84 protein-coding genes, 2 tRNA genes and 1 pseudogene (2 of these 87 cut by a window edge) are annotated in these 115,343 nt (G+C 54.1%); 27 read left to right on the top strand and 60 right to left on the bottom strand.

What is annotated here, in order from left to right:
- On the bottom strand, positions 1 to 34 hold the beginning of the coding sequence (locus tag AWR27_RS17975) for a DinB family protein (RefSeq protein ID WP_077132472.1). 497 nt of this gene lie to the left of the window's left edge; only the first 34 of its 531 coding nucleotides appear in the window; its start codon is at positions 32 to 34; the stop codon falls past the left edge of the window.
- Between the two features lie 100 nt (positions 35 to 134).
- Here AWR27_RS17975 and AWR27_RS17980 point away from each other — a divergent pair, with 100 nt between their 5' ends.
- Together AWR27_RS17980 and AWR27_RS17985 are read left to right on the top strand one after the other, a co-directional pair.
- Positions 135 to 1,052, top strand: a complete 918-nt coding sequence (locus tag AWR27_RS17980; RefSeq protein WP_077132473.1) for a DnaJ C-terminal domain-containing protein — start codon at positions 135 to 137, stop codon at positions 1,050 to 1,052.
- 3 nt (positions 1,053 to 1,055) lie between these two features.
- Positions 1,056 to 1,349 (top strand): chaperone modulator CbpM, encoded by a 294-nt coding sequence (locus tag AWR27_RS17985; RefSeq protein ID WP_077132474.1) that lies wholly within the window; start codon positions 1,056 to 1,058, stop codon positions 1,347 to 1,349.
- Positions 1,350 to 1,369: 20 nt separating this feature from the next.
- Here the strand turns inward: AWR27_RS17985 and AWR27_RS17990 are convergent, their stop codons facing one another.
- Genes AWR27_RS17990 through AWR27_RS18000 form a run of 3 tightly spaced genes read right to left on the bottom strand, consistent with a single transcriptional unit; the run spans position 1,370 to position 4,151 of the window.
- Positions 1,370 to 1,786, bottom strand: a complete 417-nt coding sequence (locus AWR27_RS17990) for a putative toxin-antitoxin system toxin component, PIN family (RefSeq protein WP_083732901.1) — start codon at positions 1,784 to 1,786, stop codon at positions 1,370 to 1,372.
- Positions 1,786 to 2,004 (bottom strand): hypothetical protein, encoded by a 219-nt coding sequence (locus AWR27_RS17995; RefSeq protein WP_077132475.1) that lies wholly within the window; start codon positions 2,002 to 2,004, stop codon positions 1,786 to 1,788. Before AWR27_RS17995 ends, AWR27_RS17990 begins: the two co-directional genes overlap by 1 nt.
- A gap of 32 nt (positions 2,005 to 2,036) precedes the next feature.
- Entirely contained in the window at positions 2,037 to 4,151 is a 2,115-nt protein-coding gene (locus AWR27_RS18000) for an OPT family oligopeptide transporter (protein WP_077132476.1), read from the bottom strand.
- Between the two features lie 123 nt (positions 4,152 to 4,274).
- Between AWR27_RS18000 and AWR27_RS18005 the strand changes: the two genes are divergently transcribed.
- The 4 genes from AWR27_RS18005 to AWR27_RS18020 all read left to right on the top strand — a co-directional run bounded on the left by AWR27_RS18005 (position 4,275) and on the right by AWR27_RS18020 (position 6,566).
- A tRNA-Gly gene (locus AWR27_RS18005) sits at positions 4,275 to 4,347 on the top strand.
- A 256-nt stretch (positions 4,348 to 4,603) separates the two neighbouring features.
- On the top strand, positions 4,604 to 5,332 hold the full coding sequence (locus AWR27_RS18010; RefSeq protein ID WP_077132477.1) for a TIGR04255 family protein: 729 nt from the start codon (positions 4,604 to 4,606) through the stop codon (positions 5,330 to 5,332).
- A 1-nt stretch (position 5,333) separates the two neighbouring features.
- Positions 5,334 to 5,906: a hypothetical protein gene (locus AWR27_RS18015; RefSeq protein WP_077132478.1), complete on the top strand. Its 573-nt coding sequence runs from the start codon at positions 5,334 to 5,336 to the stop codon at positions 5,904 to 5,906.
- 39 nt (positions 5,907 to 5,945) lie between these two features.
- Positions 5,946 to 6,566: a hypothetical protein gene (locus tag AWR27_RS18020; protein ID WP_077132479.1), complete on the top strand. Its 621-nt coding sequence runs from the start codon at positions 5,946 to 5,948 to the stop codon at positions 6,564 to 6,566.
- A 348-nt stretch (positions 6,567 to 6,914) separates the two neighbouring features.
- Here the strand turns inward: AWR27_RS18020 and AWR27_RS18025 are convergent, their stop codons facing one another.
- The 3 genes from AWR27_RS18025 to AWR27_RS18035 are packed head-to-tail and all read right to left on the bottom strand — an operon-like array spanning position 6,915 to position 14,392.
- Positions 6,915 to 9,596 (bottom strand): bifunctional YncE family protein/alkaline phosphatase family protein, encoded by a 2,682-nt coding sequence (locus AWR27_RS18025; protein WP_077132480.1) that lies wholly within the window; start codon positions 9,594 to 9,596, stop codon positions 6,915 to 6,917.
- Positions 9,597 to 9,653: 57 nt separating this feature from the next.
- Positions 9,654 to 11,330: a RagB/SusD family nutrient uptake outer membrane protein gene (locus AWR27_RS18030; protein WP_077132481.1), complete on the bottom strand. Its 1,677-nt coding sequence runs from the start codon at positions 11,328 to 11,330 to the stop codon at positions 9,654 to 9,656.
- A gap of 2 nt (positions 11,331 to 11,332) precedes the next feature.
- Complete coding sequence (locus AWR27_RS18035) at positions 11,333 to 14,392, bottom strand: SusC/RagA family TonB-linked outer membrane protein (RefSeq protein ID WP_083732902.1); 3,060 nt, start codon at positions 14,390 to 14,392, stop codon at positions 11,333 to 11,335.
- A gap of 396 nt (positions 14,393 to 14,788) precedes the next feature.
- Here AWR27_RS18035 and AWR27_RS18040 point away from each other — a divergent pair, with 396 nt between their 5' ends.
- Complete coding sequence (locus tag AWR27_RS18040; protein WP_077132482.1) at positions 14,789 to 15,352, top strand: DUF308 domain-containing protein; 564 nt, start codon at positions 14,789 to 14,791, stop codon at positions 15,350 to 15,352.
- Between the two features lie 6 nt (positions 15,353 to 15,358).
- Here AWR27_RS18040 and AWR27_RS18045 read toward each other — a convergent pair whose 3' ends face one another.
- The 3 genes from AWR27_RS18045 to AWR27_RS18055 all read right to left on the bottom strand — a co-directional run bounded on the left by AWR27_RS18045 (position 15,359) and on the right by AWR27_RS18055 (position 18,817).
- A complete protein-coding gene (locus AWR27_RS18045; protein WP_077134064.1) occupies positions 15,359 to 16,813 on the bottom strand; it encodes a nicotinate-nucleotide adenylyltransferase in 1,455 nt (484 codons plus the stop codon).
- Positions 16,814 to 16,917: 104 nt separating this feature from the next.
- Complete coding sequence (locus tag AWR27_RS18050) at positions 16,918 to 18,393, bottom strand: S41 family peptidase (RefSeq protein ID WP_077132483.1); 1,476 nt, start codon at positions 18,391 to 18,393, stop codon at positions 16,918 to 16,920.
- 70 nt (positions 18,394 to 18,463) lie between these two features.
- Complete coding sequence (locus tag AWR27_RS18055) at positions 18,464 to 18,817, bottom strand: YraN family protein (RefSeq protein ID WP_077132484.1); 354 nt, start codon at positions 18,815 to 18,817, stop codon at positions 18,464 to 18,466.
- A gap of 82 nt (positions 18,818 to 18,899) precedes the next feature.
- On the opposite strand from AWR27_RS18055, the gene lipB reads away from it, so the two are divergent.
- The 3 genes from lipB (at position 18,900) to rnr (ending at position 22,564) form a co-directional block, all read left to right on the top strand.
- A complete protein-coding gene (gene lipB, locus AWR27_RS18060; RefSeq protein ID WP_077132485.1) occupies positions 18,900 to 19,643 on the top strand; it encodes a lipoyl(octanoyl) transferase LipB in 744 nt (247 codons plus the stop codon).
- Positions 19,640 to 20,044, top strand: a complete 405-nt coding sequence (locus tag AWR27_RS18065) for a hypothetical protein (protein ID WP_077132486.1) — start codon at positions 19,640 to 19,642, stop codon at positions 20,042 to 20,044. The genes lipB and AWR27_RS18065 overlap by 4 nt, the downstream gene beginning before the upstream one ends.
- 84 nt (positions 20,045 to 20,128) lie before the next feature.
- Positions 20,129 to 22,564: a ribonuclease R gene (gene rnr, locus AWR27_RS18070; RefSeq protein WP_077132487.1), complete on the top strand. Its 2,436-nt coding sequence runs from the start codon at positions 20,129 to 20,131 to the stop codon at positions 22,562 to 22,564.
- A 4-nt stretch (positions 22,565 to 22,568) separates the two neighbouring features.
- Here the strand turns inward: rnr and AWR27_RS18075 are convergent, their stop codons facing one another.
- Entirely contained in the window at positions 22,569 to 26,645 is a 4,077-nt protein-coding gene (locus tag AWR27_RS18075) for a hybrid sensor histidine kinase/response regulator transcription factor (protein ID WP_083732903.1), read from the bottom strand.
- A 245-nt stretch (positions 26,646 to 26,890) separates the two neighbouring features.
- Here AWR27_RS18075 and AWR27_RS18080 point away from each other — a divergent pair, with 245 nt between their 5' ends.
- A complete protein-coding gene (locus tag AWR27_RS18080; RefSeq protein WP_083732904.1) occupies positions 26,891 to 33,457 on the top strand; it encodes a cellulose binding domain-containing protein in 6,567 nt (2,188 codons plus the stop codon).
- Between the two features lie 174 nt (positions 33,458 to 33,631).
- Positions 33,632 to 33,703 (top strand) — tRNA-Arg (locus AWR27_RS18085).
- A gap of 74 nt (positions 33,704 to 33,777) precedes the next feature.
- Here the strand turns inward: AWR27_RS18085 and AWR27_RS18090 are convergent.
- On the bottom strand, positions 33,778 to 35,031 hold the full coding sequence (locus AWR27_RS18090) for an aminotransferase class V-fold PLP-dependent enzyme (protein ID WP_077132490.1): 1,254 nt from the start codon (positions 35,029 to 35,031) through the stop codon (positions 33,778 to 33,780).
- Between the two features lie 17 nt (positions 35,032 to 35,048).
- A complete protein-coding gene (locus AWR27_RS18095; RefSeq protein WP_077132491.1) occupies positions 35,049 to 35,375 on the bottom strand; it encodes a nucleotide pyrophosphohydrolase in 327 nt (108 codons plus the stop codon).
- 158 nt (positions 35,376 to 35,533) lie between these two features.
- Between AWR27_RS18095 and creD the strand changes: the two genes are divergently transcribed.
- Complete coding sequence (gene creD, locus AWR27_RS18100) at positions 35,534 to 36,901, top strand: cell envelope integrity protein CreD (RefSeq protein WP_077132492.1); 1,368 nt, start codon at positions 35,534 to 35,536, stop codon at positions 36,899 to 36,901.
- A gap of 91 nt (positions 36,902 to 36,992) precedes the next feature.
- Here creD and AWR27_RS18105 read toward each other — a convergent pair whose 3' ends face one another.
- Positions 36,993 to 38,231, bottom strand: a complete 1,239-nt coding sequence (locus AWR27_RS18105) for a M16 family metallopeptidase (RefSeq protein ID WP_077132493.1) — start codon at positions 38,229 to 38,231, stop codon at positions 36,993 to 36,995.
- A gap of 29 nt (positions 38,232 to 38,260) precedes the next feature.
- On the opposite strand from AWR27_RS18105, the gene AWR27_RS18110 reads away from it, so the two are divergent.
- Positions 38,261 to 39,346: a glycosyltransferase family 9 protein gene (locus tag AWR27_RS18110; protein WP_077132494.1), complete on the top strand. Its 1,086-nt coding sequence runs from the start codon at positions 38,261 to 38,263 to the stop codon at positions 39,344 to 39,346.
- On the opposite strand, the gene AWR27_RS18115 is transcribed toward AWR27_RS18110, so the two are convergent.
- Both AWR27_RS18115 and AWR27_RS18120 read right to left on the bottom strand, forming a co-directional pair.
- Complete coding sequence (locus AWR27_RS18115; RefSeq protein WP_077132495.1) at positions 39,341 to 40,678, bottom strand: peptidoglycan DD-metalloendopeptidase family protein; 1,338 nt, start codon at positions 40,676 to 40,678, stop codon at positions 39,341 to 39,343. The genes AWR27_RS18110 and AWR27_RS18115 overlap by 6 nt on opposite strands.
- A 15-nt stretch (positions 40,679 to 40,693) precedes the next feature.
- Entirely contained in the window at positions 40,694 to 41,320 is a 627-nt protein-coding gene (locus AWR27_RS18120) for a TMEM175 family protein (RefSeq protein WP_077132496.1), read from the bottom strand.
- A gap of 134 nt (positions 41,321 to 41,454) precedes the next feature.
- Between AWR27_RS18120 and AWR27_RS18125 the strand changes: the two genes are divergently transcribed.
- A complete protein-coding gene (locus tag AWR27_RS18125) occupies positions 41,455 to 41,997 on the top strand; it encodes a DUF2231 domain-containing protein (RefSeq protein WP_077134065.1) in 543 nt (180 codons plus the stop codon).
- Positions 41,998 to 41,999: 2 nt separating this feature from the next.
- Here the strand turns inward: AWR27_RS18125 and AWR27_RS18130 are convergent, their stop codons facing one another.
- From AWR27_RS18130 to AWR27_RS18140, 3 genes are all read right to left on the bottom strand, one after another.
- On the bottom strand, positions 42,000 to 43,454 hold the full coding sequence (locus AWR27_RS18130; protein ID WP_077132497.1) for an APC family permease: 1,455 nt from the start codon (positions 43,452 to 43,454) through the stop codon (positions 42,000 to 42,002).
- Between the two features lie 61 nt (positions 43,455 to 43,515).
- On the bottom strand, positions 43,516 to 44,373 hold the full coding sequence (locus AWR27_RS18135; RefSeq protein ID WP_077132498.1) for a hypothetical protein: 858 nt from the start codon (positions 44,371 to 44,373) through the stop codon (positions 43,516 to 43,518).
- A gap of 130 nt (positions 44,374 to 44,503) precedes the next feature.
- Entirely contained in the window at positions 44,504 to 46,876 is a 2,373-nt protein-coding gene (locus AWR27_RS18140; protein WP_077134066.1) for a glycoside hydrolase family 20 protein, read from the bottom strand.
- 194 nt (positions 46,877 to 47,070) lie between these two features.
- Between AWR27_RS18140 and AWR27_RS18145 the strand changes: the two genes are divergently transcribed.
- On the top strand, positions 47,071 to 50,721 hold the full coding sequence (locus AWR27_RS18145) for a DUF7507 domain-containing protein (protein ID WP_077132499.1): 3,651 nt from the start codon (positions 47,071 to 47,073) through the stop codon (positions 50,719 to 50,721).
- Between the two features lie 289 nt (positions 50,722 to 51,010).
- Positions 51,011 to 52,279: a lytic transglycosylase domain-containing protein gene (locus AWR27_RS18150; protein ID WP_077132500.1), complete on the top strand. Its 1,269-nt coding sequence runs from the start codon at positions 51,011 to 51,013 to the stop codon at positions 52,277 to 52,279.
- A 100-nt stretch (positions 52,280 to 52,379) separates the two neighbouring features.
- Here the strand turns inward: AWR27_RS18150 and AWR27_RS18155 are convergent, their stop codons facing one another.
- The 3 genes from AWR27_RS18155 to AWR27_RS18165 all read right to left on the bottom strand — a co-directional run bounded on the left by AWR27_RS18155 (position 52,380) and on the right by AWR27_RS18165 (position 54,534).
- The gene (locus tag AWR27_RS18155) at positions 52,380 to 53,315 is read right to left on the bottom strand and encodes a homoserine kinase (RefSeq protein ID WP_077132501.1); all 936 of its coding nucleotides are present in this window, start codon (positions 53,313 to 53,315) and stop codon (positions 52,380 to 52,382) included.
- A gap of 136 nt (positions 53,316 to 53,451) precedes the next feature.
- Positions 53,452 to 53,931: a hypothetical protein gene (locus tag AWR27_RS18160; RefSeq protein ID WP_077132502.1), complete on the bottom strand. Its 480-nt coding sequence runs from the start codon at positions 53,929 to 53,931 to the stop codon at positions 53,452 to 53,454.
- A 36-nt stretch (positions 53,932 to 53,967) separates the two neighbouring features.
- Positions 53,968 to 54,534: a hypothetical protein gene (locus AWR27_RS18165; RefSeq protein ID WP_077132503.1), complete on the bottom strand. Its 567-nt coding sequence runs from the start codon at positions 54,532 to 54,534 to the stop codon at positions 53,968 to 53,970.
- Positions 54,535 to 54,714: 180 nt separating this feature from the next.
- Here AWR27_RS18165 and AWR27_RS18170 point away from each other — a divergent pair, with 180 nt between their 5' ends.
- From AWR27_RS18170 to AWR27_RS18180, 3 genes are all read left to right on the top strand, one after another.
- The gene (locus tag AWR27_RS18170) at positions 54,715 to 54,909 is read left to right on the top strand and encodes a hypothetical protein (RefSeq protein ID WP_077132504.1); all 195 of its coding nucleotides are present in this window, start codon (positions 54,715 to 54,717) and stop codon (positions 54,907 to 54,909) included.
- An 87-nt stretch (positions 54,910 to 54,996) separates the two neighbouring features.
- Positions 54,997 to 55,836 carry an MBL fold metallo-hydrolase gene (locus AWR27_RS18175; RefSeq protein ID WP_077132505.1) on the top strand — a complete coding sequence of 280 codons (840 nt, stop codon included), beginning with the start codon at positions 54,997 to 54,999 and terminating at the stop codon, positions 55,834 to 55,836.
- A gap of 7 nt (positions 55,837 to 55,843) precedes the next feature.
- Positions 55,844 to 57,046 carry an FG-GAP repeat domain-containing protein gene (locus AWR27_RS18180; protein WP_077132506.1) on the top strand — a complete coding sequence of 401 codons (1,203 nt, stop codon included), beginning with the start codon at positions 55,844 to 55,846 and terminating at the stop codon, positions 57,044 to 57,046.
- Between the two features lie 11 nt (positions 57,047 to 57,057).
- Here AWR27_RS18180 and AWR27_RS18185 read toward each other — a convergent pair whose 3' ends face one another.
- The 6 genes from AWR27_RS18185 to AWR27_RS18210 all read right to left on the bottom strand — a co-directional run bounded on the left by AWR27_RS18185 (position 57,058) and on the right by AWR27_RS18210 (position 59,804).
- Positions 57,058 to 57,408 carry a hypothetical protein gene (locus AWR27_RS18185; protein WP_077132507.1) on the bottom strand — a complete coding sequence of 117 codons (351 nt, stop codon included), beginning with the start codon at positions 57,406 to 57,408 and terminating at the stop codon, positions 57,058 to 57,060.
- A 30-nt stretch (positions 57,409 to 57,438) separates the two neighbouring features.
- Positions 57,439 to 57,783 (bottom strand): hypothetical protein, encoded by a 345-nt coding sequence (locus AWR27_RS18190; protein WP_232325867.1) that lies wholly within the window; start codon positions 57,781 to 57,783, stop codon positions 57,439 to 57,441.
- Positions 57,784 to 57,802: 19 nt separating this feature from the next.
- Positions 57,803 to 58,141, bottom strand: coding sequence for a hypothetical protein (locus AWR27_RS18195; protein ID WP_077132508.1), 339 nt, complete (start codon positions 58,139 to 58,141; stop codon positions 57,803 to 57,805).
- Between the two features lie 209 nt (positions 58,142 to 58,350).
- Positions 58,351 to 58,713 (bottom strand): hypothetical protein, encoded by a 363-nt coding sequence (locus AWR27_RS18200; protein ID WP_077132509.1) that lies wholly within the window; start codon positions 58,711 to 58,713, stop codon positions 58,351 to 58,353.
- A gap of 63 nt (positions 58,714 to 58,776) precedes the next feature.
- Complete coding sequence (locus AWR27_RS18205; RefSeq protein ID WP_077132510.1) at positions 58,777 to 59,442, bottom strand: hypothetical protein; 666 nt, start codon at positions 59,440 to 59,442, stop codon at positions 58,777 to 58,779.
- On the bottom strand, positions 59,439 to 59,804 hold the full coding sequence (locus AWR27_RS18210; RefSeq protein WP_077132511.1) for a hypothetical protein: 366 nt from the start codon (positions 59,802 to 59,804) through the stop codon (positions 59,439 to 59,441). The genes AWR27_RS18205 and AWR27_RS18210 overlap by 4 nt, the downstream gene beginning before the upstream one ends.
- A 107-nt stretch (positions 59,805 to 59,911) precedes the next feature.
- Between AWR27_RS18210 and arfB the strand changes: the two genes are divergently transcribed.
- Positions 59,912 to 60,313 carry an alternative ribosome rescue aminoacyl-tRNA hydrolase ArfB gene (gene arfB / locus AWR27_RS18215; RefSeq protein WP_077132512.1) on the top strand — a complete coding sequence of 134 codons (402 nt, stop codon included), beginning with the start codon at positions 59,912 to 59,914 and terminating at the stop codon, positions 60,311 to 60,313.
- Positions 60,314 to 60,415: 102 nt separating this feature from the next.
- Here arfB and AWR27_RS18220 read toward each other — a convergent pair whose 3' ends face one another.
- The 11 genes and pseudogenes from AWR27_RS18220 to AWR27_RS25835 form a co-directional block, all read right to left on the bottom strand.
- Positions 60,416 to 61,126, bottom strand: coding sequence for a 3-keto-disaccharide hydrolase (locus AWR27_RS18220; RefSeq protein ID WP_077132513.1), 711 nt, complete (start codon positions 61,124 to 61,126; stop codon positions 60,416 to 60,418).
- A 133-nt stretch (positions 61,127 to 61,259) separates the two neighbouring features.
- Positions 61,260 to 62,261 carry a hypothetical protein gene (locus tag AWR27_RS18225; protein WP_077132514.1) on the bottom strand — a complete coding sequence of 334 codons (1,002 nt, stop codon included), beginning with the start codon at positions 62,259 to 62,261 and terminating at the stop codon, positions 61,260 to 61,262.
- A gap of 112 nt (positions 62,262 to 62,373) precedes the next feature.
- Complete coding sequence (locus tag AWR27_RS18230) at positions 62,374 to 65,469, bottom strand: FAD-binding and (Fe-S)-binding domain-containing protein (RefSeq protein WP_077132515.1); 3,096 nt, start codon at positions 65,467 to 65,469, stop codon at positions 62,374 to 62,376.
- A gap of 155 nt (positions 65,470 to 65,624) precedes the next feature.
- Positions 65,625 to 66,695 carry a DUF4097 family beta strand repeat-containing protein gene (locus AWR27_RS18235; RefSeq protein WP_077132516.1) on the bottom strand — a complete coding sequence of 357 codons (1,071 nt, stop codon included), beginning with the start codon at positions 66,693 to 66,695 and terminating at the stop codon, positions 65,625 to 65,627.
- 64 nt (positions 66,696 to 66,759) lie between these two features.
- Positions 66,760 to 67,653, bottom strand: a complete 894-nt coding sequence (locus AWR27_RS18240) for a winged helix-turn-helix domain-containing protein (RefSeq protein WP_077132517.1) — start codon at positions 67,651 to 67,653, stop codon at positions 66,760 to 66,762.
- 27 nt (positions 67,654 to 67,680) lie between these two features.
- Positions 67,681 to 68,112: a hypothetical protein gene (locus AWR27_RS18245; RefSeq protein ID WP_157579261.1), complete on the bottom strand. Its 432-nt coding sequence runs from the start codon at positions 68,110 to 68,112 to the stop codon at positions 67,681 to 67,683.
- 13 nt (positions 68,113 to 68,125) lie between these two features.
- On the bottom strand, positions 68,126 to 68,533 hold the full coding sequence (locus tag AWR27_RS18250; protein WP_077132519.1) for a hypothetical protein: 408 nt from the start codon (positions 68,531 to 68,533) through the stop codon (positions 68,126 to 68,128).
- A 137-nt stretch (positions 68,534 to 68,670) separates the two neighbouring features.
- Entirely contained in the window at positions 68,671 to 71,343 is a 2,673-nt protein-coding gene (locus AWR27_RS18255; RefSeq protein ID WP_198045027.1) for an ABC transporter permease, read from the bottom strand.
- Complete coding sequence (locus tag AWR27_RS18260) at positions 71,340 to 71,678, bottom strand: PadR family transcriptional regulator (RefSeq protein WP_077132520.1); 339 nt, start codon at positions 71,676 to 71,678, stop codon at positions 71,340 to 71,342. The genes AWR27_RS18255 and AWR27_RS18260 overlap by 4 nt, the downstream gene beginning before the upstream one ends.
- Before the next feature lie 162 nt (positions 71,679 to 71,840).
- Complete coding sequence (locus AWR27_RS25560) at positions 71,841 to 72,023, bottom strand: hypothetical protein (protein ID WP_198045158.1); 183 nt, start codon at positions 72,021 to 72,023, stop codon at positions 71,841 to 71,843.
- A pseudogene (locus AWR27_RS25835) lies at positions 71,962 to 72,438 on the bottom strand (formylglycine-generating enzyme family protein). Before AWR27_RS25835 ends, AWR27_RS25560 begins: the two are co-directional and overlap by 62 nt.
- Positions 72,439 to 72,624: 186 nt before the next feature.
- Here AWR27_RS25835 and AWR27_RS18275 point away from each other — a divergent pair.
- The gene (locus tag AWR27_RS18275; protein WP_077132523.1) at positions 72,625 to 73,818 is read left to right on the top strand and encodes an RNA-guided endonuclease InsQ/TnpB family protein; all 1,194 of its coding nucleotides are present in this window, start codon (positions 72,625 to 72,627) and stop codon (positions 73,816 to 73,818) included.
- Between the two features lie 111 nt (positions 73,819 to 73,929).
- Positions 73,930 to 75,198: a hypothetical protein gene (locus AWR27_RS18280; RefSeq protein WP_157579262.1), complete on the top strand. Its 1,269-nt coding sequence runs from the start codon at positions 73,930 to 73,932 to the stop codon at positions 75,196 to 75,198.
- Positions 75,199 to 75,219: 21 nt separating this feature from the next.
- Here the strand turns inward: AWR27_RS18280 and AWR27_RS18285 are convergent, their stop codons facing one another.
- The 9 genes from AWR27_RS18285 to AWR27_RS18325 form a co-directional block, all read right to left on the bottom strand.
- A complete protein-coding gene (locus AWR27_RS18285; protein WP_077132524.1) occupies positions 75,220 to 75,591 on the bottom strand; it encodes a bleomycin resistance protein in 372 nt (123 codons plus the stop codon).
- A gap of 166 nt (positions 75,592 to 75,757) precedes the next feature.
- Positions 75,758 to 76,477: a hypothetical protein gene (locus tag AWR27_RS18290; protein WP_077132525.1), complete on the bottom strand. Its 720-nt coding sequence runs from the start codon at positions 76,475 to 76,477 to the stop codon at positions 75,758 to 75,760.
- A gap of 466 nt (positions 76,478 to 76,943) precedes the next feature.
- Entirely contained in the window at positions 76,944 to 79,364 is a 2,421-nt protein-coding gene (locus tag AWR27_RS18300) for an ABC transporter permease (RefSeq protein WP_077132527.1), read from the bottom strand.
- A gap of 70 nt (positions 79,365 to 79,434) precedes the next feature.
- Positions 79,435 to 81,870: an ABC transporter permease gene (locus tag AWR27_RS18305; RefSeq protein ID WP_077132528.1), complete on the bottom strand. Its 2,436-nt coding sequence runs from the start codon at positions 81,868 to 81,870 to the stop codon at positions 79,435 to 79,437.
- A gap of 41 nt (positions 81,871 to 81,911) precedes the next feature.
- Positions 81,912 to 82,457 carry a hypothetical protein gene (locus tag AWR27_RS18310; protein WP_077132529.1) on the bottom strand — a complete coding sequence of 182 codons (546 nt, stop codon included), beginning with the start codon at positions 82,455 to 82,457 and terminating at the stop codon, positions 81,912 to 81,914.
- A 71-nt stretch (positions 82,458 to 82,528) separates the two neighbouring features.
- Positions 82,529 to 84,901: an ABC transporter permease gene (locus AWR27_RS18315; RefSeq protein ID WP_077132530.1), complete on the bottom strand. Its 2,373-nt coding sequence runs from the start codon at positions 84,899 to 84,901 to the stop codon at positions 82,529 to 82,531.
- Between the two features lie 12 nt (positions 84,902 to 84,913).
- Positions 84,914 to 87,298, bottom strand: coding sequence for an ABC transporter permease (locus AWR27_RS18320; RefSeq protein ID WP_077132531.1), 2,385 nt, complete (start codon positions 87,296 to 87,298; stop codon positions 84,914 to 84,916).
- A gap of 266 nt (positions 87,299 to 87,564) precedes the next feature.
- Complete coding sequence (locus tag AWR27_RS25375) at positions 87,565 to 87,729, bottom strand: SnoaL-like domain-containing protein (RefSeq protein WP_157579263.1); 165 nt, start codon at positions 87,727 to 87,729, stop codon at positions 87,565 to 87,567.
- Between the two features lie 68 nt (positions 87,730 to 87,797).
- Positions 87,798 to 90,269, bottom strand: coding sequence for an ABC transporter permease (locus AWR27_RS18325; protein WP_077132532.1), 2,472 nt, complete (start codon positions 90,267 to 90,269; stop codon positions 87,798 to 87,800).
- Between the two features lie 23 nt (positions 90,270 to 90,292).
- Between AWR27_RS18325 and AWR27_RS18330 the strand changes: the two genes are divergently transcribed.
- On the top strand, positions 90,293 to 90,805 hold the full coding sequence (locus tag AWR27_RS18330; protein WP_232325868.1) for a Uma2 family endonuclease: 513 nt from the start codon (positions 90,293 to 90,295) through the stop codon (positions 90,803 to 90,805).
- Between the two features lies 1 nt (position 90,806).
- Here the strand turns inward: AWR27_RS18330 and AWR27_RS18335 are convergent, their stop codons facing one another.
- From AWR27_RS18335 to AWR27_RS18355, 5 genes are all read right to left on the bottom strand, one after another.
- Positions 90,807 to 93,245, bottom strand: coding sequence for an ABC transporter permease (locus AWR27_RS18335; protein ID WP_077132533.1), 2,439 nt, complete (start codon positions 93,243 to 93,245; stop codon positions 90,807 to 90,809).
- 79 nt (positions 93,246 to 93,324) lie between these two features.
- On the bottom strand, positions 93,325 to 95,754 hold the full coding sequence (locus tag AWR27_RS18340) for an ABC transporter permease (protein ID WP_077132534.1): 2,430 nt from the start codon (positions 95,752 to 95,754) through the stop codon (positions 93,325 to 93,327).
- A gap of 34 nt (positions 95,755 to 95,788) precedes the next feature.
- Positions 95,789 to 98,236, bottom strand: a complete 2,448-nt coding sequence (locus AWR27_RS18345) for an ABC transporter permease (protein WP_077132535.1) — start codon at positions 98,234 to 98,236, stop codon at positions 95,789 to 95,791.
- A 12-nt stretch (positions 98,237 to 98,248) separates the two neighbouring features.
- Positions 98,249 to 100,678, bottom strand: a complete 2,430-nt coding sequence (locus tag AWR27_RS18350) for an ABC transporter permease (protein WP_077132536.1) — start codon at positions 100,676 to 100,678, stop codon at positions 98,249 to 98,251.
- A 44-nt stretch (positions 100,679 to 100,722) separates the two neighbouring features.
- Positions 100,723 to 103,158, bottom strand: a complete 2,436-nt coding sequence (locus tag AWR27_RS18355; RefSeq protein ID WP_077132537.1) for an ABC transporter permease — start codon at positions 103,156 to 103,158, stop codon at positions 100,723 to 100,725.
- A gap of 39 nt (positions 103,159 to 103,197) precedes the next feature.
- Between AWR27_RS18355 and AWR27_RS18360 the strand changes: the two genes are divergently transcribed.
- Positions 103,198 to 103,641: a PDDEXK family nuclease gene (locus AWR27_RS18360; protein WP_077132538.1), complete on the top strand. Its 444-nt coding sequence runs from the start codon at positions 103,198 to 103,200 to the stop codon at positions 103,639 to 103,641.
- Between the two features lie 138 nt (positions 103,642 to 103,779).
- Here the strand turns inward: AWR27_RS18360 and AWR27_RS18365 are convergent, their stop codons facing one another.
- The 5 genes from AWR27_RS18365 to AWR27_RS18385 all read right to left on the bottom strand — a co-directional run bounded on the left by AWR27_RS18365 (position 103,780) and on the right by AWR27_RS18385 (position 111,109).
- A complete protein-coding gene (locus tag AWR27_RS18365; RefSeq protein ID WP_077132539.1) occupies positions 103,780 to 104,457 on the bottom strand; it encodes an ABC transporter ATP-binding protein in 678 nt (225 codons plus the stop codon).
- Positions 104,458 to 104,567: 110 nt separating this feature from the next.
- Complete coding sequence (locus AWR27_RS18370; protein ID WP_077132540.1) at positions 104,568 to 105,815, bottom strand: efflux RND transporter periplasmic adaptor subunit; 1,248 nt, start codon at positions 105,813 to 105,815, stop codon at positions 104,568 to 104,570.
- A gap of 227 nt (positions 105,816 to 106,042) precedes the next feature.
- Entirely contained in the window at positions 106,043 to 106,912 is an 870-nt protein-coding gene (locus AWR27_RS18375; protein WP_157579264.1) for a hydroxypyruvate isomerase family protein, read from the bottom strand.
- 97 nt (positions 106,913 to 107,009) lie between these two features.
- Complete coding sequence (locus AWR27_RS18380; protein WP_077132541.1) at positions 107,010 to 107,900, bottom strand: RpnC/YadD family protein; 891 nt, start codon at positions 107,898 to 107,900, stop codon at positions 107,010 to 107,012.
- 59 nt (positions 107,901 to 107,959) lie between these two features.
- On the bottom strand, positions 107,960 to 111,109 hold the full coding sequence (locus AWR27_RS18385) for a PVC-type heme-binding CxxCH protein (protein ID WP_077132542.1): 3,150 nt from the start codon (positions 111,107 to 111,109) through the stop codon (positions 107,960 to 107,962).
- Between the two features lie 60 nt (positions 111,110 to 111,169).
- Between AWR27_RS18385 and AWR27_RS18390 the strand changes: the two genes are divergently transcribed.
- Positions 111,170 to 112,888 carry a DUF5060 domain-containing protein gene (locus AWR27_RS18390; RefSeq protein WP_077132543.1) on the top strand — a complete coding sequence of 573 codons (1,719 nt, stop codon included), beginning with the start codon at positions 111,170 to 111,172 and terminating at the stop codon, positions 112,886 to 112,888.
- A gap of 158 nt (positions 112,889 to 113,046) precedes the next feature.
- On the opposite strand, the gene AWR27_RS18395 is transcribed toward AWR27_RS18390, so the two are convergent.
- Positions 113,047 to 114,153, bottom strand: coding sequence for a DUF5074 domain-containing protein (locus AWR27_RS18395; RefSeq protein ID WP_077132544.1), 1,107 nt, complete (start codon positions 114,151 to 114,153; stop codon positions 113,047 to 113,049).
- A 323-nt stretch (positions 114,154 to 114,476) separates the two neighbouring features.
- Between AWR27_RS18395 and AWR27_RS25380 the strand changes: the two genes are divergently transcribed.
- A complete protein-coding gene (locus tag AWR27_RS25380; protein ID WP_157579265.1) occupies positions 114,477 to 114,620 on the top strand; it encodes a hypothetical protein in 144 nt (47 codons plus the stop codon).
- A gap of 84 nt (positions 114,621 to 114,704) precedes the next feature.
- Here AWR27_RS25380 and AWR27_RS18400 read toward each other — a convergent pair whose 3' ends face one another.
- On the bottom strand, positions 114,705 to 115,343 hold the 3' end of the coding sequence (locus AWR27_RS18400; RefSeq protein ID WP_232325869.1) for a TonB-dependent receptor plug domain-containing protein. The gene runs 1,305 nt beyond the window's last position; 639 of the gene's 1,944 nt are visible here — the last part of the coding sequence; its start codon lies beyond the right edge, outside the window; its stop codon occupies positions 114,705 to 114,707.

The following is a 115,343-nucleotide window of genomic DNA, read 5'->3' on the forward strand; positions in this document are numbered from 1 at the left end:
CGATGAGCAGCAGGGGTTGCAGGAAACGGTTCATGAAAGTAGAGGTTTGGGAGAATTGGTTCGGAAAATAGTTTGTTCAACCAAGAATCTGTTCAGAACGTTATAAGCACAGCTTTAATAAGTTCCTACCCATCATGGACTTCATCGATTATTACAGCGTGCTGGGCGTATCGAAAGATGCGTCGGACGAAGACATCAGGAAGGCGTATCGAAAGCTGGCTCGTAAGCACCACCCCGACCTGAACCCCAATGATGCCGAAGCCAACAAGCGGTTTCAGCAACTCAACGAAGCCAACGAAGTGTTGATCGACCCCGACAAGCGTAAGAAATATGATCAGTACGGCAAAGACTGGCAACACGCCGAGCAGTTCGAGCAATTTCGGCGACAACAGCAGCACAACCGCACGCAGGCACAGAGCAGCGCGGATGAGTATGACTTTTCGGACGGGTTTGGCGGAGCCGATTTCTCCGACTTTCTGTCGTCGCTGTTTGGGCAGGAGGGCCGCCCCGGAGGGAGTGGCTTCGGTGGTCGGCAGGCTACGTTCCGGGGTAGCGACTACCAGGCCGAACTGCACCTGAGCCTGCGCGATGCCTACGCCACGCATCAGCACACGCTGACCGTTGATGGTAAAAACATCCGCATCACGGTTCCGGCGGGCATCGAAAACGGCCAGAAAATCAAGTTGGCAGGCTATGGCGCACCCGGCGTTAACGGCGGACCCAACGGCGACCTCTACATCACGTTCGTCATTGCTGATGACCCGCGCTACAAACGGCAGGGCAACGACCTCTACGTAACCGAAGACATCAACCTGTACACAGCAGTGCTGGGGGGCGAGAAAATCATTGACACGCTGAACGGACGAGTAAAAGTTACCGTAATGCCCGGAGCGCAGAACGGCGCGAAAGTACGACTGAAGGGCAAGGGCTTTCCAGTATATAAGCAGGACGGCGCGTTCGGCGACCTCTACGTACAGTGGAACGTGGCACTGCCCACAAACCTGACCGACGAGCAGAAACGACTCTTTCAGCAACTCCGCCAACTTAGCTAAGCCATGCAACCCAATCAACTCATTTCTATTCAGGAATTTTGTCAGTACAACCGCGTTGACGTGGGCTTCATCGACCACTTGACGCAACAGGGTTTAATTGAAACCACCACCGTTGGGCAGGTGCTGTACGTGCAGGTGGAGCACCTGCCGCGCTTAGAAAAGTTTGTGCGGCTCCATGTAGACCTGTCTATTCACCCCGACGACCTCGACATTGTCAGTAACCTGCTGGAGCAGGTAGAAAGCCTGCAACAGGAGTTGACACGGGTGCGAAACCGGCTGGCGTTTTACGAATCGTAGGGTACTTAAGTTCCTACGCATTAGTTGATTTCATCGAGGATATTGAGAAATTCTTGTAAGGTGACAACTCTCAGCAACAGGTTTCCATCAGTTTTCAGTACGTCAAAATGATGATCGTTGGTAACTAAGTAATTGGCGTTTGATGCAATAGCTACATCTACAAACTTATCATCGTCATGATCACGTTCAATAAGTTGCCACTTATAATATGCTTCCTGAAATAGTGTGTTAGGAGCAAGCGTAAGGATGGTTAATATTAAATTAGCCGTTGCTGGAGAATACTTCTGAGCGAGTTTTTCTTCGTACTCCGTTATAATCTCGTTACTGACGACCCACTCAATTTGTTCGGCTTCAAAAGCAAGGTAAAGTGCATAACCAGAACTGTTGGGCGGGATCGAGGCCAGCAAGCAATTAGTGTCAACCACAACTCGGATCATTATGAAGGGCTGTTGAGCATTTCGTCAAAGTCAGCCTGCGTGTAGCCTTTTTCCTTTATGGTACGTTCCACTTCTTGTTTCAGCATAGCCGAATAGTGACGAACCAACACCCGACGTAACTCCAACGTCTGCGCTTCGGTTAGCCCTCGATCAAACAGGCGAATCAGACTAATTTGCATTGGATTAAGCCTATCAAGCGAAATACGGGTGCTTTCCATACAGATAATTTTTAGAGAGAACAAAATACGCATTAACTCCGTTTCATCGCCACACGCCCCAGCAGCATCGCCAGGCCAGCGAACGCCAGCGCACCGAGCAACATATACCCGCCTTCGCCCAGTACACCCGCCAGTGCCGGTTCGAGCGTCAGACTCGCCAGCGCGTTGTATACGTTGTCATTGACCGAGAGCAGAGCCACGGCCACGCCCGCCAGCGCACCACCGGCCACCAGGCCCGTCGCGAAGAGATTGCCTTTACCCAAGTCAGCGTCTTCTTCTTCGGTGCCGGTACGTTTGGCGTTCCATTCGACAATACGCTTCACGAATCCACCCGCGAAAATCGGCAACGTCGTGGACAGCGGCAGGTACAGCCCAACAGCAAACGCCAGTGCGCTCACGCCCACCAACTCGAACACGAACGCAATGAACGCGCCAACAAGCACAAACTGCCAGTCGAGGTTGAACGACAGTAGCCCTTTGATGAGCGTTGCCATGAGCGTACCCTGCGGTGCCGGAAATTTGTCGGAGCCAATGGCATGCGTAATGCCCTGCGCCACTAAATCGGGCGTGGGCGTGTCGAGAATTTTGACCGTAGCACCCACTACGAGCGACGACACGATAACGCCGATGAATAACGCCATCTGCTGGTAGCGGGGCGTAGCACCCACTAAATAACCCGTTTTGAGGTCCTGCGACGTGGCTCCGGCGTTGGCAGCCGCTACACAAATCATGCTGCCCACCACCAGCACAGCGGGTTCAAACGCCTTGCCCGTCAGGCCAAACGCGATGAATACCAGCGACGTGCCCATGATGGTAGCAATCGTCATGCCCGACACCGGCGACGAACTCGACCCAATTAACCCCACAATCCGGCTGGCAACCGTTACGAAAAAGAAACCGAACACCACCACCAGCACCGCAATGAGCAGTTTGGTCAAGAGCGAATCGCCCGGCACCTGCGGCAGCAGTACCATCAACGCCACCAGAACCAGACTGCCGATAATTACTACACGTACAGAGAGGTCCTGCTCGGTGCGCGGAGACCCCACCCCCGTCCCCTCCCCGTTAGGGAGGGGTGAAGCGTATGAAGCTTCGCGTTCCTCACCCCTCCCTAACGGGGAGGGGACGGGGGTGGGGTTAAACGTTTGCCGAAACGACGACACGATGGTTGGAATGGTTTTCAGTAGTGTCATGAACCCACCCGCCGTTACGGCCCCGGCCCCAATCTGTCGGATGTAGGCTCGGTACACGGCTGCGGCTGTGTCGGCGAAGGTGTGCGTCTGCGGATTCCAGCCGCCCGGCCCGCCCGCCGTTTGCAGGTTGGCTAAGTAGCCGAGTTTTTGCAGTTGTAGCGCAATGGTATCGCCCGGCACCACCGACGCCAGCAGCGGAATCAACCCCAGCCACGCCAGAATCCCCCCGCCGACCAGCACCGCCGAAATCTTAAATCCAATGATGTAGCCCACGCCCAGGTACTCCGGCGTAATCTCGCCCGATACCTGCGCCGACGGAAAGTAGCGATTTGTTTGTTTGGTGGCCCAGACCGGTACTTCGGCAATCAGGTGCAGCACCTTTTGCAGGAACGCGTACAACAAAGCCACACCCAACCCCTGATAAGCCGTTTTGGCGAAGTCGCCCCCGCGTTCGCCCGCAATCAGCACCGACGCGCAGGCCGTTCCTTCGGGATAGGGCAACGTACCGTGTTCCTGCACAATCAGCGACCGGCGCAGCGGCACCATCATGAGCGTGCCGAGCAGCCCGCCCAGAATCGCCAGCGTCAGAATGGTCCAGTAGTTGAAAAAGTCGGCCCCACCCGACTCCTCGGACGGGCCGTTGGTCAGGAATAGAAACCCCGGCATCGTAAATACCACGCCCGACGCGATGCTTTCACCCGCCGAACCCGTAGTTTGGATGATGTTGTTCTCCAGAATCGTAGTATTCAGAAACCGCCGACCGAGCGAAATAGCCAGCACCGCAATCGGGATCGACGCCGACACCGACAGCCCGGCTTTCAGCGACAGATAGACCGTAGCGGCTCCGAACAGGACGCCAAACACCGCGCCCGTGATGATGGCTTTCAGCGTAAACTCAGCCGGCGATTCGGAAGCCGGGACGAACGGTTTGTGGGTAGGTAAGGGTTGGTTCATGCGGGGAAAGGGGTTTTGGCGGTATCAGTGGGTTAAGCTACGCATTACAAACCAGATCACGCCATTTTTTTACCGCTTGACATTCTGCCTGAAAGATTCCAACTTTGTCTGACCAAATTAAAAGCGGAAGTAGCTCAGTTGGTAGAGCGGCAGCTTCCCAAGCTGCAGGTCGCGAGTTCGAGACTCGTCTTCCGCTCAAAAATTAACCCCACGTAATTGGCCAGTTAACTCAATAAGTTGATTGGCTCTTTTTATTATTTTTATCTCTTGGTTTGCACTACGGTTTGCATTGGTAACTATATCTCTACTTTTCCACAAAGACTATAAGGTTTTAGGATTGTATTTTGCTACTATAAAATCATACAATTGTATGACCGTTTATCACAACTGTTATAAATGGCTTTATAATTGCTTTATTTTTGTGTCAAAACCTGACTGCTAATCCAGTTTCTATGAAATTACCCCGGAAAATTGACGACCGCCTTAAAGATGCCATTGTCAATATACAGTTCGTTCCGGGTGTTCCTGCCGAGACGGTTCTGGGTTATGCACATGCACACCTGAACACCTTGTTTGACACAGTAACAGCAGACCCTTTCCCGGCTTTTAGCCTTCAGGCAAACAGCTTAATGATTGACCAACGGTCCGTCTATTTCTTGTCAAAAGATCGAAAAGTCAGAATTGACATTAATGGCCAATCTATTACGTTTAATGTAAATCAAGGCTATCCTGGCTGGGCTGAATACCGTAATGTGATTGCCGATTGCCTGAATGCATTGGGAGCCGGAAACGTCATTAAGCAGTTCACCCGCTTAGGCATTCGGTACATTAGTCAGTTCGATGACGTTCAGATTGCCGATTCGATCAATATAGACCTTGCTATTAGATCGGTGCCAGCCGAACGACGTGGACAGATTCGGGTTGAATTTGTGCATCAGGGCTTTCAAGTGATTGTTACGCTGGTCGATAGGTATCCGACCGAAGTACGCTCACCACTGCCATCGGCACCCGGCTTTTTCTCGCTGGTTGATATTGATGTCATAAAGTTCTACGCAACGGAACGGCCTATTGACCAGCAGACGTTATTAACAGACATAGATACGGCTCACCACGAACAAAAGGTGCTGTTCTTTGAGTTGTTAAAAGACAGTTTTTTACAAACTCTTAACCCGCAATACTGATATGCCCGTTCCTATTCTTGATATGCCAGTGGGTGTGTCGTCGGCGTCAGTTTTTGCCCGGCGTCCCGAAGTCGTCATCAACACCCCATATACCAAAGCGAATGAGGATAGTCGCTATCGCTTTGTGGATGGTTTTTATGAGTCGGCTAACTCTACCTTTCGGTCGCCAATTATTCAGGTACACGAGAATGACATACTGCGACAGGCCCAACAAATTGTTGACCGCCTGAATGCGATCTTACCCAAATTTGCTGGTGTCCCACATGGCGTTATGCGCGAGGTATCGTGTCAGGTACTGTATATTTTATTGAGTCAGGGTTTTATCAAAACGACGTTTGAAAAAACGCCCGACGATAGCCTGTTGGTAACAGGCGAGTGGCAGGGTAAGACCGTTTTTGTGGACATCTTCTTCGATCAGGAAGAACCTGCTGGCTATGAGACTATTTTGAGTGTTTATGAAGGTAAAAAACCGCTGATGTCGGAAGCTGGTACGTTGGAAGACATCGTTGGAAAACTGCTTGGCTATGCGGTTAGCTTGCCAAGTCAATCGTTTGAGATTCATTACAGGGTGTAATGTTGCATTTTGGGGCAGGGAAAGATTAGGTGTTGAAGAATGTCGTATCCAGAACGCTTATTGCCACAACCCACATATAAACAGATTGACTTCGACTGGGTTAGCTCCCGGTCTTATTATCTGGTCCGGCATACTGATTCAACCGATATAACCACTGAAGAAGGGCGGCTCAAATCAGATTACGTAGTTTTACAAACCGACCACCTCCGCGACTACTCCACGAACCTACTGGGCGAGTTTGAACCCGATGACGTAGCCTGGAACTGGCTGAAAGGCACTACCTGTACGCAACTATGGTCGGGTAACTGCCCCGGACAAATGCCGACAGTCGGAACAGATGTAGAATGGGTTGCAGGGCGCGGGCGGTTTTATTTAGCCATTTATCAGCATCACACTTTTTCATTTCCGGCCAATGGTGGCACCGAACAGATTACATGCCGGGTGCTGCACACTCCTACAAATGGCAATTTCTGGCACTGCTCGCTACGGTGGTGGTGGAATAGTGAGGACGTGGCAACCTATGGCGACGACCGACAGGCCCAGAAACGTAGGCGGCAGATTCTATCTACCGCTAAAACCTTCATCACAATTAACGCCCTACTCACCGAGCCAACTTATCAGGCCGTACCCCCCGAAGCATATCAGCAAACGGTAATTTAATAGAGATGGTAATCCTAAACTTGTAATGATAGGTTGCAGTGAGTCACGACAAACCGGACTGAGTTGATATGCCGTTCGAGCTTTTTGGAAAACGACAAGCTTAAACGAACCAGGCGCGAAGCCCGTTGACCCACATAATACTCAATACTCCACAAATAAGTAAACCGGATATAAACAGTACCAGATGACGTTAGACTCAACGATCAGCGGGTACGGTTGTCATAGCCAATGGCAGTGGGAATGGAGGCAATGATGATTCCTAATTCTATACCTATTCCCTGCCGTTTCGGGCTTCTGTTATCTCCTCAGCTTCTTCACGAAGTTGCGCGTTGTACTGACTCCCCTCTGTCAACGACTTTCTTTACCACGCGGGTAGGGTGCATTGCCCCGCGCCCAAAACCACAAAATCCGGTTGTTCAGGGCATCTTCGCCCGTATCGATACCCTCTTCAGCTTCTTCGACCGATGCGCGGGCGTAGCGCAATGCCTTACCCCGTAATAGCGAAAGCGGTTTATTCATCTCATCGAGTGGAACCCGGTTTGGCATGGCCACATACGGCGTAGCATCGGGTTTGTCAACAAAACAGTCGAACATGGGCAGGGCTGTGGCATCGATGACGTTCATTGGCGGCAGACCCAGAATCTGCTCGATGGTACGCACCATCGACGTTTGGTTGTAATTGGTGCGAATCGTTTTTTTCAGCCGCGAGTAGGGGCTGATGACGAAGCCCGTAGTACGGTAGGCCGAGATATGGTCCCAACCCGCCTGTGAGTCGTCTTCGGTAATAAAAATAGCGGTACTGTCGGCAAAACGACTCCGCTGAATGGCCTCTACAATCCGCCCAACAGCCAGATCGTTGTCGGCCACCATAGCACGCGGAGTCGGGAATTTGGGACTCATGCCCGCCGTATGATCGTTGGGGAGCGACATGATGAGCAGATTCGGCCATTGGTCGCCGGGGCGGGCCGCCGTTTCGTTCAGTTCGCGGATAAAGGCGTCGGCCCGCATCTGATCGTTAATTACTTCGTCGTCGCAGCCGGGAAAATCCATCGCCAGAATCGGTTTTACGCGACCAATCGTTGTGGTATTGGTGTACGAGAAAGGTTGTCCCGTTTGCGGAGTGCCCGCTCCGGCGTACCGGCCCAGGCGCATTTGGTACAGTTTCTGCCAGTCGTATTGTTGTTTGTCGAATTGGCAGGTGCAGGCTTCGCCGTAAATGCGTACCGTTTTGCCGTGGTCGAGGGCATTGTTCCAGATGAGGCCGTTTTTGTTATACACCAGCGCGTCGTAGAGTACGTGCGGATACGACCGAAACCAGCCGCGAACGCTCTTCTCGGTGTAATCCGTCACCATAGCAGCATCGGCCCAGTGGTGGCCTTCTGCCGACGATTTGCCCGACGCATGGTAGTTATCGAGCAACAAAAACTCCCGCGCCAGCCGGTGCTGATTGGGCGTCACGCTGTCGCCAAAAACACACAGCGACGGCATACCGCGCCCTTCGGGCATGTCGCCCAGTACCTGATCGTAGGTGCGATTTTCTTTGATGATGTACACCACGTGTTTAAACACCGATGGCTCACCGATGCGCTCCGGTACGGGCCGGGGACGCACTCCCGGACGCGGCAGGCGTTGAGCCAGAGCCAGCCGAAACTGCAAACTCAGCTTACGAACCCGCTCGGTGTACGCAGCCAGTTCTGCCGCGTTTGGCACAGGAATAATTGATACCGACGCCAACTGCCGGTGTGCGTTGTATGCCGTTTCTGCTTTTTTAGACAGTCGGTCGCGTCGACCCAACTCGGCGGGCTGAAGCGACCGCGCGCCCGTTGCTTCAAGGTTTGTTACGTACAGTTCATTGCCCAGCCGAACTAATCCTCCCGGATACGCCTGCGTCGGAATGTAGCCCTGAACGACCGCAGAGGGCGTTTTCTGGCTCACGTCGACTACTGCCACAGCGTTATCCAATCCATTGGCGACATACAGCGTGGTGCCTGCCGAGTCGAGCGCGAGGGCATTGGGCGTGCTGCCAACGTAGTTGTTGCCGGTGCCGAATAATCCGACCGGAATCGAATCGGTGACTTGCCGGGCCTGTGCGTCGATGATTGAGACGTAGTCGCTGTTGCCGTTGGCTACGTAAAGCCGCTGCTCATCGGGGCTGACCAGAATAGCGTTTGGATGCAGACCGACCCGCAGTTCGGTGTCGACCCGACCGCTGTTGGCATCAATCACCGACACTGTACCCCGCGCAATGGCACCCGTGCGCGGGTCGGTGTAGGCTTGTCCCCACGGAACGCCCGCCGTTTCAACGGTGCCGGTTGAGTCGGGCGTTGGCACGGGCCCGGCCCAGTTAGTCACAAACGCCCGGTTGCCCGCGAGTGCGACCCCAAACGGAGCCACCCCGGTAGGTGCCGACCAGACGATGCTTCGGTCTGACAGGCGCACTTTGATGAGTTGATTGCTACCATTCAGCACCACATACAGAAAACACTCGTCGTTCTCCACGCGCACGGCCACGTCGTTGGGCAGCGACAGGGGGGCAGGGGCTGCGGGCGCAAAAGGCAGCAACGCTACCGAGCCAATCTTCCCGTTTGCCCAGGTAGCTATGACCACGCCCGATTTGCCGCGTTCCCGCTCCGACGCACCCCAGACGATGTACGTTTGGCCGCGAAAGATGAAGGCTTCGATGCCCGAAAAGGTACTCATCAGACCCTTTGTGGCGGCATTGTCGCTCAAACTCCAGCGATAAACAATCTGGCGCGTAGCCCGGTCGAGTACGGCAATTCCGTAGCGGTCTTCGATAACGAGTTGGGTATTTCCGGGCAGGGGAGCAATATCGAGCGCGTGATTCTCAAGTTTAGGGTCGCCGAAAAACAGGGGTGTTCCTGCCGCGTCGATGAGCCGGTTATAAGGCATCGCTGCGGGCAGCGTATCGGCCAGAGTACGCTGGTCCGACGGGTGCCGATACGCTTTTTTCTGCGCCAGAACAGGGGCAGCCACAAGCAGGCAGAAGTAGATAAGCAGGCGAGACGACATAGAGCAAATGAGTAGCGGAGACCGGGTTACCGATCTCCGCGTAGCAATATAGCAATTTTAATAGCCCGGATTTTGTACCAGATAGCCCGGCAGGTTGGAGGCTCCGTCGATGGCCGTTTGCGGAATCGGGAAAATCCGTTTCTGCGGGTTGGCATCCGTCTTTTCGGTCCACTTATCTTCGTATTTACCAAACCGGATCAGGTCGGTTCGGCGCACCATCTCCCAATACAGTTCAAAGCCCCGTTCGCGCAGCAGCAGGTCGAGGTTCATGCTGGTAAGGGCAGGCGGAGGTGTCGTAGCCGTGCGCGACGCCCGTACTGTGTTCACGTCGGCCAGCGCACCGGCGGCATCGTTGCTCTTGCGGAGTTTGGCTTCGGCCCGCATCAGGTACACGTCGGCCAGGCGCACAATCGAAATGTCGGCATCGCCGAGGTTCCGACCCGACACCGATTTTTTGCTGAACTCATATTTCAGCACCCGGTAGCCGGTATTGTAATCACTGCCTGCTACTGTAAAGTCGATTTTCCCCGTAAAATTTACCGGCAGCGTGGGCCGGTTGCGGTTCACGTTGAAGAGCCGCCCCACGCGGTAGTTGGCACCGCAGCGCACAAACGCGCCATTGACCCGAATCAGGCCATATTGCTGCCCGCGCAGAATACCCCGGTTCATGTTGAAGTCGGCGGCTGCCATACACGAATCAGCCGGAATAGTCATGTTTTGTTTGTAAAAGCGGGGGTCTGCCGAAGCCGGGTCGCGGGGGGCATAGGCCGTAGCCCAGGTCTGGTAGTAATCGGGGGTAATGGCAGGGCCGTCGGTGCCGTTTGCACCCGTAAACGCAGGCAGTGGATACTGATCGCCTGATAGCGAGAAGTAGGCCAGCCGGTTATGCCCGTTCAGTTCGGCGCGTTGGTCAACGGCAAAAATCAACTCTTTATTGGCGTTATTGTCTGAGTTGAAAATCGAGAAATAATCGCGGGAAAGCTGGTACTGGCCCGAATTGATGATTTTGTCGCAATACTCTACCACCTTGTCCATATCGTCGGGCCGGAACGTAAACGTCGTAGCGTAGCGGTCGCGGTATACGGCAGCGTTGAGGTGCAAACGGGCCAGCAGCCCCCAAACGGCTCCTTTGGTCAGCCGACCGGGGCCAACCGTGGTCAGCAACTCCGGTTCTACGGCCATCAACTCGCTTTTCACATAGTCCAGAGCCTGTTCGCCCCGCAAAATTGTTGACACCGCCTGCGGGTCGTCTTTCACGAACACCACACCAAACAGATCGAGCAGCAGCATGTTGTAGTATGCCCGCATCCCCCGCGCTTCGGCCAGGTATGTTTTCACGTTCTGGTCGTTGATGGTCGGCAGCGTGTTGATTGCCGTAATCGAGCGCGAAATACCCTGCGTCAGCAGCAGCCAGGTGTTGCGCAGGTTGGGGTCGGTGCTGGTGTGCGTATGCTGGTGCATTGCCACGTAAATGCCGTTGTCGCCCCAGTCGGTGCCGCCCCGGTAAGGCAGAATGGCCTCGTCGGTCGAGATTTCCTGAATGGCGAAGTAGGTCGTGTGCTGAAAGATGTCGGGCAGGCGGGCGTAAACAGGGGCGATGTTGCCATCGGCGGCCTGCTTATCGGTCAGGCCCGTAGCCGAGGCTTCGTCGAGCACGTTTTCTTCCAGATCAGTGCAGCTATTGAGTACAAGCAGGCTGCACAGGGCTATGGTTGAGATAAGTATTTTTTTCATGATCAGAATGTCAGATTAAGGCCAAAAACAAAGGTGCGGGCCTTTGGATAACTCAGATAATCAATACCATACGACGAAATTCCATTAACGGTCCGGTCGATGTTCACTTCGGGGTCGTAGCCGTCATACTTTGTAATTACGAACAGGTTTTGCCCCGTTGCCGACAGCCGGATGTTTTTCACCCACCGATTTACGCCCAGCCGCTGCGTATCGAAATTATACCCCAGCGTGAGGTTGTTGAGCCGGAAAAAAGCACCGTCTTTCAGGAACCGGGTCGATACGGGTGCTGCGTTATTTATCGACTCGTTGGCTTCGCCGATGGCTTCCGTTGTGCCATTCAGCCCTTTCACTAACCGGGCCTTGTAGAAGAACGCGTTGGCGGTGTTGTCATACAGTTTGTTGCCAGCCACCCCGTTGAAGTTGGCCGTCAGGTCGAACCCTTTGTAAGCAACACTGCCGTTGATGTTGAACTGGCGGGTGGGCAGTGCGCTACCGGCGGCAATCCGGTCTTTGTCGGTGCCACCAATGCCATCGCCATCTACATCGCGGTATTTGCTGACGCCTTTTTCATCGATACCAATGTATTCGCGCAGGAAAAACGTACCGATAGGCTGCCCGTTCACGTAGCCATTGACGGTGGCTGAGGTCAGGCCCGGCCCCGACGCCGACCCGGACGTGATAACGGTGTAGGGCGAATTGTTGACCACATTGTTGATAAACGTGATGTTGCCGCCCACGTCGAACCGAAGTCCGCGCTGGTTCACATACCGGTAATTCAGTTCCAGTTCAACGCCCTGGTTGGTGATGGTCATGTCGGGTACGTTGGTCCAGTAAGTGGCGGCAGGCTGAATAGGGTCTGACGGAATCACCTCCAGCAGAATCTTGCCCGACACCTTGCGGAAATAATCCAGCGTACCGGTCAGGGCACCGCCGAACAGGCCGAAGTCAAGACCAATATCGGTTTGGGTCGATACTTCCCACTGAATGTCGGGGTTAGCAAGCCGGGTGTAAGTGGTGCCAGCCGGGTAGTTGGCCGACCCATCGAGCGGGTAGCTCGTTGAGGCCGACACGTTGGACGTGAACAACGCCTGCGTAATCTTCGACGGAATCTCCTGGTTGCCCGTTTGCCCCCACCCGGCCCGCAGCTTCAGGTCGGAGAAAGGCCCGGCCTGCAGAAATGGCTCTTCCGATAGCCGCCAGCCCGCCGAGAACGACGGGAAGACACCGTACTTGTTGTTGGCCCCGAATTTACTCGACCCATCGGCCCGCACGGTTGCCGTAAGCAGGTAGCGATTTTTGTACTGGTAGTTGGCCCGGCCAAAGAAAGACTGCAACTCGTTTTCGGTGGCAAACCCGCCCGGTCGGTTATTCGCCAGCGTCAAATCCTGCCCCTGACCGGGGTTGTTGATTGGTTCGATGGGCGAAATCGGAAACCTATTGATACTCCAGTTGCGGCCCTGAATCACAAACTTCTGGTACGAATGCCCCACCAGCCCCGTCAGGCTATGATCGGCCCAGTTGCGTGTGTAGGTAAAGTAGTTCTCGATCAGTACGTTGCGGTTGTTGGCATAGATGCTTTCGAGACGACCGTCCTGCTGTGGTACGGCATTCGCCAGTGCTTGCAAATCGCGGGTCGAACTGGCATTATCGACCCCCAGATTCAACTTATAAACAAGGTCTTTGGTGATTTTAAACGAAGGCGACAAATTAGCTACTACCCGATTGATGGTGGTGAGGTCTTTGTTCAGGGCCAGCGTAATGAGCGGATTCGTAAATGCCTGATAGCGGGCGGGTGCGCCCGTGGCGTCGTAGGCCGGGTACGTAGGATTGGCCGAGATAGCCGCACCGACGATGCCTTCGATGGGAGGCCGTTCGTTGACGGTTTGCGACGCGGTCAGGTTTACATCCACCACTAAGCGGTCGTCCAGCAATTTCTGCGATGCGTTGAAGCGACCCGTATACCGGTTCAGTTTGCTGTTTTTCAGGATACCTTCCTGATTTTGTACGCCCACTGAGCCGTAGTACGTGAATCGGTCGGCACCTCCGCTAAACGACAGATTGTGGTCCTGCGTAATGGCCGTGCGGCTGATTTCGCGCTGCCAGTCGGTCGATGCTTTCTGATCGTCGAGTACACCACCCACGGCCACCACCTGCCGCCGATACGCATCCGCCGAAAAAATGGGCAACGGTCGCGCCATGTTCGACACGCCGAGGCTGGACGACAGCGTCAGGCTACCGGCTCCGGCTTTACCTTTTTTGGTTGTGATCAGGATAACGCCGTTGGCACCACGGGCACCATAAATGGCCGTAGCCGACGCATCTTTCAAGACATCGATGGCGTCGATATCCTGCGGGTTCAGGAAGTTGAGCGGGTTGGTAGCTCCGCCCGTGCTGGAATTGTCGAGCGGAATGCCATCCAGCACGAACAGTGGTGTGCTGCCCGTTCTGACGCCCCCCGGCCCCCGGATGGTGATACTCTGCCGCGCGCCAGGCTCGCCACTGACCGACGTAACGTTTACCCCGGCCACTTTACCCTGTAGGAGTTGCTCCGGCGAGTTGATGACACCCCGGTTAAAATCCGTGCTTTTCAGCGATGTCAACGCCCCCGTCGCATCTTTTTTGGTCGTGGTGCCGTAGCCGATGACTACCACCTGCGCCAGTTCCGACGCCGACGCCACAAGCGCAACGTTGATCGTGGTTCGATTACCAACCGGCACTTCCTGCGAAATGAAACCAATAAACCCAACCACCAGCACAGCCGACCCGTCGGGTACAACAAGCCGAAAGTCGCCATTGGCGTCGGTGGTGGTTCCCTTTTGTGTTCCTTTGAGAACCACTGTGCAGCCTGCGAGAGCCTCGTTGGTGGCAGCATCCGTAACGCGGCCACTCACGGTCAGGTCGGCAGTTGGCTGTTGAGGCCGGGGCAGTTTTGAGAGGTAGGCAGGAGCCGGATTACCCGCCCCAATAACCGGCAGGAGCGTTATGGCCGATAGCAACCCGACCAATACTCCTCGCTTCACCATCGGCAACAGTGAAGATGTAAACAGATAAAAACAAGTCATAGCGAAGCACGTTAGTTCGTTGCGCAAAGTTCCGGCTATGTCTCGTTGTCCTGACGCTGTTATGCGGATTTAAAGAAATGATAAAGGTTTGCGCCCAACCTTCTTCCAAATCGGCTACCGTTGTTCCTCCACTGTATGCCTATGTATCCTTTGATTGAACGATTACGGGGTTTTCTCCTGAAAAAAGAACAATGCGCCTTCCATAAAGCCTACACAGCCGTTACGTGTGTATTACGGAATGGCTTACGTTGAACGATAACCGATAACATACCGGCAAAAGGACAACCCACATCGGCGGGCGGCTCAGCCAGCCAGTATGAGGCTGTTGTCTGCTGACACCTGCAAACATTGAGTTTGAACCTGGCGTTTTATCGCCATAACTCAACAAACAACGTTATGGAACGTACAAAATCAACGCAACACGGGTGGTTGCTCTTAGCCCGTGGCATCTTTTACATACTGATTGGGGTATTGATGTTTGTTTTTGCCAGTACTTACTCGGCGCAGTCGGGACATATTATCGGCGCGTTGGCGCTCGCGGCTGGTATCTGTCAGCTTTTCTTCTCATTCACCAACCAGCGTACAGACAAAAACAGCATCTGGGGTATTTTACACGGCCTCACCGACGTAGGTTTCGGCATTGCCATCTACATATTCTCCGAAGGAACCATCAAAGGTTTTGTAGACGTGCTGGGCTTCTGGGCCATGATGTACGCTTTTTTACAGTCTGTGCAGGCCATGTACGCCTTTCTGGCCGCCCGTGGAGCGGGTGTGGTCAGCAGCACCAGCCTGGTTCATTTCGGCAATGTCCTGGCCGCCGGGGGCCTGACGTTCACCCTGTTACTGCGGCCCGCCGGTTTCAACGAGTCGATGGGCTTTATCGGTATTTTTCCGATTATTCTCGGTATTCTGATTGTTGTCATGGCCCGGCAAATGCGAGTGCAGGCAGTAGCGCAGTGATCTACGCTACTGCGCCATGCTGGCCCGAACCTGCTGGCCAATGGGCACGTATTCGACTTCGCAGGGGTAGCCAAACAGGCAATTGTCTTTGATACGCTGGGCCACCGGCTCCGGCACCAACTGCTCCCAGCCGTCTTCGCCGTTCTGAATCATTTCCAGTACGCGGTCGGTCGAGATATGCAGGTTGGCTTCGTTGTAGTCAGTAATATCCTCGATTTTGTCGTTGCGTACCAGATACTGGAACAGCGGTTCGAGCGTAGCCGGGAGTTGAAACTCGTTGCAGGTATAAATCGTGTTGTTCCTCAGCGTCGGGTACACAAACAGTTTCACCTTCCGGCTAAACAGCGTGGCGAACGACTCCAGAATGCCGCCTGGCAGAAACTCGTAGTGGCCTTCTTCAAAGATGTATTCAAGGTTCGGTATGCCCACAATCAGGCCAATTTTCAGCCGCGTCAGTTTAGCTAAATAGGCTACCAACTTGTAGTATTCCAGATAATTGGATATCATCACCGAGATGCCCATCGAGCACAAGATGTCGACCCGGTCCAGAAAATCTTTCTCGTCGATGCCCTGCTCGTTGGCTTTCAGATTATGCAGCGTTAGCTCGGCCATCGATACTAAGCGGCTGGTATCTACGTCACTTTCTTCTTTAAACTGCTTCAGGCCATTCTGAATCATGTCCATCTGCACGTTGGTGAGGGGCCGCAGCCGTCCGCGCATCACCAGAATGTTCTTTTTATACAGAGCCTCGGAGGGTTGCAGCACCTGCCCGTCAGACCCAAACAGGGCGCAGTCGGTGAAGCTGTTTTTCACTAAGTGCAGGCTCATCAGCCGATTATCGACGTCGGCAAAGTCGGGGCCGCTGAACCGAATCATGTCGATCTGAATACGCTCCGGCACAAGGTCGTCCATGAGCGACAAGACCAGCGTTTCGGGCGATTTGGCGTAGTAGTAACAGCCATAAATCAGGTTCACGCCAATAACGCCCAACGCCTGCTGCTGCAATACGTTTTCGTTATCGAGCATCCGAACGTGAATAATCACGTCGTTGTAGCCCGCCTGTGGGTTTAGCTGAAAGCGGCAGCCAATCCAGCCGTGAGCATCGTTGGTTTTTTGAAAGTTCAGGGCAGCTACCGTGTTGGCAAAGGCAAAAAACGTGGTATCGCGTCCGCGTTTTTCGGCCAATCGCTTCTCCAGCAGGCTATATTCTTTCGCCAGCATTTTTACCAATCGTGATTCTACCACATAGCGACCACTTTCTTCAACGCCATAAATCGAGTCGCTGAAGGTCATGTCGTAGGCCGACATCGTTTTGGCAATCGTACCCGACGAGCCGCCGGCTTTAAAAAACATGGCGGCTGTTTCCTGCCCCGCGCCAATCTCGGCAAACGAACCGTAGATTTTGCGGTCGAGGTTGATGCGTAGTGCTTTCTGCTTTGTACCTATATTTTTCTCGTACAACATGCTGGTGGTTTGCTGATAGAAACGTTACGGACACAAATATACAAAACCGCTGTCCGTCTGCACGGTCAGCCGGGGTTACGAATTTGTTGTTTCTGCCCCAATCAGGGCCATTCGATAAACATATTGCCGCCCCCGGTCTTCTGATCGAGCGACGAGCCGAGTTCGGGCAGTTGGTCGGCAACGGTTGGCGCGGCCCGCCGAACCATGCGGGTGCCGGTGATGCGAAAAACGGCTTCGCCCAGCAGTGGCTCGGTCAGGTCGCCAAACGCTTTCATGCCCACGCTGGGTTCGCGCACCTCAACCGATGGAACAAAACCGGCTCCGTAGTCCGATACGCCCTGCGCGTTGGCCGACCGGAACGTAATGGGCTGAATACCCCACTGAATGCGTTTTCGCCTGTCATCGATTGTAATCGATCCAACGTTTTTGCCGACCGTTGTGGTGCCGATGGTCCGCACGTCCATAAATGGGCGCAGACCGTTAATAACCAACTCACTGGCCGAAGCCGTGCGGCCCGATGTCAGGATAAACACCCGGCTCAGATTTGCGCCAATATTGTTGGGCATGGTCATGAATTTCTGTGTGCGCCAACCGGCACCGTTCCGCTGTCTGTCCAGTTCGGTAGTTACCAGGTTGTTCCATTGCTGCGTATAAAACACCTTCGACGCATCGACGTTTTTACCGATCAGACTGGCTAAGCGAGTTGACGAACTGACGTAGCCGCCCGGATTATAGCGCAAATCGAGTACCAGTTCGTTGACACCCTGTTGCTTAAATCGGGCAAAAATAGCGTTCAGCTTATTATCATATGTTTCGTCGGTCTGTGGCCCGTTGGGGTTATACAAACCGGGATTGAACTGCGTATAAACCACGTAACCAATTTTTCTGCCGCCGATGGTATAGACCGAATCGAGCAGTACGGGGTCTTGCTGCAACACCACCGCCGACACCTGCCGGACTTGTCCATTTTCTACGATGGCCCCGCTGCCAGTCACGTTCGCCAGCGCGAACGTAAACGCGTCGCCGGTCGAGAGCAGGTCGAGGTAGTTGGTGCCGGTGAGCAGTTGGCCGTTGACGCGGGTGATGATGTCGCCCCGCCGAAGGCCCGCCCGCAATGCCGGTGAGTTCAGATGTACGTACAACACCGATAGCATCACGTTCGACGTGCCGGGCCGGGCCAATACGCGGTATTCGATGCCGGTCGATTTGCTTTGCCCACCCAGCGACGCCCGCAGTTCATCGGCACTGGGCTGTATCCACGAAAATCGGTCACGGTCGGGGTTGGCCGTGTTGGCCCGGTCGAAGAGTAACGATGCGAAGAACTGAGCGGGCGCGAGATTGCGGTTTGGGCTGGCGGGTAGTTTGTCGTTCCATAGATACACCTGTTTCATATTGGCCAGAATCCAGTCGTTCACTTCTTGGTCAGTCACGGCTCCGGTGGTGGCCGTACTCGACAAAGGCGTTAGAACCGACGGGCTTACATCGTCCTGTTTTTTGCAGGAAGTCAGACAGAGCGAAGCCACGACCGTACTCAACAAAAGCGGTCGCCAGAGTGCAGAAGCGTTTATAAATGACATGCAACGAGTAAGATAAAGGCGATGCTGTATTAACGAAAATTACCTACAAACTGATTTGTTAATGTTTGCTTCAACAAAACGCATCCTCGATGTGCTTAATCCGGATTTCGTTATTGTTGATAATCACCGACACAATGTCGAACCGAACGTCGTGCTGCCAGTTGTGGGCGAAGATGTAATGTTCGGCTGTTCGCATGACTAATTTAGCTTTCGTGTAATTCACAAACTCTTCAGGATTGCCAAAGCTGACGTTGGTGCGGGTTTTGACTTCCACAAAAATCAGTAGCTTGGCCTTCTGGGCAATGATGTCGATTTCGGCATGTTGGTGGCGGTAGTTAGTTGTCAGAATCTGATAGCCATTCTCGCGCAGGTAACGGGCTGCTTCGGCTTCGCCCTGTTTACCGGTTTCGTTGTGCTGAGCCATAGTTGGAGGGGGTTACGGTGGCCGAACCGAACGAAAGCCGCTGGTTCGCTTGTTGTTTGGGTAGATTGATAGCCGTAAAAGAATGAATACGCTTACCAATAAGCAAGTAAAGTTTAGCGATTTAGGATTAATTGATTATAAAACCGCCTGGGACGAGCAGGAGCGGCTCTTTGCCAGCATCGTTGACCAGAAAATGCAGAGCCGCGCAGGCCCGGAGCCAACGCCAACATCCAACTACCTGCTTTTCTGCGAACATCCGCACGTCTACACACTCGGCACGAGCGGTCATGCCGAAAACCTGCTGGTCGATGAAACCCGGCTTGCGACCGAGTTTGGAGCGACATTCTTCAAAATCCGGCGCGGGGGCGACATTACCTATCACGGTCCCGGTCAGTTGGTGGGCTACCCAATTCTGGATTTAGACAATTTTTTTACGGACATTCACCGCTACATGCGGTTGTTGGAAGAAAGCATCATCCTGACGCTGGCCGATTACGGCCTTGTAGCGGGCCGCATCGACGGGTCGGGCCACGAAAGGCTGACGGGCGTTTGGTTAGGTAGCGACATACCGGGGGGCAGCGGCCCGGCCCGCAAAATCTGCGCAATGGGCGTAAAGGCAAGCCGCTGGGTAACGATGCACGGATTTGCGTTGAATGTGAATACAGATTTAGCGTATTTTAGCCATATTGTTCCCTGCGGCATCGTTGGCAAAGCCGTAACCTCGCTGGCGACCGAGTTGGGTCGGGCGGTGCCGCTGCCCGAAGTAGCCGCACACGTTCGGCGGCATATGGCAGCGTTATTTGACATGGACTTAATTGACGAATGAAAAAAGACATAAATTTCCTGCCCGTTGAGGGCGTACAGGTAGTGATCGCCCGCAAAGAGAACAACATAAGCGGATACGATTGGCAGGTTTTTCTGATTAACCAGAACGACGTACCCATTAAAACCGTGTTTGTGACCTCGAAAGGCTACGGTCTGAAAAACGACGAAGAGCAGAAAACCTCGACGTTGCGGCATTTTTTTGTAGAAGTGGCACCGGGCGCGCATGAGGTGGTTGAAACCATTCTGCCCGACGTCTTTCACCTCACTAATGAGTACTGGGTCAGCTATTTTATTGGCGACCAGATTTTTGATAAAAAATTCATATTCGTCCCCGACAGCATTGTAGAAGACAATCTGGTAACGGTGCCGCTACTGGGACTGGAAGGAATTCTGCACGATTAACGTACCTGCGGGTTTCAGCCCGCCAACTGGTGAAGTTAACTTACGTCGGTAATCAGGGGCTTCAGCCCGCAGGTACACATACACATGAGAAACGGAAAACCCAAAACGAATAAATACAGCCGACCGAGCACGTCTCGGTCGCGGGAGAAGGGTGTAGAGAAAGCGGGTCGGCCTGTTATACAGGCCGACCGCTTTTTAGACGAACTGAAAAATGACCTGATCGCCTTTTTCCAGATTAATGGTGACGATTCATTTACGCAGGAACAGGTACTCGATCATTTCGACGTGGCCGACCGACGCATGAAACTCATCCTGCACGGTCTGCTCGGCGAACTGCTCGAAGAAGGGTCGATTGTTCGGCAGGCCGATGGCACATACCGCGCCGATGCCAACGCTAACACCGTTGAAGGCGTGGTCGATCACGTTAATTCGCGCTTTGCGTTCGTGATTCCAACCACAGTCAATGGCGAACGCAGCGAACGCGACGACCATATCTGGGTATCGACCGACGACCTTAACGGGGCCGTCGATGGCGACCGGGTGCGCGTAATTCGCTTTACAGATTCGCGCAATAGAGGGAGACGCATCGAAGGCAAAGTCGAAAGCGTTATCGAGCGGGGGCGTACTGAACTGGTAGGCCGCATTGAGGTGTGGCCGGCTTACGGCTATGTAGTGGCCGACAGCAAGAAGATTTACGACGACATCTACATTCCGAAAGAAAAGCTCGGCGGTGCCAACGACGACGAGAAGGTTATTGTTCGCATCACGAAGTTTCCCGACGCGCTGAGCAGCAAACAACGCTTTGAGGGCGAAGTGATTACAGTGCTGGGAGTGGCCGGGCAGAACGACACCGAGATGCACGCCATTCTGGCCGAGTTTGGTTTGCCCATCAATTTCCCGGAAGACGTTGAGCAGGAAGCCGAAGCCATTCCGACGAAGATTCTGAAAAAAGACCTCGCCAAACGGCGCGACATGCGCGACGTAACAACGTTTACCATCGACCCGGTTGATGCCAAAGACTTTGACGACGCGCTCTCGGTGCAGGTGTTAGACAACGGCAACTACGAAATCGGTATTCACATTGCCGACGTAACGCACTACGTACTGCCCGGCTCCAGGCTCGAAGAGGAAGCCTATAAACGGGCTACGTCGGTTTATCTGGTAGATCGCGTGGTGCCGATGTTGCCCGAAAAACTCTCGAACGGCCTGTGTTCGCTGCGGCCCAACGAAGACAAACTGACTTTCTCGGCGGTGTTTGAGCTAACCCCCGACGCCCGCATCGTGAACGAATGGTTTGGGCGCACGGCCATTCACTCGAACCGGCGATTCAGCTACGAAGAAGCCCAGGAAATACTGAATACGAGCGCAGGCGATTATCTGGCCGAACTGCAACTACTCAACGAACTGGCTTATAAGCTACGCAACGAGCGATTCAAGCATGGTGCTATCAATTTTGAGACCACCGAAATTCGGTTTCGGCTCGATGAGAACGGCGTTCCGCTGGGCGTATATACCAAGTTGCGGCAGGATACCAACAAACTCATCGAAGAGTTTATGCTGCTGGCAAACAAGCGCGTGGCCGAGTTTGTGCATTCCCTCTCGAAACAGAATAAAGCAGGGGCGGAGAACACGATGGTGTACCGCGTTCACGAAGGCCCCGACGAAGAAAAGCTACGCCAATTCGCTGATTTTGCCGCCCGCCTGGGCTATAAGCTGAACGTTGACGAAGAAAAGTTATCGAGTTCGATGAACCGGTTTATGGCGAGTATCGAAGGGAAACCCGAAGCCGGTATGTTGTCGCAACTGGCCGTTCGAACCATGTCGAAAGCGCGGTATAGCACAGAAGACATCGGCCACTTTGGGCTGGCGTTTCGGCGGTATTCGCACTTTACCTCGCCCATCCGTCGCTACCCCGACATGATGGCCCACCGGCTGTTGCAGCACTACCTCGACAGAGGCAAACCCGCCGACCGCGAACCACTCGAAGATCAGTGCAAACACGCATCGGCCCGTGAGAAAATGGCGTCCGATGCCGAACGCGCAAGTATTAAATATAAACAGGTCGAATTCATGAGCCGGATGCCCGCCGACCAAACGTTCGCCGGGGTAATTTCGGGCGTGACGGAGTTCGGCATTTTCGTAGAAATTACCGAAAACAACTGCGAAGGTCTGGTGCGGATGCAGGACCTGAGCGACGATTTCTACGAGTTCGACAAGGACAATTACCGCATCATCGGCAGTCGGCACAAGAAAATGTACACCTTTGGCGACGCCGTAGAAGTACGCGTCAAAGAAACCAACCTCGCCCGCCGAAGCATGGATTTCATGCTCGTGAGCGACAAAGCCGGTCACGCAACCGATTCGGGCAACCGCCGGTCGGGTCGGCGCGATAGCGAACGGGGTTCGCGGGAGGGCGGGGCATCGTCGCGTTCGTCTTCTTCGGGTCGTTCGTCGGGTAAACGTAGCAGTGGCCCCGCGCCCAAGGGCGAAAATCGGCGGGGAGGCCGGGGCAGACGGTAATGCCCTACCCCACTGGCGCAGACGTAGCGGCAAACTGCTTTGGGCTTTGACCGAACTCTTTGGCGAAACAACGCGAGAAATATGCCGGGTCGCGAAAACCGACCCGGTAGGCTACCTCCGACACCGATACGTCTGCATCGCTTCGTAACCACTGTGCCGCCCGCTTCAACCGTACCGACCGGATGAATTCAACCCCTGACAGTCCCGTCAGGGTTTTGAGTTTTCGGTAAAGCAGCGTCTCGCTCAGGTTCAGGGCTTCCTCCAGATCATGTACGCTCAGGTCGGGGTCGTCAATGCGGGCTTCGATGAGCCGGAGTGCCTGCGTCAGAAACTGCTCGTCGGCAGACGTAGTGGTCAGTTCCGAGGGCTGCACCGTAACGACCCGCCCGAACCGCTCGCGCAGATGCTGCCGGGTGCGCAGCAGGTTCTGCACGCGGTTCAGCAGCATTTGTTCGTTGAACGGCTTCGCGAGGTAATCGTCGGCCCCGACAGACAACCCTTTCAATTGACTATCGGCGTTCTGCCGGGCCGTGAGCAGAATCACCGGAATATGGCTGGTGGCGGGGTGCTGCTTCAGTCGGCGGCACAGGTCGAGACCATTCAGCTTCGGCATCATCAGGTCCGAAATAATCAGGTCGGGGTGGCGGTCGAGCACCAGTTGCCAGCCATCTTCCCCGTTGGCCGCTTCCCACACGACGTACTGCTCCGCAAACACCGAGCGGATATACGCCCGCAGTTCGTCGTTGTCTTCTACCAGCAGCAAACTCCCCTGCGGCTGTCCGCCCGGTGCAGGCGTTGGCACGTTCGTTTGGCTAACGACCAGCATGTCAACAGGTAATCGTTCCAATGTCGGCCCGACTGCATTCTCTTCCAGCGTGGGGGGCGTGAGCGGCAACCGGACGGTGAAGCAACTACCCCGGCCCACCTCACTCGCTACGTCGATTTGTCCGCCCACGAGTTCGATCAGTTCACGGCAGAGTGCCAGGCCCACGCCCGTCCCAACGGTTTTCGATTGATTCCGCCCATCGATTTGGTAGAACCGCTGGAAGATGTGGCTAAGGTGCTCCGGCGCGATGCCCGTACCCGTATCGCGCACCGTCAGCACAGCTTGTTGGGGCGGGTGGGCGGTGTCGGCGGGGGTGAGCGTTACGTCTATTTCGCCCCCTTCGGGCGTGAACTTGAGCGCGTTTGAGAGCAGGTTCGACAATACGTTTTCGAGCAGATCGGGGTCGTACCAAACCGGTACGTTCGGGAAACTGGACTGGTACATGATTCGGTGCGTGACCGACAACGGCTGGAACGTAGCGACGATGCGTTCGACAAAGTCGGGCAATGTATTGCGGCTGAGTCGGGGACGCATTTGCCCGGCTTCGAGTTTCGAGAGGTCGAGCAACTGGTTGATGAGCCGAAGCAAGCGTTGCGCATTGCGATGGATGAGCCGGTGTTGCTGCTGAACCTGCTCGGTGGGCATACCCGTCTCTTTCGTTATCAGCCGTTCCAACGGACTGATGATGAGCGTAATGGCCGTGCGGAACTCGTGCGAGATATTCGTAAAGAAGTTGGTTTTTAATTCATCTAACTCCCGAATCTTCTGAGCCTCCAGCGTTTGCGCCCGTAGCTCGTAGCGGAAGCGTTCGCGCACCCGTACCCCGTGCCGAATTGCCCAGAGGGCCAGCAGTACCAGCAGCGCGTACCCCGCATAGGCCCAGCCCGTGCGATACCAGGGCGGCAATACCCGTATGGTCAGCGTCGTTTCGTCGGCCCCGAAGCCATTCACGGCTTTCACCCGAAACGTATAATCGCCGGGGTCGAGGTTGGTGTAGGTGGCCGAGCGTTGCGTACCTACGTAGTTCCAGTCGGGGTCGAGCGGGTCGAGTCGGTAAGCATACTGGGCTTTGGACGCGTTACGAAAATTGAGCACCAGAAAATCGAGCGTAAACACCGACTGACCGTGCCGTAGTGTGAGTTCTTTCGTTTGCGTGAGGGGTTGTTTGAGCGGGGAGTCGGCACTACCCACCGCCACCGGTCGGTTGAATAGCCTCAGGCCCGTTAACAGTACTGGGAGCCGGTTGCGCGTAACCGGTACGCTATCGGGGTGGAAATACGTCAGGCCCTCGGTACTCCCGAAAAAGAGGTGTCCGTCGGGGCTGCGGTAGCTGGCGTTGGTCATAAACTCCCGACCCGACAGCCCATCGCAGGTGCTATACGACGTAAAGATGTCGCGTTCGGGGTCGAAGCGCGACAGGCCGTCGTTGGTAGCAATCCAGAGCATGCCGCGCTTATCCTGAAGAATACTTTTGACGGTATTATTAGCCAAACCATTTTCGGTGGTGTAGGTCACAAACCGCCCTGTTCGCCGGTCGAAGCGGTTCAGCCCCCCACCGTTCGTACCGACCCAAAGCCGGTGTTGCGCATCCTCGAACAGGGCGTTGATGTGGTCCTGCGCCAGACTACCGGGCCGGTCGTCGCTGAGGTAATGCCGAATGCGCCGGGTGCGGAGGTTCAATGCCCATAGCCCATCGCTGTACGTACCGAGCCATAACGTGCCGTCGCTCGTTTGGCACATGGCCTTCGCCCCCATCGTTTTCAGATTAACCCCGTCGATAACGTCAGGCAGCGGATCACTACGCAGTGTAATGGGGTCGAAACGCAGTATCCCATCACTCCGGGTCGATACCCAGATACGGTTGCTATCTGCCGGGGCAAACGCCTGCGCGAAGTTGGTAGCCGATGTTATTGCTGCCGATGCGTTGCCCGGCTGCGAGACGAACCGGCGGGTTGGCGGATTCCAGACGGCGAAAGGCTGATTCCAGGTTCCTGCCAGCGGTCGGTCGGCGGGGAAATGGCTCAGCAGATAGACGTCACGGCCCGGAATGTGGGGAGGCACAACCCGCTCGAAGCGTTTCGCAGAAGGAGTCCAATAGGTTAGGCCCGCCGATGAGCCGAGCCAGACACCCCCGCTCCGATCGCCCCCAATGGCGGTCACTTTGCGTTCGGGCAGGCCATCTTTACGCGTTAATGTACGGAAGTGTTCAGCTTCGTGATACGCTACGTTCAGACCACCTTCCCACGTACCGACCCATACATTGCCGCTGCGGTCTGTCAGCAGACTTTTCACGGCATGGCTGCTCAATCCCTGCTCCTGATCGGGTTGGGCGGGCTGGTGAACGGCCCGGCTAAGGTCGCCTTGTGGCACACGTAGCAGCCCGTCGTCGGTACCAATCCAGAGCGTTTGCCGGGTGTCGCGGGCAAAAGACGTAATTGAGTTCAGTCCGCCACGCTTGCCAGGCTGGTAAAACACCTGTCGTGGCTGGCGTTCGCCCGGTTGGAGTTGGTACAGGCCCCTGGCTTCGGTGCCAATCCAGAGCGTTTGGTCGGGGGCTTCGTAAAACGCAACAATTCGGTTGCCGCTCGCCGGGCCGGGTAGCCGACCGTACTGCAATACCCGAAACGGGTCCTGCGCTACGTGGTAGAACGTACCACCCTGCGTACCGACCCAGCACGTGCTCTGCCGCCCTGCACCCAATGCCGTTACATTCGGCTCGGCCATAGGGCTTTCCGCGCCCGACAGCAGCTTAGCCCGAAGCGTATGTTTGTCGACAAAAAACAGACCCGCCCCCGGTGTTCCTACCCAAACGCCCTCCTGCTGCGCCAGCAATGCCGATACGCCCGTGATGGTGCGCCCACCTGCCCGCAACGGTACCCGAACGAAGTGTTCGGTTTGGCGGTCGAGGTAGCACACGCCCCCCGTGTACGTACCCACCCACAGGCGATCCTGCGCATCTTCGGCCAGCACCCACACGTCGCTGGCGGGCAGGCTGGTGCTGTCGCGCCGATGGTGTCGGTACGTAGTAAAACCGTAGCCATCGTAGCGGTTCAGTCCATCAGCCGTGCCCAGCCAAAGGAACCCCTGCCGATCCTGAATGATCTGCGTGATGGTGCTTTGCGATAAACCCTGGGCCGTTGTGAAGCGATGAAACGGCACCTGCCCCCGCCCTACCGTTGCCAATAGCCAGCTCACTATTGTCCACATTACGCGCTGTCGAGTGAAGCCGCACATAGCCATCAGGGTGCTGTTCATAGATCTGTAAAGAAATTAATGTAACTCACTCTGCTATATGTGAGCGATGATGCCCCGTTTTCAGTCAAAAAAATCCCGACAATATACTAATCGTATCCATTGCGAGTCAAGAATGCGATCATTCGCTCGAAAAATAACGCTTGCGGAATACGTCCAAGAAAATGCCGAAATCGTCTAACCGGCCCGCTATACGTTCATATACTTTTGGCCCGGCTGGGTTTGCCCCGCCCTAAACCCCTCCTCCTATGCACAAAAAACTACTCCCAACCTTATGTTGGCTTGTGGGCGCGTTACTAACTGCCGTCAGTGCGGTAACTGCCCAGCAGATTGTCGAGGTGCTGCCCCTCACCGACCGGATCGTCATGGTACACCTCGACGAAGGCTTTGTCAACAAACACACGCTCGGCCAGAAACGGGGCGATGAGTCGGTAGTGCGAACCGAGCTGAATGTCGGATTGGCCACCACGCTCACGACGTATCAGCTCAGCAGCACGAACGACCCGGCCTACGGTACGGCCAAAAGCCCCGTCGACCTGGGACGTAAGAGTAAGGGTACCGACTACGCTTTCCTGTGTCAGAACTGGGGACCGAACGGCTGCGTCAACACTGACGCCGACCATGCCAAAGAGCATTGGCTATATCTGTACCTGCCTACGCCCCTGCAACGCGGCAAAGCCTATACGCTCAACACCGGGGCCGTCGGCAGCAATGGTAGCACCTGGAACTTTACATACGATGAGAAAACCATCCGCTCGGAAGCCGTTCACATCAATCAGATGGGCTATAAACCCAACGCGGCTCTGAAGTACGGTTACGTCTATCACTGGCTCGGCAACAAAGGCGGGCTGGACCTGACCAACTACGCCGGTAAGGATTTCTGGGTGGTCAATACCGCGAACAATACCGTAGCATTTTCGGGCAAGCTGGTTTTTCGGAAGAGCAAAACGAATCCCGAAACCGGTCAGCCGACCGACTCGCCCAACGCCAACTTCAGCAGTGCCGACGTCTATGAGTGTAACTTCTCCGGCCTGACTACGCCCGGTACGTATCGGCTGGCGGTCGAAGGTGTTGGCGCGTCATTTGAGTTTGCGATTGGCAACGACGTCTATACCGAACCGTTTACGGCGGTGATGAACGGGCTGTTCAAGAACCGCAGCGGCATTGCCATCACGGCTGGCCCCATCAGCGACCACAACCGCCCGGCACCGCACAACCCTGGCGTTACGCCGGGCTTCAGCAACCGGCTGTTCTACAGCACGGCACGAGCCGCCGATTACGTGACTGATGGCGGCAGCAGTGCCGAGCGAGCTACGGCCAAAGCCGCGTTTGAAGCTGGTAAGAAAGGCAATATCAACACCTGGGGCTTCTACCAGGATGCGGGCGACTGGGACGGGTACTTCTCGCACTCACGCGTGCCCGCCGACCTGCTGTTTCTGTACGAAAGCTTCCCGACGAAGTTTACCGACAATAGCCTGAAATTAGCCGAAACCGGTAACGGTATACCCGATCTGCTCGATGAAGCCCGCTGGTTGCCGCGTTACTACAAACGTACCAAAGACGCCATCGTAGCCAACGGCTGGGGCGACGGGGGTGTGGGTGGCTCGCGTATTTTCGGTGATCTCTGGGGGGGCGACGAGCGGCCCGACGGTACAACCAAAGCCTCCTGGACCGATACCGACCGCGACTGGTACGTATCCGGGGCCGACGTCTGGACCACCTTCCGCTACGCTGGCTTAGCCGCACACATGGCCTACAACCTGAGCCTCGCTGGTGCTACCGATCCCGAAAACATCAACTGGCAGCAGGAAGCCATCGACGCCTACGCCTGGGCACTGAGCAAACAAACCCCCGCCGACGAAACACCCAAAGGCGATTACGTGCTGCGCTACGACCGGCTCTACGCAGCCGCCATGCTCTACAAACTAACCGGCACCGAAGCGTATCATACGCAGTTCAAAACCGATTTCAACGCGCTGGACCTGAACGGCATCGACCTACAGGACGACGGGCGACTGGGGCTATGGGCCTATGCTACGTTGCCTGCCAACCGCACTGCTGACGCTACGATTCTGGCCGCCATCCGGGCAAAGGCCGTCAGCACGGGCGATGAGATTCTGGTGAACTCGGCCAACAGGCGGGCGGCTCGCTGGGGCGGCAACTGGTTCTTTCCGATGCTGGTGGGGCAGGGCACGTCGCCCATGATTACACAGGGCATTATGGCGTATTGCGTATTGCGTGGCAACAACCCGGCCAAAGCCAGCGAGTACCTGCCCTACATTGCCACCACCGCCGACTATTTCTTAGGCAACAACCCGCTCAACCAGACGTGGGTAACGGGCATGGGCAAGCGCTACCCCCGCGAGTTGTTCCACATGGATGGCTGGTATAGTGGGGCCACCAACACTACCCGCAGCGGCATCGTACCCTACGGACAATGGCGCACCAGCAACCCCCGCCCGGCGCAAATTGGCTGGTGGGACATTCACTGGGCCGAAAAAACCATCACGCCCGCCAACCTCGACACCTGGCCCGGCCACGAACGCTGGTTCGATCAGCGACCCACGCCCCTCTCGTCGGAGTTCACCGTACACCAGACGCAGCGGTGGTCGATTATGGCGTTTGGTTTTCTGAATGCCGTGGAAGAGCCGCCGTTCACGGGCGTACCCGTAACGGGCGTAACGATAAACCCCACTAATCTTACCGTCGTGCTGGGTCGAACCAGTTCGGCAACGGCCACGGTACAGCCCGGCAATGCGACCAATCAGGGCGTTACGTGGAGCAGCAACAACACCGGCGTGGCAACAGTCGGCTCCGATGGCACCATCACGGGCGTGGCCGAGGGCAGCGCGGTAGTGACCGTAACGACCGCCGAGGGTAATTTCAGCCAGGCGGTGAACGTAACGGTAGTGCGCCGGGCCGTAACGGGCATTAGTGTATCGCCCACCTCACTCACCGTCCGGGTCGGACGCACGGGTAGCCTCTCGGCTACGGTACAGCCCACCGATGCCACCAACGCCAACATTACGTGGAGCAGCAGCAATACCAGCGTAGCAACTGTCGCTAACGGAGTTGTAACGGGCGTAACCGAGGGTACGGCCACGATCACCGTTACGACCGCCGACGGTAATTTCCAGCAGTCGGTGAACGTAACGGTATCTCCGCTGGTGGGCTTTACATGTTCCGGCAATCTCGCGGTCAACGGCGACGTAGAGGCACCGGACATCACGGCAGGGGCGTCTACGACCAACTCCGGCTTCCAGTCGTTCGGTAATGCTACGCTTGCCGACGATGCGGTATCGGGTGTGCAGGCCATCAAGCTCAGCAACTACATGCACCAGATTATCTTTAACCCGGCGATCAAAAAATATACGTTGCGGGTAAAGATCAAGCGGCAGGGCAACACCAACTACGCGGGTATGAAGCTGGCCTTCCAGAACAGCGCGAATCAGGAACTGCCGGGCGCAATCGAAACCAATATCACCAATACCGACTATCAGGAGATTGCGCTTGGCCCGCTGGATGCCCCGGCAGGTGCTGATAAGCTACTGATGCAATTCTTCGTAGGCGGGGGTTTCCTGCTCATCGACGACGTTTGCCTGACCGCACAGGACATTGCCGACACGCAGGCACCCAGCACACCAGCCAACCTGAGCGTGGTAAATGCCCTCAGCCAAAGCGTACAACTCGGCTGGACGGCCTCGACCGACAACGTAGCGGTGACGAAGTACGAAATCCACCAGAACGGCACCAAAGTGGGCGAAAGCACTACCAACGCCTTCTCGGTAACGGGCCTTACCGCCGGTACGTCGTACACGTTTACGGTGAAAGCGTTCGACGGGGCCGGGAACGTATCGAGCGAAAGTAACGCGGTTACGGCCACCACCCTACTCAGCGATCCGCGCTACGAACTACTGCCCACCGACGACAAAGACAACGACGGTAACGGCACCCGCGCTACGGTAAATCACAGTCAGTTTACGAACGCCTACTACAAGTTCAACCTTGCGGGCGTGTCGGGCACCCCTACCCGCGCCCTGCTGCGACTGAACAAAACCGACGGGCGGGCTATGCTGGCGTACCTCGGCGTCTTTGCCGATGATCAGGACGGTTGGACCGAGACCGGCAGCACCAATCCGCAAAATGCCACAACCATCAGCACGCGTTACCTGCCGTCGGGTACAGGGTCGGTTATCGAGTTCGACGTAACGAATTACGTATTGGCTGAGTTGGGCGCGGGACGTAACAAAATTGCGTCGTTTCAGGTCAACAACCACATCGGTAACTGGGTGAGTCTGGGTACGAAGGAAAACGCCGGGCCGAAGCCGCAACTAATCATCAGCACGGCGGCCTTTACCGACAGTCAGGCACCGACGGCCCCCACGGGCCTGACTGCGACCGAACAGGCGCAAACGGGCTTCAGGCTGTCGTGGGCCATCGCTACCGATAACGTGGGTGTCATAAGCTACGAGGTTTTCAACGGGGCGAACAAGATCGGAACCGTATCGGCGGAACTGCAAACGCTGCTCGTCAAGAATCTGACGTCCGGTACCGGCTATTCGTTTACGGTGCGCGCGGTCGATGGCGCGGGCAACGGTACGTCCAGCGCGGCCCTTGCAGTGACAACGGCGGCAGCGTCGGCCACGAGCATCGTGATGACCACCACCGACGACACCGGCACCCCCGACAACGCCATCGGAACGGCCCCCTACGCTACGTTGAGCCAGTGGAACAACTCGTTTGCCCGCTTCGACCTCGCCAACGTACAGGGCACTGTCTCGAACGCCAAACTGCGGCTGTTTGCGCCTAACGCCATCACAATGACGCTGAAAAACGCATCGACCAAAAGCTGGTCTGAGCGGAACCAGAGTTCGCTACCCTCGCCCACTGACCCGGTGCTGAAAACGGCTTCGTCGAGCACCAATAATACGTATGTCGAGTTCGACGTAACGGACCTGGTGCAGTCGGTACTAACGGGCGACAAATTGCTGTCGTGGGCCATCAACCACACGGCGGGCAACTGGCTCTCCTGGCGAACCAAAGAAGATGCCGTCAATATTCCGCAATTGGTACTGACGCTCGTTGGTGAAACCGCGCCTACAGTGGCTCCCACGTTTAGCGGACTGCCCGCATCTGGCACAGCTTGTACCGGAAGTAGCACTACGCTCACGGCGAGTTGCGCCAGCGGTGCTGTTACGTGGCAGGGAACACCCCAGGGCACCATCAGCGGGGCAGCCATCGTCTTGCCAACCGCAGCCGGAACGTATAACTACACAGCGGTTTGTGCGAATGCAGCCGGTTCGGGACCATCGGCTACTACCAGTTTGACGCTCAGTACGCCGGCAGCTCCCAACTGGGCCAACGCAGGCGGGCAGCAGTCGGCTACGGTGACGCAGAACGCCAGCAGCGTTACGTTCGTGGCAACCAACTGCACGGGCCAACTCAACTGGACAGGTCCCAACAGTACATCGGGCACGGGCAGCATCATCGTCTCTACGTCGCAGACTGGTACGTTCGTCTATGGCGGCACGTGTTCTATTGGCTCGTGTGTGAGTAGCCCGGCCAACGTGACGGTAACAGTAATGGCTCCTGCCCTGAAAGTACAATACGCCGACGGCGACAACGGGCAGTTGACCAATAACAACATCAAACCGTACTTACGCATCGTCAACGACGCTAATACGCCCGTTCCGCTCGGCGACCTAAAAATGCGCTACTGGTTTACGGCGGAAAACTTTGCCGACATCAACACCTGGATCGACCACGCACAACTGGGCAACAGCTACGTGCAGATGAAGTATTTCCGTACTGAACAGCCTCGCTCTGGTGCTGATGGCTATATCGAGTACAGTTTTGCACAACTGGCGGGCGACCTGTGGGCCAACGGCAGTACCGGCCCCATTCAGTCACGTTTTGCCAACAAAGACTGGGCCGAGCTCAGCGAGGCCGACGACTATTCGTACCGGGCGGGCAGCAATTACGCCAACCACGACCGTGTTACACTTTACCGCAAAGATGCGCAGGGCAACTGGCAACTAATCTGGGGCACCGAACCAGCGGTAGTGCCCGCAGTGCAGGGTGTACGGGTGCTTACGTCGAGTCAAAGCAGCGGTGCCAACGCCATCAGTACGTTTCTGAAGATAGAAAATACCGGCAACGTACCGATCAGGTACGAAGACCTGAACGTGCGGTATTGGTTTACCAGCGAAGGCGGCAGCGCGCTTACCTACTCGCTCGATTACGCCAAACTGGGCAACGGCAACGTAACGAGCCAGTTTACGCGGCTCAACCCCGCCCGCACCAAAGCCGACGTATATGTCGAGATGGCGTTCAAACCCTCGCTGGGTTCGCTCTTTCCGCGCAGTAACACGGGCAACATACAGTACCGGATCAACAAAGCCGACTGGTCGAACTTCGATCAGGCCAACGACCACTCGTATCTGTCGGGTAGCACCTTCGCCGAGAACAGCCGCGTTACGGTGTATCACAAAGGGCAGTTGATCTACGGCACCGAACCCCCAGCCGCTGGTGGCCGACTGCCAGCTTCTGAAACAACCGATACCTGGGAGGCTCGCCTGCTGGTTAACCCCAGCCCAGACCGTGACATACGCGTGGAGATACGCGGAGCCGAAGGGCAATCGCTGCGGTTAAGCCTGACCGACATTCAGGGTCGGGTTGTTGCCGAGCAGCACATCGATGCAGCCGGAGCCGTAGAAGAACGCTCGCTCGACAGTGGCAGTCGCAACCCCGGTCTGTTTCTTTTACACGTCAATACTGCCCGGAAGTCGGTTACGTTGCGCGCATTGCGGCAGTGAGCCAGAGCTTATGTACGATTTTTTCTTCTGTAGTTCCATAGGTTACAGTAATGCATACAACCACGGGCCGGTATGGCTCGTGGTTGTTTTTTGCCTTATGCAATCTTGTTTCGGTTTTTGCTTGCGCCGTAGGCCCTCATATACTATATTTGCACTCCCAAATCAGGGGAAACCGCTCCCGTAGTTCAATGGATAGAATTATGGTTTCCGGTACCATCGATAGGGGTTCGAATCCCTTCGGGAGCACTTACAAAACGCTAACTTGTTGATAGTTAGCGTTTTTTGTATTTATAAGCTCGTCACAGACGTTTGGTTTTTCCCTACCCCGCCAGCACCCGCAACGCCTTCACCAACGCATCTACGTCGGCTAATGACGTAAACAAGCCGGGGGTAATGCGCACACCCTGAACACCCGCCGGTTCATTGTCGATGGCAACGGTCCAGATACCAAAGCGACTGAGCAGGGTTTTGGCGAGCGTAGCTGGTGGCATGCCTACTACGCCCACGTTGGCAATAGCGCAGGCCCGCAGCGGGTCGGCGGGGGTGTTGAGCCGGATATTAGACAGGTTCCGCACCGGTTCGGTCCAGTGGCGTTGGAGGTAGCGCAACCGGTTTTCTTTAAGCGACCCCCCTAAGCGATTGTGGTAGGCCACGGCGTCGGCAATGGCGAGGTCGGTATGCACGGGGTGCGTGCCCGTATGGTTCAGTTTGCGGATATCGTCGTCGGCAAAGCTACTGTCGCCAAACAACGGCCACAAGCCCGCAATCCGGTCTTTACGGACGTAGAGCATACCCGCCCCCAGCGGTACACTCAGCCATTTGTGCAAACTGCTGGCATAATAATCGCAACCCAGTTCATCAACCCGAAACGGGATATGTGCCAGCGCGTGCGCCCCATCGACTATCGTCTGAACACCCTTTTGCCGGGCCATCGCACAGATTTTCTTCACGGGCAAAATCTGACCCGTGATATTAATGATATGGCTGATTAACAGCAGTTTGGTGCGGGGCGTTAGGGCACGTTCGTACAGGGCAACCAGTTCATCGTCGGAAGTTGGGTGATTGGGCACCGAAACGATGCGGTTTACAACGCCGTACCGACGCGCCTGCAACCGGAACATGTCGAGCATGGCCCCGTAATCCTGTAGAGCCATAACAGCCTCATCGCCGGGTTTCCAGTCGAGACCGGCAATTACTGTATCGATGGATTCGGTTGTATTTCGGGTGATGATCAGTTCACTAACAGAGCAACCCGCCACTTCGGCCACGAGCCGCCGGGCTTCGTTCTTATCCTCGAACTGCCGCGTCCGCATATAATATGAGCCTTCGCGGTTTACGGCGCCAATATGTTGCCGAAACGCGTCGAGCGTAGTTTGCGGCTGAATACAGTAATAGCCGTTTTCGAGATTGATGTAGTCCGGTTTGAGCGCGTAGCCCCGCCGAATATCTGCCCAGAACGTTTCGTCGCGGACCAGATCGGCTACGGACGTGTTCGGCAACTCAGGGAGGGTTTTGAGCAGGTCGGGCAGCAAAGGCAGGCCAAGCGAAGCCCGCAAAAAGTCGGTTCGGGTCATGGCGTCGTGACGATAGACTACTGCAATTTCTGATTTTCCTTATGACGGGTGGCGTCGCGAACGTTCTTTTTTTCGAGATTTTTCTGAAACGCTTCCGTCAGGTCAACGCCTGTTTGGTTAGCCAGGCAGATGAGTACCCACAGCACGTCGGCCATTTCGTCGCCGAGGTCTTTGGCTTTGTCCGATTCCTTTTCCGACTGTTCGCCGTACCGTCGGGCAATAATCCGGGCCACTTCGCCGACCTCTTCGGTCAGCATTGCCATATTGGTCAGTTCGTTGAAGTACCGCACACCAACGGTCCTGATCCAGCCATCGACAGTAGTTTGGGCTTCTTGTAGGGTCATAAATGGGCCGATTAGACGTAAGCCCGAACATACAAAAAATAGATTGGTTTGGGCTTACGCGGGCGATTCAAAAGACCGATAAAAAATAATTCATGCGTGAGAGTTGGTTGTGTTTCTTTTTTACTTTGTTTTGCAAAGTACTTTTAATAACATAAAAAATGAATGCCGACTCTCAATCGTCTGTACCGGCTTTAGACCGGGTTAACCAATGGGTACGCACATCTACCATGCTCAAAATCATAGTTGTAGGCATTCTTGTATTGGTGTTGCTGGTGCCAACGAGCATGGTACAGTCGCTGATTACGGAGCGCGAACAAACCCGTACCGACGCCGTAAAAGAGGTCAGCGATAAATGGGGCAATGCCCAAATTATTGCCGGGCCGGTCCTGAGCGTACCGTTTACGGTTATCGAGAAAGACGAGAAAGGCCGCACTACCACCCGCACCGACTACGCCCACGCCCTGCCCGACGATCTCCAGATTACCGGCTCCATACAGCCGGAGCAACGCAACCGGGGCATCTATTCCGTTATGCTGTACAATACCCGGCTCACGGTTCGGGCTACGCTGAAACGCCCGCTGGCGGAGCGATTGGGCATCGACGAACGTGCATTGCAGTGGGATAAAGCCATTATTTCGCTGGGCGTGACCGATATGAAAGGCATTAAAGATACCATTCGGATGCAGGTCAACGGCAAGTCGCTGGTGGTGGAGCCGGGCATTCCGACCAACGACGTGCTGCGGTCGGGGGTGAGTGCATTGCTGCCCGCCGACGCCACCGACATCCGTTTTACGTGCGACCTGAACCTGAACGGCAGTACAGAACTGAGCTTTCAGCCGTTTGGCAAACAAACGACGGTTGCGCTTACCTCGCCCTGGGCCACGCCAAGTTTCAGCGGGGCGTACCTGCCCGACGAGCGCGACGTGAAAGCCGACGGTTTCCGGGCGTCGTGGAAGGTGTTGCAGTATAACCGCAATTTCGCGCAGCAGGGCGTTGGCCCGTTCATGGACGCCGTGACAGCAAATGGACAGCCGCAGTTGGCAACCGACAACACAGCCTTTGGCGTCAAGCTATTGCTGCCCGTCGATGAGTATCAGAAAACCACCCGGTCGGCCAAATACGCTATCATGTTCATTCTGATTACGTTCTCAGCGTTTTTCTTCGTAGAGATACTGAATCGACAACGGATTCACCCGATTCAGTATTTGCTGGTCGGGTTCGCCATTTGTCTGTTTTATGTACTGTTGCTGGCTATTTCAGAGCATCTGACGTTCAATCTGGCCTATCTGATTTGCTCGGTGGTGGTGCTGGCTCTGATTTCGTTTTACGTCCGCTACGTATTCCAAAACGCCCGACTGACGGGCCTGTTTACGGCGGTGCTGGCTCTGCTCTATGGCTTTTTCTACTCGCTGCTACAACTTGAAGATTACTCGCTGTTGTTGGGCAGTGTGGGCCTGTTGCTGATTCTGGGGACGATCATGTACCTCACCCGCAACGTGAACTGGTATAAGGCGTATGAGGGATAAGTTAAAAATGAAAAGTGAAAAGTTGGCTGACGCATGCAAGTTCTTTTTGCGTCAGCCAACTTTTCACTTTTCATTTTTAACTATTCACTTTTCATTCCCTCTCCGGCACGAATGTCAGCGACGAAAACTCATCTTCTACGAACACTTCCTGCGCGAGACCTTGTAACTGACTGGCCGTTACGGCATTGATGTCGTTGAAAATGTCGTTTAGAGATTCTACGCGATCAATGTCGAGCAGGCTTTTTGCCATCATCAGCATAAAGCTGTTGTTGCTTTCTTCGGCCATAGCCAACTGCCCAATCAATTGCTCTTTGGTCTGGTGCAGTTGCAGCGTCGTGAGGGGCTGGTCGCGGAGTCGTTTTAGCTCTTTACTGATCAGCGACTGTGCTTTATCGACTTTCTTCGGATCGGTGCCGAAGTAAATGCCCAGAAAACCCGTGTCTAAATACGGCGTATAGTTGGCATCGATAGAATACACAAGACCGTATTTTTCGCGCAGGTTGAGGTTCAGCCGCGAGTTCATGCCGGGACCACCGAGCAGGTTTACGAGCATAAAAAACGGCAGTCGGCGCGGGTCGGTCAGGCCGTAGGCGGGGCGACCGATAGCGCACTGAGCCTGCGTAATAGGCCGCTCTACACGGTCCTGACGCGGCACGTAGTCGGTCGGGGTTCGGCGTTGCCGGGCCGACTGCTGCGTAGGCACGTCGCTGAAATACCTTTCGGCAATTTTCACCACCTGCTTAAACGGCAAATTGCTGACCGACGCAAAGACAATCCGGCGCGTGTCGTAGTTTTCGGCAATGAACCGCTGAAGGTCTTCGCGCCGGAACGAACCAACCGTGTCGGTGGTTCCCAGGATGTTGGTTCCCAGCGCATGGTTTGGGAAAATCAGCGCATCGAAATCATCCTGAATGGCATCTTCGGGCGAGTCGTAATACATCGCCATCTCTTCGAGGATAACACCCCGTTCGCGTTCGATTTGTTTTTCGGGAAAAATCGAATGGAACGTAATGTCGGCCAGAAGTTCAGCCGCTTTCTCGAAGTGCGCACCCAGAACGGACGCATGAAAACAGACTTTTTCTTTGGTTGTATAGGCATTTAATTCGCCCCCAACCGTTTCAAGTCGGGTAATAATATGGTACGATTTCCGCTTTTCCGTACCTTTGAAAGCCATATGTTCCCAAAAATGGGCTATTCCCTGCTGATGCGGCTGTTCGTCGCGGCTACCAATGTCGAGCATGATACCGCAGTGTGCAATCTGCGTATGCGGTATTTGACGATGGGCGATGCGGATTCCATTGGGCAATGTATGTACTAAATAATCTTCCATTCGTAGGTATTGACGCGCTCGGCGTACTGATGATAACCGCAAGCACTCCGCCCCGGTTCCTGATTATTCAAACGGCGTTTATCGGCGACGTTATTCTGGCTACGGCCCTGCTCGAACAACTGCACCAGGCCCGCCCCGATGCCCGCATCGACCTGCTCGTTCGTCGGGGCAACGAGGGGTTGCTGGCAAACCATCCGTTTCTGAACGAGGTGCTAATCTGGGAAAAGAAAACGAATAAATACGGCAGTTTATGGCAGTTGCTGCAAACAATTCGCACCCGCCGGTACAACGCCGTCCTGAACCTGCAACGCTACGGCACTACGGGCTTACTGACTGCATTTTCGCGGGCTGAAATCCGCATCGGCTTCAATAAAAATCCGTTTTCGCGCTTTTTTACACACCGCGTTGAGCATCGGTTCGCACCGGGCGTGCACGAAGTTGACCGCAATGCGCAGATGTTACACGCCCTCACCCTCACCCCCGGCCCCTCTCCCAGAACGGGAGAGGGGAGCAATACTCCAGGCAGTTCCCCCCTCTCCCGTTCTGGGAGAGGGGCCGGGGGTGAGGGTACACGCCCAAAACTCTACCCGTCGCCCGCCGACTATGACGCCGTAAAATCCTATCAGGCGCAACCGTACGTATGCATTGCACCCACGTCGGTCTGGTTCACGAAACAATACCCCGCCGAACGCTGGGCCGAACTGATTGGCGCATTGCCGGATACAACAATGGTATATCTGCTGGGAGCACCTGCTGATGTTGCCGCCTGCGAACACATTCGTGAACAATCGCAACAGGCGAACCGGGTAGTAGTTCTGGCAGGACAATTGAGTTTGCTACAGTCGGCGGCTTTGCAACAGGGGGCGGCAATGAACTATGTGAACGATTCGGCACCGCTGCATTTATGTTCGGCAATGAACGCGCCAACAACGGCGGTGTTTTGCTCAACGGTGCCGGAGTTTGGGTTTGGGCCACTGGCCGACGTGTCGCGGGTGGTGCAGGTGCGGGAGCCGCTGGAGTGCAAGCCGTGTGGGCTACATGGGCGAAAAACCTGCCCGCTGGGGCATTTTGAATGCGGCTGGGGTATTTCTGTCGACGAACTGGCGCATTTATAAACGTACCACCCACCCCGTAACACCTTTGGCCGCACGCACTAACTGAAACGTACCGACAGTTGCCAGCACCTCAACCGCCGAGCCAACAGGCACGGTTGTGATAGTAGCCGCTGAAGGGTCGGCGGCATCGAGCAGGTTAGTGGGTTCGGTCAGTGTCAGGCGTTGCAGGGGGCGCGTAGCATTTTCGAGGGTGCTGCCCGCCATGTAGCCCACTTGTCCGTCGGAAAGTTCAACCCGGGGCCAGGCTTCCGTGCCGCCAATGATTGTCAGGGCCGTGGCTTTGGGCAACTCCCGCACAATAGGCGCGTCGGCGGTGGGGCTGAAGCGAAGGGCAGAACGGGCAGCCAGTACACGCACCGAATCGCCAAGCCGGGCCGGGTTGGGCAGCACCTGTCGCGCCGGACCACGACCGAGCCGGATAAATGGTAGCGGATCGGTTGCCCCCTCAGAGAAGCCATAAATGCCAAAATGAAGGTGCGGACCCGTGGTGCGGGCATTGCCGGTATTTCCTATAAACCCGATGGTATCGCCCACCACTACACGCTGCCCGTTGGCTACGTTCCAGCGGTCGAGGTGGGCGTAGTACAGCCGGATGTTGCGTTCAGTATCGGTTAGAAATGCTACGTTTCCGCCCAGTTGGTTTGTGCCCACGCCCGACACAATGCCGTTGACCGAAGCCAGCGCAGGCGTTCCCTTAGGCGCGAAAATATCGACACCTTCGTGCCGCCGACGTCCGCCATCGCGCGGAACACCGAAGAAACTGCTGATCTGCCGACTGTCGCGGCCCTGCACGGGAAACGCCAAAGCCGGTTCGCGCGTAATTGAAATTGTGTAGCGGCCCGTTCGGAGCAGTTCGGGCTGAATCCGAATCAGATAGGTTTGCGTTCGGCGCGGTTCCCAGGCCAGCACGTTGGTATCAGCTTTCGACGACGCCACCAGACTAACCCGGTCGCGGCTTTCGAGGGCAAACACGTCGATAAATACCTGCGCCGACTTCTGCCCCTGCGTTTCGACCCGAATCAGCAGCTTATCGCCCCGTTGCGCGTCGAGCCGGTAGCCCACGGCAAAGGCACGACTGGCCGAAAAATAGCCACTTTCGCGATACGGAACAGTGATACGGAGCGAGTCGCGGAGGGCACGATCTCCGGCGGCTAACCAGTCGGAGCCGAGGGCGGTGCGGTCGAGTTTAGCCTGTTTGAGCGATTGGCCGTACTCTTCGCGGGGCGACGACGACCGAAAAAGCGTTGACCCCGGCCCAATGCCTGTGCAGGCGGCAACCCAGCCGGTTAGCGCAACAATTATGAAAAAACGAAGTATGTTGTTGAGAAGCATATTAGTTCTGTAGTATTAAACGACTTTCTGGCGATCATATTTCAGCCGCGACAGATACACGACCATCAGCAAACCGATCAGGATACCGACCATTGGCAGCAGGAGCGCAAGCAGGGCCGAGCCAGCGTAAATACTGGCACTGATTAAAAAACCATTTTGTACCATGCGGACGCGCACGTCAGCCGCCGGACGTTTCAGCAGCCGGTAATCCGTTGTTGCATGCTTCCACATCAGGGAGAACGTGCCCGCAATGGCACCAAACAACAGCATCGTAAATGCCACAGGCAGTTCGTCGGCTGACGTAGAAATGTAGGTAGCGAGTACGTTCGTGGCGAACGGAATCAGGCTGGTCAGGAGCAGCAGCAAGCCGTTGAGATACAGAAACATAGCATCACTCCGGCGAATCACGTTGAACATGCGGTGGTGATTCACCCAGATCACGAAGATGGTAGCAAAGCTGAGCAGGAAAGCTACGTAAGCAGGCCACTGCTTCAGCAATTCCCAAAAAAGGGTTCGGCTGGTGTATTCTTCCTTGAACTCTGGTGCTTTCAGTTCAAACGTCAGCAGTGTAATGATAATTGCCAGTACACCATCGCTGAACGCTTCCATGCGCACGGTTTCATTCTCCTGAAAATCGGCCATTTATCGTTTGTTGAGTAGTCACCTGAACAACGATGCAGTGCTCAAAAAGTTAAGTGTCGATTGTTAGCAAATTTTTCAAACAAAGAAAAATCGCTTATGTTCACGGAGTAGACATTTACGCAACCAACTGTTTTATGGAAAGCCAGGCTAAGCTGGCGGGTCATGCGGCCCACCCGATTCTGATTGTGTTTCCGTTGGGGTTACTCTCTACCTCTGTTCTTTTCGATGTAGTCTATCTGCTCACTAATAATCCCACATTCGCGCAGGTTTCATACTGGATGATTGTGGCTGGCCTTCTGGGCGGGCTGGTAGCTACTTTGCCCGGCTGGGTCGATTGGTTCGCTATTCCCTCCAGAACGCGGGCCAAACGCATTGGTCTGGCACATGGCATGGGCAATGTGCTGGTCCTGATTTTGTTTGCCATTAGCTGGCTCTTTCGACGCGACGAAATCAGCTATGCGCCCTCAGTCATTGCGCTGGTGGTGTCGTTCGTGGCTTTTGCTTTGGTCGGATTTACGGGCTGGCTTGGTGGCGAATTAGTCAACCGGTTAGGCGTGGGTGTCGATGATGGCGCACACCTCAACGCACCAAACTCACTTTCTGGTCGCCCGGCAACGGACATCGACGGAGAAGGCGGGCGTATCACCGATACGGAAGAACATAGCCGATTTGCGTGAATTTACCCCCGCCCCCGCATGGCGAAAAAATACACGGGAATACCCAGCCCGGCAATTAGCAATCCCATGCCGGTGTTGAAGGTCTTCGTATACAGCAGAATAACGCAGATCAGCAGCGTGGCCCCGATGTACAGGGCTGGAATGAACGGATAGCCAAACGCCCGGTAGGGCCGCTCGGCGTTGGGTTCAGTGCGCCGAAGCCGAAACAGCCCGGCAATGGTAATCATGTAAAAAATCAGCGAGGCAAAAGTGCAGTAGTCGAGCAAATCGCCATAACGCCCCGACAAACACAGCACCGACCCCCAGATGCACTGAAACCAGAGTGCTTTGCCCGGCACGGCGTTCTTGTTTAGTTCGGCGGCCTGTTTCAGAAACAGGCCATCTTTTGCCATCGCATAATACAGCCGCGCCCCGGCCAGAATCAGGCCGTTGTTGCAGCCAAACGTCGAAATCATAATCAGCACGGCCATTACAGCCACAGCCACGTCGCCAAACAGCGTCGATACGGCGGCAGTGGCTACACGGTCGGCGTCGGCAAACTGAATGCCCCGGCCCAGAATATCAGTAGCCGTGGGCGACCCTTTCAGCGGCAGCATCGACAGGTACGACACGTTGGCCAGGAAATAAATCACTGTTACGATGAGTGTTCCGAACAACAGGGCCAGCGGAATATTCCGGCGTGGGTTCTTGATTTCGCCCGCAATGAAGGTGACATTGTTCCAGGCATCTGCCGAAAAAAGTGAGCCAATCATCGACGTGCCAAACGCCAACAGCAGAGCCAGCCCCGCCAGCGGCACCACTGAGCCATCGGCAGCAGTCGTCGTGGCGTTCCAGGCATCGGCGAAGTTAGCCGACAACTGCCCACTTTGCGTACCAACGGCAATGCCAATGACAATCAAGCCGAGTAACGAAATCAGCTTGGCCGACGTAAACAGATTTTGCACCAGTTTCCCACTCTGCACGCCCCGGCTGTTGAGCCACGTCAGCAGCACCAAACTGGCAATGGCAAACAGCGACCCCGCCGAAATTTTCACCGGCCCCAGCATAAAAAGCACATTTTCAGGGCTTAATGACGGTATAAACACGGCGGTGTATTTGGTGAACGCAACCGCTACGGCGGCAATGGTGCCGGTTTGAATGACCATGAAGACCGTCCAGCCGTAAACGAAGCCCGTTAGCGACCCGAATGCCCGCTGAATATAAATGTATTGCCCGCCTGCTTTCGGCATCATGCCCGCCAGTTCGCCGTAGCTGAGCGCAGCCGCCACCGTCAGTACGCCCGTCAGCACCCAGAGCATCAGCAGCCAGCCCGACGAGCCGAGGTTGCGGGCCATATCGGCAGTGACGATAAAGACGCCGGAACCAATCATGGAACCAGACACAATCAGGGTGGAGTCAAGTAGACTCAGCGAACGCTTGAACTCGGTTTTTTCTTCGGCCAGAACTTGATCTTGCATACAGGAAGACAATAAGTGTACAAGAAGCGTAAGTTTCGCCGAAAATCCAACGGTTGCCCAATCAGAAGCGGACCACCAAACTCGCCCCCGACATACCGAGCGTTGAGTAGGGCCGTATCTCCCACGATACTTTCTGCTTTAATGCCCGGTTGTAGTACTGCACCGCCCGCAGAAACGAATCACCCCGGCCACGCGGCCCCGACAGGGCCGCTATCAATCCGATACACATCGAAATAGTCCCGCCAATCATCAGCCCACGCCCGTTGGGTATGTTGGGCAGTTCGGTAGGCGGACTACCCACCGGAAAAGTTGCGGCTGTAGTGACGGGGCGCGACACCATTACGGCGGGTGTTGCATTGCCACTTACGGTGGTGCGGTAGCCCTTATGCGGCCCCGACTGGCAGGTGTATGTAAACGTTCCATTACCATTGCCGGTCCCGATCCAGGCACCGCAGGCCGTCATATCAGGCACTAACTGCGTAGTTGTAACGGGTTGTGCGGGCTGCTGATACCAGTTGTTTCGCCGTTCGCGCAACTGCCGGTCATACGAATCAGCCTGCACAGCTCCAATCGTGAGGGCAACGAGACCGGGCCAGAAAAATATAGCGGCAAGCGTCCCGGCTTCGCGCTGCCCCCGCACCAGTTGATTATATACGATATGTTCGCGCTCCACGTCAGGATCATTGAGTTTCAGCATAACCGGCCAAAGTTCGCGTTCGGGGTCCTGCACGTCGATACCGTCGTAGGTGTAGGTACGCTGAATAGCGGTGCTTACCCACGAGCGGTTGCCATAGGTAATGGGTATCTCGCGAAATTGAATCGGTTTGAGCGAGTCGGAAAGTGGCAAGGGCAACGATCCCGTTTGCGCCAGCACCGCTAATGGGCTGACCAGGAGGGCGGCAAAAAGACTGCGTTTCATGGCTGTGGCTTTTTTTGAGGAAATGTATCAACTAATGAATACCCTTTCATTAAAAACCACTAAACAGCTCATTAAAAAGCGGTTAGAACACTTCTCCGAAAATTTGCGTGTCTTGTCGTAATTACGATCCTCACCGCACTTCTACCTCATCGACCGCCATCTGCGCCGACTTGCCGGGGTTACGCATCGTGGCCGGAACGCTGCCCACGCTGCGGGCCACGATGCGCACGTAGCGGGCGGTGGTGGGCGCAAAGTCGAATGGGAGCCGCACGAAGGCGCGTTTGCCGTTTTCGGCGGGGTTGGTTTTGAAGGTGTCGATGGGCCGGAACGTCTGCCCATCGTCTGAAACGGCAATTTCGACCTGTTTGGGCAGGCACATGTTCTTGGCCGTATATTTCAGAAAACCCACCCGAACGCCCTGCACCGGCTGCGACTGACCGAGGTCGATGACCACGCCAAAATCGTCGGCAAACGAAACCACGTCGGCCACCTCGTAGCCGCCCATACCGCCCGTTTTGCCGTCGGTGAGCAACTGCCCTTTGTCGGGTCGGCCAGTGGTCGGTGCATACAGGTGTTTGTATGATTTGCCCGTCGCTTTCGAGACAATAAATTCTTTCTGCACTTTTGCCAACTGGTTCAGCGGCTTCGGTCCGTTGAAGGCCGCCACCCGAACAACCGTCGATTTATCGAGCAGCAGTGGTTTTTCATACCGCGCCGACTCGCCCGATGGTACGCTGCCATCGAGTGTATAGCGAATGTCGGGCACAAGCATATTGGCCGACAGAGCTACTTCTGCTTTTCCGTCGGGCGTGGGTTTGGCCGCGAAAGCCGGGTCGAAAAACGTGCGCGAATAGTTCACGTTCAGCCGGTCGAGCCGCTCGAAATGCGCGAGCAGCCGACGTGAGAAATCGTCATAATTTTTCAGCGCGAGGGGTGTCCAGGCTACTTCGGCCAGCGCAGCCGCACGGGGCCACGTCATATAGTCGGCCTGGGTTGCATTGGGAATGTATTCGGTCCAGAGGTTTCCCTGCACGCCCAGAATATACTGCTGCTGTTCGGGCGTCAGTTCGGCGGCTGTGGGATTGTATGAATAGGCCATCTCCAGCGGCAGTACACCCCCGAAACCCATCGGCTCCTGCGCCGGATCGCCCTGTAAATGATCGAGGTAGCAGTACGCGCCCGGTGTCATAATCACATCGTGACGCTGGCGGGCCGCTTCGATGCCACCTTTAGTGCCGCGCCAGCTCATGACCGTAGCATTGGGCGATACCCCCCCTTCCAGAATCTCGTCCCAGCCAATGATTCGACGACCTTTATTAGTCACAAACTTATCGATGCGGGTAATGAACCAGCTTTGCAGTTCGTGTTCATCTTTCAACCCTTCGCGCTTAATCAGTTGCTGGCAGAACGCACTCTTTCGCCAGGCATCTTTCGGGCATTCGTCGCCACCGATATGAATGTACTTGCCTGGAAATAGAGCCATTACCTCCGTCAGCACGTCCTGCAAAAACGCGAACGTCTTTTCGTTCGGGCAGAATACGTCGTTGAAAACGCCCCATTTGGTAGCGGGCTGGTAGGTTTTACTTCCGTCGCAGGAGAGTTCAGGATAGGCCGACAAAGCCGCGAGCGCGTGGCCCGGCATTTCTATTTCCGGCACTATGTCGATGTGTTTTGTGGCGGCATACCGAACCACCTCGCGCACCTGCTCCTGCGTGTAGAAGCCACCGTAGGGTTGCCCGTCGAACACCTGCGGGTCATAGTCGTCGTAGTGACCAATGAGCGTTTCGCGTCGGTTGGCTCCTATCTGCGTGAGTTTTGGGTACTTTTTAATTTCGATGCGCCAGCCCTGATCGTCGGTGAGGTGCCAGTGAAAGGTATTGAATTTATGCAGAGCCATCAAATCAAGTTGCCGTTTGATGAACGCTACCGGAAAAAAATGGCGGCTTACGTCGAGGTGAAGCCCCCGATAGACGTAGCGTGGGCGATCCTGAATGCGGCAGGCGGGCAATTTCACTGTCAGCGGCTGAGCAGCTACCGGTATAGACTGCGACCCACCACCCAGTACCGATGCGGGCAGCAGTTGATAGATTGTCTGCACGGCGTAGAAGAAGCCTCTCGGTGTAGTAGCCTCTACCGTAATCAGCTTATCGGTAACATCAAGTCGATAGCCTTCATTGCCCAAAACCGTATCGCGGACGGGCAAAAACTGAATGGCATTTGGTCCCGGCACAGCCATCCGATTTACAGTACGCACGGCTACGGTCAGGCCGCTGCTTCGACTGATTTGACTGGCAAACGTATCGGCAATGGCTTTCAACTCAGGCTGCGCTACGGGTACGAGCAGCGTAGTGCCAGACCGGAAGATAAATTCACCCGTTCGCGGTTCGAGCTGGGCCGGGCGTGGGATAACAGGATAACGGTCAAGAGTCTGACTAACAGCGGGATTCGAAATAAAACTAATCAACGCAGCCAATAAGGCCGTAGCAGCGAATTGTATGTACATTTTTTGAATCAGACAGTCGGGTTCGTTAGCCGACAAATGTACAAAATCAGGCATTGGCGAATTACACATGATGCACTGATAATTTATCTGTACCACGCTCACCGTGTAGCATTCGCTCTCGTCTAAAAATCTTGGCACGTTATTTGGTCAAATAGCGTTTAGTCACCCTCTTTCACAAAAACTCAATCTTTTTTATGGAAAATAATTCTTTTTTAGAAGATTCAGTAACAAATAGATTACCCCTAACGCAGCAATTAGCCAGTATTTTACAGGCTGCTGGGTTCAAGCAACGGGTCAGTTGGTTGATGAACACCGCTGACTACCTAACCTCCTGGAAAAACTTTATCCGTCTGGCTCTTTGTCTCGTCATCATCCTGTCAAACGTCGATGCTACACTATGGGCGCAGAGTTCGGGACGTGCTTCAGTGCGCGTTGTTAAGCAGGTTGATAAAAGTAAAGCCAAACAAGGCGACCTGCTAACATATACATTGGTCGTTACCAATTCAGGAACGGCCACCGCCAGCAATGTCATTGTTCGCGACTCCGTTTCAACGGGGCTAACGTATCGGCCTAACTCTGTTAGTGCACCTGTTGGAAGCCGTTTTGTGATTGGTTCGCCAATCAGCACCTGGACAATAACCGAGTTGACGGCTGGACGAAGTCTGACTATGACGATTCAGGCTATTGCCGACAGTTCGGGGGTTTTGTACAATACAGCTACTGTTGCCGGAGATACGGCCAAAGTCTGCACCTCGATCCCGCTACGGGTGTGCACGGGCGACGAGTATGTGTTTCGCCTGAGTGGTCCGCCCAACAAAAGCCGGTATCAGTGGTATCGGGATGGCGTTGAACTTACCGAGCAGACTACCAGCCAGTTAGACATCTCCAGAACCGGTAGTTATAGTTTAGTTGTTAATAATCTTGATGAGAAATGCCCGGATTATACCTGCTGCCCATTTATTGTTGAAGAGGTGGCTCCTCCTGCATTTAAAGCCCAAACGGTGGCCGTAAACTGCGCTCAGCCCCAGCCAAACGGACAACTTATCGTAAGCGATTTCGACCGCGCTCATACCTACCAGTATTCTCTCGGAACGTCGTTCAACGCAGATGCTTCGTTATCAGGTTCTGCCAGGAAGATACCTGAAAACGGCGTTATTGCCACTCAATTACCCGATCCAACGGGCAGTCAGGCTTATACTGTTCGCGTGTACAACGAGGCCGGCTGCTATACCGACCAAACCGTGAGCCTGTCGGCAGCGGGTTGTTGCTCGCTCACGGCTACGCCCATTGCCAGTGCCTGCGACCCGATTACCAACACCTATTCATCGACGGTTGTTGTGGCTCTCGCTCAGCCGATTGCCGGTACGCTTACCATTGCCGATGGTCCTCAAAGCACAACCATTGCCACCGCTACCGGCACCCGCCAGTACACGGCGGTGTTTACGGGCCTCATCGCCAGCGGAACCAGCCATACTGTAACGGCCCTGTTGACGAACTGCTCGCTAACCAGCACGACCTACGCAGCCCCGGCCTCCTGTACCCTCAGCCTGGCTCTAACCAACGTCAGACCGGGTGCTTGTGATACGCCTACCAATAGCTATACGGTCAGTGGGGAGCTTAGCCTGACCAATGCCATTGCCGGTACGGCTGTTTTCTCGGATGGCAGCAGTACGGCTACAGTGTCGGTCAGTGCCGGAACTACTTCCGTGCCGTTTACGCTTACGGGCTTAGTCAGCGGCACCGGATCGCACACGGTATCGGTTTCATATGCTGGCAAGTCGTCCAGTATAACGTATACCGCGCCCGTTAGCTGTTCAACCTGCCCCGTGCCCGTAATTGCCCTCGCCAATGCTTCGCAGACCGTTTGCGCGGGCGGCACAGCACCCGCACCTCTCTCAGTCAGTGTGGTGAGTGGAACCGTAACGGCCTACACCTGGTACGGACCATTGAGCAGCACGGCCACGGCGTTAACCACGCCCATTGTCTCGGCAACGAATGCTGCCTACCAGCCTGTTGGCGAGTTGAGCGCGGGCACGTATTACTACGCCGTTGTTCTGCAAAGCAATTCCGTAACGTCCTGCACAACCGTGGCTTACGCAAGCCTGACCGTTCAGCCCCAACCCAGCTTGGTACAACTTCCCATAGCGGCTTGTGCAAATCAGCCTGTCGATATTTTGACCTCGTTTTCTGTGACGGGCGGTTCGGGTACAACAAAGGTTTTTTCGACCAGCGGCAACGCACAAGCCAACACCAACGCTCTGACTAATACGGTGGTTTCGCTCTCAACTACCACCACGTTCTATCTGAGCGGCACTACGGCTTCCGGCTGCGTATGGTCGGGCGAGACAATCCTGCGGGTCAATCCGGTACCCAATGCAGGAACCAATCAGGTATTGGTCTGTGAAGGTCCAGCACCCACCAGCACCACACTCGCGGCCACGGGTGTTGAGCGGGGCGAGTGGCGGGCGGTGGTCGGCAATCCGGCGTCGGCCAGTTTCAGTAGCGGCACGGCTCTCAACACAACCGTATCGGGCCTGACCTCGCCCGGAACATACACGTTCGTCTTTAGCAGCCCCGAAAGTTGTAGCAGCAGCGTAACGGTGGAGGTTCCGGCCTGCCTGTGTGCGCAAAGTCTGAGCGTCTCGCGGGGTGAATGCAATACGGCCACCAATCAGTATGCCGTAACGGGCACCATCAGCCTGACCAACACGCCCGCCCGTAGTTTAACTGTTAGCGACGGTACGGCCACCGCCACGGTATCGGTCACGTCAGGGCAATCGACTGTTGCCTACAGCCTGACGGGTCTGCTGTCGGGGTCGGGCAGTCATACCATTACAGTTACCTCGTCGGTGTCGGGTTGCGGACCGCTGTCGGCTACCTATGCGGCCCCGGCTTCGTGTACGATTGCCCGCCCAACGCTGGCAATTAAAGACCCCTGCCGCTGTTTCAACGTTGAGTACGCGCCAGATGCGCCCAAGCGGTTGTATGAAGTCGTTGAAGTAACAGCCCAGCCGGGTCAATCGTGGCGCATTGTAGCGCAGACGGGTATGCTCAGGCCCGATACGCTCACCCGAACGTCGGTTCCGGTTGGTACAACGCTGACCGAAACACCGGGCGGTTCGGGCAAGTACCAGCTAACATTCACGCACGACGACGGTGTGGGCTACTCGCTGACGGTAACGAACGGGGTAGATAACCTCACGATTGCCAACCAGTGCCAGCTTTATCCATCTGTTACTACTACGATGCTGAGTGCATCTGTCTGTCAATCAGCCACGCCGGTTGCGCTGACAGCGACTGTCGGGGTGGCCGCTACCACGCGTTTCTTTTACGTCGACAAAACTACCGGTCAGCCCGTTACCATCACCGAGTTCAATCCGAGTCAGTTTACTGCCGGTGAGCTGGTAGCGATAAAAACGGAAGTGGTTCCGCAGAACCCGGCTCAGTGTAGTTTCACACTCGTGCAGTCGGTGCGTATCGATGCCAGTCCGAGTTTTCTGGCACGGATAACGCCGGTTTCCTGTACGGGCAATGTGGCCCAGGCCAACGGTCGGATTCAGCTTAGCCAGTTCCAGCCGGGCAGCACGTACCAGTACTCGCTTGGCAGCTCATTCAACGCCAACGCGTCGCTATCGGGCGGAGCGCAGGGCATTCCAGAGAATGGATTGATTGTAGACAATCTGGCAAATCCAACGCTGGCTCAGGATTATACGGTACAGGTGTCTAACCAGGCCGGGTGTACTGCCAGCCAGACCGTGCGTTTAGTACCAACTGCGTGCGTTTGCCCAACGGGTAACTGCATTCCGTTTACCGTACAGCAGATTCGGGGCGTTCGCCGACGGTAAGATTATACACTCAACAAAAACTCCTGCTTCTTTTCAGAGCAGGAGTTTTTGTTTTTCCGCGCCAACGTTGTACTTTTACGGTCTACTCAAATCGACCCGACTATTTTACGGGTCAGCATACCTTTGTCAACTATCGACACCAACCTCATTTTCAAGCTGGAATGCGGCCACTGACGTAGGCAGTGGAGAAGAAACAGAGAGACGAGCGGGCCGCGCTGAATACCGACCAACATTATCTGGTCAGGCCGTTTTCGGTCAGTGCGCATACCCATCGTAACCCACTCTCTGCATGAGACAACGAATTGTATTCCTTGCTGGTGTAAGCTGTTTGTTTGTAGGGCAGACCGTAGCCCCGGCCCAGCCAACGCCCGAACTGCTGGCCCTGAACACCCCGGCCCCGGTTCATTTTTGTGGTGAAAGCCTGCCAACCGACCAACCCGCCATTACCGAACGCTGGACGCGCACCCTCAACCGGCAGGCAACCGCTGCCAGCAGTCTGGCTGTGTTGAAACGGCGGGCAGCGGTCGTCTTCCCGCTCATTGAACCAATCCTGAAACAATACCATATTCCGGCAGATTTTAAGTTTTTGCCCCTGCTCGAAAGTGCTGTTACCAACAACGCCGTATCGCGCCGGGGTGCGGCTGGTTTCTGGCAATTGATGCCGCATACGGCTCAATCGCTGGGTCTGAGCGTGTCGCGGGGGCATGATGAGCGGTTCAATCTGCACAAGGCCACACAGGCCGCCTGCCGTTATATTCGGTCGTTGTATGAGCAGTTGGGTTCGTGGATGCTGGTGGCGTCGGCTTATAACGCGGGGCCGGGCTATATTTCGCAGTTGGTGCGCCGACATCCCAACCGGCACCCTATGGCCCTACCCTATCGGGCGGCAGAGACCAAAGCGTATCTGTATCAGGCCGTTGCCATCAAAGAACTCATTACCCGGCCACAGGCATACCACAACCTACTCAACAAACGACAGGTAATTAGTTTGAGCGATGACGATAACGCCGTACCGGTGGCCGAGCGAGCCGCTATTCTGGCCTCGTTCGACGTAAACGAAACCAACGCCGTTGATGTCGGGCATCCGGCATTTGTGGCCGATTCAACCACAGCGGTTGTTTTATTGACGGAAGATGAAGCCGAAGAAACGGAGCCGGTTTTGCTGACCGATTCGGTCGAAACTGCACCGGTAGCGCAGGCTCCCGCATCGGCAGGAGGCAGTACGTCCAACGCCAGCGTAGCCTTACCCGACAATCGGCTGTTTACGCGCTGCCTGAGCAACGGCCCACTCACCGAAGGGCAGCTATGTCTGTTTCAGGTCGTGCAGCCGCTAACGCTCAACGGGCGCGTGTTTGCCGTGGGCGATGTGGTACAGGCATATGTTGATGTGATCGACACAGCATCAGGCCGGGTATTTTTACGCGCCATTCGCCTGACGATAGCCCAAACGCAGGAAACCGCCCCGCTCCGATTCGTTGCTACCGGACAGCCCCGTCGGCCCGGCGTACCGCTGCCCACACAGGTAGAAGGCTGGGGAACGTGGTGGGAGGAGATGTAGATAGTGATGAGTGATGAGTGATGAACGATGAGTGATGAGTTTGCTGACGCCGGTACATTTTCTTGCGTCAGCAAACTCATCACTCATCGTTCATCACTCATCACTTTAAAATAACCTTCGGGCCTTCCCGGTTGATCTCCGATACGTAGGCTTCGCTGGTGATGCCAACCGATAAAAATGCCTGCTGCATGGCCGCGCCGACGCGCTCGGCGGTTTCGGCATCGCGGCTGAGCGCGAACATCGACGGACCCGACCCCGAAATGCTGCAACCCAATGCACCGTTATCTACTGCGGCCTGTTTTACTTCGTTGAATTCGGGAATCAGAATCGACCGCACCGGCTCAATAATTACGTCAACCAGCGAACGGCTAATCAGGTCGTAATCGGGCGACATTAGGCCCGCAATCAGCCCGGCTACGTTACCCATCTGCGTAATCGTATTTTTCAGCGATACCTCATTTTTCAGAATGAACCGGGCATCTTTCGTATTCACCTCAATATCAGGATGAACGAGCGTACAGAACAGCGTAGCGGGCGTGTTGATTCTGATAACGTCGAGCGGGCTATAACTCCGAATAACCACAAACCCCCCCAACAGCGACGGCCCTACATTGTCGGCATGAGCCGAACCGCAGGCAATGCGTTCGCCTTCCATCGCAAACGGAATCAGTTGGCGCGTCGTGAGCGGTCGACCCAGCAATTCATTGATGGCATATACCCCTGCTACCGCACTGGCCGCACTGGAGCCTAATCCACTGCCGAGGGGCATCTGTTTCTGCAACACAGCCTCAACGCCAACGTCGGTGCGCTTGATATGGCGCAGGTAGGTTTGTATGGCAATACCGGCGGTGTTACGGTCGGCTTCGCGGGGCAATCGGCCTCCGTCGCCAATAATATCGGTGATGACAACGCCCGGCTCGTCGCGACGGGTGAGGGTAATTATATCGCCGGGGCTGGTTACGGCAAAGCCAAATATATCGAATCCGCAGGCCACATTAGCCACAGTAGCGGGGGCAAAAACACGAATTGAGTCCACAGTATAGCTGGTAGGAGCCGCAAAAGTAAGGGTTTTACAGCAAACCGGCCCGATTATCCGCTGATAACCGGGCCGTTGGCACTGAAAAGTCTATTTCTCAGATAGAACGCAAATTCTTATGCGCCGATATAGCCCGTTACTCGCCGAAAAGCTTGTTCCAGATACCCTGCGCTTTTTCTTTGGCCGCTTCGAGCTGAACAGCCGCTTCGGCCTTCAGTTCTTCCATTTTAACCTGTGCGGCTTCGAGTTGCACGGCAGCTTCAGCCTTCAGGTCGTCAATTTTGTCTTCGGCTACGTCGGCGAGTTCATCGACTTTGACAGCGGCAGCAGCGAAGACCGTTTCAGCCTGTGCCTGCAACCCAGCCAATGTTTGGGCGGTAGACGCTTTAGCCGCTTCAAACTGCTCGGTAGCCTGGGCTTTCAGGGCATCGATGTCAATGTCTTTGCCTACTTCCTGCGCTTTGGCAATCAGTTGATCTTTCAGTTGATCGAGTTGGGCCGCAGCCGCGTCGATGTGCTGACCGGCTTCAGCCTTGAACGTATCTAATTTTTCGGCAGCAGCGGCTTTGGCTGTCTGCAACTGCTCGGTAGCAGATTGTTTTGTGTTGTTTTCCATTGTGAACCGTGGGAATTTACTGGTAAATGTAGCCGATTAACCCAATCGGCGCACAATCAGGCTGTTGACTAATTCAAATAAACTCAGTGGCTTGAGGGTGCGCCAGTTGGCAATGTCGAGCGTACCGCCGAAGTTGATGTAATAATCGAGGTGGTATTTTTTCCATTCCCGTTCAACAAATTCGGGCGAGTGGATGGCAGCAATCCAGCCATCTTCCACGTCGTCGAACCACTCTTCGTAGTAGCTGTCGTCGGAGCCGTGAAAGTTGAGAACGTTCTCGGTAACGAGTACGAAATACTTGATACCTTCCTGCACAAGCGGATCAACAACCTGCCGTTTCAGGTACATAATGTCGTTATGGAGCGTGTCGTTCCATTCGCCGAATAGCTCGATCACCACAAATCGCCGGTCGTAGTTAGCGAACAGAATCTTGCAATAGAGCGTTTCGGAGCCGATTTCGTCCCAGAGTGGGTGAATATAATAGCCGTAAATATCATTTTCATACTGCTGCATGTTGTACTCGCGCTGATGGAAGGGCGAGCGGTCGTCATCGGCAGCGTTGTAGTATTTTTCCCAGCCGTAAAACGGTTCAATATCCTGCATGAATCAATTCGTTTCCGTTTATCATAGTAACGAAACGCAGGCTGAAAAGTTGATTCACAACCTATCGGTGGTTGCCTTTACCTAACAAAAACTTTCATTCTATAAAATATATATACTAAAGGGTAGTTACAGGGCGTTGCCTTCGTGAAAACCAACTTGTTTATCTAACTATTCTTACTTATGAAAAAGGTAGTGTGGATGATGGCTGTTGCGCTCGTATGTATGGGTGGCACAGCAACAATGGCGCAGGTACAACAGGATACCACCCGGCGCGGCACTGGCGTAGATCGGCAAACACCCCGCTCCGATACCTCGCGCACCCCGCAGCGAACGCCGGGCAGCACCACGAAACGAGACAGCACAAGAAAAAAGTAAACGCTTATCAGCCGGGCCAACAGCCCGGCTTTTTTGTGGATAAAAGTTAGGCTAACTTGTGGCTTTAACGGTCTTCCTGTTTTTGCCATGCTCAAAGCCGCTTTTCAAAAAGACGATGCCCTTCTGGCCGACGTTGAACGCGCCGGAACCAACACTAATGGTCTACATATCTGGTGGCTTGGTCAGAGTGGTTTTCTGCTACAGTACAACGGCCATCACCTGCTGTTCGACCCGTATCTGTCCGATTCGCTCACGCATAAATACGCCCAGACCGACAAGCCGCATACCCGTATTGCTGAGCAGGTTATTGATCCGGCCCGCCTTACGATGGTCGACGTAGTAACGTCGAGCCACAACCATACCGACCATTTAGACGCCGAAACACTGCTGCCCCTGCTGGCGGCTAATCCCGGTCTGCAATTTGTGATTCCCGAAGCCAACCGCGCTTTTGTGGCCGACCGGCTTGGCACCGACGTAGCCTGGCCCGTAGGTCTGAACGATGAACGCAGCGTAACGCTTGGGCCGTTCGTGCTGCATGGCGTTCCGGCGGCTCACAATGAACTCGAACGCGACGAGCGGGGACGCTGCAAGTGTATGGGCTTCGTGGCCGAACTTGGCCCCTACCGGGTTTATCACTCCGGCGATACGCTCTGGTACGATGGCATGGTCGATCTACTTCGCCCGTTCAACGTCGACGTGGCGTTTCTGCCTATCAACGGCAATAAACCCGAACGGCGCGTAGCGGGCAATCTTAACCCCGACGAAGCGGCCCGGCTGGGTCGCGACATCGGCGCGAAACTTGTCATTCCGCATCATTACGATTTATTTGCCTTCAACACCGCCGACCCCGCCGAGTTCGTGCAAGCCTGTCAGCAGCACGATACGCCCTACCGGGTTATGCAATTAGGCGAAGGCATTAGCATCTGATATCCCTATGAGAACTCTGCTTCTTTTTCTGTTACCCGTTGTGGCCGTTGCCCAGACACCGGAGCCTAAATTCTCGATTCAGGTGGTTGATAACCAGATTAATATTGGCTACGGACTGGCGATTGGCGACGTTGATGGCGACCAGAAACCCGATATTCTGCTGGCCGACCAGAAGACATTCGTCTGGTACAAAAATCCCGGTCGGCGCGGTGCTCCGTGGCCGCGTTTCGTGATGGCCGAAAACCTGACCCCGCAGGATAACGTCTGCATTGCTGCCCGCGATCTCGATGGCGACGGGCGCGTGGAGGTGGCCGTGGGCGCAGGTTGGGACCCCTCCCAAACCGACGACAGTACCAAATCGGGTGCGGTTTTTTATCTGGCCCGGCCCGCCGATCCAACCCAACGCTGGGAAGCCATTCGGTTGCCACACGAGGTTACGACGCATCGGATGCGCTGGGCCAAGACCGGCACCATGTATCAGCTCATTGTGGTGCCGCTACACGGGCGGGGCAATCGGAACGGAGTGGGCCGGGGCGTTCGGACGTGGGGATACGAATGGCCGAAAAATACGCGTGGCCCCTGGAAACGGCATTTAGTGGACTCAACGCTACACATGACCCATAATTTCGAGATTTGGGAAGACGGTTCGGCTACAGGCTTGATTATTGGCGGTAAAGAGGGCGTTGTGATGAAGGAATGGCAAGCCGGAAACTGGCAAACCGCCGATAACGAATCGGTTAGCAAAACCCTGAAATACCTCACGGGCGACAATGAAGGCTTCGGCGAAATTCGCCGGTACGACCGGGGCGCGGGCATTGCCAGCATTCAGCCCATGCACGGCAATATTCTGCAAACAGAAACAGGCAACTATGCCGCCAAACGGCCCGATGCGGCCCGTTCCGATAAAGAAGTAAGCGTACTTACCGATCAGATGAATCAGGGGCACGCACTGGTTTGTGGCGACTTTTTGGGTACAGGCCGCGATCAGATCGTGGTTGGCTGGCGTAATCCTAACAAGGAAGGCCGCGTAGGTCTTCGGCTGTATGTGCCGCAGGAAATCGACAATGTGCCGGGCTACGTCATCAACGACAGCGTTCGAATGGCCTGCGAAGACCTGCAAGCTGCCGACCTCGACGGCGATGGCAAATTAGACCTTATCGCGTCGGGTCGGGCTACGCTTAATGTGCTAATCTACTGGAATGAACGATAGCACACAGACTGTTACTTATTTGAAATCTGACCGGCCATTGACCGCAATGCCGATGACAGCCCTTCGAGCCGGGGAGCAATATCGCCCTCCGACCCCATTCGGGTGCTGAATTCAGCCGTTTGGGTAGAGAGCGTTTCAAGTAACTGGCTGAGTTCACTGCTATTGGTCTGCTCGCTTTTCAGGTGCGTTTTCAGCCGTTCGAGCGTGTCGGTCAGGTCTTTGGTATTATCGGCCTGACTAAGTTGCTGAATCCACTGGTCAATAACGCCTGTACCACTTTGGGGCGTTTCGTTCGTAATATCGGCTTCCAGAACACCCATTGTGGCGTCGAGCAATTCGGTCGATTCTTCGTGATTGAGCATTGGTTATGAGGAATGTGTGAGAAGATACTTTTATAACTTGCTGCCAAAGTTTCGTAGAATCTTCGACAGGCTTTCGAGGCCACCGGTCCAGGTGCCTTCGCTGTTTGGCCCTTCCGCAATTTGCTGCGTTCGGTCGGCTAAACTCTCCATCAGCAGCCGAATCCGCTGGCTGTTGGGCTGGGCGGCCTGCAACTCGGTACGCAATTCATTGAGTTCATTTTCCAACTGACTCATGTTGGCGTCGCCCTGCAACGCCTGTAGCCAGCCATCGATCAGCATTACCCCCTGCGCGGGCGACACGCCCCCCTGATTACCATCGCGGAAGGTGCTAAGCGTGTCTTCGAGCATCCGCTCTTCCAGTATGTTCGATCCCATAATCATTGAGTTGTAAGGTTTAAAGTTGCTCAGCAAACAGTCGCAGCGACGTGGCCACATTCTCCAGTTTGCTGGCGGTTTGTTCCTGAATATTGCGCCCCTGTGCTACCTGCGAGGTATGGTCGGCAATGTCCATGAGTAGTTCACGAATGCGGTCGGGGTCGGGCTGGGCAAGTTGCAACTGGCCGCGCAATTCGGTCAATCGCCCCTCCACAATACCGGCACTGGCGTTGCCATCGATTACCTTAAGCCAACCGTTTATCAACTGAACACCATCGGCTGGCGATGTAGTAGCAATGTCGTTTAAGCCGTTGGCAGTCTGTTCAAAAAGCCGTTGATCTAATGCGTGTGAAGCCATTTCTTATGAGTTTTCAGCTTGAGATCTTAGGCGTGTAGAATCTGCCCGTCTAAGATCTATACCAATTTGACGTCGCATTGACGTATGGCTGACGCAGGTGAGACGCAAAGGGTTGCGTCTCTACGTATGAATATCCGGTGTAGAGACGCAACCCTTTGCGTCTCACTTGCGTCAGCCATATGCCACCCCTGATTTAACAGCGTATTAGTTTAAACCGTAGTTGACAATTGCCCGGCAAAGTTGCGCAGCGCGGTAGCCAATGTTTGCAGTCGCGACTGCATATCGCCCTCGGCTTTTGGCGCATAACCTTCGGTACGGTCGGCCAGATAGGTAAGCAATTGGGCGAGCCGGGCATTGTTGGGTGCGCCAGCCTGTAACTCATCACGAAGCTCGGTAAGCGGTTCCATCAGGTCGCTCACGGTATGGTTACTTTTAATTGACGAAAACCAGTCGGTGATGAGCGACATCCCCTCTTGTGGTGACGCAGCCTGCCCCTGATCGAAAGCGGCTACGGTTGCGTCGAGTAATGTAGTAGCACTGGAACCCGTTGTGCTCGAATGTTGATTTGCCATTTTTTACGTTAAATTTTGTTTCAGCTCCTCCGTTGTGGAGAACAGATCAGATTGAGAAAATTATCAATATTGCGAACGACCGCCCGACGAGCCACTGCCCGATTCGGCAGAGCCGCCCGATATGCCGGAGCGTTGCGTGCCAGAGTTCGTGCTGTAGTCGTCGCCTTCAGAGCCGGTGCCGTAGCCTGAGCCATACGAGCCTCCGTCCTGCCTTTGTGCGCCTTCGGCTCCGGTCATGTCATCCATACCCATTGCCGATGCGTTTCGGGTCGACAGGTCTTCATTAGTAGCCGCTTCAACAGTCGAAACGTTTGTGCTTCCGGTTGCCGAATTGCCCTCAACGGTGCTGGTCATTGGTGCCTGTTGCTCCTTTGCATCGACCATATTGGCCGAACCGCCTAACTGTTTTGCGAACCCGTTGAGCGCGTCGGTCAGGGAATTTAGTCGCGTTTTCTCGTCAGTGTCTGCCGAATCTGCCGCCTGACGGGCCTGATCGACAAGCTCTTGCAAAATCTGCTGGATACGGCCTCCGTCGGGATTGCCGTTTTGCAGTTCGGCTTTCAATTCGTTCAGACCGCTCATTACTGGATTCGACGCCTGATTATCATTGCGCAAAACACTCGTCCAGTTATCGATGAGCGAAATGCCATCTAATGGCGAAACCGCGACCGACTCACCATTAAACGCGTTGATGGTCGTGGTGATGAGGTTGGATGTCTGCTGATTCATTGTGCGAGTTGTCGATGAAGATTTTCGAGAGCTGCTACTACCTGCGAAAGTTCCGTTTGTTCGGCACTGGCTTCTGCTGATTGCATCACGCCCTTCGTTTGAGTGATGAGGTCTTCAAGAATTTCGGCGATAACTTCGGCGTTGGGCTGGCCTTCGTTCTGGTCTGGGTCAAGTTCGGCACGAAGTTCTTCAAGCGTGTCGGCGATTTCGTCAGTGGCGTCGTCCCCAGCTTCATCGAGCCGGTCGAGCCATTTATCGATAATCGACATGCCATCCTGCGGTTCGATTGTGCTGATGCCACTATCGAAGGCATTGACAGTTTCGTCGATCAGCGAAATCTGGTTTTCATCTTTGTTAATCATAACGATTGAAACGAGTTAACTTCGTTTTCAAAGAACCACTGGTGCGGGGGAATGTTCGCCCGTTGGATTGGTTTTCCTACAAAACCGATTACCTGACTCGATTACGCATGGATGCCACGCGCCTATTACCCGACGTTCAGTATCAGTTTGCCCGCAGCGGGGGCGCGGGCGGGCAGAACGTGAATAAAGTAGCCACAAAAGCCGAATTACGGTTCAGCGTCCGCACGTCAGCTTTATTGACCGACGCTGAACGGGCGATACTGGAAGAAAAATTAGCCAACAAGCTGACTACCGAGGGGGAAATAGTGCTGACGCACCAAACCGAACGGACGCAGTTAGCCAATAAAGAGAAGGTAACGAAGAAGTTTTACCGGCTCATCGAAAAGGCGTTTGAGGTGCCAAAACCACGCCGGAAAACGAAGCCATCCAAAGCCGCCGTAGCGGAGCGCATCGCCGAAAAGAAGCGAAAAGCTGATGTGAAAGAAGGCCGGAAACGCGTTGATTACTGAGATTTTTTAAACGCAGAGGGCGCGGAGAGTTCCGCAGAGAAGGCAGAGAAAATAACTCTGTCTACTCTGCGGAACTCTCCGCGCCCTCTGCGTTTAAAAAAACTATAATTCTCTAATTTTCACGTTCCGATACCAGACGCGCTCTTTGGGGCTGTGGTTTTGCAGTGCAATTTTTCCTTTAGCGTGGGGCGTGGCGTAGGGCCACTTGGCAAATTTGCTTTTGGCAACCCGCTCTTTCCAATCGGGTGAGCCGTAATCGTATTCTACCACTTTCTCACCATTCAGGTAATGCTCGACGTGGTTATTGCTGACCACGATACGGCCCTTGTTCCACTCACCGGCGGGTTTTGTCAGGTCTTTGTTCGAGGGCGGCACCACGTCGTAGGCCGCGCCGGTCAGTTGCTTATCGTCTAATTTTATGAGTTTACCGTCCTTGTCTTTCCATTCGTACCCACGGTCGTCAATGACCTGGTATTCGGGTCCAGACATGTAGGTGGTAGCGATGTCGGGGCTATCGGTCACTTTGTAAATGACGCCACTGTTAGAACCTTTCGGAATTTTGAACTCAAATTCCAGTTCAAAATTTTCGTACTCGTTATCCGTCACGAGGTCGCCCCCGGTGCCATCGGGAGTCATGGCCCCGTCTTCAACGTACCAGCCAACAACGCCGGTTTTGTGGTAACTGTGCCAACCTTTAATCGTTTTTCCGTCGAACAGCGACGTCCATTCACCGGGTTTTTCTGACGGCACAGTAAAGCCCAGCAATGCGAACAGACTGTACATAGACAGTTCAAAGATAAGTATCTTTTTCATATAAGGTTATTGGTTTTGGGGTAAAGTTAGCAATTCTTTAAACGCAGAGGGCGCGGAGGGTTCCGCAGAGAACGCAGAGAAAATAACTCTGTTTACTCAGCGGAACCCTCTGCGCCCTCTGCGTTTAAAACACCTAACTTGCCATGTCGCGGGCGGCCTGGGGGTCGTTGTATTTGCGGTCGAGACCGTCGGTCGATTTCTGGTCGGAACGGTCGGTGCCAGCCACCATATCCTGCGCGGTAATGCTGCTTTCGTCCATCAGTTCGCGGGGCAGTGCTTCGGCCTGCCGGGCTTCTTCGGGACGTTCGCCGGGCTGGTATTCGTCGGCATCGCGGGCGTTTACGTCGTAGGGTCGGGCCGAGTCGCCCGTGTCGGGAGCTTCAGTCATGCCTTCGTCAGGACCGGTGCCCATTCCTTCATACTGATTGCCTGGCACAGCTTCACCCGGTGTGGGTTCGCCGGGCGAATCCACGCCGGGTTCTACCTCACTATTTGCCGGAAAAGCAGCGGTGTAGGTAATAAAACCCGCGTTGATTTCGTGTGACCGGTCGGGCTGGCTGGGTTCTTCGATTTCCGGCTTATCGGGCGAAGGTTGCCCCGGCAAATCAGGAATTTCAGGACCGGGCGTTGGGTTGTAGGGGGGTGTTTCGGGAATGCCCGGCACGGGTTCCATCGGGTTTGGCGTACCAGGCGTTGGTGGAATCATATCGTTGCTGAACGTATGCGTCGGGGTCGCGTTCTTATCAGCTTCGGTCCGGTCGGTATCTTCCGAAGGCAGCCCCGTATTTACGGTTGAACCCGCATCAGGATTGCCCGTTATTTCGGCAACGGCAATAGGGTCGTTTGGCATCACGCTGGGGTCGAACTCATTGCCCGCCCGCAGAGCCGCTTCAGAGTTCTCGTACTTCTTCTCAGTATCGCCGGTCAGCGCGCGTTCTTCGTCGGAGCCGAGCCGGATGCGCGGCATATCGTCGGAAACGTCATCGTCGGTATTGCCCATCGGCGTCAGCTTACCGTCGACTAATTTCACCATATTCGTTTCAGCCTGACTCGTACTGAACATGGTTTCGGCATGTTCGCTGGATACGATGTCGGCCTGTTGTGCGCCATCGCTGAGGTTTGCATTATTTTCCATAGTCGTTGGGTTTTGTAGTGCTTATGGAAAACCAGCCGGAGCCGAAAAGGTTTGTAATGCGGCTGGAAAGCCGCCTTGCATTTCACCGTAACAAGGCGGCTTTCCAGCCGCGTTACACGAGGGCATCGAACAGAATTTCGGCGGGGTGCCGGGCATGTCGGCCTGTACCGTCTTTAATCTGGTGTCGGCAGGAAGTACCAGGGGCCGCAATCAATACGGACGCATCGAATGCCCGCACGGCAGGAAACAACACCAATTCGCCAATCTGCATCGACAGGTCGTAATGCTCGGTTTCATAACCAAACGACCCGGCCATACCACAGCATCCCGACGGAATTACATCAACCGTGTAGTTCCGGGGCAACGACAGAATCCGCTTGACCGGCTCCATTGTAGACAGGGCTTTCTGATGGCAGTGACCGTGAACGCTCACCTGCCGGGCATCGGTCGTAAACGAACTGGCAGCAACGCGACCTGCTTCAGCTTCACGAGCGAGCCATTCTTCAAACAGAAACGTATGTTGAGCAATGCGCTGAGCATCAGCTTTCAGGTCGGCGGGAACGAGGTCGGGATATTCGTCGCGGAAGGTCAGAATAGCCGACGGTTCCAGCCCGACCAACGGCGTTTCGTCGGTAACGAGGTCGCGAAACAGCGTCACGTTGCGAATAGCGATGGCACGGGCATCCTCAACCAGCCCCTTCGACAGATACGTGCGACCACTCTCGGCATGGTCGGGCAGTTGCACCGAATACCCCAGCCGACGAAGCAGTTGTATTGCCTTCTGCCCAACGCTCACGTCGTTATAGTTGGTAAACTCATCGAGGAAGAGATACACCCCACCCCAACCCCTCCCCGTTAGGGAGGGACTTAGCCCAGATGCTTCCAGCGGAAGCCCCTCCCTAATGGGGAGGGGTTGGGGTGGGGTGTTCCTAAACCACTTTCTCACCGTCGTTTTTCCCAGTTCGGGCATGGTGCGGTCGGGGTGGAAGCCAACGATTTGGTTCGCGATTCGGCGGAGGGCGGGCGTGTCATAAATGGCATTGTAGGCCCAGGGTGCTATGCTGGCGAGCCGCATTAGCTTCGTGAAATTACCAACCAGCCGCGCCCGGAGCGGAATACCGTTTTCGCGATAATACTGCTGCGTAAACTCGGCTTTCATGCGCGTCATGTCTACGCTGCTGGGGCACTCTGATTTGCAGGCTTTGCACGACAAACACAGATCAAGTACGTCTTTTACGGCAGCAAAATCATGGTCGGTTGGCTGTTGGGTATTCGAGTAAAAATGCCGGAGCATATTGGCCCGCGCTCGTGTGGTGTCGCGTTCGCGCCGGGTAGCCATAAAGCTGGGACACATCGTTCCGCCCGACAGGTGGGTTTTGCGGCAATCACCCGAACCGGAGCATTTCTCAGCCAGTTCAAGCAAGCCGCCATCTTTCGAAAAGTCGAAGAGTGTTTTCGGTTGCGGCATCACAACGTCGGCCTCCGAGCGCAGGTGCTCGTTCATGGCCGGTGGGTCGATCACCTTGCCGGGGTTGAAAAGATTGTGCGGGTCCCAGAGATATTTTACGTCTTTGCACAACTGGTAATTTTCTGGTCCGAGCATGTAGGCGATAAACTCGCCCCGCAGCCGCCCGTCGCCGTGTTCGCCCGATAGCGAACCGCCGTATTTTTTCACCAGTTCGGCAGTATCCTGCAACAAGGCCCGGAATTTGGCCCGCCCCTCGCCCGATTTCAGGTTGATGAGCGGCAGTGCGTGAATTTCGCCCGCACCCGCGTGGGCCGAATATTCGAGTTTCAAGCCGTGCCGCTCCCAGGCCATCTTATCCAACTCATCGATGTAATCGGGCAGGTCGCGCACATCAACCGCCGTATCTTCGATTACATTGGCAGGTTTGTCGTCGCCGGGAATATTGTACATGATGCTCAACCCGGCCTTACGGAGTGCCCACGGCTTTTTGGTATCGTCGCCAAACAAAACCGGGTACGCATAGCCCAGCCCCTTCGCCCGCAACGCCGACACGAACTTCTCGGCCCGCTGTCCTACGCCCGTCAGCGTATCATCGAAAAACTCGACCATCAGAATCGCCTTCGGATCGCCCTGTACGAAACTGCGGTTTTTGGTTTGCTCGATATTAGTTTTGGTCAGCTCAAGAATATAATCATCGACCAATTCAGAGGCCGAACAGCCGTGTTCGAGGGCTACTAAATTGGCTTCGAGTGAGTGTCGGATAGTCTCAAAATGTCCGCAAACCAACGCTACCTCCTTCGGCGGCAAGGGCAGCAGATTTAGTTTGGCTTCGGTGATAAAGCAAAGCGTTCCCTCCGAACCGGCGATGAGCGGGGCGAAGTTGAACCCCACCCCCGTCCCCTCCCCGTTAGGGAGGGGTGAAGCCTGTGAGGCTTCGCGTTCCTCACCCCTCCCTAACGGGGAGGGGACGGGGGTGGGGTTCACAAGCGCATCGAGTGCGTAGCCTGTATTTCGGCGCGTAACGGTCGGTTTGGGATAGCCGCTGATGATTTGCTGCCGGATTTTTTCGTCGGAAAGCCAGTCGCGAAACTGAGTGTAAAGCCGCTGTTCGAGCGGGCTGGCAACGTTTTCGCCCCGGCATTTGGCGTCGAATGCCTCGCGGCTGAGCGACCCGAACGTAACCTCGGCCCCGTCGCTCAAAACGGCCCGAACTTCGAGCAGATGATCGCGGGTGGTGCCCCAGCAAATGGAATGCAGTCCGCAGGAGTTGTTACCAATCATGCCACCAATCATGGCCCGGCTGGCGGTGCTGGTTTCGGGGCCGAACAGCAGTCCATAAGGCTTCAGGATGGCGTTCAGGTCGTCGCGAATAACGCCCGGCTGAACGCGTACCCAACGCTCGGCGGCATTGATTTCCAGTATCTGCCCAAAGTATTTAGAGATATCGACTACAATACCGCTGCCCACTACCTGCCCGGCCAACGAGGTGCCTGCCGCACGCGGAATCAGGCCAACCGGCGTTCCGGCAACACGATTAGCCTGCGCGAACCGCACGAGCCGCTTGATGTCGGCCACGGTTTTAGGCAATGCCACCGCTACGGGCATTTCCTGATATACCGACGCGTCGGTAGCGTACAACAGTCGCTGGGCCGTGTGCTGGGGCGACTCATCGAAATACAGATCGCCCTCGAAATTAGGCAACAGGCTGGTAAAATTAGGTTTATCGGGCAGGCGAAACACGGCTCTACAGGTTTTTAGGATGGAACACGGATAATACGGATGTTACGGATTTACACAGATTTTTGATTTTAATCTTTCCGTGTAAATCCGTAACATCCGTATTATCCGTGTTCCATCCCAAAGGTACGAAGAAAGGCGTTTAGCCCGACCTGCCGTTACTGGTTGAGGCTCACGCTGCCCGAACTGGCGGTGATGTTGACGGGAATGCCGCCCCCATTGAGCTTGCCGCGAACCCGGTCTTTTTCAATGTCACCTTCAAAACGCGCCAGGCGTTCGGGCATATTCACGCGGTTGCCGCTCAGGTTCAGGTCCATGCCCTTGTCTAATGGCATCTGTACGCGTACACTACCCGCCGTGGTGCTCAGGCGAACATAACTGCCAAGTTTCGCAATGCTTACTTCTACACTGCCCGCGCTGGTGCTGGCGTCGATGCTACCCGCTACGTTGGCAAGCCGGATACTGCCCCCCGACGTACCCGCTTTCAGATCGCCGTTGAGGTTGCCGCCCCGAATGCTGCCACCGCTGGTTTGCGCGTCAACGTCGCCTTTGAGGTCGTTGAGTTCAATGCTGCCGCCCGACGTGTGCAGGCGCATTTTTCCCGACGACTCTTTAGCCCGGATGCTGCCGCCACTGGTTTGCAGATCGAGTGTGCCGGCGTTGCTGCGGCAACGGTCGAGGTTGATGCTGCCGCCCGACGTCTGGCCGTTAATGTCGCCTTCAACATCGTTCAGGTGCAGGCTTCCCCCGCTGGTGCGGAAGCGTTGTTTGCCGCTTAGGTTTGCCAGCCGGATACTGCCCCCCGACGTATTCAGGTTGGTCGATACGGCGCGGGGCGTGTAAATTTTGAAGCCAATGCTGAGCGAGCGTTTCCAGTCGTTGCCATTTCCCCGGCGTTTGGCTGTAGCGACAATGGTGCTGCCCTCCTGCGTGATGGTGATGTCATAATCGCGCAGGCGTTGTTCTATTTCTTCTTTGTCGAGTTTGTTGATGCCGTTCCAGTTGTTGGGCCGGACAAACATTTCGACTTTAGCATTCATGTCGGTGCCGCCCTCTACGGTCAGACTTCCGCCCGACGTTTCGGCCCGCACGGCGTCGATACGGCCCGAAAAGGTTTTGGTCTGGTACGGCTCGTCCTGGTCGTTGCCATAGCGATTGGCGGGGGTAGCGTTGATGAAGAACAGGCTCGTGCTGGTGAGCAAGGTTAAGAGAAACTGCGTGCGTTTCATGATGATAGGTTTATGTTTTCGGGAAAGATGCGGGAAAATCCCGGAGGGTTGCATGGGTTTATAGTTAGGTTTCGTTTTGCACCTCAAGCCGATAGCCGATGCCGTGAATAGCCACAATCCGTAACGACGGGTCGTGCTGAAGCAATTTACGCAACCGCGACACAAACACGTCGACACTGCGGCCAACGGTGATGCCTTCGTCTTCCCAAACGGCTTTCAGAATGGTTTCGCGGTCGAGAATCTGGTTGGCATGATCGGCAAACAGCCGCAGTAGTTTGGCCTCACGGTAGGTAAGCGTATGCTGATGCGAACCCGACACAAGCGTTTGCCGCCCGACATCGAAAACAGTATTCCCGAAGCGTAGTCGATTATCAGCCAGCCCGGTAGGTTCGGGCAACGGCGGTAGTATGGGTCGTGGGCGGGGCCAGCCAATCAGCAGTAAGCCGCTCAAAAAACTTCCTGCCAGCAATACCCATCCACTTCGGCCCGGCCCGGTGGGTTCAGAGGCATCGAACGATACTTGCAGCGCGTAGCAACCCGCTGGCATAATTCGGCCCGTGCAGGGCACCTCTTCGTTGGGCGTCAGTTCGTTCACAATATATCCTAACTGCAACGTGCTGGTAGCGCAATCGAGTACTGCCACGTGATAATTGCCGCTGATCTGGTAATGCCGGAACGAATCACGCAAAAGCTCCGGCAGTATATCGTAGCTGAAAGCCTGATTCAGCGGCAATCGAAACGTGTGGCTATTGACCTCCTGAACCGGCTGGATACGCGACGTCGAGTCGCCGATTGCTCGTAATAGATGATGCGCTGTTCGGCGCAGAGCCAGATTAACTTTTTCCGACGGGCGTGGCGTATGGGTATCGGCCCGAACGAACCGAACAAACAGCAGCCCGGCCAACACCAGCAACAGGCCACCTGCCAGACGACGAAACAAGATCGAACCCCACCGCATATCGTTACTCAATCGACCAGAACGTACTCAACAATTATCCTCCGGCAATAACCAGTTGAACGAATGTAGTTTTAAAACGTGTATAACCTGCTGCCCGGCCTGAGTACCTGCCAATTCGAGCACCAGTTCGTCGCCCAGCCGGGCTACGGGCAATATGTCGTGCAATTGAGCTGAATAAACAGCCCGCGTGTCGTCGGATGCGCCGTAGCGAATCACGGCCCCGGCCCGCCGGAGGTATACCCGAAACGGCAGCGGCTTGTGGGGTTTTGAGGCCGGGTCTCCTTCCATCCAGGCCAGCACGCCCCGGCTGTTCAACGGTAGCATGTTCACGTGAATCGGATGCCCGTTCAGCGTCAATAGATTGCCGTTCATGGCCGATTTCAGTTGGGCAGAACTGGTCTGTGCGACTACCCATAGCAGGATTACACTATTCAAAGCAATTAATAGGCTGCGTTTCATGATTGGGCAGATGTTATTGAACCAGAATTTCATGATGTGGTAGTGCATAACGGCTATCTACGGTCAGCAGCACGATATGATCGCCTTTCTGACATTTAGCCAGTACGCTCTGAACAGGCACCTGCCGATACGTTCGACCCGAAAACATTGTCAGTGTTTTTGTGGCCCCATCGCGGATAGCAATCTGAAAATCAACCTTATCGACTGCCTTATTTTCAGTGGGCGACAAGTCTACGGTATATACAGCAAGTTCGCCGGTGGCGGTGTCGGGCAACCGGCATTTGCCAGTAGTTGTATACGCATCGACCACCATCTGTTTGCCGACAAAAGCGGCTACGCACTGACTCGGTCTTTCCTGCGCGAGTCCGTTCTGCACAATGGCCCAACTGCACAGGAGCCACATAAAGCAACGTGTTTTCATCGGTTTGTTTTTTTGAATGATACGTTGCAAACGTACAAGGCAGCATCGACAGACGTGTCAATTACGTGTAAAACATTGTAAAGCAATTGTAAAACTCTGAAAATTACCTGATTTTCAGAGTTTTGCCAACCCACTCATTACTCACTCCGCAAACTTTTCACCGGGTTCATCAACGCGGCTTTAATGCTCTGGAAGCTGACCGTCAGCAGGGCAATGCCAATGGTCGATAAACCAGCTAACAGAAAGATTTCCCAGCCCAACGGAATGCGATAAACAAAATCGTTTAGCCAGTTGCTCATTAAGTACCAGCCAATAGGCGCGGCTATACCAAATGAGATGAGTACCAATTTGATAAAATTACCGGCCAGTAAGCCAAGTATACTGTTCAGGGAGGCCCCCAATACTTTCCGAATGCTGATCTCCTTACTACGTTGCTCGGCCATGAAGGCAGAGAGGGCAAACAAACCTAAGCAGGCTATCAGAATAGCGAGTCCGGCAAAACTGCTGAAGATACGCTGGGTTCGCTGGACATCGTTGTACATGGATGCATACTGCTCATCGAGAAAGCTGTATCGAATGGGCTGGTAGGGCGAGAACTGCTTCCATACGTTCGTTACGGATTGGAGGGTAGCCGCCATATCCTGGGTAGCTACTTTGACCAATATAGTATTAGGGCTACGTCCCAGAAATAAACCCATGGGTTGAATCTTCTCTTTGAGGGAATTAAAATGAAAATCTTCAACAACGCCGATTACCGTCCAGCCGCCCCGCCAGTTAAAAATGCGCTGCCCAATGGGGTGGCGTAAATGGAGTGCCTTCACTAATGATTCATTAATGATAACCGACTGTGAGTCAGTAAGCATCTGAGCAGAAAAATTTCGTCCCTGCACCAGTTTCAAGCCGAGCGTCTTTACATATGCATCGTCTACGTTCCAGTGTTGACTGCTTACCTTTTCATGGTCCTGCATACCCTGCGTCCACATGCCCCCGTTATTTCGTTTAGTACCCTCGACGGGCAAAAAACTACTAACACTGGCCTGTTTTACATCGGGTAAACGGAGCAGTTCGTTTTTGAACGGGGTCAGTTGGTTCGCCAGCGTGTGGGTTCCCTGAAGAACCAGGACCTGCTCTTTATCAAAACCTAATTTTTTGTTCAGTATAAAGTGCATTTGCCGGGCAATAGTGAAAGTCCCAACGATAAGAACAGTCGAAACGGTGAACTGAAAAACAACCAGTAAACTGCGTGTAGATGCGTGCTTACTGCCCCGGCTCACTGTTCCTTTCAGTACCTGCATCGGTTGAAATGCAGACAGATAGAACGCCGGGTACAGACCTGCCAGCAACCCCAACAGCAACGTACCGATAGCCAGCACGGGAAATAGCCACCATTCACGCCAGGGAAAAACCAGTGATTTGGCAACGAGTCCGTTGAAATACGGAAGCAGCAGGTTGGCCAGCAGCAAGCCCAGAACAACCGAAACACTACTGAACAGCAACGATTCGGTCAGAAACTGCCCAATCAGACTACGACGCAGCGAGCCGACCACTTTACGCAAGCCGACTTCTTTGGCGCGATTAGCAGACTTCGCCGTCGAGAGATTGATAAAATTGATGGACGCGATGAGCAAGATAAATAAGGCGATGGCACCGAACAGCCAGATGTATCGAATATCGCCATGCGGCAGCCCGTCCTGCACCCGATCCTCATTCAGGTAAATCGCACGGACGGGCTGTAGTTTGAACCGAAAACTATTGAGCCAGGCCATCTCTTCATGGTTAGCTCCCTCCCGACTGGCGGCAGGCATAAAGTATTTTTTTACTACCCCCGATAATTTGTGTTCCAGTTGCCCGATATCGGTGCCAGAACGAACCCGTACGTAGTTGATATAATTGCTGTTCCGCCAGTTGGTTTGCTCACCTTCTCCAAATTCCTTACCGGCCAGGGTCATCAAAAAATTATACTGGAAGTGCGACGTAACCGGAAAATCTTCGATCACCCCACTTACTCTGTATTGCCGTTGCTTGTCGTTATTCAGGATAAGCAGCTTACCAATTGGGTTTTGACCGGGGAAGTAGGTGTCTGCTTTGCGCTTAGTAATGACAATTGTGTTTGGCTCGGTCAGGGCCTGCTGCGGATTGCCCTGGAGGAATGGTAGTTGGAGAATGCTGAGCAACTCCTGACTCGCATAGACAAACCCATCGTCGTGGGTGCTTTCAAGAGCATCGCTTCGCCGGACCTCCTGGCTACCCGCGCCAAATACCTCGACGGCATTGTAATGGCCAACCTGCTCAAATTCGGGATATTCGGCCTGTAAGGTACGTGCCAGGGGAGCCGGAAAATGCACTCCACTACCGACCTCTCCCCGGAAGGATGAAAACTCGAGAATACGGTAAATACGATCACCCGCTGTGTAATGCTGGTCGTAGCTGACCTCCTGTCGGACGAACAACGCAATTAACAGACAAGCGGCAACACCAGTTGACAGTCCGCCAATCTTGATCAACGAGTACAGCTTTTCCTTCGCTAAATTCCGCCAGACGATTTTAAAATAGTTACGTAGCATAGCCAGAGTCAGGGTTGAGGGTTGTTGATAATAGTCTCGCTTTCGTTTCCGCCTACGCACAAAGGGCGGCAGCACCGACAGTACATTGAGCACGTAGCGCAACGTGGCCTGCGTTTTGCCCCCGCGTGCATAGTCGTGCGCGTAGAGTTCGTCTAAATCCCCTTCGACTTCTTCGAGCGTGTCGTCAGGGTGGAGCCGGGTCAGCAGCCAACGTGCCCAGCGCGGGGGTTTCACGTCCGATTTCATAGACCACCGAGTCGAAGCGTACCGGGCGGAACCAGTTGCCAGAGTTCCTGGCGGAGTTGTTGCACTTCCTGCAAGGCCCGGCTGCCGAGGGCCGTTATGTGAAACAGTCGCTTACGCCGACCGCCCCGCTCGGCGGTGGCCCCACCTAATTCCGACTTTACAAATCCCTTTTCTTCCAGCCGGATGAGCGTGTTATGCACCGAGCCAAAGGCAACCACCCGACCTGTATGCTCTTCAATAGCCTGACTGACCGTAACGCCGTAAGCATCCCCGTCTAAGATGGCGACCATCAGCAGCACGACCTCTTCAAATTCGCCCAGATACGTTCGGCGCATAGTGCGTTAGGATTAGTTTATATTTTCTCGTACAAATCTGCGGCCAAATCCAATTGTGGCCGTTTGGAGCCAGTCAGAGCCGTTTTTACTTAGAAACAAGACACCGATTGTCCGTTTTTGGACAATCGGTGTACGACGATGGACAGTGGTCTGAACCGTATACTATTCACTCCGCAAACTTTTCACCGGGTTCATTAGCGCGGCTTTGATGCTCTGGAAGCTGACCGTTAGCAGGGCAAGTGGAACGGCCTCTCGGTAGCCCCTTCCTACGGGAACCTGACTGTCATTGAGCATCAGTCGGTGAGGTTCGGGCGACTCTAAAGCCCACGCTGTCGCGTCTTTCATCGGGAATATACCCGTCATTCCGCAGGGCCGAACGCATAAAGTCGGGGTTATAGGTAAAAGAACCGCCCTTTCTGGGACGCTTATAGTCTTTGGAAACCGTCAGTACGCTATCTTCTACGTCCACCCAAATCGTATCGCCTGATTCAGACCGGTAGTGCTTCACCCCATCCTGTCCCCACTCCCACACGCTGCCATATAGGTCAAATAGCCCAAAATCATTGGGTTTAAGCTAGCCCACAGGCCAAAGCCGTTCGTTAAAGGAAGTACCTGTGTACCAGGCATAGTCGTTGAGCAACTCATCGGATTGCCCAAAAAAACGAGACGTGGAGGCTCCGGCTCGGCTTGCGTATTCCCATTCGGCTTCGGTCGGCATTCGATACCCGGTGCGATGGAAATAATTGGCGGGCAAGGTCATGCCTTCCTTGATTTCGGCCAACGTTGGATAACACCACTGTTCTTTGGGGATGCCCTCCTGCTCACGGGTAAAAGTGGCTGGATGCTCCCGCCCTTAGGCGGGGGAGGAAAGCCCGCTCCGGCGTACCGGCTAACTTTTTCTGTGTTTTTGCTTTCATTTGAATGATTTTTTTTGTACATTTGGGTAATGAAACTAACAGCACAGATACGGCTTTTACCTACCCCTCAACAGGCAACGGCCTTGCGGCTGACCCTCGAACGGGGTAATGAAGCCTGTAATCTGGTTAGTGCCTATGCCTTTGAGCAAAAGGTGTTTCGCAGTCAGGAAATCCAGAAGGTTCTTTACTACAGGCTGAAAGAAGAGTTTGGTTTGTCGGCTCAGTTTGTGATTCGCTGTCTGGCTAAAGTCGCTGACTCGTACAAGACGCTGAAAGCCCAGATACGTAACCACAATGCCACCTGTGAGCCAGACAAGAAACGGAGCCTGACCCAGATTAGCTACCGCCCAACCGGAGCGATTGCGTTCGATAGTCGGATTCTGTCTTATCGTACCGACCGCAAAACGGTGTCGATCTGGACGGTCGAAGGGCGCAAAACCATTACCTACACCGTTGGTCAGCACCACGAAAAACTCTTGCACTATCAACAGGGCGAATCTGACCTTGCTTTCATAAAGGGAAAGTGGTATCTGTTGGCAACCTGTGACGTACCCGATGAAGAAGGGGGCGAAATCGTTGATGCACTCGGCGTTGATTTGGGCATCGTAACGCTGGCTACGGATTCGGACGGGCAAACCTTTAGCGGGGCCAATGTAGAAGCTACCCGCCAATGGTACGCCAAACGACGCGCTACCCTGCAAAGCGTCGGTACTAAGTCGGCTAAATGTAGACTTAAAAAACTCTCCAGGAAACAACGTCGGTTTCAGTCCGACACGAATCATTGCATTTCCAAGTCCCTTGTATCGAAGGCTAAGGCATCTAACCGGGCTATCGTTCTGGAAGACCTGACAGGGATTTCCAAAAACGTTAGAAAGGATGAGAAACGGTTGCGCCAATGGCAACGGGCTAAACATGCCAATTGGGCTTTCTACCAGCTTCGTCGCTTCATTGGCTATAAGGCTACCTTGTCGGGTGTGGCCGTACTGCTGATTGACCCGCGCAACACGTCCCGCATGTGTAGCCAGTGCGGACACTGCGAGAAGGCAAACCGAAAGTCGCAATCGGAGTTTGTATGTCGGTCGTGTGGTCATTCGGCTAATGCGGATTACAATGCGTCGCAAAACATTAAAAACAGTGGGCTTGGTCAGATAGCCTATGGTGTCGAGTCCGGGACGCGTAGTCTAACCACTCAGGCACAAGCTCCCGGCTTTAGTCGGGGGTAGCTGACGCTCTACCTGGTAAATTCCGTGATTATTCTGATGGCAACCTGGCAACTGAAGCGAAGTCGTGAAACTGTCTATTCGGTCAGTTTTCCCTTTTTAAGATAACGCACTATGTTCAGACACCTCATCTCCTGTGTAACGTGGTTAGGCCCGATATTTCTGTCGCTGTGCGTAGTCAATCCCGCAGAAGCCCAGGTCGATCAGCAACGTGCTGAAGAATACTTCAGCGAGGCAACTACCATCTGTCAGCGCGATGGTGGACGACTATGGGGCATCTCTTTATGTGGGCCAATGGTGTTCGCAGATGCCCGGACGCGAACGCGCGCGACCAGTCAACCCCATTCGGCAGAAGACTGGCCTCGAGTTTTTGGTTTCACCAATGCGCCAGTTGACTGGGGCGGTACCCGTTGGGTCACCTATACCTGGGATTTCACCACAGCCCTACCGAATTCGCGTGTACGGAGGGAGTTCATGTTGCACGAGTTATTTCATCGCATTCAACCAGACCTCGGATTGATGCCCCTTTCGGGACAGAACGCACACCTGGACACGTTTGAAGGACGAATCTGGCTGCGGCTTGAGTGGCGCGCCCTGTCGCGGGCACTCGCTCAGTCGGGAGAGGATCGCAAACGCACGCTGGGCGATGCAGCCGCCTTCCGGCTGAAACGGCGTTCGCTGTTTGGCAATGCCGCCGAGAACGAGCGCGTCGAAGAAATCCGCGAAGGTCTTGCCCAATATACTGGTATCGTCGTGGTGGCCGACTCGCGTGCTGACGCAATCGCCAGCACAATCGAACACTTAGCTGCGGCTGAAGGACACGAGACGTTTTTGCAACAATCCTATGCAGCCGGAACGGCGTACGGGGTACTTCTCGATGACGCATCAGCGGATTGGCGACGCAACGTGCGTAGCAATTCAGACCTCGGACAGATGCTGATGGCGGCCTTGAATGTGGCACCCGCTGCTGACGCGGTCGAAGCCTCGGCGCGTTATGGTGGCCCGGAAATTCGCTCCGCCGAACAGACACGCGCCGAGCAGCGACGAACCCGCGAACGTGAACTGCGGAGCCGCTTTGTTGATGGCCCTGTGCTGCTCATTCCGTCAGGCGGTGGCACAACGTTTAACGCGGTAGGAGCCACGCCCATTCCCGGAGTCGGGACGGTGTTTGTCCTGCCCTGCCGCGTCAAGGGAGAGTGGGGTACGCTGGAGGCAACAAATGGCATCCTGGTAAATGATGACGGCAAGCGACGGCTGGCTGGACCGATCCGCATTGAAGGCATCAACATTCGTGGCGAGGGCTGGACGGTGATGGTCGCTTCGGGCTGGACCGTGCGCCCTGGGCCTCGGTCCGGCGATTACCAGATCATGCGCGAACCGTAGTTGGTGAATCGGAGAATGCTGTTATCCAATCGGCTTACCAAACCGCAGGGTGTTTCCGTTCGGGTCGGTTACGTAAAATTCCCGTCTGCCCCAACTCTGGTCAATTGGTCCCTGATGAACAGGTGAATCTGCCTTCCCGGTTGTATCCAAACCCCGTTCGACGTATTTCTGGAATAACGCATCGACCTCATCCACCCGGATGTTTACGACACTTCCAAAGAGGGAGTCTGCTTCAAAAACGGTCAGTTGCAGTTCGACTTCGCCCTGAACCAAATCAACCACCCCATCATCGGCAGAAGCCTCCGGGTACTTCAACTGAAAATCAAGGATGCCCGTATAGAAGGCAATGGCTTCCCGTATGTTTCGGCATTTGAAAAGGGGAATCAGTTTCATAGTTCTTGTTGTTAGTTGAACGCAATACTAAATTCGGCAAAACATAACCTTTTTACGTTCAGTAATTTATGGCAAAAATTTCTGTCAAAAATGAGCTTAGAGCGTACCACGCACAATCGTCCACTTCACTCCGTTCAAAACTACATGAAGGAGTAAGGGTAAGAGACTACTTCCCGGATTTGCGAATGTCTTCGGCCTGAGCAAACGCTGCCAAACAAGTATCCAGCGGTTTGCCCTGTTGATAAATGCAATCACAAAATTCGTGGCAACCCGCAGGATTTTTGCTGGAAGCGCATTGATTGCTGCACTCCGCTTCGGAATTGCCCGGCACTAGCTCATATAAATAGAACGTACCGACAACAATTATGACTAAGGCAAGGAAGGAACCGCCAAAAAAAAGAACCCGAAGGCGATTACCCAACGGCATTGTCAACACCGGGGCATCTGTTTTGTGTGACTTGATTGGCAAAATGTGTTTTAAGCGGTCGTAATCCCAGAGTAATAAAAACAAGCTGGCTAACAGCATCATCGTATTGAGCCGGGTGCCATTAAATCGGGTAGCATACGTCAGTACGCAAATATTGATGATGATGGGAAAATACATCAGTGCCCCAAGAAGTGCAGTCCTCGGAATTAGTAATAATACGGCTGTAATCAGTTGTGCAATCCCAATGAACGTATAGTAATACCCCGTTAGCTGTAAGGCATCAAAGTAATGCCCCAGCGGATTATTGGATGGCAATCCCTCAGCGAACCGTTCGCCCATGATTTTAACCAGACCTGCCGGTATAAAGCTCGCTGCCAGAGCGATGCGGCAAAAAACAGCAAAATTCCTGAACCATTTGTCAGACTTTGCTTCGTAATAGATTTCTTCGATTCGATTCATGGTTGCCTGCTGATGTCGATCTGATTCATTCGTTTCTGCGACGGTTTGTTAGACTAAGAAGAAAATGCAAGACCAGAGCTATAGCCGCCCAATAGATAGAAAAAGCGGCAACCAACATTGGGGGGGCCGGATCGGGGTCTTGGGCTAAAAACGATAGTGGCTTAATCAACACAAATTTGAAAGGGTATATGATGGTAGCCAGGGTTCTCTGCCATGCTATTGGCGATTCGGCTCCTAAGAACCACTCGCCGTTTTTAGGGAAAAGCCCGACTTCTGGCCCCAAAAGCGAATTGGAAATAAATTGAAACGCAAACGCCGAAAGAAGGAAGATACCAACGAATCGTTTTCTTGAGATGTGCATAGTGATGACCTATTTGTTTCAAAAAGAACTTTGCATTTCAAAGTTAATAAAATCTTTTAGGATGCTACTTTTTTAGAGCAACGACCAAAAATAGCCCAATCCAACTTATTCACTCCGCAAGCTCCTCACCGGGCTCATCAGGGCAGCTTTGATGCTCTGGAACGAAACTGTCAGGAAAGCAATCATTACCGCCAGTAGCCCCGCTACGGCGAAAATCCACCACTCGATGCTGGTTTTGTAGGCGAAGTCCTCGAGCCACTGCTGCATGGCATACCACGCCAGCGGACTGGCAATGAGAATGGCAATCAACACTAATTGCAGGAACTCTTTCGACAGCAGCCCCACAATGCTGGCAACGCTGGCTCCCAGCACTTTGCGGACGCCGATTTCTTTGGTGCGCTGCTGTATGCTGAGTAGCGCAATGGCAAACAGGCCCATGCACGAGAGCGCGATAGCGATGCCAGCCGCCAGACTATACATCTGCGACAGCCGTTCTTCGCGCTTATACCAGCGGTCGGTGTTTTCGCTCATGAAACTGCCCAGAAACGCTGAATTGGGCGCAATCTGTTGCCACTCCCGCTTCAACACGTCCATTGTGGCAACCATGTTTTGGGGTGTTACGCGCACCAGAATATAACTGATGTCGCTACTCTGATGGAGGTGCATGGTAATGGGTTTCACCTCACTACGCAGGGCATATAGATGAAAATCAGGCACTAAACCAATTACCTGGTAATAGACTCCGCCCGAATCGGTCTGAAACGTAGCACCGATGGGTTGCTTTTCGCCCAGTTGCCTGGCAAAACTGCTTGTTACTATGACCGACGTAGTGGAGTCGGCGGGGCGTTGGCGGCTGTAATCGCGCCCGGCGAGCAGGTCGATACCCAGCGTTTGCAGATACTCATAATCGACCCGCAGCCAGTCGGACGTAACCTCGCGTCCTTTGTGTGTGAAGCCTACTACGCTGCGTGTGCTGCTACCATCTAAACCCCGGCCAATGTTAATGTTTGTGCCGGTGATTGCCACTACGTTTGGGTTCCCGGCCAGCCGGTTACGGAGCTGGTTTAGCGCGTAAGTTCCCGTAACCTCGTTGCCAACCGGAATACTGATGACCTGCCCCTTACTGAAACCCAGCGATTTTGTACGTAGAAAATGAATCTGACGCAATACCACGAACGTGCTGATGATGAGCAGGCAGGCAATGGCAAACTGAGCAACGATAAGCCCATTTCGTAACAGGCCCGGCTTGCCCATCTGAACGCGCCCTTTGAGTACCAGCACCGTCTGAAAGCGCGTCATGACCCAGGCCGGGTAGCCGCCTGCCACTGCCGTCACCAGCAGAAAGCCCAGCAGCACGATCAGCCACGTTACAGGTTGTTGCAGTGCGTTGGTAGAAACATTCGCATTGAAAACGGCATTGAACGACGGGCGCAACAGCACCGCCAGCAGCAAACCCAACAGCAGGCCCAGCCCGCAGGTGAGCAGGGTTTCGCCCCAAAGCTGCACGAACAACTGCCCGCGCATGGCTCCCAGTGATTTCCGAACGCCCACTTCCCGCGCCCGCGTAAACGACCGCGCCAGCGTCAGATTCACGAAATTGATGGCGGCAATAATCAGGATAAACAGGCCAATCAGTCCCAGCGTGTATACATACATGCGACTCGTGCCAGCCCCCTGAATGGCACCCGTATCGAAATGCACGTCGAGCAACGGTTGCAGACGCAGGCTAATCAGTTCACCCCGCTCGTCGGGTTTGGCACCGAGTGCTTTCTGGTCGCGGATAACAGACTGGAAGTTGATCTGCGTGAAAGATTGCAACCGTTTTTCCATTGTCTCTTGCCCAACGGCGGGCTTGAGCTTTACATACACTTCGTGGTTAGTATTATCCCACTGGTCTTTGCTGCGCTCGTAATCGGGGCTGTTTTCTACCCGCACAAAAGCATCGAACTGTAGGGTAGAGTTGTCGGGGAAGTCGGCCAGTATGCCCGTAATGATGTAGGCTTTCGAGCCATTCTGTCCGTTTACCTGAACGGTTTTTCCTATCGGATTTTCGGTGCCGAACACGTCTTTCGCCATGTTTTCGGTGATGACCATGCTGCTCAGGCTGTTCAGGGCCGTTTTGGGGTTGCCCAGCCGCATCGGAAACGAGAGCATCGTCAGCGCGTCGGGATCAATAAAGTCGATTTCTTTCTCCAATTGCCGGTTGCCATACTGCACTGATCCGTTGCCCTGCTCGTAACGCGTGATACCTTCGATTTCGGGAAATTGCTGGCGCAGGGCGGGCGTCAGCGGATAGGGCATACTGGCCGAACGTTCTTCGCCTTTGGGGTCCTGCACCAGCAGGTTGGCCCGGTACAGCCGGTCGGTGTCGGCATGGAACCGATCATACGACAGTTCGAACGCTGCCGACAGAAACAACAGAATGCTGCTACAGAAGGCAACTGCCAGCCCCAGCACGTTTATGAGCGTCGATGATTTATGCTTCCAGAGACTTCGGAAAGCGATTTTGAGATAATTGCGTAACATCTGAACAAGAATTGATATGATTACTATCTGAACCAGGATTTGCAGGATTGATGCGATTAAACGAGATTGGCTATTCGCTCCGCAGGCTCTTGACGGGGTTTATCAGGGCGGCTTTGATACTTTGGAAGCTCACCGTCAGCAGGGCAATGCCCACCGCCAGCAGGCCCGCCACCGCAAATACCCACCACTCGATGTCGATCTTGTAGGCGAAATCCTGCAACCACCGGTTCATAGCCCACCAGGCAATGGGGCTGGCAATGACAATGGCGATCAACACCAGTTTGAGAAAATCTTTCGATAACAGAGCCACAATGCTCGATACGCTGGCACCCAGCACTTTGCGAACGCCAATTTCTTTAGTACGTTGCTGTGCCGTGAACGTAGCGAGACCGAACAGACCCAGGCAAGCAATGAAGATGGCTAAGAAAGCAAAACTCGTAAAGATGCGGCTTACTCGCTGAACATTGTCGTACATGCGGGCATACGACTGATCCATGAACGTGTACCGGAATACCAGATTGGGTGAGAAATCCTTCCATTTAGCTTCCATTGCCTTCAGGAGTTGCGGCATATCCTCCGTGTTGGCCTTTACGGAAATCATGGTGGGGCTGATAGTGAAGAATAAAGCCAGCGGTTCAATTTCGTTTTGCAGACTCTGGGAGTGAAAATCATGCATGACCCCAATAATTTCGTACAGAGCGTCACCGGCACGCAACAACTTTTTGCCAACCGGATTTTCCAGTCCCAATTTTTGGGCCATCGTCTGATTGATAATAACGGCTCGGCTATTGGCAGGCCGTTGCTCCGAAAAATTGCGCCCGGCCACGAGTTTCATCCCCAGCGTGGATAGATAATCCTCATCGACCGCCCAAGCCTGCCCGGAAAGTGCTGCGTCTATCTTTTCTTTTCCTTCGTTAAAAAACATATTGCTATTGCGCTTTGCACCTTCGATGGGCAGGTAATCACTGATACTGGCATTGACTACACCGGGAATACGTTTCAGTTCAGATTTGAACGTTTTCACCTGCTCGTCAGGCATATTGGTGCCGTGTAACTGAATCACCTGGTTTCGGTCAAATCCCACTTTCTGAGTCAGAATGTAATCCATCTGCGTACTTATGACAAGCGTACCGACAATGAGCATAATCGAAACTGCGAATTGGAACACAACCAAGCCGCTTCGCAGACCGGTTGAGCGAGTACCCCGGCGAATTTTACCTTTCAGCACTTCAACCGGATTGAAACCCGATAGATAAAAGGCGGGATACATCCCGGCCAGCAAACCAACGAAGAGAATGGAGCTGATAATGGCCGGACCAAACCAGGCTGTCTGCCAAGGGAAAGCTAACGCCCTGCCCGATAGCGTATTGAAGAATGGCAGCAATAGTGCGGCCAGCGCAATACCTAACAAAAAGGCGACGATGGTGATTAGCGTCGACTCGGCTAGGAACTGTCCAATTAACGCACCCCGCTCCGAACCAACCACCTTACGCAGTCCTACTTCTTCGGCACGGTTGGCTGATTGAGCAGTAGAAAGGTTGACGAAATTGACACAGGCAATAAGAATGATAAACAGGGCTGCGGCCCCAAAAAGCCATATAAATCGAATATCGCCACGGGTGTGGCCGTCATCAATATCGCTGGAGTATAAATGAATGTCGGTCAGAGGTTGCAGATGAAGGGCTGCCGACTTCAGAAACGTTTCAGGATCAGCAAATTTCGCCTGTCGTAAGGCGGGTAGCATGTAATTCGTGAGGATGTCCCGGGTCATCTTCTCCTCCAATTCCTCAATATCTGTTTCGGGTTTAACTTGTATATAACTGTCATAATTGCTTTGTAGCCAACGGGTTTGCTCGCCTTCGTCAAACTCCACACCAGATAATGTGAGCAGAAAATCGTAATTCAGGTGCGAGTTGCTGGGCATATTTTTCATCACGCCACTAATTCGGTAGGGAACGCTGTCATTGCCATTTAGGTAGATGGAATTGCCAATTGGATTCTTGTCTTTGAAGTATTTTTCCGCCTTTCGTTCCGATATGACCACGGTATGTGGTTCGGCCAGAGCACTGCTCACGTCTCCCCGAACCAGCGGCAAACTGAAAATATCCAAAATAGCCTGGTCGGCGTAGGTAAATCCCTCCTCGTGGTACTGGGTGGACTCGCCCTTAATCCGGATTTCATTACTGCCCGCCCCGTAAAATAATGGTCTCTCCATCAAACGGGCCGCTTTTTCTATTTGTGGAAAATTCTTCTCAACGGTGGAAGCGAAATTGGCCGAAAAATGTGCGTTTAAATTTCTTTCGCCGTCCAGAGTTATTGAGCGATATACCCGATAAATATTTTCCGCGTTCGGCACCTGCTGGTCATAGCTGGTTTCATGGAAAATGTAAAGCGTAATCAACAGACAGGCCGCTACGCCCAAGCCTAAGCCTGATACATTGACGGCAGTAAATAGTTTGTTGCGGAGCAGATTCCGCCAGGCGATTTTGAGGTAGTTGCGTAACATGATACGTGATGTTCAGTTGTGGGTGCGGCTTTCCAGCCGCGTTACTTTACCTTCACTTCGTTTGCTTCTCCGGCATTTACTGTAAATGGCAGCTCCATTTGCAGCACGCCGTTTTGCCAGTATTTGTAGCGATATTCGCCGGGGTTTAACCGCACGGTCAGCGGAAAGCGACTCTCTTCGTCGCGCTTGGGGTTGAACGAGCGCGTCATCAGGTAGTTATCGCCATAGACTTCCAGCCGCCCCTTGCCCGCACAGGTTTCGCAGCGAAACGTAACCTCGGCGCCCGGCTCGCCCGACTCAGCGTCAACACCCGGCTTTGGCATACCCGGCACATGGCGAATGTCGAGCGCGTCGAGCGACCGGAGCATTTGCTGATAGAGCGAATCGCGACCGGCTTTGGTCATGCCCGCTACGTCGAACTGGAGATTGTGCCGAAATGAACGCCCATCGCGCGTACCAACGACGTTGACCGACAGCGTCTTACCGTCGTTAACGGTTTGCATACTCTTCACCACGGTTTGGGCCGAAACCGGCAGGGCCAGTGCGCCGGGCAGGCAAATAGTAAGGATGATTCTTAGAAAAGTCATTTGAACCAGGATTTATGGGATTGATATCTGAACCAGGATTTTTAGGATTGATGCGATTAAACAAGATTGGCTTATTCACTCCGCAGGCTCTTCACCGGGTTCATCAGGGCGGCTTTGATGCTCTGGTAGCTCACCGTCAACAACGCGATACTCACTGCCAGCGTACCGGCCAACGCGAAGTACCAGCCTGAAAGTTGCTGTCGATAAGCGAAGGTGCTGAGCCATTTATCCAGTGCCCACCACGCCAGCGGAGACGCCAGCACCAGGGCAAACAGCACTAATTTCAGGAAGTCCTTTGAGAGCAACGTAACGATGTTACCCACACTGGCCCCCAGCACTTTACGGACGCCAATTTCCTTTGTACGCTGCTCCGCTGTGAAAGCTGCCAGCCCAAACAAGCCCAGACACGAAATCAAAATCGCCAGCACCCCAAAGTAGTTGACCAGCGTTTGAACCTGCTGTTCGCTGCGGTACAACTCCTCGTAGTCTTCATCTAAGAAATGGTACGTGAATGGGTAGTTGGGATTGAACGAACGGGCCACTTTTTCCAAGCTTGTCACGGCCCGTTGCGTCTGTCCGGGGTTGGTTTTCACCAGCAGAAAGCTCGTATTGCCGGGGATATAGGTCAGCACTAACGGGCTAATGGCCTGATGGAGGGAGTTGAGGTGAAAATCTTTCATCAACCCGATGACACGCCCTTTGCCCATCCAGAACGTTATCTCTTTCCCCACAGGCTCTTTCATGCCCATCAGTTTAGCTGCCGCTTCATTGATGAGATAATTCGACGTGTCAGCGTAGCTGCCTGCCCGGAAATCGCGCCCGGCGAGCAGTTGGATGTTCATCGTCTTGACGAAATCAGCCCCCACCGACATGGCCGACACGCTGAAGAGTTGGTTCGGGTCTTTGCCAGGCCATTGCAGGTCGGTAGAAGTGCTTTGGATGTTGATGGGCAGATGAGCCACTTCCACCGCCGATGCAATCCCCGGCTGTTGAAGCAGTTCGCGCCGGAAGGTTTCGGTTTTCGGGAATCCGGCGATGTTGCCCTCAAGCTGAATCCAAACAACATTCTCCCGGTCGAGACCAAGGTGTTTGGTACGCAGGTAGTTCATCTGCCGCCCCACGGCCAACATCCCGACAATCAGGAAGATCGACAGCGAAAACTGAAACACCACCAGCACCCGCCGGAATTGCGCTGGCCCTGTCCCAAGCCGCAACCGTGGCGACGGGCCGCGTCCCCTCAGAATCCGCACGGGCGACAAACCCGACAGAAACAGAGCCGGATAACTGCCCGATACCAGGCCCGTGACGAACACAATGCCGCCCAACAACGGCCAGAAGGCCGGTTCGGTGAGGCCGAAGGTCAGTTGTTTCTCAAATACTGCATTGAAGGTGGGCAGCACGTTCCAGACAATTAACAGTGCCAGCCCTGCAGCCAGCGCACTCGTTAGCAACGACTCGCTCAGAAACTGCCCCGCCAGCGACGAGCGCATGGCTCCCAGCGATTTCCGAACGCCCACTTCCTTCGCCCGCATGGCCGAACGGGCGGTGGCTACATTCATAAAGTTGATGCAGGCAATGAACAGAATAAAAAGGGCCACCAACGAGAAAATGCGGACGTACTCAATCTGCCCGCCAACGGGTTTGCCGTTCTTGTAGTCGCCCCAAAGGTGCAAATCGGTGATGGGTTGTAGAATAGGAGTTTCGTTGTTATCAAAGTCGGCGTAGCGGGGGTAGATACCCTTCATAGCAACCTCGGTCTGTTCTACAGTAGTCTCCGATTTGAGTCGGCAGTAGGTCAGGAATGAGTTATTGCCCCATGTTTTCTGCCAGGGTTGCTCCTGTACCTCCCAGTTTACTAACCAGTCGAATTGCAGCGACGATGTAGCAGGCAGATTCTCAATGACTGCCCCGACAATGAAAAATTTATCATTGTTTAACTGTAGCGTTTTTCCTAATGCCAGTCCGTTCGGAAAGAATTTCTCGGCCACTTTCCGGGTAATGACAATCTGGTTCAGATTAGCCAGTGCTTTTGCCGGGTCGCCGTAGAGGGCGGGCAGGTTGAACACGCTGAAAAAATCGGTCGTGGCGTAATGGCCACGTTCTTTGGCGGTTTTCGCCTTAACGGTTATAAGTGCTTCACTGCGCCAAGTGAGCTTTGTGATAGCCGCCACCTGCGGCACCTCCTTCGCTATTACTTCCTGTAGCGGACCAGGGGTGACAAGCGTCGTTTGCAGTCCCTGTCCTCTAAAATTGTAGTTAACCCGTATATGGTGAATGTTATCCACATCGGGCAGGAAGCGGTCGTAGCTGAGTTCATCGCGCACCCACAATCCGATGAGCAACGCACAGGCCATGCCGAGAGCCAGCCCGAAAATGTTGATGGCTGAATAACCCTTGTCGCGAATCAGATTCCGCCAGGCGATTTTGAGATAGTTTCTGAACATGACGTTAGTTGTTTATTCACTCCGCAGGCTCTTGACGGGGTTCATCAGGGCGGCTTTGATGCTCTGGTAGCTCACCGTCAGTAGGGCAATGCCTACTGCCAGCGTACCGGCCAGCGCGAAGTGCCACCATTGGGTTTGGGCGCGGTAAGCGAAGTAGTTCAGCATGATTTCGCCGAGCCACCAGCCTAAGGGCGAAGCAATGCCGATGGCGAGCAAGACTAATTTCAAAAAATCGGACGAGAGCAGCGTAGCAATGCTAACGACACTGGCTCCCAGCACTTTGCGAATGCCAATTTCTTTTGTCCGCTGCCGGGTCACGAGCGTAATCAGCCCGAAAATACCGGCGCAGGCCGTCAGAATAGCCACCAGTGTCACAAAGCGTATCATCTGCCAGATGTTGTCGAGCGGGCGGTAGGCTTTCGCCACTTCGTCGGTCAGGTAGGCGTAGGTAAGCGGGCGTCGGGCCGGAATTTTGGCAAATTCACGCTCTATTTGTGCAATCAATGCCGGGGCTTTGGCTTTATCGGCCAGGCGCACCGACAGGTAGGTATTCAAACTTTGACGACCATAATAACTCTGGAGCATGGGGCCAACTTTATCTTTGAGGTCGCGGTAGTGGTAGTCTTTCGTAACGCCCACAATGGTGTAGGTCAGCGGGTCGTTGAGTTGGCGTAGTTTCTTGCCCACTGCCGTTGTCCAGCCGAATGCTTTCATGGCCGACTCGTTGATGATAACGGCATGGTTCACCGAATCGGCGGGGGTCTGATCGGAGAAATTCCGGCCTTCAAGCATCGGTATCCGAAACGTTTCGGTAAAGCCTACCGCGCCGGGGCCGTGCCGCAGGTGTACCTTCCTGGCTTCGTTGCCTTCGGGATAATAGGTGTTGAAGTTGTTCATGAACTCCACCGGCGTCTGCTCCGAACTGGTGAACGAAACCACATTCGGGTTGGCCCGGAGCCGGTTCAGAATCGTTTGTCCCTGCACCAGTGCCTGATCTACGTTTCGGTAGGCCCGGTCGGTACTGAAAATCAGCACGTTCTCTTTCTCGTAGCCTAATTTCGCGTCTTTCATGTACACGATTTGCCCACGCATGACAATCGTTCCCAGAATAAACACAACGGCCAGCGTAAACTGAATCACAATCAGCAGCCGCTGCCGAATCAAGCCACGCTTTGGACTAAACGACAGCTTGCCTTTCACGGCGTCGGTGGTTTTCAGCCCCAGCAGAAACAAAGCCGGATACGTACCCGCCACCAACGCCACAACAAGCGTGACCCCCAGCACGGTCAGGATGGTCGGGTAATCGGTGTTCCAGTCGACGATCAACTGTAGCCCACGGTCGCCCAGTTGGTTGAAAGTAGGAATCAGGTAATACAACGCGAACAGAACAGACAGTCCCAGCGAAACCACCACCACCAGCCCCGACTCGACCCAGAACTGCCGAAGCACTAACCAGCGGGTGGCACCCACCACCTGCCGCATGGCTACCTCTTTGGCGCGGGGCAGGGACGATGCCGTGTTGAGGTTAATCAGGTTGATGCTGATAATCAGCAGTAGAAATACGGCAATAATAACCGAACCGTATATCAGCCCGGCGAATCTCGGATTTTCGGTGTAGACAAAGTTCTGATAAGCCGCCAGCCGGAGTACCGTACTTTTGGCGTCGGCATTATAATGGGCTTTCACCAATTGCGGCAGTTTGGCCTGAAGCTGCGCCGGATTGGCCCCTTCCCGGAGCAGAATAAAGGTATTAGAAAACGTGTTGTACCAGTCGGCATTTTCGCGAAAGCCCGGCTGATCGAACAGGTTGGCAGCGGGCATAAGCACCTGAAACTGCTGCGACGAGTTGGCCGGTATTTCTTCCAGAACGCCCGTAATCTGGTATTGTAGCGTATCGTTCACGGTAACGGTTTTGCCGACGGGATTTTCGTTCCCGAACAGGTGCTGCGCTACTTTTTCGGTCAGCACCACCGAACGTTTGCTGACTAAAGCCGTAGCCGGATTACCGTATTTGAGCGGAAACGTGAAAACGTCGAAAAAGGTAGAATCAACGTAAGCCGTCTCTTCCTGTACGTTCTTCCCTTTGTACTCGATCCAGGGGTTGTTAAAGTTCTGGATGTGCGTACCCGTCTCGATTTCGGTATAGCTTCGGAGCATCTGCCCCAGCAGCGGGTACACCGTTTCGTTGTACGCCGTACCATCGGTTGAAGTTGTTTGTACGTAATAAATTCGGTCGAGTTTTTCGTGGGCGGTATCCCAGGTCAGGCACTTCTGGGCAAACAACACCAGCACCACCACGCAGGCCAGCCCCACGCTCAGGCCAAGTACGTTGATGGCCGTTAATAATCGATTGTTCCACAGGCTGCGAAGGGCGATTTTGAGATAGTTTCGTAGCATGTCTGTATAGCTTGGGTTTGGAACCGAACAAACCGCACCTGAGCAGGTTGCTTGTCGTGGACTTAAGTAGGCTGTACATATGAGCAACAAATGCCTTGCCAGCTTGGAAAAACAGCCAAATCAGCTCTTGGAAGCATATTTAGCCAATAATCCGTATGAATCATTGTCCAGAATCGGACAACTTTTGTACGCTGATGGACACCGCATAAGAGCAAAAAAAACACCGCCAGTATAGACGGTGTTTTCTGCTCAATCAAAACAGAATACTATTTAAAATCGTCGTAGAAAAAGTGTTCCAAGAATAGCCCCGAAGCATTCTCAGGCTCGATACTCACAGCGTCGGGTGCGTACAACTCATCCTGAATCTTCTCTAACTCTCCCTGTTGAGCCATCTCAAAATACCGGTCGGCAACTTGCTGTGTTGTCATCATAACGCGTTTAGTTTATCGACAACACAAAGGACGCCGGTACGGATGACAACAGTATGTCAGCAGGTTTGCTATTCACTTCGCAAACTCTTGACCGGATTCATCAGTGCGGCTTTCACGCTCTGGAAACTCACCGTCAGCAAGGCAATGCCTACCGCCAGCAGGCCCGCCACCGCGAAGACCCACCACTCGATGTCGATTCTGTAGGCGAAGTTTTGCAGCCACCGGTTCATGGCCCACCAGGCCACCGGGCTGGCAATGACAATGGCAAACAACACCAGTTTGAGAAAATCTTTGGAGAGCAGAGCCACAATACTCGACACGCTGGCACCCAGCACTTTACGGACACCAATTTCTTTCGTCCGCTGTTCGGCGGTGAGCGTAGCCAGTCCGAACAAACCCAGACACGATATCAGAATGGCGATGAATGTGAAATAACCAACCAGCGATGCTAAGCGGTTTTCGGCCTCGTAATTCTTCTGAAAATCGGCGTCCAGAAAACTATATTCAACCGGTTCGGCGGGGTTGACCTGTTGCCATACGCTGCTGAGTGCCTTCAGAGAAGCCTGCACGTCGCCCGCTTTCAGGTTCACCACTACGTAGTTGTAATTGCCTTTCAGGTTGAGCATAAAGCTGAAGGGCGTAATAGGTACGTGCAGATCTTCAAAGTGAAAATCTTTTACCACGCCCACAATGGTGAAGCGTAAGCCCTCCTGTCCCCAGTTGGCGATGGCCTGCTTGCCAATAGCGGCCTGTGCCGATGGATAGCCCAACTCCTTCACCGCCTTTTCATTCACGATGATTCGGTTGTTTGTGTCGCCGGGGAAAGCCATCGAAAAAAGCCGACCTGCTACGGGTTTGATAGCCATCGTTTGCAGATAATCGGCATCGACCCGGTTAACCTTAGTGATTTCTGCGTTTGTGGCAGTCTGACCTTCGCCGTAGAACCGGGCGTCTTCGGGATTGAAGATTCCCGGATAGTAGGCAGAGGCTCCCACCGAGCGAACCTGCGCGGTAGTCAGCAATGCTTGTTTCAGGGCCGGATAATTGGCTTTGGCCGTCTCGCTTCGTAAGGGAATTATAAGCTGTTGCTCTTTGGCAAAACCTAAATCAGCCGAGCGCAGGTAACGCATCTGCTGAAAAATAACGGCTAAGGCAATTAGTAGCATTACCGACAGCGTAAATTGTATGACCACCAGCCCTTTCCGTAACGATACCGCTGCCAGCGAACCACCAGCCCGGCCCGCTCCCGCTTTCAGCACAGCAATAGGCCGGAACGACGACAGGTAGAATGCCGGATAGCTGCCTGCCAACAGCCCCGTGAACAGGCTTATGCCAAAAAACGCAGCAACCAATCCAAGCCGTTGACTCAGCGAAAAGTGTACTATTTTACCCGATACAGCTTCAAAAACGGGCGTCATTAGCCAAACCAGTCCTAATGCCAGCACAAACGCAAACACGCTGAACAGCAGAGCCTCGCTCAGAAACTGCCGCATCAGCGATGTCTGTTCGGCGCCCAGCACCTTCCGAACGCCCACCTCGGCGGCTCGTTTGCCCGAACGGGCGGTACTCAGGTTCATGAAGTTGATACAGGCGATGAGCAGCGTAAAGAGTGCAATAGACCCCAGCACGTACAGATACGTCAGGCTTCCGTTGGGCGTTACGTTGTGCGACAGGTCGGTGTGCAGGTGAATGTTGCGCACGGCGGTCAGGAACTGCTTTTTATCGCGCCCCGCCACCGCTAAATCTTTACGCATGTACTTCTCCACGAAAGCAGGCAATTTGGCTTCCAGCTTGCGGGCGTCAGTACCGGGGTTTAGTTTCAGGTAGGTAAAAAACATATTGTTGTTCACCATGCCCGTGGTGCCATTGATGTACTGCGCCAGCCCACCTCCGGCATACGACAGAAAAAACCGGGCATCAATGTGCGACGGCACGCTACCAGGTCGAAACACGCCCGTTACCATGTATTCGCCCGTGCCGTTGGTATTACTCTCTACGTGAATTGTCTGGTTCAGGGCCGACCGTTCGCCAAATAAGTTGTATGCAATAGCCTCCGACAGTACAATTGAGTTGGGGTTGATGAGTGCCTGCTGACCATTGCCCTCTACGAAGTCGTATTGGAAAAAGGAGAAAAACGTTGGCTCGGCCAGATAGCCCTTCGATTCGTAAAAGACGGCTGGTTTGGTGTTGGCTGCGGCCCCGGTGGGGTTGGCCCGGAGCAAGGTTTTGTCGTCGGCAAAAAGATTTACCAGCCGGGTAGTGCTGCCGATTTCAGGGTATTCCTGTTGCAGCGCATCGGCCACGCCGTAGGGCGTCGCAGCAGATTTCTGATCGCCATCGGGCTGCACGAAAATCGTTCCGACCTGATAAATCCGGTCTGCGTCGGGGTGTTGGGTGTCATAACTCAGCTCATCGTAGACGTATAGACAGATAAACATGCAGCACGACAGTCCTGCCGACAGCCCGACGATGTTTATAAACGAAAAGGTCTTGTTGCTGACCAGATTCCGCCAGGCGATTTTGAGATAGTTTCGGAGCATTTGTGCGCTTGTTTTGGTTAACTTTGAAAAAACTCGTCGTTGTTATGGAGCTATTGACCGAAACCATAGCAGAACATTCTCCATCTGCTTATGAACTCGACCGCAAAAAACCAATGCCAACCCTACTACACGGTGCCATTCAAGCCAATTTGATTGTTCAGGTAGCCATAAACTATCCAAACCAGTTTCGCATCGCCAGTGAGGTCACATTAGCCACTAAGCCCGATGGCAGTACGCCCGACTTGGTCTTGTATCCGGCAGGCGCGTTGGATTTTAAAAATGACCCCTCGCGTCGAACCGATGCCCCCTTGCTGGCCGTAGAAATTCAGTCGGCCTCCCAAAGTACCAAAGACATGGTGGCTAAGCTGGAGCCGTACTTTTATTTTGGCCTTCAATCCTGCTGGATTGTTGTGCCTGAGCTTCAGGCCATTCTGGTTTACGACACACCATTTCACTACACGTTTTTCCACGAAAACGACATGTTAAAAGACACCATCCTGAATATTGAAATCCCTTTAGCGAAAGTTTTTGCTTAACTCACTCGCTCCGCAAACTCTTCACCGGATTCATCAGCGCGGCTTTGATGCTCTGGAAGCTGACTGTTAGCAGCGCAATAACAATAGATAGCAGGCCCGCCAGTATGAACACCCACCACTCAATAGCCGTCTTGTATTCGATGTCCTTCAGCCATTGGGTCATAACATACCAGGCAACCGGCGAGGCAATAAGCAGGGCTATAAGAACCAGTTTGACGAAATCCAGTGAAAATAGACCTACGATATGCAACACCGACGCGCCAAGCACTTTGCGAATGCCCACCTCTTTGGTGCGGGCTTCGGCCACGAACGCAACCACGCCATACAGCCCCAGGCAACCAATGAAAATGGCAATACCAGCCAGAAGCCGGAACAAGGCGAATGTCCGCTCTTCGTTCTTGTAGAAATTATTGATGGTGTCGTCTAAGAACTCATACTTGAACACGAAGTCAGGAAACGTAGCTTCCCAGGCTTGTTCAATGGAGCCGATTAGACGGTTGACCGCTTCGATTCCTCCCTGCTCAGTTATGAGTTTGACACTAAGTGTACCATATGAGCTTCGCGATGTCGACAGGATAGAGGGGGCCGTCTTTTGGTGAAGCGAAAACGTGTTAAAATCCTTAATTACGCCAACAACGGGCCTTTTCGGTTGTCCAGCACTCAACTCAATCATCTTGCCCAGAATCTGTTGTGGCTGGCGAAAGCCCAGTTTGCGAACCAACGATTCGTTAACCACCAATTCGCGCATAGTGTCGGCTGGCAGGTACAGCCGCCCCGCGATCAGCTTCAGGCCGTAGGTTCGGACGTAGGCCGTATCAGCCGGGCGCATCACCACGCTAAAGTCAGAATATCTGTCAGAGTTTTCAAAGCGGATGCTCGTCTGCCAGTTACCATTTGCCGATGGGGGCGACATGGCGTAACTGAGCGACTGAACGTTGGGTAGTCCCGCCAATTTTGCCCGCAGGTTCTCTAACTGACCGGGTTTTTGCTCAGGAATTGGTACGGTCAGTATAGCCTCTTTGTTATAGCCAAGGTCCGCCGAGCGGAAATGCTTCACCTGACTGTAGGCAATGATAGTGCCGATAATGAGCATCTGCGATATGGCAAACTGCCCCACAATCAGGCTTCGACGCAGGGTGAAATAGTTACTACCCTCCACCCGAAGTTTGCCCTTAAGTGCCAGCACCGGCTGGTAGCCCGACAGCACCAGCGACGGATAAAATCCAGCCAAAAGGGTCGTAAGCAGGGCCAGCAAGAGCAGGAAACCGATTACCACGGGGTCAACTAACGGTAGCCCGTCGGCGTTGATGTTCAAGAGTTTGGCTACACTGGGCAAGGCTACGTAAGCTACGACGAACGCCAGACCAACGGCGATTCCGGTCAGCACCCCCGTTTCGCCCAGGAACTGACGCACCAGTTGAATTCGTGTGCTGCCCAGCACCTTCCGAACGCCTACCTCTTTTGAGCGACGAATGGCCTGAGCCGTGGCCAAATTTATGAAGTTAACGCAGGCCGTAATGAGGATGAATAGCCCAATGAGGGCCATCGCCCAGATGGTTTGTTTGCTCATCGTGCGACGAGCGTAATTGGGTGTTTCAGCGTCGAAATGAACTTCAGCCAGTGGTTGCAACTCAAACTTGTAATACTTGGCATCCTGCGGGGCTAAGTACTTTTTACTGAAAGCAGCTAATCGGGCTTCCATAGCCGCTTCAGCTACAGTTTGGTCATGCGAGGAAGCTGGTAGGGTCATATGGACTTGCGCCCCAGTGAAGCTTGCTTCCCAATCCTCCCAGCCCGTGTATGCACCAAATTGTTTCAGCGACGCAAACGACAGCATCACTTCAAATGGTACACTGCTGGTGGGGGGTGGATTGTCAACAACGCCCGTTACAACAAAATCCATTTTGTTTTGCACGCGCAACGTCTTTCCAATTGGGTCAGCCGTTCCGAAATATTTCTGAGCCATCTGCTCCGACAGCACAACCGTATTCGGGTTTTTTAGCGCGATCTTAGGGTTGCCCCTCTGCCATCCGTAATCGAAGATATTGAAGTACTCCGGCTCTACGAAGGCAACTAACCCTATTCTTTCCTTAAACTTGTTCACAGCCGAACCACGCGCCTGAATAACTGGTTCGAAGATTTCATGCGTTAGTGTCAGATACTGCTTCAGTTCTGGGAAATCAGTGCGCAAGGCAGCTAAAGCCGGCATTGGGATGCCTACATTATAGCCTTCATCGGCGTCTTTTTTGTAATGCCCAACCATCCGATACGTCTGGTCGGCGTTGGCGTTGTGCCGGTCGTAGCTCAGTTCGTAGCGGATGGCCAGAAATAGTAGCAGGCAGCATGCCAGCCCGAACGTTAGCCCCACTACGTTAATGATCGTGTAGGTCCAATTGCGTTTCAGCGCACGTAGCGACGTTTTAACAGAATTAGCTATCATGGCAAGGTTTAGAAAAGTGATTCGGTAGTTTGGACTCAACCAAATTGCTGAGTATTGATTTTGAATGGCGTATATTGCCTTACTCGCTCCGCAAACTCTTCACTGGATTCATCAGCGCGGCTTTGATGCTTTGAAAGCTCACCGTCAGCAGTGCAATCAGGATGGCCGAAAACCCAACACCTATAAATACCCACGGGCTGATGGCAATACGCGACGCGTAGTTATTCAACCATTGTTGCATACCAAACCAGGCCAGCGGAACTGCTATGCACAGAGCTATCAGAACCAGCTTTACAAACTCGCGGGAGAGTAAAAGCACGATACCGGCAATGCTGGCTCCCATCACTTTACGAATACCAATTTCTTTGGTTCGCTGCTCAATCATCAGCAGCGCAATGGCAAACAACCCCAGACACGACAACAACATGGCAATGCCCGATGCCAGGCTCAATACCTGCGATAGCTGAGTCTCATTCTGATACCAGGCATCTACGTTCTCGTCCAGAAATGAAGCTATGAACTCCGACTGAGGAGCTACCTCGGTCCATGCTTTTTTCATTTTTTGCATAGCTCCCCCCATGCTTTGTGGAGCAACCCGCACGAAGATATAGTTGATAGGTTCGGTGTTGGACAGGCGCATGGTAACGGGCTTGGGTTCATCGGCCATCGAATACAACTGAAAATCGGACACAACGCCAATAATCTGCGATTTGATTCCGGTGGTATCATCGTCGTCGCCAAGCAAACTGCCTACCGGGTTCTTCTCGCCTATTTGCTTAGCCAAACTCTGGGTAATAATCACCCGATTGACCGAATCGGAGGTATAGGTCCGGCTAAAATCGCGTCCGGCAATAACCTTGATATGCAGCGTTTTTAAGTAATCGTAATCAACCACTAACTGGTCGCTGGAGATGTCGCGTCCTTTGTATTTAAATCCTATTGTACTTCTCGTACTTACCCGATCTTTACCCTTACCGAGGTTAACGCTTGTACCCGTAATGGCCAGCACCATAGGGTCGTTAGCTAATTTGTTGCGGAGCCGCCCCAGCACCTGCCGCCCGTTTACCTGATTGCCCACCGGGATGCTGATGACCTGCTCTTTGTCGAAGCCAAGCGGGCTGTTTTGCAGATGATTTACCTGTTGAAACGCAATAACCGTACAACAGGCCAGCAGGCAGGATAAAGCAAACTGAGTGACAATAAGCGCGTTTCGTAATACTCCCGGTCGTTTCAGGCTAACTTTTCCTTTCAGCACGGCCACTGTATCGAATCCGGCCATTTGCCAGGCTGGATAGCCCCCCGCCAGCAACGTTACCAGTATAACAAGGCCAGCCAACATAGCCACAAAGCCAGGCTGAAAGGCGATGTCTAAATTCAGATTTGCGCCAAAAGCACCATTGAATACAGGCAGGAGCAGATAGGCCGACAGGGTTCCGACCCCAAAACCGACACAACAGATTAAGGCTGACTCACTCCATATCTGCACGAACAAGCTGCTTTTGAGGGCACCCAACGACTTCCGAACGCCTACTTCCCGCGCTCGCTGAACCGAGCGGGCAATGCTCAGATTGATGAAATTTATACAGGCAATCAGCAGAATAAACGAAGCCATTCCGATGAGCACATAAACCACCGCAACGGGCGTGCCTTTGTTGCCGGTTATTTCGCGGCTAAAATGAACATCCGACAGTTTTTGCAGGCGAACGGCAAATAAGTCCCCCTGTTGGTCGGGCTGCGCTTTCTTATTTATGAGGTCATTGATTGGCCCCGGAAAATATTTTTTGGCAAATGGTTTTAATCGGGTCTCAAACGTAGCCTGATCGACCTGTGGAGGCAATTTCAGGAAAACAGTGTGCGAAAAATCAGTCCAGTTTTCTTTGTTATATGAATACATCGGCGCGTTTTCGACCCGTATCAGCGCATCGTACTGCACCGACGAATTATCAGGTGCATTAGCCAAAATACCCGTCACGATATAGTCTTTTTCGGTGCCGTTGTTGCCTACACGCAGGCGTTTCCCCATCGGATCGACTGTACCGAACACGTCTTTCGCCATATTCTGGCTGATAACTACACTGCTCAACTCTTTCAGCACAAGATTTCGATTTCCCTCAAGCAACGGAAACGAGAAGACCGTCAGAAAATCTGGGTCGGTATAGTTGATAAGTTTGTCGAAGTATTTTCCGTTGGCTTCAACTAAGCTCTTACGGCCCATCACGATACGGGTAGCTCCTTCCAGTTCGGGAAACTCAGTTTTCAGCGCGGGCACGAGCGGCAAGGGCATTCCGCCTGATTTGGTTGGCTTTTCGGGATCATTGGCGGAGAGATATGTTTGGAAAATACGGTCGCCACTGGTGTGAAACGAATCATAGGTCAGGTGCAGGTAGGCCGTTAGAAACAGAAAGAGGCTAATGCAGAAAGCCGTTGCCAGGCCAAACACATGGATGGCTGCGTACCCTCGGCTCTTCCACAAATTCCGCCAGGCGATTTTGAGATAGTTGCGTAACATCTGAACCAGGATTGACAAGATTAAACCAGATTGGCTATTCGCTCCGCAAACTCTTCACAGGGTTTGCCACGGCGGCTTTGATGCTCTGGAAACTCACCGTTAGCAACGCAATGCCCACCGCCAGCATACCGGCCAGCGCAAACACCCACCACTCGATCTCGATGCGATAGGCAAAGTCGGCCAGCCAGCGATGCATGGCGTACCAGGCGACGGGCGACGCAATGACAATTGCCACCAATACGAGTTTCAGAAAGTCTTTCGAGAGCAACGTAACGATGCTGGCTACGCTGGCACCCAGCACTTTACGGATGCCGATTTCTTTAGTACGTTGCTCGGCGGTGAACGTAGCGAGACCAAACAGACCTAAGCAGGCAATCAGGATAGCCAGCACCGCAAACGTCAGGGCCAGCGTACCAATGCGTTGCTCGGCGCGGTAGGTCTGGTCGAAACTTTCGTCCATGAAATTGTAGTTGAACGGCTGGCCGGGAGCCATCTGCTTCCATTTGGATTCGATCAGGCCCACCAGTTTCGGAACGTCGGCATTGCGGAGCCGGAAGGTAGTCGCGTTATGGTCGGGGGTTAGCTCCAGACACAGTGCGCCAATTTCCTTGCGTAACGATTCGTAATGAAAATTTTTCACGACCCCGATTACCGTGTATCGGCGGAAGTTTTTCAGTGACGGATCGTTGAACTTGACGATACGTTTGCCCAGTACGTTCTTGACGCCACCAAAGATTTTGGCGGCTGTTTCGTTGAGAAGGATAGCCGACGAATCGGAGCCAAACGAACGGGCGAAGTCGCGTCCGACCACCATCTGCATACCCATCGTTTTTATGTACTCATGGTCTACGTTCCAGTTTTGTATACTGACGCCTTTGCTCTGATCGACCTGGCCTTCGGGAAAGAAAAGCGTATTGCTGCGGTTTGAGGGAACAGGCAGGAAGCTCGATACCGAGCCGCTCACAACGCCCGGTAGCCGCAGAACCTCCTGCCGGAAGGCGTCGGTGCTTTTGCCCAGCACATACGTATCGTTGATAATCAGCACCTGATCGCGCCGGAAGCCGAGATTTTTATTCTGGATGTAGGTGATCTGCCGGTAAATCACCAACGTACCCACGATCAGGATCACCGACATCATAAACTGAAACACCACCAGTCCACTCCGCAGACTTAAGTCACCCAATTGCCCACGTCCTCTAACTGGGTTAATCATTTTGCCTTTTAGCACCTGAATGGGCCGGAAGCCCGACAGGAAGAAGGCCGGATAAACGCCCGCCAGCAAGCCTACCAGCAACGGGAAAAATGCCAGTATAGCCAGCCATTGCGGTCGAAGAAGCTGATTCAGGTCGATTTGCTTGGCGGCCAGGTTGTTGAACAAAGGCAAGCTCATCCCCACCAGTATCAGGGCCAGTCCCATTGCCAGGATGGTAGTCAGCATCGACTCGGCCATAAATTGCCCCATCAACTGCCCGCGCTCCGACCCCAGCACTTTCCGAACGCCTACTTCCCGCGCCCGCCCAGCCGAGCGAGCCGTAGCCAGATTCATGAAGTTGATGCAGGCGATGAACAGAATGAACAGAGCCACCGCCGAGAAGATGTACACGTACTGAATATCGCCGGGGGGCGTGAGTTCGCCCTGATGTTTGGAGCGCAGGTGGATGTCGGTAATAGGCATCATGATGTTCCGAAACCGATTGCCAGCCTGACGGAACCTGACCAGTGAAATGCCCATGGCACCAAGCAATTGTGGCCCCACGTACTTTTCCGTTACTACGTCGAGGTTTTTGGCGAAGGTAGCCGGATCGGTACCCTCTTTCAGCACGATGTAGGTGTAGTGGTTGTTGGCCAGCCATTGCCCCCAGTTGTATTCGTCGTTGAGCATCGTAGCCAGAAAATCGGCCTTGACATGGCTGTTGGGCGGGATGTCGCGCATGACGCCGGTGATGGTAAACGTCATTCGGTTGTCTAAGGTAAGCGTCTTGCCCATCGGATCGGCGTTGCCAAAGTGTCGGCGGGCGGCTGTTTCACTGATAACCAGCGTATTGGCTCGGTTGAGGGCGCGTCTGGGGTCGCCAGCTATGAGCGGCAGCGTAAAGACATCGAACACCGTAGAGTCGGCAAAGAGAATGTTCTGTTCGCGGATGTTCATGGTCGTACCGGCCCGTTTCACCTGCCAGTTACCCCGTGGGTGTAGGCGCGTAAACTGCTCTACCTGCGGATAGTCTTGTTTTAACGTAGGCCCGAGAGGGTCGGAGACTGTGGCCATTTGCCCATCGATACCCGTAAACTTTACGTCGAGGCTGAGCCGGTAGGTGCGGTCGGCTTTGGTATGGAACCGGTCGTAGCTTAGCTCGTCGGCTACGTAGAGCATGATGAGCAGGCAGCAGGCCATGCCGAGTGCCAGCCCGAAGATGTTGATGAACGTTAGCCCCCGCTGCTTACGGAGAGTACGGAGGGCGATTTTGAGATAATTTCTGAACATGATGGTTGTTGTTTATTCGCTCCGTAGCGACTTCACCGGGTTCATCAGCGCGGCTTTGATGCTCTGGAAGCTGACTGTTAGCAGTGTAATCAGCAATGCACCCGCGCCCGATGCCACAAACACCCACCACTGAATAGCCGTTTTGTAAGCGAAGTTGTCAAGCCAGCGGCTCATGGCATACCACGCTACCGGGCTGGCAATGACAATGGCGATCAGTACCAATTTCAAAAAGTCCTGCGAGAGCAGCGTCACAAGGCTTCCTACCGATGCGCCCAGCACTTTCCGAACGGCAATTTCTTTGGTGCGCTGCTCGGCGGTGAACGTAGCCAGACCGAATAGCCCCAGACAGGCGATGAAAATTGTCAGTACGGCAAAAACGGTCAGGATGTGGCTGGTACGCTGTTCGGCCCGGTACATGGCTTCGTAGCTCTGGTCTAAAAATGCGTATTTGAACGGTTCTTCGGTTTTGAACGCAGTCCATTGCTGCTTCAGCGATGCCAGCAAACCCGCCATGTCGTCGGTTCGGGTTTTCAGGATAATTGCCCCCGCATTATCGCTTAGCACCATCACCGCCGGAGCAATCCGTTCGTGCAGTGACCGGTAGTGAAAATCCTTCACAACACCAATGACCCGGAACGTTCGGGCCAACCTGTCATTCTGCGGCATGGCCGGGTTCGTCAGGGTGTGGCCCAGCGGGTTGTCGGTCCAGCCGAAGTGACGGGCGGCTGTTTCGTTGATAATGACACCAGACGAGTCGGAGGGGAAATTCGCCGAGAAGTTACGGCCCGCCAGTATCTTCATACCGAGCGTTGGAATGTAATGCCGGTCGATGCCGAAGTAAGCCATGCGAATCATTTGGGCATCGCTGCGGTCGGGCTGCATGGCAATCATGCCTGTGTTGTGGAGGTCGTCTGGTAAAAAGTTGGAAACGCTGGCGTTTATAATCCGGCTGTCCTGCGTCAGTCGCTGCCGGAAAGTCTCTTCGTTTGGCCCCAAAACTCCTGAACCTTCGAGTACCAGCACCTGCTCTTTATCGTAGCCAAGTCTGAGGCTTTGGATGTAGCTCAATTGCCGGTACACCACCGTCGTTCCGATAATCAGGCTGATAGATACCAGAAACTGAAACACAACCAGTCCACTCCGCAGCATGCCCCGCCCCGATTGAACCCGCAGTCCTTTCAGCACGGCAATGGGCTGAAAGGACGACAGGTAAAACGCCGGGTAGCTACCCGCAATCAGGCTGACGACCACACTAAAAACCACCAATCCAAATAGAATGGAAGGTGTGAGCAGAAGATTCAGACTCAGCGTTTTGCCCGAAAGAGAATTAAACAGCGGTAACGCGATTACCACTAAGCCGATGGAAAACACCAGCGACAGCACCGTAAACAAAGCCGACTCGCTTAAAAACTGTCTCATAAGCGTTCCCCGCGCCGACCCGAGCACCTTCCGAACGCCCACTTCTTTGGCCCGTTTAGATGCCCCAGCCGTGCTGAGGTTCATGAAATTGATGCACGCCAGCAGCAACATAAAGAACGCAATAGCCCCGAACAGATAAACGTAGCGGATGTCGCCCCCCGACTCGAAATCTGTTTCGGGCTTGAGGTCGGAGTGGAGGTGAATGTCGGTCAGTGGCTGGAGATACAGGCTGAGGTCTCCTTTCCGGTTCAGTTCTGCCCGGTTCACACCCAATACCTTCTCCAACGGCGGCAGCATATACGTTTCGATAACCGGGCGCAGTTTGGCTTCTAATTGGCGAGCATCGTAGCCGTCGGGTAGCAGCAGGTACGTGAAGAAGCTGGACTGAAGCCAGTTGGTGTTATTGGCTTCCGGCAGGCTGGTCATTGACGCAAAAACGCCAATGTGGAAGTGGGAATTAGCGGGTATGTTTTCCATCACTCCGGTCACGGTGAAGGCCATTTTTCCGTTATCCATCGTCAATACCTTACCCATCGGGTCGTCATTGCCGAAAAAGCGTTGGGCGGTTCTGGTTGTCAGCACCACCGTATTGGGGCGCGTCAGGGCCGTGCGCGGGTCGCCTTGTAGCAGCGGCAGCGTAAACACCCGAAACAGCGTTGAGTCGGCGTAAGCGAATTTATCTTCCCGAAAGCTTTTTTTCCCGTGAGTCAGGCGGGGGGAGCCGACGCTGCGTAACCGCACTGTTGCCTGCACCTCCGGGAATGTCGTTTGCAGCGTAGGCCCCACAGGAGCCATTACGTTGGCTTCGCGAATAGATTCACCATTGAGCGACCCGCGCAGCACCACCCGGTAAATTCGGTCGGCGTTGGTGTGGAAGCGGTCGTAGCTCAGTTCGTCGATTACGAACAGGCTGATAAGCAGACAGGTCGCCATACCAATTGCCAGCCCACCGATGTTAATGGCCGAATAGACCTTGTTTCGGGTCAGGTTGCGGAGGGCGATTTTAACGTATGAGCGAAGCATCTGAACCAGGATTTATAAGATTGATACGATTAAACAGGATTGCCTTATTCACTCCGTAGCGACTTCACCGGGTTCATCAGGGCGGCCCGGACTGCCTGAATCGCGATGGTAAACCCCGCAACAATCAGCATAAAGGCCCCTGTCAGCGCAAAAATCCACCAGTCAAACTCCATCCTGAACACAAACGTATCAAGCCACTGCCGGGCTACATACCAGCCAACGGGCATAGCAATCAGGCAGGCTGCTCCAACCAACATCAGGAAATTTACCGATATCAACCGGGTGATTTCTGCGATACTGGCCCCCAATACTTTACGGATTCCGATCTCTTTAGTGCGGGTCTCGACGGTCAAAGACACTAACCCAAACAAGCCCAGAGCCGAAATTAGAATAGCCAGCAGTGACGAATACGTGATGATTTGTGTCCATCGGGCATCATCCGTGTAATTTTCCAGGCGGTCGTCTTCCATGAAATGAACCGAAAACGGCTGAAAAGGAATCAGCCTCTTAAAATTCTGTTCGATAGTCAGAAGGGCTTGCTGCGTCTGGGCCGGATCAAGTTTGGCATAGAGCTGGTTCATTCGGTCAGGCTTACCAAGTTGCCACAGCACGGGTTCAAGTTTATCGCGCAGGGTGCCGTACTGATAATCACGCACAACACCAACAACAGTGTAGCGCGTTTTGGCTCCACCGTCCTGATCCACGATTTGCCCAACGGCAGGCTGATTAGTATTCAGAAATTTTTTGGCAAACGTTTCATTGACCAGAATATTCGATACTGAATCGAGTGGATTGGTGTAAGTCAGAGCGCGGCCCTGCACCACAGGCACGTCCAGAAACGATAAGTACTGATCGTCAATGCGTTCTATGGCTGAGAGGATGGGCTTATCATTCACCTTGTAGGTATTGAAATTACTACCTCCTGCTTTGCGCGTTACAATCTGAATACCCGGCTGATTTCTCAGGGTAGCCTGCAACAACTCGCCCCGGCGTTCACGGCCCCAAGGAATATAGACCCGCACTCGATTAGCCGTTTCGTAGCCGATGTTGGCCGTTCGGATATATTGAAACTGCCCATGCAAAACCGCCGTGCCAATGAGCAGAAACACAGCGATGGTAAACTGCACCACCACCAGCGACTTGCCCAGCCAGTTGCGTCCGGTGAGTAGCCCAGTGCCACTCAGCCTAAACCGTTGATACAGCGTTTGTACCGGGCTGAACCCCGACAGCACCAACGCCGGATACAAGCCCGTCAGAAGTGCCACCAATAAAATAAGGGCTAAAAACAACCCTACAGTCTGGGGCGTGAAGAGGAAACGTACCTGTAACTGCTTATTAGCCAGCTCTGAAAAGTGAGGCAATAACCCCCAAACCAGTAACATCGCTGGCACAAACGCCAGCACCGTCAGCAGCAACGACTCGCTAAGAAACTGCCCCACAAGTTGAGCGCGGGTGCTGCCAATGACTTTTCTGACACCAATTTCTTTTCCCCGACGCAAGGACCGGGCCAGCGTCAGATTCACGAAATTGATGCCTGCCAACAACAGGATGAACCCAGCAATCGCACTTAGAATGTACGAATAGACCGACGACGACCCGGACATCAGCCCGTTGTTCATACCGTATTCGGGGTTGAGGTGCATAGCCTCGTAGGGTTGCAGGTGGTAGCTGAGTTTGTAGGGGCCGTACTCCTTATTAATATCGGCCAGTTCGTGCCGGGCGTGGATGTTCACAACGGCCACAAACTTTCGCTCAACGACTGCCGGGTCAGCCGGTATGCCGGCCCGGTCTGACCGCAGGAGCAAAAACGTATTTAAGAAGCTATTTAGCCAAACGTTTTCGTTCCAGTCTTTTCGGTCAGGTGGCAACGACGCTATAAACGGACGCAGCGCATCAAATCGAATACTTGAATTGATAGGGGGCGTTTTCACTACGCCCGTTATTTTGTAAGACTCAAAATTACCTCCCGCATCAATTTTTATAAGTTTGCCCAATATGTCAGTCGTACCGAAGTATTTGGTCGCTATTTCGTCGGTCAGCACCACGCTCCGGGGGTCATTTAGTAGTGTATTGGCATCCCCAGCCAGCAGTTTAAAACTGAATAGGCGAAAAAACGATGTATCGGCGTATACTACCTGCTGATAGATTCCTTCGTTGCCTTTGCGAAACAGCATTTCGTAGCCTTTTACCCGACAGAAGGCTTCAACCTCCGGTATCTCGCGGGCGAACGTTGGACCTTGCGGCATCCCTGTGATACCGTTTTTACGTTCACCAACGTCAGCATCGGTCGTATGCCGGACTACCCGGTAGAGCCGGTCTCCATGTTCGTGGAACTTATCATATGAGATTTCATCCCGCACAAAGAGCAGGATAAACAACACAGCCGCCAGCCCCAGGCTTAGCCCAATAATGTTGACGCTGCTGAAAACGCGGTTTATCCACAGATTCCGCCAAGCAATTTTGAGGTAATTCCGGAGCATGTTCTTTTTAGTTAGTTTTGTTGGAAACGGCAACGCATTATGTATTTCCCTACTGTATCTCCCTCCCCGCTTGTTCACGAAGATTTTGGCGTTTGGGCACCGGTAGACCATCAGCGTATTATTTCCCTTCTGACAATGGGACTGGGCGTACTGTATTACCGCGAGAAGCGAATCCGGCTGGAGCCGCTTCCTGAAACCATGCTCGATGAAGCGAAAGTCAGCCAGGTTCCTGATGTACTTTTACGCGACCCGGAAACCGACGAGACGCTTGTCATCATTGAAATCTGCAAAACGACCGGCCAAACAGGCGATTTGCGAAAAGTCATTCAACTTATCGATGAGGGCATCTACGGCATCCGGGAGGGCTTCGTGTATAATTACAAAACCCAACACTGGCTTCGCTATCGGCTGGGCGACGGCGGTCAGACCACCGAATCATCGTTCTCCGAAGTGCTGAATCTGGATTTGAATCAATTCCTTTGAACCAGAACGCTGGCCCGGCAGGATTGGCCAGGGTTGTCAAGATTAAACAGAATTAGTAACGCCACGAAGCAGCAAGTAAGCGCAGCGTAGAATCTTGTGATAATCCTGATAATCCTGGCTAATCCCGGTTCAGATGATTCACACGTGAAAATTCTCCGTCACCACTTTTCCATCAAATAGATTTACAATCCGGTGGGCGAAACCGGCGTCGTAGGGCGAGTGCGTTACCATGATGATGGTCGTACCTTCGTCGTTCAGTTCGCCGAGTAGCTTCATCACTTCTTCCCCGTTTTTCGAGTCTAAGTTACCAGTCGGTTCGTCGGCCAGAATCAGTTTGGGTTTGGCAACAACGGCCCGCGCAATAGCCGTGCGCTGCTGCTGCCCGCCCGAAAGCTGCTGCGGGAAGTGATTGCGCCGGTGCATAATTGCCATGCGCTCCAGGGCCACTTCTACGCGTCGTTTGCGCTCGTCGGCAGGGGTTTTCAGATACAGCAATGGTAGCTCAACGTTCTCATAAACAGTCAGTTCGTCAATCAGATTAAAGCTCTGAAACACGAACCCAATGCTTCCTTTGCGGAGTTGCGCCCGTTGTCGTTCGCTCATCCGGGCTACCGCTGTGCCGTAGAAGTTGTACTCGCCATCGCTGGGGTTGTCTAACAGGCCCAGAATGTTGAGCAACGTCGATTTGCCGCAGCCACTCGGCCCCATAATAGCGACGAACTCGCCGTCTTTGACTTCCATCGAAATGCCGTTCAGGGCGGTGGTCTCGACCTCTTCCGTGGCGAAGAGCTTTTGCAGGTTAATGGTCTGTATCATGTTTTTTTGGAGACCGCTTTTTGTTACTTTTTGGGACACAGAGATGCACAGAGACAAAGAAGATGCACGGAGGAAAATAAAAACTCCGTGTATCTCTGTGTCATAACTTTTTAAAACTCTAAAACCTCATTCTCCCCGAAATTCTCATACGAACTCGTAATCACCTGATCACCAGGACGCAGGCCATCGAGTACTTCGTAATATTCGGGGTTTTTCCGGCCCAGGGTAATGGCCCGCTTCACGGCCCGCTGACCCGATTTATCGACCACATACACCCAGTTGCCGCCCGTATCGGAGAAGAAGCCACCAACGGGCAGCAGCGTGGCTTTGGCGGCCTTGCCCAACTCCAACTGTATGGGCGACGATTGTCCGCGCTTGATGCCTTCGGGGGCACCGTTCGGGAAAATCATGTCGACCTCAAACCGCCCGCTGCGCACTTCGGGATACACCCGGCTGATAGTAAGTGCGTAGGTTTTACCGTTGAACTCGAACGAGCCGTTCAGCCCGGCAAACACCCGGCTGATGTAGTGTTCATCAACGCCAACGCGCATTTTGAAGCCATTCAGATCGTCAATCTGCCCGATGTTCTGCCCTCGGTTGATGTTGCTGCCCACCTCCACGTCGATGCTCGACAGTTGGCCCGAAACGGGTGCTTTCACGACGAGATTTTCGAGCGTTTGTTGCCATAGGGCTACGTTGCGCTGGGTGCGCTGGAGCGTTCCTTCGAGTTGCTGAATCTGGAGTTTGGCGTTTTCTTCCTGGTATTTCTGCGATTCGGCTTCAATTTTCCGCTGTTCTACCAATCGTTCGTAAGCGCGTTTGGCGCGGAGGTAATCTTCTTCCGAGACGACCTTGTCTTTGATGAGCTTAGCCTGCCGGTCGTAGGAGTCCTTGGCCTGTTCGATCTGCGCGTCGAGGTCGGCCAGTGTCCGGCGCAGGGTATAGCGTTCGACCCGGAGCCGTTGTCGGGTGTTTTGCAGATCATTGACGAGCCGGTTGGCTTCGGTTTCCGATTGCAGGAAGCTAAGTTTAAGGTTCTGATTTTCGAGCTTCAGCAGCACCTGCCCTCTCTCGACCCGCGTACCGCCTTCAACCAATTTCTGGGTGACGTAGCCGCCTTCGATGGCATCGAGCCGGATGGTTTTCAGCGGCTGCACCACGCCCGTTACGGCAATAAAATCTTCAAACGGCCCGGTCGAAACCGCTGAAACCGTAATCTTATCGCGCTCCACGTTTAGTTTCGAGCGACGGTCAGCAAAAAATAAAGTGTACACCAGCAGGCCCGTCAGCAGCGCACCGCCCCCAAACAGGGCAAGGCGTTGTGTAGTCCAGAAGCGTTTGGGTAAGGCGCGATCCATATTACGAAAAAGCAAAAAACTAAGAGAACGACTTTGCGAAAACTACATTTCTCAGTTCTTTTGACCAAGAGTTATGCCACCTTATTAAAACCCTGACTGTCAATATATTACTATTTCATATCCGTTCATTCCTGTCCGATTTCGGACGATTTACGTCCACGACTGGACAGATTCGGGCATAAAAAAAGCCCCGCTGCCAGACGGGACTTGCTTGTTAGGTAAGGCTCTTACACCGTAAAACTATCCGACTCTACGTAAGCTTTGATGAGGGCCATCTCGCCTTCTTTGCCGGGCATTGCGTTGCCATGTTCCATGCCCCAGATGAATTCTTTGTTTTCGGCTTTGGCCTTGTGGTACACGTGCTTGAAAATATTCTTATAATTAATCTCACCCGTTGTTGGTTCTTTCCGACCGGGGTTATCGCCAATCTGAAAGTAGCCAATTTCGTTCCAGCACCAGTTGATGTGCGGAATGATGTGCCCTTCATTTTTCTGCATGTGGTACACGTCGAACAGAATTTTACAGGCGGGGCTGTTTACCGCCCGGCAGATTTCGTAGGTCTGATCGGAGGTACGCAGGAAAAGGTCGGGCGTGTCGCTAAGCGGTTCGAGTACCATCACGAGGCCGTTCGGTTCGAGAATCTCGGCACCCCGGCGTAGGGCGTCAATCACGTGGCCGGTTTGAATACCAATGGGCAGGTTGCGCTGAAAATCGCCGGGCACCACGGTCATCCATTTGGCGTTGCAGCGTTTGGCCGTATCAACGGCGCGTTTGCAGCCATTCAGGAAAATGTCGATGTGTTCTTTCTTGCCAGCCGCGAGCGTATTCTGCCCATTACCACCCTTGTCTACAACAAACACGCCCATTTTCATGCCAAGCCGGGCCAGTTCGTTGCCCATTTTCTCTTGCAAAGCCACGTCGCGGCCCATCATGCCATTGTCTTCGAGAGCCGTAAAACCCGTGTCGGCCATGAACTTAATCTGGTCGATAGGGTCTTTACCGGCACTGTTCTCGAACATGCCGATGTGCGGAGCATAGGCCAGTTTGAAGTTATTTTTAGCCAGAAAGTTAGGCTGCGAATGCCAGTTTTCGGCCATTGCCCCCCCGACAGAACTGTTCCGGCTGCGCCGAGGGACGATTTTACGAAATTGCGTCGTTGCATGTATACGTAGGTTTAGGTAACTACTTGCTAATTCACTCGTTCGACAGAGTTTTCACCTGCTCAATCGACACGTCGGCGGCTTCGGCAATCTGTTCAACTGTCAGAATCCCCTGTTTCAGTAATTGCCGGACAATCGTCTGTTTGGCTTCGGTTACACCTTGTTCAATACCCTGCTCGATACCTTGTTCAATACCCTGCTCGATGCCTTGTTCAATGCCTTGTTCAATGCCTCGCTCCAAACCTTTGCGTTCGCCTTTCTCCAAGCCTTGCCGGTAGCGGATATCGGTTTCTAAATCGTATGTCAGTGCCATTTTTTCGGTAATATTAATGGTCATTGCCTGCAAATTACGCAGTTTTGATAACACTTCGAGTTGCTTAATGTAACGTGCCAAACGCCGGGGTCTGGTTTCTACCATACGTAGTTTATCAACGATCCTTTCAATGACTTTTTCTGGCGGGTCATTGTCAAAATCGCCCAATACACTGAGCAAAATCTCTTCCGGTACAGCCGACCAAAGGAACAACCGGTAGTGTACGTCTGACGTATTATACAGCTCATAACTGAACGTCAGATTCGGCTGATTGATATGCCGCTTCATCTGCGACTTTCCGTCGCCAATGAAAAACACGTATTGCCGAACGGGTAGTTTGTACTTCCGGTATAATAAACTGTAGTACTCAAGCATCCGCTCTACCATTTCAGGGTCGTCGGCGGTTTGAAACTCAAAATGCAGGATGTAGTCTTCAACTGAATCGATATGTCGTACTTTCTTCAGAAAGTCAGGTTTTCGTTCAATAGTGACCTGCAAATCATCAGGAATTTCTTCAAGTGCGGGAATAGTGATATTCAAAAGTTTGTGGGCCAGCGGCACCACTAAATCTTCAATATTTTCCCGGAATATCTTGTCGTAAGATTGCGCCATGTATAGATAAAGCCTGAGCCAGGATGACGTATCACCGGCTCAGGCAAACATAGCACGTATTATTTTTTCTTCAAACTCGCCAGATACTCCACCAAATCGACCAATTCCTGCGTACTCATGGCATCCTGCAAACCCGATGGCATCATGGAACTGTCCATTTTCTTCATCGACACCACGTCGGCCATTTTGTAGTTCTGCACCACGCCACCGGGAAACTTCATCTGGAGGTCGGTTTCGGTTTTGCTGGCAACAATACCCGACATCGTACTGCCGTCTTTAAACTTCACCTCCCAGCCTTCGTAACCGAAACTGATGCCCGCATCGGGATGCAGAATAGCTAAATACTGGCCTTCTTTCGGCAGCTTCGAGCCAATTTCCGAGAGTTTCGGGCCAAAATCCATGCCTTCGCCGTTTACCTGATGACATATGCCACAGTTGGTTTTAAACACATTGACACCTTTGGCCGCGTCGCCGTTCATCGCCAGCAGTTCGGGCATGGGCGGTAGTTTTTTAGTGGCTGTGGTCGAACCACCATCGAGGTAGCTGGCCGCTTCCTGCCGGATGCTCTTGCGCCAGGCTCCGCTCACGCCCTGAACGGCAGCCGCTTTGTAATCGCCCGTGATCGTACCCGATTTCAACAGTGCAATCACCATTTCTTCGCCATCCCAGCTACCACCCAGCGAGCGGGTTGCTTCGCGCCGAAGGGCAACGGGCCGTTTCTCGTCGAGAGCTACCGTTTTCAGCATATTGAGCGATTCTTTGTTGCCAACGCGTGAGAGTGAGGTTAGCATCCGCTGGGCTGCGTCGGTGTCTGCCGATGCGTCGGACTGTTGGTTCACTGTTTCCCAAATCATCGCGCTACCGCCCTGTTTCAGCAACTGCCGGGCAGCATCGCGGCCCATACCGTCGTTGTATTTGTCGATGGCTAATTTCCGCAGCCGCTCGTTTTCTGATGCGGGTTCGTATCGGCTCACCAGTTCCATGTACTCGCGGGTGCCGTAAACCTCCGTCATCAGCTTATTGAGTGCGCTGGTTGCCACAGTCGAGGTTTTCACAAAGCCGGGGTCGAGGTGGCGCAGGGCCAGTTTAGTAACATCCGTCTGCCCGCTGTTAGCTTGCAGAATTGCCAGCAGCGCGTTCGACTTCTCGGTAGCACCGGGGTTAAAATCGAACGCCCGGAAGTAGCGCAAACGCTGATCAAGCGATTGGCTGTTGTCGCCCGCTAATTTCGCCAGCATCGGCACCGATTCTTTCGTGCGCGCCCGCCACACAATATCGCGACCACCGGCAGACGCCAGCGGGTCGTTTTGTTTCACATAAGCGGCATAGTAGCTGTCCCAATTGCCTTCAGCTCCAATGCCGAGGGCTTCCAGATACCAGCGGTCCTGCCCGTCGTGTTTCGTCGCCAGTTGCGCCCAAAGGCCGGGGGCTTCGGCAGACGTGCTCCGGCGCAGCGCAATGGCGCACTCCCGGCGTACCTGAGCGTCGGCATCGTTCACCAACTGTTTAACAGCCGCAATCGTTGCCGTAACCCCACCCCCAGCCCCTCCCCCTTGCGGGAGGGGAGCTAACTGCCGGGCCGCCCGTAAGGCCGTAATGCGCAGATTGGCATCGGCACTTTTCAGGGCTGCGTCAACGTATTTCTGGCCGTTGTCTAACTTGCTCAGGAGCCACAGGGCACGGGCCTGCATTCTTGGGTCAGCACTGCTTTTGTAGAACTTGGCGAGGGGCTTTTCAGCTTTCACGCCCATACCCCGCAACGCCTGCCAGCCTGCATACCGGATGTTCATGTTCGGGCTTTGCAGGGCCGTTAATGCACCTCCAACGCTCGACACGTCGACTTTTGGCATTTTATAGGCCGTATTTGGCGGAGCAACGCGGTAGACGCGGCCCCGGTTCTGGTCGCCAGCCTGATGCCCGCCCACGCCGGGGTCGTACCAGTCGGCAATAATCAACGAACCATCGGGAGCCACGCATACGTCGGCGGGCCGGAACCACTGATCGCGGGCACCTTCCAGCACATTCACAATCTCAGCTTTGTAGCCTGCTCCGGCGTTCTGCACCGGGTACGACCGCACTACGTTTGGCCCTGCATCGCAGTGGATTACCTGATTTCGGAACAGTTCGGGAAGCAGGTTGCCTTCGTATACAATAATGCCCGTGGGCGAACCGGCACCCGTTTGCAGCAGATTTGGCACCGAGCCAGGGTCGTTGAGATGCCAGTGGCGTTTCGGAATTTCGGCTTCGAGGTTGGTACGATTGGCTTGCCAGCCTGCACCGGTTAGTTCATCGGTGTAGCCGTAGTTGCCATATTCCATCACATAATTGATACGAACGCCCTTGTTTCCATCGTCGTCATTGTCGCTCTGCCACAGTGTGCCGTAGGAGTCAACGGCCACTTCGTAGTTGTTGCGGAAGTTATGACCCAGCACCTCCACGTTTTTGCCGTCGGGGTCGCAGCGGAACACCATGCCCTGCTTGAAATTTTCTTTGTTGATAACCTTGCCACTCGCTACGTCAACGATGGGGTTACGATCTTTGTCGAGCAACTGTTCGCCGGAGTTGCCGAAGTTGAAGTACCACTTGCCATCGGGTCCGAATACAAACGTATGCATCCCGTGGTCGTGCTGTTCGCCCCCGATGCCGGTGAATAGCAACTCTTTCCGGTCGGCTTTGTCGTCGCCATTGTCGTCGGTCAGTATCCACACGTTGGGGCTGTCGGAGACGATAACGCGATTGCCCTGCACCCAGATTCCCAACGGCGACTCGATGCTGGGGTCCTGGTAAAACACCTTGCTGACATCGGCTTTGCCATCGCCGTTGGTATCTTCCAGAATCACGATGCGGTCGCCTTCTTTCCGAACGGGGTTGCCGTTGATGGCGGGGCGGTAGTTGTAGGCTTCGCAGACCCACACGCGCCCCCGCGCATCTACGTCGATGTTGGTGGGGTTGGTCAGCATCGGTTCGGCAGCGAAAAGCGTGGCTTCGAGACCGGGTGCTACGTTCAGGCTACCCACGGCATACTTGGGGTCGCGCTTGTCGTCGTCGGTTAGTTGCGCGAACAGTGCGTTCAGGTACGTACCCGATGCCGCGTTGAGGTTGCGGTTCTGATAGGCTCCGATGAGCAGACTGCCCGCCAGCAAGCCAGCCGCCGAAAGGGCAACTACGCCCGCAGGTCGTTTCGTAAAAGAAGAACGGGAGGATTTCATGAGTAGAACAGAATGGCTAATTCGTTGTATTATAACACGTAAGAGTTTAACGAATAGACAATGAAGTATTTGTACAAAGACATTGTTCACCTGTTTTTCCTGCTACACCACCGTTTATTTTTAGTACATACCGTGCGTTTACTCCTTTTCCTCCTCGCTCCTACCCTTCTTTTCGCCCAACGTCCTCAGTTCAGTTTCGGCCCCGACCGGGTTGAGGTCAATCGCTACGCCGAAATCACAATGAAACTGCCGCCGTTCAGGTCGGGCAATCCGTTTACAGACGTACCGTTTTCGGGCAAGTTCGTCAACGAACAGGGCGACACCACGCGTGTGCAGGGTTTCTGTGACGCGCAGGATGGAAGCCTTCACCGGCTGCGGTTTATGCCGACCAAATCAGGGCCGTATCGGTTTATTATTTCGGCAGAAGTAAACAAGCGACCGTTTACCTATGCGGGCAGTTTTACGGCAGTCTACGCCGGGCATCGGGGCATGATTCGCGTCGACAAACAGCACCCGGCGCATTTTGTGTACGATGGCACCAGCGAGCATTATTTCTGGAACAGCACCACCGCTTACTGGCTCATGGGCTGGCGCGACGAACAAACCATCCGCGAGGCCATTGACCGGCTGGCCCGGCTGAAAATCAACCGGATGCGCGTGGTAATAAACGGGCGGCAGGACGATGGTAAACGCTGGGCCGAACCGTGGGTGAAAGAAAGCCGCAACTTCACCTATAAGCTAAACCCGTGGGTAGCGCAGGACCCCGAAAGTCTTGATACGCCCGGCTTCGACGTGACGCGCTTCAATGTAGCGCACTGGCAACGCATGGACCGGATGCTGGCCTACGCCCGCGATAAAGGCATCAATGTCTCCATTATTTTCTACGTCGATGGGCTGGAACACGGCTCCGACCCGTTCAAAAAAGTCAACATGGGTAGCCCCGACGAGCAGCGGTATTACCAGTATGCCGTGAACCGATTTGCGGCTTTTCCGAACGTGATGTGGGACATTACGAACGAGTACCACCTCTTCCGAAATGAAGCTTGGGCCGAAACAATGGGCAAATTTCTACGCGACGCTGACCCTTACGACCACCTTACGTCGATTCATGGCAACGCCGATTTCCCGTTCCGGGCGGCCAACTGGGTTGATTTCGTCATGTTTCAGAACTGGGACGAGTGCGGGGGATACTATGCCATGCTGCAAAACCGCGACCGGCAAGCGAAAACGGGCGTTATAAAGCCGCAGATTAATGAAGAATACGGCTACGAAGACCACTACCCCGAATGGGGCTGCGGGCCGCTGGGCAAGCGGGTAGCACCAGCCCGCGATGCCAAAAGTCGCACCCGGCTGGCCTGGGAGATTACGATGGCGGGCGGCTACCAAACTACCGGCGAACGCGCCAATCAGGGTACTGGCAACGGCCCCGACACGGGCGGAGGCTGGATAAACGGGCGGGGCGACAACAGCATGATTATGCTTAACTACTACGCCATTCTGCACGACATTGTTACCTCGCTCGACTGGTGGAAAATGGTGCCGAACAACGCCATTACGCACCACGGCACCCTCTGCCTCGCCAACCCCGACGCCCGGCAGTACCTGCTCTACGTACAGTCGGGCGTACCAACGCTCAGTACGCCCAAACAACCATACCACGTCCGCGTCATCGACATCTGGACAGGAAAAAGTCGCCCTCTGCCTGACTTTGCCGGTGGCATCTGGATTGGCCCGCAGGATTTAGGGACAGATGTAGCGGTCGTATTTGAAAAAAAGTAGGTTCAAACACGGAGACACAAAGGATTCACGGAATTCACAGAGCGAATACGCAGTGTAAAGACGCAACCCTTTGCGTCTCCCTCGCGTCAGCAATATGGCAGCGATAATTCCATGTAGTACAAACGCTGTGTTACCTCCGCGTCTCCGTGTTTAAAAAATTACCGGAAGAAAAACCGCGACGGGGCAATCTCGGCCCGAACCGAATCGATCAGCGTGGCCGTCGAGCCACTGAGCCGGTAACGCAGCACAAACCCGGCCTGCTTGAACGACGGCGTCACGCCCGCGTAAAGCGTATTCGTCTGAGGATCGATACCCAAGCCCGTGAATAGTCGGCGAACCACAGGCGTTGCGGCAGGTATTTCGGCAGCGTCGATACGGAACTGGTAGGTTTCGCCCTTTTGCCGGAAATTATCAGCCGGGTCGAAAAACGAGTTGACGTAGTAGAACGTGCGTCGGTCCTGGCTCAACGTAATCGAACTGGGCGAACGACTGGCGTTGGCGGCTCCTACGCGCAACCGCTTTTCGATCACCTTAGCTGTAGTGTTAATGCGCACCATTTCTTTCGTTCCCGACGTGTAAGCCCACAGTTTTCCGTCGGCGTCAACGGCTTGTGGATTGGTATTGCTGCCCACTTCTAAGGCTGGCGTTTTAATTTCGTCGGTATCGGTATTGATAATGGTCAGGGTGCGGTCTCCGGCGGCATTGCCCACGTAAGCTTCGTTGCCCACGACTACGATGCGCTCGGCTCCTTTGGGCAGGGCGATCCGTTTGGCAACGGTGCGGCTCGCCATGTTCAGCACCAGCACATAGCCCGGATTGGCAAAAAAATTGGCCCCGCTGCCCGTTGCTCCCCAGCACGTAACATACGCTTTGTTTCGCCCCGCCTGCACCACATAACGCGGGTTTTCTACGTCAGGGCTGCCAATCGTGCCGAGCGACCTGAACGTACCGGCTTCTACAATCTCGATTTTGTCCTGCCCCGACGTGCTGTTATCGACCAGAATCGCGCCTTTCCCGTCGATTTCGGCGTAATCCTGCACTCCGCCTGTCAGCGTCCGGCTATTTACGGCATTGAAAATATCGGTCGATGCCGTTTTTGCGTCGCGCGGCAAGAATGAAATGGAGCCGTTGTTATCTAAGAAGTTGCCCGTATTCAGCACGAAAACGCCTGATTCGTAAGGTGTTGGTTCGGGTTCGCTGGTGGTGCAGTTCCACAGACTAAGGGCCAGTAGCATGGCCAGTACTGATTTAGTTGATGTATGCATTGTTGACACTCCCCCCGCTAAAGCGGGAGGATTCTTGCCCTGAACGCCCAATGGCTCTTTCATAGCTGACAAGCGTGACTTTCCGTGTGTCCCACGGTAGTACAGTTTTTCACCTCTCGGAGGTCGCCCTGTCTGGGCTGTTGATACTGTCCCGAACTGAATCGGTTTTCGGCGGTTCGTTTTACCCAGACCCGCTTGATTGGTCTGGAACCTCATCACGCACGGTGCGTGAATCGAACGAGAAGACAAAGAACTATCCTGAATAGGATAGACAAATGTACGCAATATGTATTTCATTTGCAAACTATTTTTTAGTTTTGTGCATGAAAAAAGAACCGACCAAATCCTACCCCGTTCGCATGGCTCCGAGTCTGCACGAACAGGCGGAAAAAGAAGCCCAGAAACTGGGGCTTAACTTCTCCGCCTACATTCGCTACTTAATCAGTATGGCGGTTAACAGACCTTAGCCTACGGCTGTCGTTTTCATCCCCGCCCTTCAGGGCGGGGCTTTTCACTCCTTTATCGTAATTGTTTTTTAAACGCAGAAAATCTCATAACTCCATAATAACATTCACAGCCAGATTTCGCCCCGGCATGGCGTTTCGTTTCACGCTAAACGTCAGCGCGTCGAACAGATTATTTACCTGTCCCTGTATCCGCACCGCCACAGGGCCAAGCGTCTGGCGGCTTTCGAGCAGCACATTGGTCAGCACGACGGCGTTGAAAAACCGACTTTCATCGAACGTCGTGTACTGCCGCGACATAGCCTGCGTCTGTATCGTCAGGCGGGTTTTGCCGTACCCGGCCCAGGTGTTGAACGTAGCCATATGCACCGGCACGTAGGGCAGTTGTTTGCCAACTACATCCTGCGCGTAGGTGCTGTAGGCCCGCTCCTGCGACGAGCGCGAGAGGGCGTAACCCGCCCGTGTGCCCATCTGCCAGCCGTTGCGGGCGTAGATGAGCGTAGCCGTTAGTTCCCCCCCGCGTGCCACCACCAATTGCAAATTTTCGACCCGGTAGCCAAAATCGGGGTTCCAGTACGACCAGTTGTCAACGCGGTTGCGGTATACAGTAGCATCGGCAGTCAGTCTGAGGTATTCCGACAGTGGTACAGTTGCCACCAGCCCGGCCTCGGCATTCAGGCCATTTTCGGGCCGCAGGTTAGGGTTGCCCAACCGTTGCCAGTAGCG

Source organism: Spirosoma montaniterrae, from assembly GCF_001988955.1.
Taxonomy (GTDB): domain Bacteria; phylum Bacteroidota; class Bacteroidia; order Cytophagales; family Spirosomataceae; genus Spirosoma; species Spirosoma montaniterrae.

Bases quoted from the DNA above. Each gene is read 5' to 3' on its own strand.
- creD (WP_077132492.1), top strand. From the start codon at position 35,534: ATGAATGCCGACTCTCAATCGTCTGTACCGGCTTTAGACCGGGTTAAC.
- AWR27_RS18375 (WP_157579264.1), bottom strand. From the start codon at position 106,912: ATGGCCGAAAACTGGCATTCGCAGCCTAACTTTCTGGCTAAAAATAAC.
- AWR27_RS18360 (WP_077132538.1), top strand. From the start codon at position 103,198: ATGTATTTCCCTACTGTATCTCCCTCCCCGCTTGTTCACGAAGATTTT.
- AWR27_RS18250 (WP_077132519.1), bottom strand. From the start codon at position 68,533: ATGAAAACACGTTGCTTTATGTGGCTCCTGTGCAGTTGGGCCATTGTG.
- AWR27_RS18035 (WP_083732902.1), bottom strand. From the start codon at position 14,392: ATGACTTGTTTTTATCTGTTTACATCTTCACTGTTGCCGATGGTGAAG.
- AWR27_RS18165 (WP_077132503.1), bottom strand. From the start codon at position 54,534: ATGCAGGATATTGAACCGTTTTACGGCTGGGAAAAATACTACAACGCT.
- AWR27_RS18105 (WP_077132493.1), bottom strand. From the start codon at position 38,231: ATGGAAGATTATTTAGTACATACATTGCCCAATGGAATCCGCATCGCC.
- AWR27_RS18350 (WP_077132536.1), bottom strand. From the start codon at position 100,678: ATGCTTCGCTCATACGTTAAAATCGCCCTCCGCAACCTGACCCGAAAC.
- AWR27_RS18200 (WP_077132509.1), bottom strand. From the start codon at position 58,713: ATGGCAAATCAACATTCGAGCACAACGGGTTCCAGTGCTACTACATTA.
- AWR27_RS18020 (WP_077132479.1), top strand. From the start codon at position 5,946: ATGTCGTATCCAGAACGCTTATTGCCACAACCCACATATAAACAGATT.
- AWR27_RS18130 (WP_077132497.1), bottom strand. From the start codon at position 43,454: ATGCAAGATCAAGTTCTGGCCGAAGAAAAAACCGAGTTCAAGCGTTCG.
- AWR27_RS18260 (WP_077132520.1), bottom strand. From the start codon at position 71,678: ATGCGCCGAACGTATCTGGGCGAATTTGAAGAGGTCGTGCTGCTGATG.
- AWR27_RS18220 (WP_077132513.1), bottom strand. From the start codon at position 61,126: ATGAAAAAGATACTTATCTTTGAACTGTCTATGTACAGTCTGTTCGCA.
- AWR27_RS18000 (WP_077132476.1), bottom strand. From the start codon at position 4,151: ATGAACCAACCCTTACCTACCCACAAACCGTTCGTCCCGGCTTCCGAA.
- AWR27_RS18365 (WP_077132539.1), bottom strand. From the start codon at position 104,457: ATGATACAGACCATTAACCTGCAAAAGCTCTTCGCCACGGAAGAGGTC.
- rnr (WP_077132487.1), top strand. From the start codon at position 20,129: ATGAGAAACGGAAAACCCAAAACGAATAAATACAGCCGACCGAGCACG.
- arfB (WP_077132512.1), top strand. From the start codon at position 59,912: ATGGATGCCACGCGCCTATTACCCGACGTTCAGTATCAGTTTGCCCGC.
- AWR27_RS18145 (WP_077132499.1), top strand. From the start codon at position 47,071: ATGGAAAATAATTCTTTTTTAGAAGATTCAGTAACAAATAGATTACCC.
- AWR27_RS18275 (WP_077132523.1), top strand. From the start codon at position 72,625: ATGAAACTAACAGCACAGATACGGCTTTTACCTACCCCTCAACAGGCA.
- AWR27_RS18195 (WP_077132508.1), bottom strand. From the start codon at position 58,141: ATGGCTTCACACGCATTAGATCAACGGCTTTTTGAACAGACTGCCAAC.
- AWR27_RS18170 (WP_077132504.1), top strand. From the start codon at position 54,715: ATGAAAAAGGTAGTGTGGATGATGGCTGTTGCGCTCGTATGTATGGGT.
- AWR27_RS18210 (WP_077132511.1), bottom strand. From the start codon at position 59,804: ATGATTAACAAAGATGAAAACCAGATTTCGCTGATCGACGAAACTGTC.
- AWR27_RS18175 (WP_077132505.1), top strand. From the start codon at position 54,997: ATGCTCAAAGCCGCTTTTCAAAAAGACGATGCCCTTCTGGCCGACGTT.
- AWR27_RS18010 (WP_077132477.1), top strand. From the start codon at position 4,604: ATGAAATTACCCCGGAAAATTGACGACCGCCTTAAAGATGCCATTGTC.
- AWR27_RS18380 (WP_077132541.1), bottom strand. From the start codon at position 107,900: ATGGCGCAATCTTACGACAAGATATTCCGGGAAAATATTGAAGATTTA.
- AWR27_RS18255 (WP_198045027.1), bottom strand. From the start codon at position 71,343: ATGAAATCGGACGTGAAACCCCCGCGCTGGGCACGTTGGCTGCTGACC.
- AWR27_RS18030 (WP_077132481.1), bottom strand. From the start codon at position 11,330: ATGAAAAAAATACTTATCTCAACCATAGCCCTGTGCAGCCTGCTTGTA.
- AWR27_RS18135 (WP_077132498.1), bottom strand. From the start codon at position 44,373: ATGAAACGCAGTCTTTTTGCCGCCCTCCTGGTCAGCCCATTAGCGGTG.
- AWR27_RS18335 (WP_077132533.1), bottom strand. From the start codon at position 93,245: ATGATAGCTAATTCTGTTAAAACGTCGCTACGTGCGCTGAAACGCAAT.
- AWR27_RS18080 (WP_083732904.1), top strand. From the start codon at position 26,891: ATGCACAAAAAACTACTCCCAACCTTATGTTGGCTTGTGGGCGCGTTA.
- AWR27_RS18125 (WP_077134065.1), top strand. From the start codon at position 41,455: ATGGAAAGCCAGGCTAAGCTGGCGGGTCATGCGGCCCACCCGATTCTG.
- AWR27_RS17990 (WP_083732901.1), bottom strand. From the start codon at position 1,786: ATGATCCGAGTTGTGGTTGACACTAATTGCTTGCTGGCCTCGATCCCG.
- AWR27_RS18225 (WP_077132514.1), bottom strand. From the start codon at position 62,261: ATGGAAAATAATGCAAACCTCAGCGATGGCGCACAACAGGCCGACATC.
- AWR27_RS18395 (WP_077132544.1), bottom strand. From the start codon at position 114,153: ATGCATACATCAACTAAATCAGTACTGGCCATGCTACTGGCCCTTAGT.
- AWR27_RS18025 (WP_077132480.1), bottom strand. From the start codon at position 9,596: ATGTCGTCTCGCCTGCTTATCTACTTCTGCCTGCTTGTGGCTGCCCCT.
- AWR27_RS18150 (WP_077132500.1), top strand. From the start codon at position 51,011: ATGAGACAACGAATTGTATTCCTTGCTGGTGTAAGCTGTTTGTTTGTA.
- AWR27_RS18385 (WP_077132542.1), bottom strand. From the start codon at position 111,109: ATGAAATCCTCCCGTTCTTCTTTTACGAAACGACCTGCGGGCGTAGTT.
- AWR27_RS18320 (WP_077132531.1), bottom strand. From the start codon at position 87,298: ATGCTACGAAACTATCTCAAAATCGCCCTTCGCAGCCTGTGGAACAAT.
- AWR27_RS18015 (WP_077132478.1), top strand. From the start codon at position 5,334: ATGCCCGTTCCTATTCTTGATATGCCAGTGGGTGTGTCGTCGGCGTCA.
- AWR27_RS18325 (WP_077132532.1), bottom strand. From the start codon at position 90,269: ATGCTCCGAAACTATCTCAAAATCGCCTGGCGGAATCTGGTCAGCAAC.
- AWR27_RS18315 (WP_077132530.1), bottom strand. From the start codon at position 84,901: ATGTTCAGAAACTATCTCAAAATCGCCTGGCGGAATCTGATTCGCGAC.
- AWR27_RS18235 (WP_077132516.1), bottom strand. From the start codon at position 66,695: ATGAAACGCACGCAGTTTCTCTTAACCTTGCTCACCAGCACGAGCCTG.
- AWR27_RS18075 (WP_083732903.1), bottom strand. From the start codon at position 26,645: ATGAACAGCACCCTGATGGCTATGTGCGGCTTCACTCGACAGCGCGTA.
- AWR27_RS18040 (WP_077132482.1), top strand. From the start codon at position 14,789: ATGGAACGTACAAAATCAACGCAACACGGGTGGTTGCTCTTAGCCCGT.
- AWR27_RS18340 (WP_077132534.1), bottom strand. From the start codon at position 95,754: ATGTTACGCAACTATCTCAAAATCGCCTGGCGGAATTTGTGGAAGAGC.
- lipB (WP_077132485.1), top strand. From the start codon at position 18,900: ATGAATACGCTTACCAATAAGCAAGTAAAGTTTAGCGATTTAGGATTA.
- AWR27_RS17980 (WP_077132473.1), top strand. From the start codon at position 135: ATGGACTTCATCGATTATTACAGCGTGCTGGGCGTATCGAAAGATGCG.
- AWR27_RS18345 (WP_077132535.1), bottom strand. From the start codon at position 98,236: ATGTTCAGAAATTATCTCAAAATCGCCCTCCGTACTCTCCGTAAGCAG.
- AWR27_RS18055 (WP_077132484.1), bottom strand. From the start codon at position 18,817: ATGGCTCAGCACAACGAAACCGGTAAACAGGGCGAAGCCGAAGCAGCC.
- AWR27_RS18310 (WP_077132529.1), bottom strand. From the start codon at position 82,457: ATGACTTTTCTAAGAATCATCCTTACTATTTGCCTGCCCGGCGCACTG.
- AWR27_RS18300 (WP_077132527.1), bottom strand. From the start codon at position 79,364: ATGTTACGCAATTATCTCAAAATCGCTTTCCGAAGTCTCTGGAAGCAT.
- AWR27_RS18370 (WP_077132540.1), bottom strand. From the start codon at position 105,815: ATGGATCGCGCCTTACCCAAACGCTTCTGGACTACACAACGCCTTGCC.
- AWR27_RS18305 (WP_077132528.1), bottom strand. From the start codon at position 81,870: ATGTTACGCAACTACCTCAAAATCGCCTGGCGGAATCTGCTCCGCAAC.
- AWR27_RS18115 (WP_077132495.1), bottom strand. From the start codon at position 40,678: ATGCTTCTCAACAACATACTTCGTTTTTTCATAATTGTTGCGCTAACC.
- AWR27_RS18110 (WP_077132494.1), top strand. From the start codon at position 38,261: ATGATAACCGCAAGCACTCCGCCCCGGTTCCTGATTATTCAAACGGCG.
- AWR27_RS18065 (WP_077132486.1), top strand. From the start codon at position 19,640: ATGAAAAAAGACATAAATTTCCTGCCCGTTGAGGGCGTACAGGTAGTG.
- AWR27_RS17985 (WP_077132474.1), top strand. From the start codon at position 1,056: ATGCAACCCAATCAACTCATTTCTATTCAGGAATTTTGTCAGTACAAC.
- AWR27_RS18285 (WP_077132524.1), bottom strand. From the start codon at position 75,591: ATGAAACTGATTCCCCTTTTCAAATGCCGAAACATACGGGAAGCCATT.
- AWR27_RS18355 (WP_077132537.1), bottom strand. From the start codon at position 103,158: ATGCTCCGGAATTACCTCAAAATTGCTTGGCGGAATCTGTGGATAAAC.
- AWR27_RS18140 (WP_077134066.1), bottom strand. From the start codon at position 46,876: ATGTACATACAATTCGCTGCTACGGCCTTATTGGCTGCGTTGATTAGT.
- AWR27_RS17995 (WP_077132475.1), bottom strand. From the start codon at position 2,004: ATGGAAAGCACCCGTATTTCGCTTGATAGGCTTAATCCAATGCAAATT.
- AWR27_RS18120 (WP_077132496.1), bottom strand. From the start codon at position 41,320: ATGGCCGATTTTCAGGAGAATGAAACCGTGCGCATGGAAGCGTTCAGC.
- AWR27_RS18190 (WP_232325867.1), bottom strand. From the start codon at position 57,783: ATGGGATCGAACATACTGGAAGAGCGGATGCTCGAAGACACGCTTAGC.
- AWR27_RS18245 (WP_157579261.1), bottom strand. From the start codon at position 68,112: ATGAAACGCAGCCTATTAATTGCTTTGAATAGTGTAATCCTGCTATGG.
- AWR27_RS18160 (WP_077132502.1), bottom strand. From the start codon at position 53,931: ATGGAAAACAACACAAAACAATCTGCTACCGAGCAGTTGCAGACAGCC.
- AWR27_RS18050 (WP_077132483.1), bottom strand. From the start codon at position 18,393: ATGTCATTTATAAACGCTTCTGCACTCTGGCGACCGCTTTTGTTGAGT.
- AWR27_RS25380 (WP_157579265.1), top strand. From the start codon at position 114,477: ATGAAAAAAGAACCGACCAAATCCTACCCCGTTCGCATGGCTCCGAGT.
- AWR27_RS25560 (WP_198045158.1), bottom strand. From the start codon at position 72,023: ATGAAAGACGCGACAGCGTGGGCTTTAGAGTCGCCCGAACCTCACCGA.
- AWR27_RS18290 (WP_077132525.1), bottom strand. From the start codon at position 76,477: ATGAATCGAATCGAAGAAATCTATTACGAAGCAAAGTCTGACAAATGG.
- AWR27_RS18185 (WP_077132507.1), bottom strand. From the start codon at position 57,408: ATGCTCAATCACGAAGAATCGACCGAATTGCTCGACGCCACAATGGGT.
- AWR27_RS25375 (WP_157579263.1), bottom strand. From the start codon at position 87,729: ATGATGACAACACAGCAAGTTGCCGACCGGTATTTTGAGATGGCTCAA.
- AWR27_RS18090 (WP_077132490.1), bottom strand. From the start codon at position 35,031: ATGACCCGAACCGACTTTTTGCGGGCTTCGCTTGGCCTGCCTTTGCTG.
- AWR27_RS18180 (WP_077132506.1), top strand. From the start codon at position 55,844: ATGAGAACTCTGCTTCTTTTTCTGTTACCCGTTGTGGCCGTTGCCCAG.
- AWR27_RS18280 (WP_157579262.1), top strand. From the start codon at position 73,930: ATGTTCAGACACCTCATCTCCTGTGTAACGTGGTTAGGCCCGATATTT.
- AWR27_RS18240 (WP_077132517.1), bottom strand. From the start codon at position 67,653: ATGCGGTGGGGTTCGATCTTGTTTCGTCGTCTGGCAGGTGGCCTGTTG.
- AWR27_RS18390 (WP_077132543.1), top strand. From the start codon at position 111,170: ATGAAGTATTTGTACAAAGACATTGTTCACCTGTTTTTCCTGCTACAC.
- AWR27_RS18095 (WP_077132491.1), bottom strand. From the start codon at position 35,375: ATGACCCTACAAGAAGCCCAAACTACTGTCGATGGCTGGATCAGGACC.
- AWR27_RS18205 (WP_077132510.1), bottom strand. From the start codon at position 59,442: ATGAATCAGCAGACATCCAACCTCATCACCACGACCATCAACGCGTTT.